This is a genomic window from Falsiroseomonas sp., from assembly GCF_030695085.1.
Lineage (GTDB): Bacteria > Pseudomonadota > Alphaproteobacteria > Acetobacterales > Acetobacteraceae > Falsiroseomonas.
In genome coordinates this window covers 1-110377 of sequence record NZ_JAUYTS010000056.1, presented here as the reverse complement: position 1 = coordinate 110377, position 110377 = coordinate 1, and the positions used below count along the sequence as shown (strand labels likewise).

The 110377-nt window shown below is 71.1% G+C and carries 114 protein-coding genes (1 of these 114 cut by a window edge); 50 read left to right on the top strand and 64 right to left on the bottom strand.

What is annotated here, in order from left to right:
- The 6 genes from Q8S40_RS06785 to Q8S40_RS06760 form a co-directional block, all read right to left on the bottom strand.
- Nucleotides 1-244, bottom strand: partial view of an NADH:flavin oxidoreductase/NADH oxidase gene (locus Q8S40_RS06785; protein WP_305669774.1) — the 5' end (the start) only. Its footprint begins 872 nt before the window's first position; only the first 244 of its 1116 coding nucleotides appear in the window; its start codon is at nucleotides 242-244; its stop codon lies beyond the left edge, outside the window.
- Between the two features lie 17 nt (nucleotides 245-261).
- A complete protein-coding gene (locus Q8S40_RS06780; RefSeq protein ID WP_305669773.1) occupies nucleotides 262-1077 on the bottom strand; it encodes a DUF2272 domain-containing protein in 816 nt (271 codons plus the stop codon).
- A complete protein-coding gene (locus tag Q8S40_RS06775) occupies nucleotides 1074-2939 on the bottom strand; it encodes a hypothetical protein (RefSeq protein WP_305669772.1) in 1866 nt (621 codons plus the stop codon). Before Q8S40_RS06775 ends, Q8S40_RS06780 begins: the two co-directional genes overlap by 4 nt.
- Before the next feature lie 89 nt (nucleotides 2940-3028).
- Nucleotides 3029-4429 carry a nitronate monooxygenase family protein gene (locus Q8S40_RS06770; RefSeq protein WP_304812406.1) on the bottom strand — a complete coding sequence of 467 codons (1401 nt, stop codon included), beginning with the start codon at nucleotides 4427-4429 and terminating at the stop codon, nucleotides 3029-3031.
- A 141-nt stretch (nucleotides 4430-4570) separates the two neighbouring features.
- Nucleotides 4571-6808, bottom strand: coding sequence for a polyribonucleotide nucleotidyltransferase (pnp, locus tag Q8S40_RS06765; protein ID WP_305669771.1), 2238 nt, complete (start codon nucleotides 6806-6808; stop codon nucleotides 4571-4573).
- A 389-nt stretch (nucleotides 6809-7197) separates the two neighbouring features.
- The gene (locus tag Q8S40_RS06760) at nucleotides 7198-7821 is read right to left on the bottom strand and encodes an outer membrane lipoprotein carrier protein LolA (protein ID WP_304812412.1); all 624 of its coding nucleotides are present in this window, start codon (nucleotides 7819-7821) and stop codon (nucleotides 7198-7200) included.
- Nucleotides 7822-7996: 175 nt separating this feature from the next.
- Here Q8S40_RS06760 and Q8S40_RS06755 point away from each other — a divergent pair, with 175 nt between their 5' ends.
- The 3 genes from Q8S40_RS06755 to Q8S40_RS06745 all read left to right on the top strand — a co-directional run bounded on the left by Q8S40_RS06755 (nucleotide 7997) and on the right by Q8S40_RS06745 (nucleotide 9562).
- The gene (locus Q8S40_RS06755) at nucleotides 7997-8299 is read left to right on the top strand and encodes a hypothetical protein (protein WP_304812415.1); all 303 of its coding nucleotides are present in this window, start codon (nucleotides 7997-7999) and stop codon (nucleotides 8297-8299) included.
- 90 nt (nucleotides 8300-8389) lie between these two features.
- Nucleotides 8390-9178, top strand: coding sequence for a hypothetical protein (locus Q8S40_RS06750; protein ID WP_305669770.1), 789 nt, complete (start codon nucleotides 8390-8392; stop codon nucleotides 9176-9178).
- A 3-nt stretch (nucleotides 9179-9181) separates the two neighbouring features.
- Nucleotides 9182-9562, top strand: coding sequence for a hypothetical protein (locus Q8S40_RS06745; protein ID WP_305669769.1), 381 nt, complete (start codon nucleotides 9182-9184; stop codon nucleotides 9560-9562).
- A gap of 11 nt (nucleotides 9563-9573) precedes the next feature.
- Here Q8S40_RS06745 and Q8S40_RS06740 read toward each other — a convergent pair whose 3' ends face one another.
- Nucleotides 9574-9789: a hypothetical protein gene (locus tag Q8S40_RS06740; RefSeq protein ID WP_304812421.1), complete on the bottom strand. Its 216-nt coding sequence runs from the start codon at nucleotides 9787-9789 to the stop codon at nucleotides 9574-9576.
- A gap of 151 nt (nucleotides 9790-9940) precedes the next feature.
- Between Q8S40_RS06740 and Q8S40_RS06735 the strand changes: the two genes are divergently transcribed.
- The 3 genes from Q8S40_RS06735 to Q8S40_RS06725 are packed head-to-tail and all read left to right on the top strand — an operon-like array spanning nucleotide 9941 to nucleotide 13266.
- Nucleotides 9941-11191, top strand: a complete 1251-nt coding sequence (locus tag Q8S40_RS06735) for a putative DNA modification/repair radical SAM protein (protein WP_305669768.1) — start codon at nucleotides 9941-9943, stop codon at nucleotides 11189-11191.
- Nucleotides 11191-12702 carry a UdgX family uracil-DNA binding protein gene (locus tag Q8S40_RS06730; protein ID WP_305669767.1) on the top strand — a complete coding sequence of 504 codons (1512 nt, stop codon included), beginning with the start codon at nucleotides 11191-11193 and terminating at the stop codon, nucleotides 12700-12702. Before Q8S40_RS06735 ends, Q8S40_RS06730 begins: the two co-directional genes overlap by 1 nt.
- Before the next feature lie 30 nt (nucleotides 12703-12732).
- Nucleotides 12733-13266: a hypothetical protein gene (locus tag Q8S40_RS06725; RefSeq protein WP_305669766.1), complete on the top strand. Its 534-nt coding sequence runs from the start codon at nucleotides 12733-12735 to the stop codon at nucleotides 13264-13266.
- A gap of 6 nt (nucleotides 13267-13272) precedes the next feature.
- On the opposite strand, the gene Q8S40_RS06720 is transcribed toward Q8S40_RS06725, so the two are convergent.
- On the bottom strand, nucleotides 13273-14112 hold the full coding sequence (locus Q8S40_RS06720) for a SirB1 family protein (protein WP_305669765.1): 840 nt from the start codon (nucleotides 14110-14112) through the stop codon (nucleotides 13273-13275).
- Between the two features lie 3 nt (nucleotides 14113-14115).
- Entirely contained in the window at nucleotides 14116-14496 is a 381-nt protein-coding gene (locus Q8S40_RS06715; protein WP_305669764.1) for a histidine triad nucleotide-binding protein, read from the bottom strand.
- A gap of 140 nt (nucleotides 14497-14636) precedes the next feature.
- On the opposite strand from Q8S40_RS06715, the gene Q8S40_RS06710 reads away from it, so the two are divergent.
- Nucleotides 14637-15161, top strand: coding sequence for a hypothetical protein (locus Q8S40_RS06710; protein ID WP_305669763.1), 525 nt, complete (start codon nucleotides 14637-14639; stop codon nucleotides 15159-15161).
- 18 nt (nucleotides 15162-15179) lie between these two features.
- Here the strand turns inward: Q8S40_RS06710 and Q8S40_RS25160 are convergent, their stop codons facing one another.
- The 8 genes from Q8S40_RS25160 to hisB all read right to left on the bottom strand — a co-directional run bounded on the left by Q8S40_RS25160 (nucleotide 15180) and on the right by hisB (nucleotide 19955).
- Nucleotides 15180-15872, bottom strand: coding sequence for a phosphoribosyl-ATP diphosphatase (locus Q8S40_RS25160; protein WP_371136811.1), 693 nt, complete (start codon nucleotides 15870-15872; stop codon nucleotides 15180-15182).
- Nucleotides 15872-16642 carry an imidazole glycerol phosphate synthase subunit HisF gene (hisF, locus tag Q8S40_RS06700; protein ID WP_305669762.1) on the bottom strand — a complete coding sequence of 257 codons (771 nt, stop codon included), beginning with the start codon at nucleotides 16640-16642 and terminating at the stop codon, nucleotides 15872-15874. The genes Q8S40_RS25160 and hisF overlap by 1 nt, the downstream gene beginning before the upstream one ends.
- A gap of 112 nt (nucleotides 16643-16754) precedes the next feature.
- A complete protein-coding gene (locus Q8S40_RS06695) occupies nucleotides 16755-16967 on the bottom strand; it encodes a hypothetical protein (protein WP_304812439.1) in 213 nt (70 codons plus the stop codon).
- A 2-nt stretch (nucleotides 16968-16969) separates the two neighbouring features.
- Nucleotides 16970-17695, bottom strand: a complete 726-nt coding sequence (gene hisA / locus Q8S40_RS06690) for a 1-(5-phosphoribosyl)-5-[(5-phosphoribosylamino)methylideneamino]imidazole-4-carboxamide isomerase (protein WP_305669761.1) — start codon at nucleotides 17693-17695, stop codon at nucleotides 16970-16972.
- A gap of 9 nt (nucleotides 17696-17704) precedes the next feature.
- Nucleotides 17705-18286, bottom strand: coding sequence for a GNAT family N-acetyltransferase (locus tag Q8S40_RS06685; protein ID WP_305669760.1), 582 nt, complete (start codon nucleotides 18284-18286; stop codon nucleotides 17705-17707).
- Nucleotides 18283-18948 (bottom strand): imidazole glycerol phosphate synthase subunit HisH, encoded by a 666-nt coding sequence (gene hisH / locus Q8S40_RS06680; protein ID WP_305669759.1) that lies wholly within the window; start codon nucleotides 18946-18948, stop codon nucleotides 18283-18285. Before hisH ends, Q8S40_RS06685 begins: the two co-directional genes overlap by 4 nt.
- Nucleotides 18949-18958: 10 nt before the next feature.
- Nucleotides 18959-19357 (bottom strand): DUF2628 domain-containing protein, encoded by a 399-nt coding sequence (locus Q8S40_RS06675; protein ID WP_305669758.1) that lies wholly within the window; start codon nucleotides 19355-19357, stop codon nucleotides 18959-18961.
- A gap of 1 nt (nucleotide 19358) precedes the next feature.
- Nucleotides 19359-19955: an imidazoleglycerol-phosphate dehydratase HisB gene (gene hisB / locus Q8S40_RS06670; protein WP_304812445.1), complete on the bottom strand. Its 597-nt coding sequence runs from the start codon at nucleotides 19953-19955 to the stop codon at nucleotides 19359-19361.
- A 100-nt stretch (nucleotides 19956-20055) separates the two neighbouring features.
- Between hisB and hslV the strand changes: the two genes are divergently transcribed.
- The 5 genes from hslV to Q8S40_RS06645 all read left to right on the top strand — a co-directional run bounded on the left by hslV (nucleotide 20056) and on the right by Q8S40_RS06645 (nucleotide 23463).
- Complete coding sequence (hslV, locus tag Q8S40_RS06665) at nucleotides 20056-20634, top strand: ATP-dependent protease subunit HslV (protein WP_305669757.1); 579 nt, start codon at nucleotides 20056-20058, stop codon at nucleotides 20632-20634.
- Nucleotides 20631-21947, top strand: coding sequence for an ATP-dependent protease ATPase subunit HslU (gene hslU / locus Q8S40_RS06660; RefSeq protein ID WP_305669756.1), 1317 nt, complete (start codon nucleotides 20631-20633; stop codon nucleotides 21945-21947). The genes hslV and hslU overlap by 4 nt, the downstream gene beginning before the upstream one ends.
- Before the next feature lie 63 nt (nucleotides 21948-22010).
- The gene (locus Q8S40_RS06655; RefSeq protein ID WP_305669755.1) at nucleotides 22011-22235 is read left to right on the top strand and encodes an AbrB/MazE/SpoVT family DNA-binding domain-containing protein; all 225 of its coding nucleotides are present in this window, start codon (nucleotides 22011-22013) and stop codon (nucleotides 22233-22235) included.
- Nucleotides 22232-22624, top strand: coding sequence for a type II toxin-antitoxin system death-on-curing family toxin (locus Q8S40_RS06650; RefSeq protein ID WP_305669754.1), 393 nt, complete (start codon nucleotides 22232-22234; stop codon nucleotides 22622-22624). Before Q8S40_RS06655 ends, Q8S40_RS06650 begins: the two co-directional genes overlap by 4 nt.
- Nucleotides 22625-22641: 17 nt before the next feature.
- A complete protein-coding gene (locus Q8S40_RS06645) occupies nucleotides 22642-23463 on the top strand; it encodes an EcsC family protein (protein ID WP_304812452.1) in 822 nt (273 codons plus the stop codon).
- An 18-nt stretch (nucleotides 23464-23481) separates the two neighbouring features.
- On the opposite strand, the gene Q8S40_RS06640 is transcribed toward Q8S40_RS06645, so the two are convergent.
- From Q8S40_RS06640 to Q8S40_RS06575, 14 genes are all read right to left on the bottom strand, one after another.
- Nucleotides 23482-23814 carry a hypothetical protein gene (locus tag Q8S40_RS06640; RefSeq protein ID WP_304812453.1) on the bottom strand — a complete coding sequence of 111 codons (333 nt, stop codon included), beginning with the start codon at nucleotides 23812-23814 and terminating at the stop codon, nucleotides 23482-23484.
- 59 nt (nucleotides 23815-23873) lie between these two features.
- A complete protein-coding gene (gene gtdA / locus Q8S40_RS06635) occupies nucleotides 23874-24926 on the bottom strand; it encodes a gentisate 1,2-dioxygenase (protein ID WP_305669753.1) in 1053 nt (350 codons plus the stop codon).
- Nucleotides 24927-24945: 19 nt separating this feature from the next.
- The gene (gene trpA / locus Q8S40_RS06630; RefSeq protein WP_305669752.1) at nucleotides 24946-25764 is read right to left on the bottom strand and encodes a tryptophan synthase subunit alpha; all 819 of its coding nucleotides are present in this window, start codon (nucleotides 25762-25764) and stop codon (nucleotides 24946-24948) included.
- Nucleotide 25765: 1 nt separating this feature from the next.
- Entirely contained in the window at nucleotides 25766-27007 is a 1242-nt protein-coding gene (gene trpB / locus Q8S40_RS06625) for a tryptophan synthase subunit beta (RefSeq protein WP_305669751.1), read from the bottom strand.
- Between the two features lie 169 nt (nucleotides 27008-27176).
- The gene (locus tag Q8S40_RS06620; protein ID WP_305669750.1) at nucleotides 27177-27653 is read right to left on the bottom strand and encodes a GNAT family N-acetyltransferase; all 477 of its coding nucleotides are present in this window, start codon (nucleotides 27651-27653) and stop codon (nucleotides 27177-27179) included.
- Between the two features lie 95 nt (nucleotides 27654-27748).
- Nucleotides 27749-28384 (bottom strand): phosphoribosylanthranilate isomerase, encoded by a 636-nt coding sequence (locus tag Q8S40_RS06615; protein ID WP_305669749.1) that lies wholly within the window; start codon nucleotides 28382-28384, stop codon nucleotides 27749-27751.
- Nucleotides 28385-28388: 4 nt separating this feature from the next.
- Nucleotides 28389-29084 (bottom strand): orotidine-5'-phosphate decarboxylase, encoded by a 696-nt coding sequence (pyrF, locus tag Q8S40_RS06610; protein WP_305669748.1) that lies wholly within the window; start codon nucleotides 29082-29084, stop codon nucleotides 28389-28391.
- A 2-nt stretch (nucleotides 29085-29086) separates the two neighbouring features.
- Entirely contained in the window at nucleotides 29087-29419 is a 333-nt protein-coding gene (locus tag Q8S40_RS06605; protein ID WP_304812469.1) for a lipopolysaccharide assembly protein LapA domain-containing protein, read from the bottom strand.
- A gap of 83 nt (nucleotides 29420-29502) precedes the next feature.
- Complete coding sequence (gene ihfB, locus Q8S40_RS06600; protein ID WP_304812471.1) at nucleotides 29503-29838, bottom strand: integration host factor subunit beta; 336 nt, start codon at nucleotides 29836-29838, stop codon at nucleotides 29503-29505.
- 74 nt (nucleotides 29839-29912) lie between these two features.
- The gene (gene sppA / locus Q8S40_RS06595) at nucleotides 29913-30839 is read right to left on the bottom strand and encodes a signal peptide peptidase SppA (protein ID WP_305669747.1); all 927 of its coding nucleotides are present in this window, start codon (nucleotides 30837-30839) and stop codon (nucleotides 29913-29915) included.
- A 7-nt stretch (nucleotides 30840-30846) separates the two neighbouring features.
- The gene (locus Q8S40_RS06590) at nucleotides 30847-31428 is read right to left on the bottom strand and encodes an ElyC/SanA/YdcF family protein (RefSeq protein WP_305669746.1); all 582 of its coding nucleotides are present in this window, start codon (nucleotides 31426-31428) and stop codon (nucleotides 30847-30849) included.
- 7 nt (nucleotides 31429-31435) lie between these two features.
- The gene (rpsA, locus tag Q8S40_RS06585) at nucleotides 31436-33145 is read right to left on the bottom strand and encodes a 30S ribosomal protein S1 (RefSeq protein WP_304812477.1); all 1710 of its coding nucleotides are present in this window, start codon (nucleotides 33143-33145) and stop codon (nucleotides 31436-31438) included.
- Nucleotides 33146-33466: 321 nt separating this feature from the next.
- Nucleotides 33467-34135 (bottom strand): (d)CMP kinase, encoded by a 669-nt coding sequence (cmk, locus tag Q8S40_RS06580; protein ID WP_305669745.1) that lies wholly within the window; start codon nucleotides 34133-34135, stop codon nucleotides 33467-33469.
- Nucleotides 34132-35427, bottom strand: a complete 1296-nt coding sequence (locus Q8S40_RS06575; protein WP_305669744.1) for a 3-phosphoshikimate 1-carboxyvinyltransferase — start codon at nucleotides 35425-35427, stop codon at nucleotides 34132-34134. Before Q8S40_RS06575 ends, cmk begins: the two co-directional genes overlap by 4 nt.
- Nucleotides 35428-35541: 114 nt before the next feature.
- Between Q8S40_RS06575 and Q8S40_RS06570 the strand changes: the two genes are divergently transcribed.
- Nucleotides 35542-35865, top strand: a complete 324-nt coding sequence (locus Q8S40_RS06570; RefSeq protein ID WP_304812485.1) for a TIGR02300 family protein — start codon at nucleotides 35542-35544, stop codon at nucleotides 35863-35865.
- Nucleotides 35866-35869: 4 nt separating this feature from the next.
- On the opposite strand, the gene Q8S40_RS06565 is transcribed toward Q8S40_RS06570, so the two are convergent.
- Nucleotides 35870-36379 (bottom strand): YdcF family protein, encoded by a 510-nt coding sequence (locus Q8S40_RS06565; protein WP_304812488.1) that lies wholly within the window; start codon nucleotides 36377-36379, stop codon nucleotides 35870-35872.
- A 14-nt stretch (nucleotides 36380-36393) separates the two neighbouring features.
- Complete coding sequence (locus tag Q8S40_RS06560; RefSeq protein ID WP_305669743.1) at nucleotides 36394-37644, bottom strand: bifunctional 2-polyprenyl-6-hydroxyphenol methylase/3-demethylubiquinol 3-O-methyltransferase UbiG; 1251 nt, start codon at nucleotides 37642-37644, stop codon at nucleotides 36394-36396.
- A 131-nt stretch (nucleotides 37645-37775) separates the two neighbouring features.
- On the opposite strand from Q8S40_RS06560, the gene Q8S40_RS06555 reads away from it, so the two are divergent.
- The 3 genes from Q8S40_RS06555 (at nucleotide 37776) to Q8S40_RS06545 (ending at nucleotide 40798) form a co-directional block, all read left to right on the top strand.
- The gene (locus tag Q8S40_RS06555) at nucleotides 37776-38285 is read left to right on the top strand and encodes an invasion associated locus B family protein (RefSeq protein ID WP_305669742.1); all 510 of its coding nucleotides are present in this window, start codon (nucleotides 37776-37778) and stop codon (nucleotides 38283-38285) included.
- The gene (rlmN, locus tag Q8S40_RS06550) at nucleotides 38245-39489 is read left to right on the top strand and encodes a 23S rRNA (adenine(2503)-C(2))-methyltransferase RlmN (RefSeq protein WP_371136810.1); all 1245 of its coding nucleotides are present in this window, start codon (nucleotides 38245-38247) and stop codon (nucleotides 39487-39489) included. Before Q8S40_RS06555 ends, rlmN begins: the two co-directional genes overlap by 41 nt.
- Nucleotides 39490-39640: 151 nt before the next feature.
- Nucleotides 39641-40798, top strand: a complete 1158-nt coding sequence (locus Q8S40_RS06545) for an MFS transporter (protein WP_304812499.1) — start codon at nucleotides 39641-39643, stop codon at nucleotides 40796-40798.
- Here the strand turns inward: Q8S40_RS06545 and Q8S40_RS06540 are convergent.
- Complete coding sequence (locus Q8S40_RS06540) at nucleotides 40782-41543, bottom strand: hypothetical protein (RefSeq protein ID WP_305669740.1); 762 nt, start codon at nucleotides 41541-41543, stop codon at nucleotides 40782-40784. The genes Q8S40_RS06545 and Q8S40_RS06540 overlap by 17 nt on opposite strands.
- Nucleotides 41544-41553: 10 nt before the next feature.
- Nucleotides 41554-42564, bottom strand: a complete 1011-nt coding sequence (locus tag Q8S40_RS06535; RefSeq protein ID WP_305669739.1) for an NAD(P)-dependent oxidoreductase — start codon at nucleotides 42562-42564, stop codon at nucleotides 41554-41556.
- Nucleotides 42565-42631: 67 nt separating this feature from the next.
- On the opposite strand from Q8S40_RS06535, the gene Q8S40_RS06530 reads away from it, so the two are divergent.
- Nucleotides 42632-43486: an amidohydrolase gene (locus tag Q8S40_RS06530; protein WP_305669738.1), complete on the top strand. Its 855-nt coding sequence runs from the start codon at nucleotides 42632-42634 to the stop codon at nucleotides 43484-43486.
- 6 nt (nucleotides 43487-43492) lie between these two features.
- Here the strand turns inward: Q8S40_RS06530 and Q8S40_RS06525 are convergent, their stop codons facing one another.
- The 4 genes from Q8S40_RS06525 to Q8S40_RS06510 all read right to left on the bottom strand — a co-directional run bounded on the left by Q8S40_RS06525 (nucleotide 43493) and on the right by Q8S40_RS06510 (nucleotide 46317).
- Entirely contained in the window at nucleotides 43493-44197 is a 705-nt protein-coding gene (locus tag Q8S40_RS06525) for a hypothetical protein (protein ID WP_304812507.1), read from the bottom strand.
- Nucleotides 44198-44287: 90 nt separating this feature from the next.
- Entirely contained in the window at nucleotides 44288-44611 is a 324-nt protein-coding gene (locus Q8S40_RS06520; protein ID WP_304812509.1) for an AzlD domain-containing protein, read from the bottom strand.
- Nucleotides 44608-45285: an AzlC family ABC transporter permease gene (locus Q8S40_RS06515; protein WP_305669737.1), complete on the bottom strand. Its 678-nt coding sequence runs from the start codon at nucleotides 45283-45285 to the stop codon at nucleotides 44608-44610. The genes Q8S40_RS06520 and Q8S40_RS06515 overlap by 4 nt, the downstream gene beginning before the upstream one ends.
- A gap of 12 nt (nucleotides 45286-45297) precedes the next feature.
- Nucleotides 45298-46317, bottom strand: a complete 1020-nt coding sequence (locus Q8S40_RS06510) for an NAD(P)/FAD-dependent oxidoreductase (protein WP_305669736.1) — start codon at nucleotides 46315-46317, stop codon at nucleotides 45298-45300.
- A gap of 106 nt (nucleotides 46318-46423) precedes the next feature.
- Between Q8S40_RS06510 and tsaE the strand changes: the two genes are divergently transcribed.
- From tsaE to Q8S40_RS06475, 7 genes are all read left to right on the top strand, one after another.
- Nucleotides 46424-46876: a tRNA (adenosine(37)-N6)-threonylcarbamoyltransferase complex ATPase subunit type 1 TsaE gene (tsaE, locus tag Q8S40_RS06505; RefSeq protein WP_305669735.1), complete on the top strand. Its 453-nt coding sequence runs from the start codon at nucleotides 46424-46426 to the stop codon at nucleotides 46874-46876.
- On the top strand, nucleotides 46873-47868 hold the full coding sequence (locus tag Q8S40_RS06500; RefSeq protein WP_304812516.1) for an aminoglycoside phosphotransferase family protein: 996 nt from the start codon (nucleotides 46873-46875) through the stop codon (nucleotides 47866-47868). The genes tsaE and Q8S40_RS06500 overlap by 4 nt, the downstream gene beginning before the upstream one ends.
- Entirely contained in the window at nucleotides 47865-48593 is a 729-nt protein-coding gene (locus Q8S40_RS06495; RefSeq protein ID WP_305669734.1) for a nucleotidyltransferase family protein, read from the top strand. Before Q8S40_RS06500 ends, Q8S40_RS06495 begins: the two co-directional genes overlap by 4 nt.
- Nucleotides 48594-48624: 31 nt before the next feature.
- The gene (addB, locus tag Q8S40_RS06490) at nucleotides 48625-51669 is read left to right on the top strand and encodes a double-strand break repair protein AddB (protein ID WP_305669733.1); all 3045 of its coding nucleotides are present in this window, start codon (nucleotides 48625-48627) and stop codon (nucleotides 51667-51669) included.
- Nucleotides 51666-55124 (top strand): double-strand break repair helicase AddA, encoded by a 3459-nt coding sequence (addA, locus tag Q8S40_RS06485; RefSeq protein WP_305669732.1) that lies wholly within the window; start codon nucleotides 51666-51668, stop codon nucleotides 55122-55124. The genes addB and addA overlap by 4 nt, the downstream gene beginning before the upstream one ends.
- Before the next feature lie 104 nt (nucleotides 55125-55228).
- Nucleotides 55229-55558, top strand: coding sequence for a thioredoxin TrxA (gene trxA / locus Q8S40_RS06480; RefSeq protein WP_304812525.1), 330 nt, complete (start codon nucleotides 55229-55231; stop codon nucleotides 55556-55558).
- A gap of 81 nt (nucleotides 55559-55639) precedes the next feature.
- The gene (locus Q8S40_RS06475; protein ID WP_305669731.1) at nucleotides 55640-56770 is read left to right on the top strand and encodes a PQQ-dependent sugar dehydrogenase; all 1131 of its coding nucleotides are present in this window, start codon (nucleotides 55640-55642) and stop codon (nucleotides 56768-56770) included.
- 163 nt (nucleotides 56771-56933) lie between these two features.
- Here Q8S40_RS06475 and Q8S40_RS06470 read toward each other — a convergent pair whose 3' ends face one another.
- From Q8S40_RS06470 to accD, 3 genes are all read right to left on the bottom strand, one after another.
- The gene (locus tag Q8S40_RS06470; protein WP_305669730.1) at nucleotides 56934-58628 is read right to left on the bottom strand and encodes a solute carrier family 23 protein; all 1695 of its coding nucleotides are present in this window, start codon (nucleotides 58626-58628) and stop codon (nucleotides 56934-56936) included.
- A gap of 94 nt (nucleotides 58629-58722) precedes the next feature.
- On the bottom strand, nucleotides 58723-60012 hold the full coding sequence (locus Q8S40_RS06465; RefSeq protein ID WP_305669729.1) for a folylpolyglutamate synthase/dihydrofolate synthase family protein: 1290 nt from the start codon (nucleotides 60010-60012) through the stop codon (nucleotides 58723-58725).
- Between the two features lie 10 nt (nucleotides 60013-60022).
- Nucleotides 60023-60955 (bottom strand): acetyl-CoA carboxylase, carboxyltransferase subunit beta, encoded by a 933-nt coding sequence (gene accD, locus Q8S40_RS06460; RefSeq protein WP_304812533.1) that lies wholly within the window; start codon nucleotides 60953-60955, stop codon nucleotides 60023-60025.
- A gap of 262 nt (nucleotides 60956-61217) precedes the next feature.
- Between accD and Q8S40_RS06455 the strand changes: the two genes are divergently transcribed.
- The 8 genes from Q8S40_RS06455 to Q8S40_RS06420 all read left to right on the top strand — a co-directional run bounded on the left by Q8S40_RS06455 (nucleotide 61218) and on the right by Q8S40_RS06420 (nucleotide 68469).
- Nucleotides 61218-62123, top strand: a complete 906-nt coding sequence (locus Q8S40_RS06455) for a LysR substrate-binding domain-containing protein (protein WP_304812536.1) — start codon at nucleotides 61218-61220, stop codon at nucleotides 62121-62123.
- A gap of 349 nt (nucleotides 62124-62472) precedes the next feature.
- Nucleotides 62473-63957, top strand: coding sequence for a dihydropyrimidinase (gene hydA / locus Q8S40_RS06450; RefSeq protein ID WP_305669728.1), 1485 nt, complete (start codon nucleotides 62473-62475; stop codon nucleotides 63955-63957).
- Between the two features lie 123 nt (nucleotides 63958-64080).
- Nucleotides 64081-64977 carry a hypothetical protein gene (locus Q8S40_RS06445; RefSeq protein WP_305669727.1) on the top strand — a complete coding sequence of 299 codons (897 nt, stop codon included), beginning with the start codon at nucleotides 64081-64083 and terminating at the stop codon, nucleotides 64975-64977.
- Between the two features lie 42 nt (nucleotides 64978-65019).
- A complete protein-coding gene (locus Q8S40_RS06440) occupies nucleotides 65020-66075 on the top strand; it encodes a PstS family phosphate ABC transporter substrate-binding protein (protein ID WP_304812543.1) in 1056 nt (351 codons plus the stop codon).
- Nucleotides 66072-66827, top strand: coding sequence for a hypothetical protein (locus Q8S40_RS06435; protein WP_305669726.1), 756 nt, complete (start codon nucleotides 66072-66074; stop codon nucleotides 66825-66827). The genes Q8S40_RS06440 and Q8S40_RS06435 overlap by 4 nt, the downstream gene beginning before the upstream one ends.
- 22 nt (nucleotides 66828-66849) lie before the next feature.
- Nucleotides 66850-67284, top strand: a complete 435-nt coding sequence (locus Q8S40_RS06430; protein ID WP_304812548.1) for a hypothetical protein — start codon at nucleotides 66850-66852, stop codon at nucleotides 67282-67284.
- Nucleotides 67285-67312: 28 nt separating this feature from the next.
- Nucleotides 67313-67630, top strand: coding sequence for a hypothetical protein (locus Q8S40_RS06425; protein ID WP_305669725.1), 318 nt, complete (start codon nucleotides 67313-67315; stop codon nucleotides 67628-67630).
- Nucleotides 67631-67668: 38 nt separating this feature from the next.
- Complete coding sequence (locus Q8S40_RS06420) at nucleotides 67669-68469, top strand: DUF4239 domain-containing protein (RefSeq protein ID WP_304812552.1); 801 nt, start codon at nucleotides 67669-67671, stop codon at nucleotides 68467-68469.
- A 5-nt stretch (nucleotides 68470-68474) separates the two neighbouring features.
- Here Q8S40_RS06420 and Q8S40_RS06415 read toward each other — a convergent pair whose 3' ends face one another.
- The gene (locus Q8S40_RS06415; RefSeq protein ID WP_305669724.1) at nucleotides 68475-69077 is read right to left on the bottom strand and encodes a hypothetical protein; all 603 of its coding nucleotides are present in this window, start codon (nucleotides 69075-69077) and stop codon (nucleotides 68475-68477) included.
- Between the two features lie 99 nt (nucleotides 69078-69176).
- Here Q8S40_RS06415 and Q8S40_RS06410 point away from each other — a divergent pair, with 99 nt between their 5' ends.
- From Q8S40_RS06410 to Q8S40_RS06395, 4 genes are read left to right on the top strand one after another with little or no spacing between them, the layout of a single operon-like run.
- A complete protein-coding gene (locus tag Q8S40_RS06410) occupies nucleotides 69177-70136 on the top strand; it encodes a hypothetical protein (protein ID WP_305669723.1) in 960 nt (319 codons plus the stop codon).
- Entirely contained in the window at nucleotides 70136-70723 is a 588-nt protein-coding gene (locus Q8S40_RS06405; RefSeq protein ID WP_305669722.1) for a hypothetical protein, read from the top strand. Before Q8S40_RS06410 ends, Q8S40_RS06405 begins: the two co-directional genes overlap by 1 nt.
- Nucleotides 70720-71136, top strand: coding sequence for a DUF6524 family protein (locus Q8S40_RS06400; RefSeq protein ID WP_304812561.1), 417 nt, complete (start codon nucleotides 70720-70722; stop codon nucleotides 71134-71136). Before Q8S40_RS06405 ends, Q8S40_RS06400 begins: the two co-directional genes overlap by 4 nt.
- On the top strand, nucleotides 71133-72047 hold the full coding sequence (locus tag Q8S40_RS06395) for a hypothetical protein (protein ID WP_305669721.1): 915 nt from the start codon (nucleotides 71133-71135) through the stop codon (nucleotides 72045-72047). Before Q8S40_RS06400 ends, Q8S40_RS06395 begins: the two co-directional genes overlap by 4 nt.
- On the opposite strand, the gene Q8S40_RS06390 is transcribed toward Q8S40_RS06395, so the two are convergent.
- The gene (locus Q8S40_RS06390; protein ID WP_305669720.1) at nucleotides 72007-72786 is read right to left on the bottom strand and encodes a helix-turn-helix domain-containing protein; all 780 of its coding nucleotides are present in this window, start codon (nucleotides 72784-72786) and stop codon (nucleotides 72007-72009) included. The two genes, Q8S40_RS06395 and Q8S40_RS06390, sit on opposite strands and share 41 nt — an antisense overlap.
- A 93-nt stretch (nucleotides 72787-72879) precedes the next feature.
- On the opposite strand from Q8S40_RS06390, the gene Q8S40_RS06385 reads away from it, so the two are divergent.
- Nucleotides 72880-74115 (top strand): MFS transporter, encoded by a 1236-nt coding sequence (locus Q8S40_RS06385; RefSeq protein ID WP_305669719.1) that lies wholly within the window; start codon nucleotides 72880-72882, stop codon nucleotides 74113-74115.
- A gap of 3 nt (nucleotides 74116-74118) precedes the next feature.
- Here the strand turns inward: Q8S40_RS06385 and Q8S40_RS06380 are convergent, their stop codons facing one another.
- The 4 genes from Q8S40_RS06380 to Q8S40_RS06365 form a co-directional block, all read right to left on the bottom strand.
- The gene (locus tag Q8S40_RS06380; protein ID WP_305669718.1) at nucleotides 74119-75291 is read right to left on the bottom strand and encodes a cupin domain-containing protein; all 1173 of its coding nucleotides are present in this window, start codon (nucleotides 75289-75291) and stop codon (nucleotides 74119-74121) included.
- Between the two features lie 8 nt (nucleotides 75292-75299).
- Complete coding sequence (locus Q8S40_RS06375) at nucleotides 75300-75788, bottom strand: hypothetical protein (RefSeq protein WP_305669717.1); 489 nt, start codon at nucleotides 75786-75788, stop codon at nucleotides 75300-75302.
- Nucleotides 75789-76019: 231 nt separating this feature from the next.
- Nucleotides 76020-76454, bottom strand: a complete 435-nt coding sequence (locus Q8S40_RS06370) for an OmpA family protein (protein WP_304813064.1) — start codon at nucleotides 76452-76454, stop codon at nucleotides 76020-76022.
- Entirely contained in the window at nucleotides 76451-77671 is a 1221-nt protein-coding gene (locus Q8S40_RS06365) for a cupin domain-containing protein (RefSeq protein WP_304813067.1), read from the bottom strand. Before Q8S40_RS06365 ends, Q8S40_RS06370 begins: the two co-directional genes overlap by 4 nt.
- Nucleotides 77672-77773: 102 nt before the next feature.
- On the opposite strand from Q8S40_RS06365, the gene Q8S40_RS06360 reads away from it, so the two are divergent.
- From Q8S40_RS06360 to Q8S40_RS06345, 4 genes are read left to right on the top strand one after another with little or no spacing between them, the layout of a single operon-like run.
- Nucleotides 77774-82474, top strand: coding sequence for an NAD-glutamate dehydrogenase domain-containing protein (locus Q8S40_RS06360; protein ID WP_305669716.1), 4701 nt, complete (start codon nucleotides 77774-77776; stop codon nucleotides 82472-82474).
- Nucleotides 82471-83001 (top strand): mismatch-specific DNA-glycosylase, encoded by a 531-nt coding sequence (locus Q8S40_RS06355; RefSeq protein WP_305669715.1) that lies wholly within the window; start codon nucleotides 82471-82473, stop codon nucleotides 82999-83001. The genes Q8S40_RS06360 and Q8S40_RS06355 overlap by 4 nt, the downstream gene beginning before the upstream one ends.
- Complete coding sequence (locus Q8S40_RS06350) at nucleotides 82998-84242, top strand: MFS transporter (RefSeq protein WP_305669714.1); 1245 nt, start codon at nucleotides 82998-83000, stop codon at nucleotides 84240-84242. The genes Q8S40_RS06355 and Q8S40_RS06350 overlap by 4 nt, the downstream gene beginning before the upstream one ends.
- A complete protein-coding gene (locus Q8S40_RS06345; RefSeq protein ID WP_305669713.1) occupies nucleotides 84239-85201 on the top strand; it encodes an MBL fold metallo-hydrolase in 963 nt (320 codons plus the stop codon). The genes Q8S40_RS06350 and Q8S40_RS06345 overlap by 4 nt, the downstream gene beginning before the upstream one ends.
- Here the strand turns inward: Q8S40_RS06345 and Q8S40_RS06340 are convergent.
- Nucleotides 85186-85884 carry a CBS domain-containing protein gene (locus tag Q8S40_RS06340; RefSeq protein ID WP_304813079.1) on the bottom strand — a complete coding sequence of 233 codons (699 nt, stop codon included), beginning with the start codon at nucleotides 85882-85884 and terminating at the stop codon, nucleotides 85186-85188. The two genes, Q8S40_RS06345 and Q8S40_RS06340, sit on opposite strands and share 16 nt — an antisense overlap.
- Before the next feature lie 186 nt (nucleotides 85885-86070).
- Between Q8S40_RS06340 and Q8S40_RS06335 the strand changes: the two genes are divergently transcribed.
- The 4 genes from Q8S40_RS06335 (at nucleotide 86071) to Q8S40_RS06320 (ending at nucleotide 90156) form a co-directional block, all read left to right on the top strand.
- Entirely contained in the window at nucleotides 86071-87048 is a 978-nt protein-coding gene (locus Q8S40_RS06335; RefSeq protein ID WP_305669712.1) for a TAXI family TRAP transporter solute-binding subunit, read from the top strand.
- A gap of 131 nt (nucleotides 87049-87179) precedes the next feature.
- Nucleotides 87180-89192: a TRAP transporter fused permease subunit gene (locus tag Q8S40_RS06330; RefSeq protein WP_305669711.1), complete on the top strand. Its 2013-nt coding sequence runs from the start codon at nucleotides 87180-87182 to the stop codon at nucleotides 89190-89192.
- Nucleotides 89189-89830: a YjbF family lipoprotein gene (locus Q8S40_RS06325; RefSeq protein WP_305669710.1), complete on the top strand. Its 642-nt coding sequence runs from the start codon at nucleotides 89189-89191 to the stop codon at nucleotides 89828-89830. The genes Q8S40_RS06330 and Q8S40_RS06325 overlap by 4 nt, the downstream gene beginning before the upstream one ends.
- Nucleotides 89827-90156, top strand: a complete 330-nt coding sequence (locus tag Q8S40_RS06320) for a hypothetical protein (RefSeq protein ID WP_305669709.1) — start codon at nucleotides 89827-89829, stop codon at nucleotides 90154-90156. The genes Q8S40_RS06325 and Q8S40_RS06320 overlap by 4 nt, the downstream gene beginning before the upstream one ends.
- Nucleotide 90157: 1 nt before the next feature.
- On the opposite strand, the gene Q8S40_RS06315 is transcribed toward Q8S40_RS06320, so the two are convergent.
- The 4 genes from Q8S40_RS06315 to Q8S40_RS06300 form a co-directional block, all read right to left on the bottom strand.
- A complete protein-coding gene (locus Q8S40_RS06315) occupies nucleotides 90158-91210 on the bottom strand; it encodes a glycosyltransferase family 4 protein (RefSeq protein ID WP_305669708.1) in 1053 nt (350 codons plus the stop codon).
- A 110-nt stretch (nucleotides 91211-91320) separates the two neighbouring features.
- On the bottom strand, nucleotides 91321-92070 hold the full coding sequence (locus Q8S40_RS06310) for an FkbM family methyltransferase (protein WP_305669707.1): 750 nt from the start codon (nucleotides 92068-92070) through the stop codon (nucleotides 91321-91323).
- A complete protein-coding gene (locus tag Q8S40_RS06305; RefSeq protein ID WP_305669706.1) occupies nucleotides 92067-92951 on the bottom strand; it encodes a VOC family protein in 885 nt (294 codons plus the stop codon). Before Q8S40_RS06305 ends, Q8S40_RS06310 begins: the two co-directional genes overlap by 4 nt.
- Nucleotides 92948-93607: a glutathione S-transferase family protein gene (locus Q8S40_RS06300; RefSeq protein ID WP_305669705.1), complete on the bottom strand. Its 660-nt coding sequence runs from the start codon at nucleotides 93605-93607 to the stop codon at nucleotides 92948-92950. Before Q8S40_RS06300 ends, Q8S40_RS06305 begins: the two co-directional genes overlap by 4 nt.
- Before the next feature lie 123 nt (nucleotides 93608-93730).
- Between Q8S40_RS06300 and Q8S40_RS06295 the strand changes: the two genes are divergently transcribed.
- The 4 genes from Q8S40_RS06295 to Q8S40_RS06280 all read left to right on the top strand — a co-directional run bounded on the left by Q8S40_RS06295 (nucleotide 93731) and on the right by Q8S40_RS06280 (nucleotide 98069).
- Complete coding sequence (locus Q8S40_RS06295) at nucleotides 93731-95668, top strand: nucleoside-diphosphate sugar epimerase/dehydratase (RefSeq protein WP_305669704.1); 1938 nt, start codon at nucleotides 93731-93733, stop codon at nucleotides 95666-95668.
- A 102-nt stretch (nucleotides 95669-95770) separates the two neighbouring features.
- A complete protein-coding gene (locus Q8S40_RS06290) occupies nucleotides 95771-96448 on the top strand; it encodes a hypothetical protein (RefSeq protein WP_305669703.1) in 678 nt (225 codons plus the stop codon).
- Nucleotides 96449-96702: 254 nt separating this feature from the next.
- Complete coding sequence (gene rph / locus Q8S40_RS06285; protein WP_304813101.1) at nucleotides 96703-97455, top strand: ribonuclease PH; 753 nt, start codon at nucleotides 96703-96705, stop codon at nucleotides 97453-97455.
- Nucleotides 97452-98069, top strand: a complete 618-nt coding sequence (locus Q8S40_RS06280; RefSeq protein WP_305669702.1) for a non-canonical purine NTP pyrophosphatase — start codon at nucleotides 97452-97454, stop codon at nucleotides 98067-98069. Before rph ends, Q8S40_RS06280 begins: the two co-directional genes overlap by 4 nt.
- On the opposite strand, the gene Q8S40_RS06275 is transcribed toward Q8S40_RS06280, so the two are convergent.
- From Q8S40_RS06275 to Q8S40_RS06240, 8 genes are all read right to left on the bottom strand, one after another.
- Entirely contained in the window at nucleotides 98070-98648 is a 579-nt protein-coding gene (locus tag Q8S40_RS06275; RefSeq protein WP_305669701.1) for an HD domain-containing protein, read from the bottom strand. It abuts the gene before it with no gap.
- A gap of 55 nt (nucleotides 98649-98703) precedes the next feature.
- Nucleotides 98704-99978 (bottom strand): transcription termination factor Rho, encoded by a 1275-nt coding sequence (gene rho / locus Q8S40_RS06270; protein ID WP_304813108.1) that lies wholly within the window; start codon nucleotides 99976-99978, stop codon nucleotides 98704-98706.
- 442 nt (nucleotides 99979-100420) lie between these two features.
- Nucleotides 100421-100873: a protoporphyrinogen oxidase HemJ gene (gene hemJ, locus Q8S40_RS06265; RefSeq protein WP_305669700.1), complete on the bottom strand. Its 453-nt coding sequence runs from the start codon at nucleotides 100871-100873 to the stop codon at nucleotides 100421-100423.
- The gene (locus tag Q8S40_RS06260; RefSeq protein WP_305669699.1) at nucleotides 100870-101550 is read right to left on the bottom strand and encodes an HAD family phosphatase; all 681 of its coding nucleotides are present in this window, start codon (nucleotides 101548-101550) and stop codon (nucleotides 100870-100872) included. The genes hemJ and Q8S40_RS06260 overlap by 4 nt, the downstream gene beginning before the upstream one ends.
- On the bottom strand, nucleotides 101547-102713 hold the full coding sequence (hemH, locus tag Q8S40_RS06255) for a ferrochelatase (protein WP_304813116.1): 1167 nt from the start codon (nucleotides 102711-102713) through the stop codon (nucleotides 101547-101549). The genes Q8S40_RS06260 and hemH overlap by 4 nt, the downstream gene beginning before the upstream one ends.
- 98 nt (nucleotides 102714-102811) lie before the next feature.
- Complete coding sequence (locus Q8S40_RS06250) at nucleotides 102812-103963, bottom strand: beta-glucosidase (RefSeq protein WP_305669698.1); 1152 nt, start codon at nucleotides 103961-103963, stop codon at nucleotides 102812-102814.
- Nucleotides 103964-104041: 78 nt separating this feature from the next.
- The gene (locus Q8S40_RS06245; RefSeq protein WP_305669697.1) at nucleotides 104042-105454 is read right to left on the bottom strand and encodes an ATP-binding protein; all 1413 of its coding nucleotides are present in this window, start codon (nucleotides 105452-105454) and stop codon (nucleotides 104042-104044) included.
- A 43-nt stretch (nucleotides 105455-105497) separates the two neighbouring features.
- A complete protein-coding gene (locus tag Q8S40_RS06240) occupies nucleotides 105498-106682 on the bottom strand; it encodes a penicillin-binding protein activator (protein ID WP_305669696.1) in 1185 nt (394 codons plus the stop codon).
- A 47-nt stretch (nucleotides 106683-106729) separates the two neighbouring features.
- On the opposite strand from Q8S40_RS06240, the gene rsmI reads away from it, so the two are divergent.
- Nucleotides 106730-107620 (top strand): 16S rRNA (cytidine(1402)-2'-O)-methyltransferase, encoded by an 891-nt coding sequence (gene rsmI / locus Q8S40_RS06235; RefSeq protein WP_304813126.1) that lies wholly within the window; start codon nucleotides 106730-106732, stop codon nucleotides 107618-107620.
- A gap of 65 nt (nucleotides 107621-107685) precedes the next feature.
- On the opposite strand, the gene Q8S40_RS06230 is transcribed toward rsmI, so the two are convergent.
- The 3 genes from Q8S40_RS06230 to Q8S40_RS06220 form a co-directional block, all read right to left on the bottom strand.
- Nucleotides 107686-108627: a hypothetical protein gene (locus tag Q8S40_RS06230; RefSeq protein WP_305669695.1), complete on the bottom strand. Its 942-nt coding sequence runs from the start codon at nucleotides 108625-108627 to the stop codon at nucleotides 107686-107688.
- Nucleotides 108627-109604, bottom strand: coding sequence for a hypothetical protein (locus Q8S40_RS06225; RefSeq protein WP_305669694.1), 978 nt, complete (start codon nucleotides 109602-109604; stop codon nucleotides 108627-108629). The genes Q8S40_RS06230 and Q8S40_RS06225 overlap by 1 nt, the downstream gene beginning before the upstream one ends.
- A gap of 4 nt (nucleotides 109605-109608) precedes the next feature.
- On the bottom strand, nucleotides 109609-110377 hold a 769-nt coding region (locus Q8S40_RS06220), incomplete at its 5' end, for a coproporphyrinogen-III oxidase family protein (RefSeq protein WP_305669693.1).

Below are 110377 nucleotides of genomic sequence, written 5' to 3'. Positions count from 1 at the left end.
ACGGGATCTGCGCATCCTCCCACAGCCCGACATCGCCCGGGGTGATGCGGCCTTCCGGCAGCACGGCGGTGGCCTCCACCATCACCATGCCCGCGCCGCCCAGGGCGCGTTGCAGCAGATGCGCCATGTGCCAGTCGGTCGGGCGGCCATCATCGCCGCAGCAATACTGGCACATCGGCGAGATGCCGATGCGGTTGGCAAGCGTCACGCCACGGATGGTCAGCGGGGAGAACAGATCAGTCATCTTGGCAAAAATCCCGTTCAGGGTGCGAAAGGCGGCAGGCGGCCGAGGCGGCTTTCCATGACCAGCAGGATAGGCGCCCGGCCCGGCGGGGCCTGCGCCAGAAGCCCGGCGGCATCGGCCGGGTAGCGGGTGAGCATCACGGTGTCGCCGACATTGCCGCCGACCACCTCCACCACACCCGGTGCCACGCCGGTGACGATGTCGCAATGCATCGGCCGCGGGATCCCGGCCTCCGCCCGCCGCTCGGACCAATGGGCCAGCCGGGCGCGGCTGCGGTCGAAGCACACCAGATCACCCGCGCGCGGCGCGTAGCCGTCGGGCGCATGCGGCCGGAAGGGCGCGGTGGCGGGGAAGGCGTCGGCATCGGCAATCAGCGCATCCAGGTACAGGGAATGCGTGGCGTTGGGCGGAAACTCCCGCGCATCCACCCCGGCCGAGCGGAACACCCAGGAGATGAAGGCCGCCGACCAGGCGGGTTCCGACCACAAGGCGGTGCTGGTCATGCCGGACAGCGCGGCGGCGTAGATCGGGCGGTTGGCGCGGATCGCGCCCTCGTCATTCTCCACCGCGCGCCAATAGGCCAGCACGCGCGGGAAATTCGCAGGATCGGATTCGGCGGGCGCCAGGCCGGCCGCATCGTCCGGCGTTTCTGGCCAGGCATCCCGCACCACGCCGCCCCAGTCGCGCCATTCGCCGAGCGCCAGCCGCACCACCCGTTCCGCCGCCGCCGGCGGATAGACCAGGGGCTGGGATGGCGGGGCCGCCGGCCGCATGGGCGCGGCGCAGCCCGCCAGCGCCAGCAGCGCGGCCACGGCCAGGGCGGCTGGCCTCATGCCGGAACCGGCAGCCGCAGGATCGTCGCATCGGGCGCCATCAGCGCCAGCGCCACCGCCGCCTGCGCCGCCGGATGGGTTGCGCCGCCGAGCGGGGAGGGTGCCACCTCCAGCGCCGCGCCGCGCGGGCGCACCAGGGTGCGGAGCAGCGCCACCACCTGGCGGTGCAGCGCCCGGGCCTGCTCCGCCACCTCCGGCGGCAGTGCCTCCGGCCGCTGTTCCGCCACCAGCGCCAGGGTGCCGGCGGCGCGCACCAAAAGACCCAGCGCCTCGGCATGGCCACGTAGCGGGCCGGGGCGGCCGCCCTGCAGCACCAGCCCCTGCACCATCACCATCCGCCCGGCCTCGCGCAGTTCCACCTGGCCGGGCCGGATCGCCGCCAATGCCCGGCCGATCGGGCCGGCCAGCTGCAGCGGGTCGCCCAGCGCCAGCGCCCGCGCCAGGGCCAGAAGCGCCGTGGCATGGCCGGCGAGGTCAGCCGCGAAGGCGCCTCCTTCCCCCTGCAGGGCGATCAGCCGGGTCAGCAGCGCCTCGACCGGCGCCGTGGCCCCGGCGCGCTGGCGGGTCTCCGCCGCCAGGATGGCCCAGGCCAGGTCCGTCACCCCGGGGGTTCCGGCCAGCAGCGCGGCCATCTGGCGGTCGAACCAGGCCTCCAGCGCCACCTGCCGCTCCGCCGGCAGGATCACGCCATAGGATCGGCGGGCGGCGAACAGAAGCTGGGTGGCCACCGCGTTCAGCGCGGCGCCCTGCGGCGGCAGCGGCTCCAGGTCCAGCCCCGCGACGGATGGGGCGGCAGCACCCATCATCCGCGCGGCATCCTCCGCCATCATGCCGGCGGCCAGCAGCCTATCCTCCCGCACCACCAGCGAGGCGCCGGGCGCCAGGGCGACGGGACCGTGCCGCAGGATCAGCCAATGCAGCGCCGCCGGGCGCGCGGCGATGGCCTTCACGCTCATCACCCGCTCCGGCGCCTGCGGGCGGATGTGCAGCACCGGCGCGCCCTGCGGCCAGCCGGCCAGGCCGGTCGCCACATGCGACACTGGCGTGGCCTCCGCCCACAGGGAAAGGCCGGCGGCCTGCGGTGGGGCAAAGTCGCGCCAGGCCGTCGGGCTGCCCAGGCGGCCTTCCGCCATCTCCAGCCCCGCGGTGCCGAGCTGATCCAGCGCGGTGCTGATGCGCAGGCGGGCCAGGCTCTGGCCGGCCGCGGCGGTGAAGGTCACGGTCAGCCGCAGCAGCGGTGATCCGGCGGTGATCTCATAATCGTAGCGCAGCGTGCCGGCTTCCACCTGGCGCGGGCGCAGCCAGCCGGCCTTGCCCGTGATGCGGCTTTCATGGCGCAGCACCAGGCTGCCGCCGCGCCGGAGGATGGCGCAGTCCTGGATGCTGTCTTCCACATCCACGCCGTTGCGGTACCGGCCGAGGCGGAATTCCGCGAGGTTGCCGGTATGCAGCAGCGGGGCGCTGGCATCGCCGCGCAACTGCTGGCGCACCAGCCCGGCCGAGAGATCGCCGGTGAAGCGGTGGTAGGGGGTCAGGATCTCGAAATCGCGGGGATCGTCGCGCAGCAGATCGATGCCACCCACGGCGGCACGGCGGCATGGCAGCGGCATGTCGGCCATGGCCATGACGAAATCCAGCACGCCATCGGCGAAGGCAGGGTCGGCATCCCGGATTTCCGGCTGGGCCAGCAATTCCGCCGCCTGGGCATTGGCCGGCATGGCGCAGAAGCCGCCGCCATCGGCCCCCGTGCCTTCCGCCAGCGCCATGAGGCGCCGCCCACCCACCGTGACTTCCCGCAGCAGAGCGCTACGGAGATGGGCGACCAACCGGTCGCGGTCGACGGCGTGCAGCAGGTTTCGCATGGCGTGCGGACAGGCCTCCGAGACTTGCGCCAGGATACCGCCTTCGGCAGCGCTGCGTGAAGGGCGCGCAGGACACGCGCCCCACGGTTTCAGCGGCCGGTCATGATCCGTTCGACCAGCTGCTTCGCCGTCGGCACGAAGCCGTTCGAATAGAAGGGGTCGCTGCCGAAACGGAAGGCGTTGTGGCCGGCGAACATCAGGTTGCGATGCAACGCGCCGTCATGCGCCACGTCCTGCAGGGTCTTCTGGATGCAGAAGCTGCGCGGGTCCGCCTTCTTGCCGGTGGAGAAATCCGGCTCCGTCTGCGCCCAGTTCGAGAAGCGGCAATGGCTGAGGCAGCCCATGCAGTCGATCTGGTCCTTCAGGATCTCCCGCGCATTCTCCGGCGTCACGAAGATCAGCGTGTTGTCCGGCGTGCGCATCGCCTCGATGAAGCCTGCCGCTTCCCAGCCCTGCACCCGGGCGCGGTCATGCGCGGTCAGGTAGACCAGCCGCTTGCGCGGGCCGACGCCGTATTCCGCGACATGGTCGCCGACCGGTTCGCTGGTGAAGGCCACCTGGCGCTCGCTGCGGTCTTCCAGCTCACGCAGGAATTCGTTGCGGATGGCGCTTGAATAGAAGCCGGTGGGCGAGAAGGCCTGCAGCGAGACATCACCCGGCTTCAGCGTCAGCAGGCGCTGCTTCCAGGCCTCGCTGATCGGGCTTTCCTGGGTCAGCAGCGGGCGGGTGCCGAACTGGAAGGCGATAGGGCCGAGATCGGGATTGTCGATCCAGTCCTCCCACTCCTCCAGCCACCAGACGCCGCCGGCCATGATGATCGGCACGTCGCCCAGGCCGAATTCGCGCATCTGCTGGCGCAGCTTCAGCACACGGGGGAAGGGGTCTTCCGGCCGCTTCGGATCCTCGGAATTGGACAGGCCGTTATGGCCGCCGGCCAGCCAGGGATCCTCATACACCACGCCGCCCAGCCATTCCCGGGTCTTGGAATAGGCGCGCTTCCACAGCGCGGAGAAGGCGCGGGCGGAGGAGATGATGGGGTAGTAGTGCACCCCGTAGTCGCGGGCGATATCCGCCAGGCGATAGGGCATGCCGGCACCGCAGGTGATGCCGTGGATCAGGCCCTTGGCCCCATCCAGCATGCCGCGCGCCACACGCTCCGCCCCGCCCATCTCCCACAGGATGTTGGCGTGGATGCGGCCCTGGCCGTTGGAGCGTTCATGCGCTTCCTTCGCCTGGGCGATGCCGCCGGCAATGCCGTAGGCGACCAGCTCCTCATGCCGTTCGCGGCGGGTGCGGCCGGAATAGGTCTGGCGGATGAGGTTGCCATCCGCGTCGTAGCTGTCGGCGTTCACGGCGGAGAAGGTGCCGACGCCGCCGCCGGAGGCCCAGCCGCCACAGGTCGCACCATTCGAGACGGCAACGCCCTTGCCGCCTTCCACCAGCGGAAGAACGTCCACGCCACCCATGCGGATCGGGTTGATGGCCTTCAAGGATTCAGGCTCCGGGCAATTTTGGGGTTCGTCCCGCGCGCCGAGATGCGCACGTAACCGGGATATGGCGTGTAAATTGCCGCAGGGGGAGGGGTCCCCCTGCGGATTACTTGGAGATCGGGCTTTCTCGCGGCGCGAGGGTCAGCCTTCTTCGCGGCGCGGGCGGAAGCTGCGCTCACCGTCGCGGCGCGGCGGACGGTCGCCGCGCGGCGCGCGATCACCGCCGCCGCCGCCGCCTTCACCATCCTCACGCGGGCGGCGGGCGCCGACCTGCTCGGAGATGTCGGCGCCGGTGGCCTGGTCGACCACGCGCATGGAGAGCTTCACCTTGCCGCGGTCATCGAAGCCGATGACCTTCACCTTCACCGCATCGCCGTCCTTGACCACGTCGCTGGTCTTCTGGACGCGCTCATTCTGCAGTTCAGAGATGTGGACCAGGCCGTCCTTGGCGCCGAGGAAGTTCACGAAGGCGCCGAATTCGGCCGTCTTCACAACCTTGCCGTTGTAGATCTTGCCGATCTCCGGCTCCGCCACGATGCCCATGATCCGGTCGATGGCCTTCTGGGCCGCCTCCACCGTCGTCGCCGCCACCTTGATGGTGCCATCGTCGTCGATGTCGATCTTGGTGCCGGTCTGCTCCGTGATCTCGCGGATCACCTTGCCGCCGGAGCCGATCACGTCGCGGATCTTGTCCTTGTTGATGTTGATCACGGTGATGCGCGGCGCGGTGGCGGCAACATCGCCGCGGGCGCCGGACAGGCCCTTGGCCATCTCGCCCAGGATGTGCAGGCGGCCGTCCTTGGCCTGGCCGAGGGCGATCTTCATGATGTCGAAGGTGATGGACGTGATCTTGATGTCCATCTGGAGCGCGGTGATGCCGTTCTCCGAACCCGCCACCTTGAAGTCCATGTCGCCCAGGTGGTCTTCGTCACCCAGGATGTCGGACAGCACGGCGAAGCCGCGGTCTTCCTTGATCAGGCCCATGGCGATGCCGGCGCAGGGGCGCTTCAGCGGCGCGCCCGCATCCATCAGCGCGAGCGAGGTGCCGCAGACGGTGGCCATGGAGGACGACCCGTTGGATTCGGTGATCTCGGAGACCACGCGCATCGTGTAGGGGAACTTGTCCTTCTCCGGCAGCAGCGGATGCAGCGCCCGCCAGGCGAGCTTGCCGTGCCCGATCTCGCGGCGGCCAGGCGAGCCCATGCGGCCCGTCTCGTTCACCGAGTAGGGAGGGAAGTTGTAGTGCAGCATGAAGTTCTCGCGGTATTCGCCCGCGAGCGCATCGATGATCTGCTCATCCTGCCCGGTGCCCAGCGTGGCGACGCACAGCGCCTGCGTCTCGCCGCGGGTGAACAAAGCCGAGCCATGCGAGCGCGGCAGGATGCCGACCTCGGCCACGATCGGGCGAACCGTCTTGGTGTCGCGGCCATCGATCCGCATGCCGGTGTCGAGGATGGCGTTGCGGACCACATCGGCCTCGAGCGCCTTCATCAGCCCCTTGGCGGCGCCGGCATCCAGGCCCTCGGCCTCGAGCGCCGCGATGACCTGCTTCTTCACCGCGCCGACCTGGTTCTGGCGGGCCAGCTTCTCGGTGGTCTTGTAGGCTTCGACCATCGGCGCGCGGCCGAGCTCGGAAATGCGGGCCTTCAGCGTCTTCACGCTGTCGGCTTCCTCGGGCAGCGCCCAGGGCTCCTTGGCGGCCACCTCGGCCAGCTCGATGATCCCCTGGATCACCGCCTGGAACGACTTGTGGCCGAATTCCACGGCGCCGAGCATGACGTCCTCGGACAGCTCCTGCGCTTCGGATTCCACCATCAGCACGCCCTCGGCGGTGCCGGCGACCATCAGGTCGAGCTGGGATAGCTGAAGCTGGGCGGCGGTCGGGTTCAGCACATAGGCGCCATCGATATAGGCGACGCGGGCGCCGGCCACCGGGCCGAAGAAGGGAATGCCGGACAGCGTCAGCGCGGCGGAGCAGCCGACCAGCGCCACGACATCCGGGTTGTTCTCCAGGTCATGCGACAGCACGGTCGCGACCACCTGGACCTCGTTGCGGAAGCCTTCCGGGAACAGCGGGCGCAGCGGGCGGTCGATCAGGCGGGAGACCAGGGTCTCATTCTCGTTCGGCCGGCCTTCGCGCTTGAAGAAGCCGCCCGGGATCTTGCCGGCCGCGAAGGCCTTTTCCTGGTAGTTCACCGTCAGCGGGAAGAAATCCTGGCCCGGCTTCACGGACCGCGCGCCGACCACGGTGCAGAGCACGATGGTGTCGCCCAGGCGGGCCATCACCGCACCATCCGCCTGCCGGGCGACCTTGCCGGTCTCCAGCGTCAGAAGCTGGCCGCCCCAGGAGATGTCCTTGCGGAAATACTTGTCGAACATGGATCGTCCTTCTTGGCCCTGCCGGATGCAGGACCACAGCGAATGGCCACCCGGCGCGGAACGCACAGGCGGCCGGAACGCGACGAAGACGGATGCCCAAGGGACTGAAAAATAGCCGGGCCCCGGGGATGCGCGGCGACTCGGGCGGCATGGGTCCCACCGCGACCTGTCCCCGAAGGGCACGGCGCGATGGGGACGGCGCGAGCAGGGCCGCCCATGTGGCCGGAGGCGCCGTCATCGCCCCATCCGGGCGCGGCTGGTCCGCGAAAGCATCCGCTGCCATCGCAGCGAAGATCTGTCCCGGAACCCGGCCCTAGGAGGGCCGTCGCCGGGATAGACCCGGGCGGCCCTATGGCACGCCGCCCGGCGAAAGGCCAGCGGAAACCGGCTCAGCGCCGCGTGCTCTCCGCCTCCAGGAAGCGGGGGTCGTTGAAGTCGAACAGGCGGTTATCCAGCGCGATGCCGGTTTCCACCTCGTACAATGTCACCCGCGTCTCCCGCGCCTGGGCATCCAGCACGGTCCATTGCCGCAATTCCATCGGCTGTTCCGCGAAGGCCAGCGTCAGCAGCCCTTCCGCCCGCGCCCCGGTGCGGTGCAGGCCGATGCGGAGGAAGCCGCCGGTGCGGTCGGTGCCGACCACGGTGATGTCGCCCGACAGCCGGATCTGCGGCGTCAGCAGCAGGCCGAGCGGGGTGGACGAAGCCGGCACCGCGGTGGGCTGGCGCAATTCACGGTCATACATCAGCACCTGCCCGCCGGAGGCGACCAGCAGCAGCGGCTCGGGCGGGTCGTAGTCGAAGCGCATGCGGCCGGGCCGGCTGATCAGCGCCGTGCCCTGGGCGGAGGCGCCATTCTGCGCCACCTGCAGGAAGCGCGCCCGCAGGGTTCGCAGCGTGTTGAGATAGGCCTCCACCCGCTGCACCGCCGCGCGGTCGGTGGTCTGGGCATGGGCGGTGCCGGCCGCCAAGAAGGGTGCGGCGAGGCCGGCGGAAAGAATCAGGCGACGTTTCATGCCGATCCAGATGGCCCATCGCGGCCCCTGCGGAAAGGCCTGCCCGCGTTAACCTCGTCTCAATCCTCGGTGCGCTTAATGGGGACCGAGCCCGTGGCCAGAACCGCCACCCTCCGCCCCAGAAGGGGCAGCCCAGAAGGGGCCAGCGGCTTCCCGGACCCAGAGGAGCCTTCCCATGCCCTTCGATTTCGCCACCCCCGCCGGCTACGCCCCGCTTGCCCCCGCCCCCTTCGGCCCGCTGCCGATCGAGGCCGGCAGCATCCTCGGCGTGCCGCGCGAAGATCTGGTCGCGCATGCGATGGAGCAGATCGCCCCGGCGCTGCGCGGCGCGGTCGCCGGGATCGAGCTGACCGAGGCCGGCCAGTTCGTCCATATGGGCATGGTGTTCGACCAGGTGGCCTGGCGCGCCGCCTGGCGCCGCCCCGGCCTGCCGGTGGCCAGCGGCAGCTTTCCGGTGTGGAACGGCAGCCCGGTCTAGTTTGCCCGCCGGCATATGGGCAGACGGCCCCGCCTGGCTCTACCCTCCGCCACAGCATCCGCAAGCACGAGGCGGGGCAGGAGAGCCAGGATGTTCCAGACCGACGCCAACCCCGAATCCCGCATCGCCGGCGCCGCCGCGCTGCTGGCGGATATCCGCCGCGGCCGCCGCGAACCCTGCCCCGGCCTGCCGGAGGGCCTTGCCCCCGCCAGCATCGCGGAAGCCGAGGCGATCCAGCTCGCGACCTATGCGGCGCTGGGGTGGAACATTGCCGGCTGGAAGGTGGGCCGCACCCGCGGCCAGGCCATTGCCTGCCCGCTGCCCGGCGCCACGGTCGCGCCCGCCACGGACGCCACGCTGCACCTGCCGATCGGCTGCGCGATGGAGCTGGAAGTGGCGCTGCAGCTGCGCCAGGGGCTGGACGCCACCCTGCTCGCGGCGCTGCAGCCGGCCGATCTTCCGGCGATGGCCGATGCCGTCATCCTGTTCGAATTCTGCGAAAGCCGCTTCATCGACCATCGCCAGGCCAGTGACCTGGACAAGCTGGCCGATTGCGTCACCAACGGCAGCTGCGCCTTCGGCCCCGCCACCGGCCCCTGGAGCTGGGCGGATCTGGAAACGCTGGAGATGCGCCTGACCGTGGACGGCATCGAGGTCGCGCGCCATGCCGGCCCGCATGGCGCCGTGCCGCTGGCCGAGCTGCTGGCCGCCTGGCGCGACCGCTGCCTCGCCATTGGCCATCTGCCCCGGGCGGGGGAGGTCATCACGCTCGGCAGCCAGACCGGCATGTTGCCGGTGCCCGCCGCCGGCGGCCTGCTGGTGGGCGAATGGGCCGGGCGCGGCAGCCTGGCCTGCCAGGTCGCACCGCTCGGGAGCTGACGCATGGCGGACGCTCCGGGCGAGGCCACGCCGCTCGCCCGGCTGCATGGCATGGGCGGGCATCTGCTGCTGTACCCGGACCGAATCCGCCTGCTGCGCCATGGCCCCTGGTTCACCGCCATGAACCTGATGACGCATCTGGAGCGGGAGATGGAATCGACCATCCTGCTGCGGAACCTGGTGGGGGTGCATATGGTGCGGTCGCTGCTGCTGGTGCAGTTCCTGCGGCTGACCTATGCCGGCTGCCCGCCGCCCTCCGGGCATTATCTGCGCGATGCCTTCGCCGAGAACGCCTTCCTCTACAGCCTGGCGGATAATCGCCCATTGCTGGCGATGCAGCAGCGCATCAGCACGGCGGCTGCCGAGGCTCAGCGCGGCATCTGATCAAGGGCGCCTCAGCGCGCCACGTAATCGGGCCGCGGCGGCAGCGGCCAAGCCTGTGCCTCCAGCCGGTCCGCCGTGCCGGCGATCTGCGCGGCGGCCAGCGGATGGCCGGAATCCAGCGCCTCCACCGCCAATTGCCGCAGCGACGCCAGGATGGAGGCGAGGCTCTGCCCCCCACCGGACCGCGGCGGCACTTCGACCTTGGGGCGATCCAGCGGGTGAGACATTCCCGGATATTGGCGCCTGTCCCGTCGTGCGCACAGGGTAACCTTCCCACAGCTGACCGCGCCGCGATCACAACCCCGCGACGGCGACGGGGCTTGCGGATTCCGACAAGGAACATAACATGAACTACACCTGATCAGGACGCCCTGCCCGATGGAGTTGCTCCGCAAGCTTGAGATCCTGGCCGATGCGGCGAAGTACGATGCCTCCTGCGCCTCCTCCGGCACCTCCAAGCGCAACAGCCTGAAGGGCGGGCTGGGCAGCACGGAGGGCAGCGGCATCTGCCACGCCTATGCGCCGGATGGGCGCTGCATTTCGCTGCTCAAGCTGCTGCTGACCAATGCCTGCGTCTTCGACTGCGCCTATTGCATCAACCGCGCTTCATCGAACACGCCGCGCGCCCGCTTCACGGTGGAGGAGGTGGTGCAGCTCACGCTCGGCTTCTACCGGCGCAACACGATCGAGGGGCTGTTCCTGTCGTCGGGCATCATCCGCTCGCCGGACTATACGATGGAACAGGTGGTGCGGGTGGCCCGGGTGCTGCGGCTGGAGCATGGGTTTCGCGGCTATATCCACCTGAAGACCATCCCGGATGCGGCGCCGGAATTGCTGGCGGAGGCGGGGCTGTATGCCGACCGTCTGTCGATCAACATGGAATTGCCGACCGTCGCGGGCCTCGAATCCCTCGCCCCCGAGAAGGATTTCCGGCGGATCAGGCACGCCATGGCCGGGCTGCGCACGCGGATCGAGGGCGCGCAGGATGAGGCGAAGACCGCCCGGCGGGCAAAGGCGCAAAAATTCGCACCGGCCGGGCAGAGCACGCAGATGATCGTCGGCGCCGATGGCGCGGATGATGGCGCCATCCTGGGCACGGCGACGGACCTTTATGCCGGCTACCGGATGCGGCGGGTGTACTACTCCGCCTACAGCCCGATCCCCGATGCCTCCCGCCTGCTGCCGCCCGTGGCGCCGCCGCTGGTGCGGGAACACCGGCTGTACCAGGCCGATTGGCTGCTGCGCTTCTACGGATTCTCGCAAGCGGAGATCATGGCCGGCGGGCAGGGTGGCATGCTGGACCTGGAACTGGACCCGAAGACCGCCTGGGCGCTGCAATCCCGCCAGGACTTCCCCGTGGACCTCAACTCCGCACCGCGGGAGGCGCTGCTGCGCGTGCCGGGGCTGGGCGCCAAGACGGTGGACCGGCTGATCGCGGCGCGGCGCCACACGCGGCTGCGGGCGGCGGATCTCGGCCGGTTGCGCGTCAGCCTGGCCAAGGTGCTGCCCTTCGTGGTGCTGGCGGACCATGTGCCGCGCGGGCTGGACGGCGCCGGGCTACGCCAGCGGCTGCTGCCCGCGACGGCCTTCGCCGCCGCGGCGCGGCCCATCCAGATGTCGCTGTTCTGATGCCGGCCCTGGCTCCGCGGCAGGGTGTGGCGGTGACGCTACCCGGCCCCGCGGATTTCACCGCCTGGCGGCAGGCGGCGCGCGGGCTGGTGGCGGCGGATATCCGCCCGGAACAGGCCGAATGGGTGGTGGCCGGCGAACTACCCGGCCTGCTGGCCGAAGCGCCCGCACCGCCCCCCTCCGGCGCGCCCTTCAGCGTGCCGCGCGCCTTCCTCGACCAGGCGGAGATCGCCATCCGCCACAGCGACCCGGAACGCTTCGCCCTGCTGTACGGCCTGCTCTGGCGCCTGGTCCATGGCGAGCGCCACCTGATGCAGGCGGCGACGGACCCGGCGGTGATCCGGCTCGGCGCTCTGGCCAAGGCGGTGCGGCGCGACGCCCACAAGATGCACGCCTTCGTCCGCTTCCGGGAGGTGCAGGCCGAGGACGGCCCGCGCCACATCGCCTGGTTCGAACCGGACCATCATATCGAGGAGGCGGAGGCCGATTTCTTCCTGCGCCGCTTCGCCGCGCTGCGCTGGTCCATCGTCACGCCGCGGCGCAGCGTTTCCTGGGACGGCACGGCGTTGCAATTCGGCCCCGGCGGGCGCCGCGCCGATGTGCCGCCGGATGGTGCGCCAGGGGACCGGTATGAGCCGCTGTGGCGCGCCTACTACGCCAGCATCTTCAACCCCGCGCGCCTGAAGCCCGGCGCCATGCGAGCCGAGATGCCGCGCAAATACTGGCGCAATTTGCCGGAAGCCGCGGAGATTCCGCGCCTGATGGCGGAGGCCCCGCGCCGGGTGGCGGAGATGATGGAACGCGCCGCCGCCGCACCCAATCCGCGCCCCCAACTTGCCCGTTACCTGGCGCCTGGGCAGCTTTCCGCGCCGCCGCACGTTGTCCGCGACATGCCGACGCCGATCGATCCCCCCACCGATTCCACCCTGGCGCTTGCCGCGCTGCGGGAGGAACTGCTTTCCCGCCCCGACCTGCCGGATTTCGCCGCCCGCGCGACGCAGCCGGTGTTCGGCGAGGGCCCGGTGGGCGCTCGGCTGATGTTCGTCGGCGAGCAGCCGGGGGATGAGGAGGATATCGCCGGCCGCCCCTTCGTCGGCCCCGCCGGAAGGCTGCTGGACCGCGCCCTGGCGCAGGCCGGGGTCGACCGGCGCGAGGCCTATCTGACCAACGCCGTGAAGCACTTCAAATACACCCCCACCGGCAAGCGCCGCATCCACCAATCGCCCGATGCCGGCGACATCACCTACTACCGCCCCTTCCTGGCGCGGGAGGTGGCGGCGGTGGCGCCGCGCCTGGTGGTCTCGCTCGGCGCCTCGGCACTCACGGCGCTGACGGGGAAGAAGCTGCCGGTGCTGAAGACCCGCGGCCAGGTGGTGACGGCGCTCGGCGGCCAGCCGGTCTTCGCCACCATCCATCCCAGCTACCTGCTGCGGCTGCCGGACCAGCAGGCGCAGGCGGATGGCTTCGCCGCCTTCGTGGCCGATCTGCGGGCCGCAAGCGAGCAGGCCTGAGCCCCCGGCAGATGCAAGCCGGTCCCGCGGATGGCGGTGACGGCCAAGGCATCGCCTATTATCAACATCGAAACGACTACGTCGACCCGCGCATCGTTCCGGGACATGCTGTGCAGGCAGACCGATCCCGACAACGCTGGAAGTGAAAGCAAGACGATGCGCAAGACCTTGATGGGTGCCCTGATGTTCGGCGGCTTTGCCCTGCTGGCCCCGCAGATGGCCCAGGCCCAGGCCCAGGCCTATACCTGGCAGGGGCCGACCCTGCTGTCCTCCGGCAACACAATGAATGGCTGCCGCCTGCGCACCCCGCTGGCGACGCATACCGGCAGCCTGGGCCTGAACTCCATCTTCCTGACGGTCCGCAATGACGGCCAGGCCCCGGTGCGCATCACCGCCAATGTGGAGCTGTCAGGCAACAACACCCGCAAATCCGGCAACATCAGCTCCGGCGTGATCCCGGCCGGCAGCCAGGCCTCGATCCAGACCTTTTCGCCCGGCGGCTCGACCCGGGATGGCACGACGCTGCGGGTGACCTTCACCAGCTGCGCGCCGGCCACCAACTGAGGCGGGTCAGTTCAGGCGCTGGCGCAGCTCCTCCAGCAACCCGCGCACGCGCATGGCCTGGAGGCCCTCCGGCGCCAGCGCCAGGAAACGCTCCAGCGCCGCGATGGCGGCGCCGATCCGGTCCAGCCGCTGGTGCATCAGCCCGGCCTCCCGCCACAGCGGCGCGGCATCGGGGGCGATGCGGAGCATATCCTCCGTGCACGCCACCGCGCCGGCCAGGTCGCCGTCGCGCAGGCGGCGCACCTTGATGTTGTTCTGCAGCCGCAGCAGCACCGCGCGCTTGTCCATCGGCGCCAATGTGGCCGGGCCGAGTTCGGCCTGGTCGCCGGCGAAGCGTTTCAGCGTGGCGCGCAGCTCCCGCGCCTCCATCGCCTGGCCGCCGACGAAGACATCCACCACCACCTTGCCGCGCCCGGCCAGCGCCACCAGGAAATGGCCGGGGAAATCCACGCCATGCGCCTCCCACCCCGCCGCTTCCGCCGCGTGCAGCCACAGGATGCCGAGCGCCACGGGCAGGCCGCGTCGGCGTTCCATCACCTGCAGCAGATTGGCATTGGCCAGGTCGTCATAGGTCTCGCCGTCGCCGCCATAGCCGAAGCGGCCGTGGATCACTTCCGCCAGCACGGCGCGGCGGCGGGCGGCATCGCCGGCATCGGCCTCCCGGTCCGCCGCGGCCGCCTGCACCGCTTCCCGCGCCAGGGCGGTCAGGTGCTCGGCGCCTGCCCGCCAGTCGAGGCCCGGCGCATCGATCCGTGCGAGTTGCAGCGCCGCCGCGGCGATATCGATTTCCGCCTCGGGCAGGCTGCCGATGGCGGCCAGCGCCGCCCGGGCCTCGGCCTCGCTCATGCTTCAGTCCACCGCGATCATGCGGCCGAGCGGCTTGCCGCCGAAGATGTGGACATGGAAATGCGGCACCTCCTGCCCGGCATCCAGGCCCATGTTGGAAAGGGTGCGATAGCCGGGCGCCTCCAGCCCCAACGCCTTGGCCACCGCGGCGACGGCACGCCAGAAGCCCACGATCTCGGCCTCGCTGGCCTGGGCGGCGAAATCCGCCTGGCTGACATAGGCGCCTTTCGGGATCACCAGCACATGCACCGGCGCCTGCGGGTTGATGTCGTGGAAAGCCAGCGCGAAGTCATCCTCATGCACCACCTTGGCCGGAATTTCCCGGCGCAGGATACGGGCGAAGATGTTGGCGGGGTCGTAGGGCGGCAGGCCGGTCACAGGCATTTCCGTCAGGCTCCCGAGGCTGGTTCACCCTGTTCTGGCGAGGCTGGCGCGCGGGCGCAAGCGGCCAGCGCGCCAGGAGTTGAGGTGCGGCCGGGCGTCGTCGCCGGTTAGGTTGCGTCTTCCCTCCGGAGGTTGCCGCCATGTCGCGATGGATGATCCTGGGTCTGGGCTGGGGCCTCGCCCTGCTCGCCGCACCCGCCGCGATGGCGCAGGCCAAGCCGCCCGTCGCCGAGGGTGGCGCCAAAAGCCAAACCCAGGCACCGGGCCGTGCAGCCGCACCGGCACCCGCAACGGCGGCCGCGCCAGCCACCAGCGGCCTGCCGCTGCAGCGCGGCTTCTATGTCAACGCCGATACCACCTGCGGCCGCGCCTCCAACGCCACGCTGCTGCTGTTGCGGCGCAACGGCATCGGTGGGGCGCGCGATCTTTGCGAATTCCAATCCATCACGGCGGCTGGCCCGGACCGCTACAGCGTGACCCAGGCCTGCCGCGAACTGGGCCGCGACGGCGCCGCCGAGACCGAGACCGTGATCTTCGAGATCACCAGCCGCACCAGTTTCCGCCAGACCAGCCCGCATGGCTGGAGCCGCGCCGCCCGCTTCTGCCCGCAGCGCAGCCTGCCCGCGCCCTGGCGCGACAACGACATCCGCGATCTGGTGCGCTAGATTCCTGGGGCGGTAGGTTCAGGGCAGCTTGGTGGTGTTCGCCGCGCGGACCAGCGCCTTCGGCCGCGATGCCTTCTCCGCGATGCCGGAAATGCCCTGGCGGCGGGCGAGCTCGGCCCAGACATCGTCCGGAGCGATGCCCGCATCCACCCAGACGACGATCAGGTGATACAGCAGGTCGGCGCTTTCCAGCACGGTGGCGGCGCGGTTGCCCAGCGTCGCCTCGATGACGCATTCCACCGCCTCCTCCCCCAGCTTCTGCGCCACCTTGGCGGTGCCGCGCGCCAGCAGCCGGGCGGAGTGGGAAATGGCGACATCGCCGGCGGCGCGGCGCGCTTCCACCGTCCGCCACAGCGTATCGAGGATGCCGGCCTCGGCGCCCGCCACGCTGAAGGGCGCCAGCGCGCCGGCGCCAGCGGCCAGGGCGCGCGGCCGGGCCAGCATCTGCGGCGCGGGGATGGAGCCGGGCAGCGGCAGGCTGGCGACGAGCCGCGCGGATTTGCGCCGCGCCTTCTCCGCCTTCGGCTTGGCGGCCGGCTTGGCCTTCGCGGCTTTCAGCTTCGCCGGCTTCGCCTCCGCATCCTTCAGCTTGGCGGCCTTCGCGGCGGGCTTCTTGGCCCCCTTCGGCGCGGGTTTCTTGGCACCCTTCGATGCGGGTTTCTTCGCACCCTTCGGTGCGGGCAGCGCTGGTTGCTTCACGGTCTTGGCCATCAGACGGACTCCGCCAGCGGGCGCACGGGCAGGCCGGCGGCTGCCAGTGCCGCCTTCGCCTCGCCGATCCGCATCTGGCCGTAGTGGAAAACACTGGCTGCCAGCAGGCCGGTTGCCCCGGCCTCCGCGCCATCGACGAAATGCTGCGCCTCCCCCACCCCGCCGGAGGCGACGATGGGCAGCCGGATGGCCGACCGCACCGCGCGCAGCAGCGCCAGGTCGAAGCCCGCGCGGGTGCCGTCGCGGTCCATCGAGGTCAGCAGGATTTCCCCCGCGCCGCGCGCTTCGGCCTGTTGGCACCATTGCACGGCGTCGATGCCGGTGCCGCGGCGGCCGCCATGGGTGAAGACCTCCCACCCCCCCTTGCCGTCGCCGCGCGCATCCACCGCGACGACGATCGCCTGGCTGCCAAAAGCCTCGGCGCCACGCGTCACCAGCGCCGGGTCCGCGACGGCGGAGGAGTTGATGGAAATCTTGTCGGCGCCCGCCAGCAGCAGGCGGCGCATATCCTCCACGCTGCGGACGCCGCCGCCCACGGTCAGCGGAATGAAGACCTGCGCCGCGGTGCGGGAGACGACATCGAGGATGGTGTCCCGCCCCTCATGCGAGGCGCCGATATCGAGGAAGGTGACCTCGTCCGCGCCCTCCCGGTCATAGATCCGCGCCTGCTCCACCGGGTCCCCGGCATCGCGCAGTTCGAGGAAATTCACGCCCTTGACGACGCGGCCATCCTTCACGTCCAGGCAGGGGATCACACGCAGGGCCAGCACCGGCACAACTCCGGAGGGGGACGGGGGACAAAATCCCGACATGTCGCTTGCCGCACCGGCCCGGCAGGGTGCACGGCGCGAGGGCGCTGATTGCGGCGGGCGGGCGTTGCGGTCAAGCCATGTTGATGCGGCGCAATGCTTCGGCCAGCAGCCAGGCCGCCAATCCGAAGCCGATCAGGCCCTGCACGTCGCGGTTCCGCAGCAGCGCCGCATCGCCCGTCCAGGGCGCCTGCCGCCGCAGCAGGCGCAGGCCGAGCCGGATACCGAGCCAGGCGGCAACCACGGCGCAGGCCGCCCAGGCCAGCTCCAGCACCGTGACCAGCAAGACTACGCCGCCAGCTTCAGCGCCGCCGCCGGGTCCACGCGGCCGTCATACAGCGCGCGGCCCAGGATGGCGCCTGCCACCACGCCATCCGCCTTCAGCGCCACGATGTCATCGGTCGAGGCCACGCCGCCCGAGGCGATGACCGGGATCGGCACGGCACGCGCCAGCGCCGCCGTGGCCGTCACATTCACGCCGGTCAGCATGCCGTCCCGCGCGATGTCCGTGTAGATGATGGCGCAGGCGCCGCTATCGGCGAAGCTGGTGGCGAGGTCGGTCGCCGTGGTGCCACTGGTCTCGGCCCAGCCTTCCGTCGCGACGAAGCCATCCCGCGCATCGATGCCGAGTGCGACGCGGCCGGGAAAGGCGCGGCAGGCGGCGCGGGCGAAATCCGGGTCCTTCACCGCGGCCGAGCCGAGGATGATGCGGGTGACGCCGGCCGCGAGCCAGGCCTCCGCCGTCGCCATGTCCCGGATGCCGCCGCCCAACTGCACCGAAAGCCCCGGCACCGCGGCGATGATGGCGGTGACGGCCGCCGCATTGGCCGGCTTGCCGGCGAAGGCGCCGTCGAGGTCCACCACATGCACCCAGGCGAAGCCGGCGCGGGCGAAATCCGCCGCCTGAGCGGCCGGGTCCGCATTGTAGATGGTGGCCTGCGCCATGTCGCCGCGCTTCAGCCGCACCACCTGGCCGGCCTTCAAATCGATGGCCGGGTACAAGGTCAGTCCCATGGGTGGTCCCTATCTGGCGCCGATCAGGCTGTCCGTGGACCGGCCGCGGCCGGGCTCCAGCAGCTTGTGGTAGAAATGCCCGGCGACGGTGCGGCCATCCACCCGCGCATAGGCGGGGTGGGTGCCCCAGCGCGTGTAGCCCAGCGCCTCGAACAGCGCGATCGCGCTTTCCTGCGTCTCCCGCACGTCCAGGTTCAGCACGCGCAGCCCGGTGGCGGCGGCCTGTTCCTCGACGCGGTCCACCAGCATGCGCGCCAGGCCGAAGCCGCGCGCATAGGGGGCGATGTAGGCGTGGGTGAGCTGGGCGGCGAAGGCCTGCGCCTCGTTGTTGCGCGGCGGGCGGACCAGCTGCGCGCTGCCGACCACGGTGCCGTCGAGGCGGGCGATGAACAGGGTGCGGTCCGGCACCAGCAGCACGCCGCGGAAATGCCGCGCCAGCGCGGCACGGTCCTGGCTGCTGACCCAGCCGAAGCCGCCACCCTCGATGATGGCGGCGTTAGTGGCCTCGCACAGATCGGCCAGATCATGCGGGGTCAGCGCGGTCGCCACCTCCACCGCCATCTCCGGCTTGCCGACGCGCAGCGTGCTCATGCCGCAGCCTCCGGCGCCCAGTTCAGGAAATTGGCCAGGATGCGCAGGCCGACCAGGCTGCTTTTCTCCACATGGAACTGCGTGCCGGCCAGATTGTCCCGCCCGACGATGGCCGCGACCGGCCCACCATAGTCGGTGCTGGCCAGAAGCTGCGCCGGATCGCCGCCCGCCAATGCGTAGGAATGCACGAAATAGGCGTGGCTACCGGGGCTGATGCCGGCCAGCAGCGGGTGCGAGGGCTGCGCCAGATCCAGCCCGTTCCAGCCCATCTGCGGCAGCGGCAGCGCCGCGCCATCCGGCAAGCGCGGGTCGATCGGCGCAATCTCCCCGGCGATCCAGCCGAGGCCGGGAGTGTTGCCGTGTTCCAGGCCGCGTTCGGCCATCAGCTGCATGCCGACGCAGATGCCGAGGAAGGGCTTCTTCCGCCGCAGGACCGCATCCTCCAGCGCATCCACCATGCCGGGCAGCGCATCCAGGCCCCGGCGGCAGGCGGCGAAGGCGCCCTGGCCGGGCAGCACGATGCGATCGGCCGCGCGAAGCTCCGCCGCATCCGTGGTGACGGCGACCTGCGCCGGCCGGCCGGATTCGGCCACCACCCGCTCCAGCGCGCGCAGCACGGAGGCGAGGTTGCCCGAGCCGGGGTCGATGATGGCGATCCTCATGGCCCGACCTTCATGGCGCCGCCCGCACCAGATCCGGCCGCTGCTGCATCAGGCGGAACCAGGCGATCTCCAAATCAGGCGCGGCGACAACGCCGGCCAGGGGCTGGCCACGGCGCGCGAGGCGGGCGCGCAGCCGGTCCCGCGCCTCGAAGCCGGCCAGCACATGCAGGGCGGGCACGGCGATTGTGGCCAGCGCCTCCGGCAGCAACCAGCCGGCGGCGACGGTCAGCACAAGGAAGCCGAGCGCTTCCCACCACAGGCGATTCCAGGCGAACCAGAAGGGGCCGAAGATCGCGGCCGCGAGTGAGAAGCCTTCGCGCACCAGAACGGGCGGGCGCGCCTTCGGCTCCGGCCAGCCCTCCGGGCCCGGCGGCGGGGGGGCTTCGGCGTGCACGGTGTAGAGCTTCATCTCAGCCCTCCAGCGAACCCTTGGTGGAGGGGATCTCCCCGGCGGTGCGGGGGTCCATCTCCACCGCCATACGCAGCGCGCGCGCCACGGCCTTGAAGCAGGCCTCTGCGACATGGTGCGCGTTGCTGCCGGCTTTCAACGTCACATGCAGGGTGATGCCTGCATTGAAGGCGAATGCCCGGAAAAATTCCTCGACCAGTTCGGTGTCGAAGGTGCCGATCTTCGGGCGCTGGAAGGGAACGGACCAGGCGAGGAAGGGCCGGCCCGAAATATCGATCGCGGCCTCGGCCAGGGCTTCGTCCATCGGCAGCAGGCATTGGCCGTAGCGGCGGATGCCGCGCTTGTCGCCCAGCGCCTGGCGCAGCGCCTGGCCGAGCACGATGCCCACATCCTCCACCGTGTGGTGGTCATCGATATGCAGGTCGCCCTTGGCCGCCACCGTCAGGTCCAGCAGGCCGTGGCGGGCCAGCGCGGTCAGCATGTGGTCGAAGAAGCCGACTCCGGTCGCGATCTCGGCGCTGCCGCGGCCATCCAGGTCCAGCGTCAGGCGGATATTCGTTTCCGAAGTGGCGCGGGCGATGGTGGCTTGGCGCGTCATGGCGCTGCACTAGCCGATAGGGCGCGCGGGGTCCACGGCTTCGGCGGGCGCCGATCGGCCCCCGCTTGCCGCAAGCCCCGGCCCGCGCCATCTGGGCGTGATGCACGCGACACAAGCACCACCTTCCTCCGGCCACGACCCGCTGGGCTGGCACGGCACCACCATCCTCTGCGTCCGCAAGGACGGACGAGTCGCCATGGCCGGCGATGGCCAGGTCTCGCTTGGCCAGACCGTCGTCAAGGGCAATGCCCGCAAGGTCCGCCGCATCGCCCAGGGCAAGGTCCTGGCCGGTTTCGCCGGCGCGACGGCAGATGCCTTCACCTTGCTGGAGCGCCTGGAAGCCAAGCTGGAGCGCTTCCCGGACCAGCTCGAACGCGCCTGCGTCGAGCTTGCCAAGGATTGGCGCACGGATCGCTACCTGCGGCGGCTGGAGGCGCTGCTGGCAGTGGCCGATGGCAAGCGCAGCCTGCTGCTGACCGGCCAGGGCGATGTGCTGGAACCGGAGGATGCGGTCATCGGCATCGGCTCCGGCGGCAATTACGCGCTGGCCTCGGCCCGCGCCCTGCTGCCGGTGGATGGCCTGTCCGCCGAGGAGATCGCGCGGCGGTCCATGGCCATCGCGGCCGGCATCTGCGTCTACACCAATGGCAACATCGTTCTTGAAATGATTGAATCGTGACGGAAACGGTCAACCTGTCCCCCCGGGAAATCGTCTCGGAGCTGGACCGCCACATCGTCGGCCAGAACGACGCCAAGCGCGCCGTGGCCATCGCGCTGCGCAATCGCTGGCGGCGCCAGCAGCTCGCCCCCGGGCTGCGGGAGGAAGTGGTGCCGAAGAACATCCTGATGATCGGCCCGACCGGCTGCGGCAAGACGGAAATCGCCCGCCGCCTGGCCCGCCTGGCCAATGCCCCCTTCCTGAAGGTGGAGGCCACGAAGTTCACCGAGGTCGGCTATGTCGGCCGTGACGTGGAAAGCATCATTCGCGACCTGATCGAGGTCAGCATCACCCAGACCCGCGACCAATCCCGCAAGGCAGTCCAGGCCAAGGCGGAATTGAACGCCGAGGAACGGCTGGTCACCGCGCTGGTCGGCGAAGGTGCCGCCGGCGAAACCCGCCAGAAATTCCGCCGCATGCTGCGCGAAGGCAGCCTGGAGACGCGGGAGATCGAGGTGCAGGTGGCCGAGCAATCCAACCCCATCGGCATGATGGACATGCCCGGCATGCCGCCGCAGATGGGCAACATGCAGGAAATGCTCGGCAAGATGTTCGGCGGCCGCACCAAGCCCCGCAAGATGCAGGTGGCCGAGGCACGCCAGCATCTCACCAAGGACGAGGCCGACAAGCTGCTGGACCAGGAGGCGCTGAACCGGGAGGCGATCTCCAACGCCGAGAACAACGGCATCGTCTTCATCGATGAGATCGACAAGGTCTGCGCCCGCACCGGCGAAGGCGGCGTGCGCGGCGGCGATGTGTCCCGGGAAGGTGTTCAGCGGGACCTGCTGCCGCTGATCGAGGGCACCACCGTCACCACCAAGCATGGGCCGGTGAAGACCGACCACATCCTGTTCATCACCTCCGGCGCCTTCCACCAGGCCAAGCCGAGTGACCTGCTGCCCGAATTGCAGGGCCGCCTGCCGATCCGCGTCGAGCTCTCCGCGCTGACGCGCGAGGATTTCCGCCGCATCCTGACGGAGCCGGAGCACTCGCTGGTCAAGCAATACATCGCGCTGCTGGGAACGGAGGGTGTCACGCTCGACATCACCGAGGGCGCGACGGATGCGATCGCGGACCTCGCCGCCGAGATCAACGCAACCGTTGAGAACATCGGCGCAAGGCGGCTGGCGACGGTGATGGAGCGGCTGCTGGACGAGATCTCCTTCACCGCCTCGGACCGGGGCGGCGAGAGCATTTCGGTGGATGCGGACCTCGTGCGGACCCGGGTGGCACCGCTGGCGGGGAATGCGGATCTGTCGAAGTTCATCCTGTAGCCACGGAAGTGGACACGGGGCGGGACGGCCTGTTATAACTTCCGTATTAACGGAGGGTTCGACATGGCCACCCTGAAGCTGCGCGCCGTTGGCAACTCGGTTGGCCTGGTCCTGCCGAAGGACATCCTGGCGCGGATGAACCTGGCGGAGGGCGATACGGTGCAGGTGGTGGAGAGCGGCGACGGTCTGCTGCTGACCACCATGCCACGGGAAACCGAGGCACAGCTCGAACTCGGCCGCGAGTTGATGCGGAGATACCGCGAGACCTTCGCGGCTCTGGCGAAGTGACCGAGCCGCGCTGGCTGGACAAGCCGGCGCTGCTCTACCTGCACCGGGAGGGGCTGCGACAATTTGGTGGAGCGGATGGGCTGCGGGATGAAGGGTTGCTGGACAGCGCCCTGGCCCGGCCGCGCAACCGCTTCGCCTATGAAGCGGAGCATGATCTGTGCGTGCTCGCCGCGGCCTATGCACATGGCATTGTCCGCAATCATCCCTTCGTGGATGGCAACAAGCGCGCGGCGCTGGCGGCGGCCGGTGTGTACCTGATGGCCAATGGACTGGATCTGAGCGCCCCCCCGCCGATGGTCACAGTGGCGGTGCTGGAACTCGCCGCCGATGACATGTCCGAGGGTGATTTCGCAATCTGGCTACGTGCCCATACCGAAACGCGCCGCTGACACCCCATATCCGCCCCATGTCCATCACGCTCGCCCCCCCGCCCCCCGATACCCTGCCGCCCGAAATCCGCGCCGAGCTGGCGCGCGCCGTGGCGCAGCTGGAGGATGTCTCCCTCGCCGCCCGCTTCTCCGCCACCATCGGCATGCCGATCGAGGCGCTGAAGAACCGGCTGCCGGCCGGGGCGCAGGTGTTGCTGGATGGTGCGGTGAAGCGCGCCCTGTCGAGCGCCATGCAGGCGGCGCTGCGGGCGCAGCCCTCGGCCAACCCCACGCCGCTGCCCGCCGCCTGGTTCCATCGCGGCCTGGCCGCGGCGGCCGGTGCGGCAGGCGGGGCCTTCGGGCTGCCGGGCACGCTGGTGGAATTGCCGGTCTCCACCACCCTGCTGCTGCGCCAGATCGCCGCCGTGGCGGAAGCGAATGGGGAGCAGCTGGGCGATCCGTTGATCGCCGCCGAATGCCTGAAGGTCTTCGCCCTCGGCGGCCGGGACCAGCGGGATGATGCGGCTGAATCCGGCTATTTCGCCGTGCGCCTGGCACTGGCGGAGGCGTTGAAGGGCGCGGTGGGCAAGGGCCTGGCGGGCGTGATGCTGCCGGGTTTCCTCGGCAGCATCGCCGCGCGCTTCGGCGGGCCGGTGGCGCTGAAGCTCTCGGCCCAGGCCGCGCCGGTGATCGGCGCGGCGGCGGGGGCGGCGGTGAACCTCGCCTTCCTGGAGCATTTCCGCGGCATCGCGGAAGGTCATTTCACCGTCCGCCGGCTGGAACGCCTGCATGGCCCGGTCGCGGTGCGGGCCGCCTACCAGGAATTGGCGACGCAGCGCGACGCCCGCTTCATGGCGTGAGGCCGGCGAGGCCCGCGTTCAGACCGATTGCAGCATGGCCTCGATGCGCTTCGCATCGTCGCGCGGCACGCTGAGGCGCAGTTCGGCGCCGGTCAGCTCCGTCGCGCTGCGATCCAGCGGCACGCTGCGAACCAGCGCCTCCAGCGCCAGCTTGGCGGTTTCATGGTCCTTGAAGTGGCGCGAGACGGTGACCGCATCGGGAACATGCTTGGAGGGATGATCCTCCCCCGCCGGCACGGCGCGCGGGCCCTGCGTCGCGGTGTCGGAGAGCGGATCGCTGGCCGGGAAGGTATCCATCACGCCGCGCTCATGGTCGCTGATGGGCTTCGGGCCGTTGCTGTGGTTGGGCATGGAAATGGCTCCCCTCTGTGAGGAGTCGTAACGCTCGCCGTTGCGCGGGGTTGCCGCCGCTACAGCCGCGCCTCCCGCCATAGGCCCAGCTTCTGCTGCGCGGCGGCATCGGAATAGCCGAACAGCACCAGCTCGCTCTCGGCCGAGAGCGTCAGCGCGGCCCAGGACGGCACCACCAGCAGGTCGCGCGGTGCCAGGGCGAAGGCGGTGCCGGCGAGGGTCGCGGTGCCGGTGCCCTCCACCACCACCAGCACCATCGCATCCGTCGCCTGGCGGGTGCGGGTGGTGAATCCGGCGGGCAGCAGGCGGACATGGGCGGCGATGGTCGGCATCACCGGGCCGCCATCGGCCGGGTTCACGAATTCCAGCGCATGGCCGAAATGCGGGTCCGGGTCGCCGGCGCGCGCCATCGCGGCCAGGCTGTCGCGCCAATCGGCGTAGGGGTAGTGGAACAGCGGCAGGTTCCGGGGGCGCCGTGCCGCCAGCGTGTTGCCGAAGGGCCGCAGGTTGCGGCCGTAGCGGGCGGCGGTATCCCCGGGCGGTGCGGTTTCCGGGTGGGCCATGGCGCCATCCGGCAGGCGCTCCGCGAAGCTGGCGGCGAAATGGCGCACGGTGGGAATATCCAGCCCATCCAGCCAGATCATCGGCGCGGCGCTGGCATTGCCGTGGTCATGCCACTGCCAGTTCGGCGTCAGCACCAGGTCGAAGGGGCGCATCACCGCCTTTTCGCCATCCAGCGCGGTGAAGGCGCCATCGCCCTCCATCACGAAGCGCAGCGCGCATTGCGTGTGGCGATGGCAGGGCGCGACCTCTCCGGGCAGGATCAACTGCAGCCCGGCATAGAGGCTGGTGGTGACGGAGGAGGTGCCGGGCAGGCCGGGATTTTCCAGGATCAGCACGCGGCGCTCGGCCTGTTCCGCGGTGATCAGGTCTCCGGCGCGCAGCAGGTGGCCGCGCGCCGTATCGTAGTGCCAGAGGTGCGGCTGGACCGGGGAGGCCGGCTGCGGCGTGACCAGCGCGTGCAGCACCTCCCACAGCGGGAACAGGTGTTGCGGCGCCATCTCCGCATAAAGGGCCTGCAGAAGCGCCTTCGGATCGTTGCTGGCAGCCATGGCTTCCCCCCCGGGGGGCCTACCCCCCGCGCACAGCCTCCGCCAACTCCCGCACCCGGTCCAGCACCGCCGGCACCGTGGCCGGCGTGGCGCGGCCCTCGGCATCCAGGCTGGCGAGCAGCCCCTCGATCAGCGCGGAGGCCACCACCGCGCCATCGGCGATGCGGGATGCCTCCCCCGCCTGCTGCGGCGACCGCACCCCGAAGCCGATGGCGATCGGCAGGTCGGTGAACTTCCGGATCCGCGGGATGGCGGCGGCCAGGTCATCCGTGCTGGCGCTGCGGGTGCCGGTGATGCCGGTGATCGCCACGTAGTAGACGAAGCCGGTGGTGGCCGAGAGAACCTTCGGCAGGCGCTCATCCCCCGTGGTGGGGGCGACCAGCCGGATCAGGTCGAGGCCATTGGCGGTGGCATCGGGCGCCAGTTCATCGGCTTCCTCGGGCGGCACATCCACCACGATCAGCCCATCCACGCCCGCTTCCGCCGCGTCCGCGCAGAACTTCGCCACGCCATAGGACAGGATCGGGTTGAAGTAGCCCATCAGGATGATGGGCGTCTCCGCATCGGCTTCGCGGAATTCGGTCACCATGCCGAGCGCCCCGCCCAGCGTCGCGCCCGCCTTCAACCCGCGCTGGCCGGCCTTCTGCACGGTCGGGCCATCCGCCATCGGGTCGGTGAAGGGCACGCCGATCTCGATCAGGTCGGCGCCCGCCGCGGGCATGCCGCGCAGGATCGCCATGGCGGTCTCACGGTCCGGATCGAACGCTTCCAGGAACGGGATGAGCGCGCCGCGCCCCTGCGCCTTCAGCGCCGCAAACTTCGTGGCAATGCGCGACATGTCAGATGTTCTCGCCCAGGTGCTTCGCGACGGTGAAGATGTCCTTGTCGCCACGGCCGCACAGATTCATCAGGATGATTTTGTCCGCCGGCATCTTGGGCGCCATCTTCATCACCTCGGCCAGCGCATGCGCCGGCTCCAGCGCCGGGATGATGCCCTCCAGCCGCGAGCAGAGCTGGAAAGCCTCCAGCGCCTCATCATCCGTCACGCCGGAATAGGTCACGCGGCCGAGTTCATGCAGCCAGGAATGCTCCGGCCCGACGCCGGGGTAGTCCAGCCCGGCGGAGATGGAATGCGCCTCCGTGATCTGGCCGTCGCCATCCTGCAGCAGGTAGGTGCGGTTGCCATGCAGCACGCCCGGACGGCCGCGCGACAGCGCCGCGGCGTGTTCGCCGGAATCGAGGCCGCGCCCGGCGGCTTCCACGCCGACCATCGCCACGCTCGGATCGTCCAGGAACGGGTAGAACAGCCCCATGGCATTGCTGCCACCGCCTACGGCCGCCACCAGCACATCCGGCAGCCGGCCCTCGGCCTCCACCATCTGGGCCTTCGCCTCGATGCCGATCACGGATTGGAAATCGCGCACCATGGCGGGGTAGGGGTGCGGGCCGGCGACGGTGCCGATGCAGTAATAGGTGTCGCTGACATTCGCGACCCAGTCCCGCAGGCCCTCATTCATCGCATCCTTCAGCGTCGCGGCGCCGGAGGTCACGGGCACCACCTCCGCGCCCAGCAGCTTCATGCGGAAGACGTTGGGCTGCTGCCGCTCCACATCCGTCGCGCCCATATAGACGACGCAGGGCAGGTCCATCAGCGCGCAGGCGGTGGCCGTCGCCACGCCATGCTGGCCGGCGCCGGTCTCCGCGATGATGCGGGTCTTGCCCATCTTCTTGGCCAGCAGGATCTGGCCGAGCACGGCGTTGATCTTGTGCGCGCCGGTGTGGTTCAGCTCATCCCGCTTGAAATACACCTTGGCGCCCATGCCGGGCGCGGCGTTTTTCCGCAGATGGGTGGTGAAGCGCTCGGCGAACCACAGCGGGCTGGGGCGGCCCACATAATCCTTCAGCAGGCGGCGCCATTCATCCTGGAAGACCTTGTCGGTCTTGCTGCCCTCATAGGCGGCCTCGACCTCCAGGATCAGCGGCATCAGCGTCTCGGCGACGAAGCGGCCACCGAAGGTGCCGAAGCGGCCGCGGGCATCGGGGCCCTGGCGGAAGGAATTGGGGGGCGGCTGCTGGTTCACGGGGCGATGTCCTGGAATTGGGCCTGGTCTTGGTCCGGCAGGGAGGGGCCGACAGGGGTCTAGAGCATTTTCCGGTCAGGCGGTATCGCCTGAGGACCCGGAAAATCCGGCGAAACAACAAGCTGGAAGCGCTTCGCCGTGCCCCAGGCAGGATGAAATGGCTGTAGCTTCAACTGGTCACGCGGCGCAGGTCTGACCAGACCCAGGCGGTCTCCGCCACCGGGATCTCGCCATGCCAGCCCACCTGGCTGGTGCCGGGCGCGGCGCCGGTGGCGGCGTAGAAGCCGCGTGCGCGGGCATTCGCATCCAGCGCCCAGGCCCCGGCGGAGCGATGCCCCGCCGACAGCAGCACCCGCGCCCCCGCCCCCAGCAGCGCCCGCCCCAGGCCGCGCCCCTGCGCCGCGCGCAGCAGATAAAGGCCGGAGATTTCGCCGGAGGCGCCCAGCGCCGCATCCCGCGCCGCGCAGACGGAGACGAAGCCGAGGATCGCGCCCGCTTCCTCCGCCACCAGCGTGCCACCCGGCAGCAGCGGCGCCGCAAGGTTGCGCGCCCAGGCGGCGCGGCGCTGGGCGGGGTCCGTCATCTCGGCCAGCAGGGCGTCCGGTACCAGGCCGGGATAGGTCTCGGCCCAGGATCGGGCGTGCATGTCACCGATTGCCGGTGCATCCGCCGGCAAAGCGGGTCTGATTCTGCCGCCTGCGGCGATTGGCGAGACCCTGCCGCCTCCGGCGGCGGGTCGGCTCACGCCGCCTTCGCGGCCGCCACGAAGGCGGCGATGCGCGCCGGGTCCTTCACCCCGCGCGCAGCCTCGACACCGGAGGAGACATCGACCCCCGGCGCCCCGCTGGCGGCGATGGCCTGTGCCACATTGGCCGGCGTCAGCCCGCCCGCCAGCAGCCAGGGGCGCGCGATGCTGCGGCTGGCGGTCAGCGTCCAGTCGAAGGGCGCGGCGTTGCCGCCGGGCAGCGGCGCGCCGGGCGGCGCCTTGGCGTCCAGCAGGAAGCGGTCCACGGCGGGCGCAAAGGCCGCCAGCGCATCCAGATCCGCCGCGCTGGCAATGCCCAGCGCCTTCATCACCGGCCGGCCGAATTTTTGCCGTACCTCGGCACAGCGGGCGGGAGATTCCTCGCCATGCAGCTGGATGATGTCGAGCTGCAGCGCCGCCAGCACGCTCTCGATCAGCGCATCCGTCGGGTCCACGAACAGCCCGACCCGCTGCGGCCCGCCCGGCACGGCGGCCGAAAGCGCCGCGGCCTCGGCCGGCGTCAGCGCGCGGGGGGAGGGCGGGAAGAACACCAGGCCGCACATCTCCGCCCCGGCGGCGCGCACCGCCTGCAGCCCCGCCACATCCTTGATGCCGCAGATCTTGACCTGCATCGCCTCAGCCCAGCGCCTGCGCGATGGCCTGGGCGGCAGCCCCCGGGTCGCCCGCCTGGGTGATCGGCCGGCCGACCACGATCCAATCCGCACCGTCGCGCGCCACCTGTTCCGGCGTCGCGGTGCGCGCCTGGTCATCCGCCGCGCTGCCGGCGGGGCGCACGCCGGGCACCACCAGCACCGGCAATTCGCCCAGCGCATCGCGGATCGGCCGCACTTCCCGCGGCGAGCAGACCAGCCCATCGGCCCCCGCCGCCATCGCCAGCCGGGCCAGCCGCAGCACCTGCTGCACCGGGCCGCCAGCAACCCCGGTGGCGGACAGCGCCGCCGCGTCCAGGCTGGTCAGCACCGTCACCGCCAGGATGCGCGGCCGCGCGGCCCCGCCCGCGTCTTCCGCTGCCTTGCGTGCCGCTTCCACCATCGCCGCGCCACCCGCGGCATGCACCGTGATCCAGGCCGGGCCGAGCGGCGCCAGGGACCGGATGGCGCCGGCCACCGTGTTCGGAATGTCGTGCAACTTCACATCGAGGAAGACGGGCCGGTGCGCCGCAATCCGGCGCACCGCCGCGCCGCCTTCGGCCGCGAACAATTCCAGCCCCACCTTCAACAACCCGGCATGCGGCGCGACGGCGCCGGCCCAGGCCTCGGCCATGGTGAGATCCGGCGCATCCAGCGCCACGCACAACCCGCAACGGCGCATGCTCAGTGGGCCGCCGGCAGGGTGATCTGCATCGGCTGCGGTGCACCCGCATGCCGGGCCTGGGCTTCGCGCGCCTTCAGCACGGCGAGCTCCGCCTCCAGCAGCTTCGCCGCCTGCGTCACTTCGCGCGCGCGGCGGCGGGCCGGCAGGGCGGCGGCCCAGGCGATGAAGGCGCCGAGCACGAAGCCGAAGCCGGACAGCACCAGCACCGCCACGCCGAGCGGCGCCGCCCAGGCCAGGTCCAGGGGCCACAGCCGGAGCTGGACCTCCTGCATGTTGGACAGCGCGAACAGCGCGAGGAGGATGAGCAGCGGCAGGAACAACAGCCAGCGCATGGGAAGCCTCTCCGATCTTCGCGACCTGTCCTAGCCGCCGCGAGACGGTAACGGAAGCGCCCCGCGGCGCACGAGCGCTGGCGTCACGCCTTCGCGGCGGCCGCCGTGGCGCGCGGCCGGCGCGGCGGGTCCTGCAACGGCCCGCCATTCACCCGTTCCCGCAATTCCTTGCCCGGCTTGAAATAGGGCACCGCCTTGCCGTCCACCGCCACCGCCGTGCCGGTGCGCGGGTTGCGGCCGGTGCGCGGGTCGCGCCGCTTGGTGGAGAAGGCGCCGAAGCCGCGCAGCTCCACCCGGTCCCCGCGCGCCAGGGCGCCGATGATCTCATCGAAGATGGTGGTGACGATCAGCTCCACATCCGGCTGCCGCAGATGCGGGTTGGCCGTGGCGAGCTGCGCGATCAGTTCCGACCTGGTCATCTTGATCCTCGGCGCCCCTACCCCCGGGGCGCTGCGGTCCACATCGGAATCGCGTCTGCCCGGAAGTTCTGGTTCTAGAGCGAAGGCTGCCAAAGCGCGCGCACGCGGTCAACGCCAACCCATTCATCCGCAATGCTTTTCGTGAAGAACCCCAACACCGAGCCAAAGGTCCGTTCCGCAAGGCCGCGGATTTCGATGTCCCGCACCGGCAGCGTCTCCGACACGCCGCGGGTCTCGGCCAGCCAGGCACGCGCCTCGGCCTCGCCGCCCAGGGCATCCACCAGGCCGAGCGCCAGCGCCTCCCGCCCCGTGAAGACGCGGCCATCGGCGATTTCCTGCACCCGGACGGGGTCCATCTGGCGGCCTTCGGCCACCATCATCACGAATTGCGTGTGCAGGTCCTGCACCACCCGGGCCAGCTCGGCGCGGCCTTCCTCGGTCAGCGGACGGAACGGGCTGGGCTGGTCCTTGAAGCGGCCGGAGGCGATGGTCTCCGCATTCACGCCGATCCAGGCGAGCAGGCCGGTCACGTCGAAGCTTTGCAGGATCACGCCGATGGAGCCGGTGACGGTGGCGTTGCGGGCAAAGACCCGCTGCGCCGGCAGCGCCACCATGTAGCCGGCGGATGCCGCGGTACCGCCCATCACGGCGACCACCGGCTTGACCGCCGCCATCCGGGTCAGCGCGGCATGCAGCCCCTCGCCCCCCGCCACGCTGCCGCCGGGGCTGTCGATCGCCACCACCACGGCGCGCACCGCATCGCTGCGCCGCAGCCGGTCCAGCTCCTCGATCAGCTTGCGGTCGTCGCTGATGAAGCCGGACAGGGTGAGGCGGGCGACATGCGCGCCGGCCACGCCGGGCAGCAGGCCGCCGGCGCGGCGGTCGCCCAGGGTGAAAGCCAGCACCACGGCGGCCACCGCCAGCACGGCGGCGGCACGCCACAGGGAAAGCCGGCGCTTCAGCCGGCGGCGATCGAGCAGGAGGTCGGCATCGAGGGACATGGTGCGATCACTTGGTGGGCGCGCTGGCGCTTGGCCAGGGCGCGATGAAGCCGGCGGCGCGATAGGCAGGCACTTGCGCCGCCTCCCCCAGCACGCGGGCGCGCGCTGCGGGGTGCAGATGCCAGATGCCGCGCCGGACCGGACCGTATTCCACCGGCAGGCACCGTTTCGCCGGTGCCGGCCAGTGGTGGTGCAGCGTCATGGCATAGCGGCGGCCGGTGCAGAACAGCCCGACGCAGACAATTCTTCCCGAGTTCAGCAGCCCGGCCCTGGCCAGGATGGGCAGGGAGAGGGTGACGTTCTCGCCCGTATGGGTCGCCCTGCCTTCCAGCAGCAATGCGTCCCGTGGAACGCCGAGGGCGAGGATGGCGGCGCCGATCGCGTCCGCCTCGGTGCCGGGCCCACCGGGCGTGGCGCCGCCGGAGACCAGGATGCGGGGCACCAGCCCGTCCAGAAACAGCGAAGCGGCCGCCGCCGCCATCCCCGGCACCGCGATGCGGTTGCCGAAGACGAAGGCAAGGTCGGCCGCTTCACGCGGATGACAAAGGCAATGGTCGCGCTCGATCCCGGCGGGATCGAGCGCAGCCAAGGCTTGGTTACTCCTCGCCGCCCTGGTTCCGGCGACGGATCGCCGCACCCAGGATGTCGCCGAGCGAGGCGCCGCTGTCGGTGGTGCCGTATTCACGGACCGCCTCGCGCTCCTCCTCCACTTCCTTGCCCTTGATGGTCAGGGCCAGGCGGCGGCCGGCACGGTCGACGGCGGTGATCTTCGCATCGACCTTCTCGCCCACGGCGAAGCGGTCGGGGCGCTGGTCGCCACGGTCGCGCGCCAGCTCGGCGCGGCGGATGAAGCCGATCAGGACCTCGTCGACCTTCACCTCGATGCCGTTCGGCTCGATCTTCGTCACGGTGCAGGTGACGACATCACCCTTCTTGATCCGGTCCAGCACTTCGGCGGCCGGATCGGCCTCGAGCTGCTTGACGCCGAGCGAGATGCGCTCCTTCTCGACATCCACATCAAGCACCTTGGCCTTGACGTTGGTGCCCTTCTCGAAGTTGGCCATCGCCTGCTCGCCCGGGAGATCCCAGGAGAGGTCGGACATGTGGACCATGCCATCCAGGTCCGGACCCAGGCCGACGAACAGCCCGAACTCGGTGATGTTGCGGATCTCGCCCTCGATGATGGTGCCGGGCGGGTTGGCTTCCGCGAACAGCTCCCACGGATTGCCCTGCGCCTGCTTGAGGCCCAGCGAAATCCGGCGCTTCGGACCGTCCACGTCCAGGATGAGAACGTCGACTTCCTGCGAAGTGGCGACGATCTTGCCCGGATGGACGTTCTTCTTGGTCCAGGACATCTCGGACACGTGCACGAGGCCCTCGACGCCCGGCTCCAGCTCCACGAAGGCGCCGTAGTCGGTGATGTTCGTCACGCGGCCGCTGAACTTGCCGTTGACCGGATACTTGATGGCGACACCTTCCCAGGGGTCGGACATCAGCTGCTTCATGCCGAGGCTGATGCGCTGCGTCTCCGGGTTGAACCGGATGACCTGCACCTTCACGGCCTGGCCGATGGTCAGCGCCTCGCTCGGGTGGTTGATCCGGCGCCAGGCGATGTCGGTGACATGCAGCAGGCCGTCCACGCCGCCGAGGTCCACGAACGCACCGTAGTCGGTGATGTTCTTGACCACGCCGTCGAGCACCATGCCTTCCTTGAGGCCCTGGATCAGCTCGCTGCGCTGTTCGGCGCGCGTCTCCTCCAGCACCGCACGGCGGCTGACGACGATGTTGCCGCGGGCGCGGTCCATCTTGAGGATCTGGAAGGGCTGCGGGCTGCCCATCAGCGGGGTCACGTCGCGCACCGGGCGAATGTCCACCTGGCTGCCCGGCAGGAAGGCCACTGCGCCGCCGAGGTCGACGGTGAAGCCGCCCTTGACGCGGCCGAAGATCACGCCGTTCACGCGCTGCTGCGCCGTGAAGGACTTCTCCAGGTTGGTCCAGGCTTCCTCGCGGCGGGCCTTCTCACGCGACAGGATGATCGCGCCGTCGCGGTCCTCGTAGCGTTCGACGAACAGCTCGATGACGTCGCCGACCTTGATTTCCGGCTTCTGGCCCGGGGGGGCAAATTCCTTGAGGGGGACGCGGCCCTCGGACTTCAGACCGACATCGACGACGGCGAAATCGTCATCGATACGGATGACCTTCCCGGAAATGACGGAACCGTGGAAGGAGGTGTTCTCACCCAGCGTGGCGTCGAGGAGGGCGGCGAAATCTTCGCCCGGATCAGCGAAGGCGGTGGCGCTTGCCATGTAACGGTTGTTTCCCGATCAGATGCCCCAATCGTGGGGCATGGGGTATGCGCCCCCACGGCCCGGGTTTCATCCCTGCCGCGGACACGACGTGGCCGGTATGCAGCACCGGCCGTCCCTCGGGATCGATTCCGGATGCACAGCCGACCCTCGGCTTGCGAACGACATGACGGAGCGTCCATTCCGGCCCCGGCTTGGCGGTGGCCTGCGGTGCGGTGCCGAAGCCCCGAATTCCGCCACCATTCCCCCGGGCAAGGGCACCGCCGCCGTTGCGGGCGTGCGGATCACGAGGCAGCGGGTAGGCCCGTCCGCCCCGTGGAGTCAAGCGGAATCCAGGCCTTCCCCTTGGGGCAGCCCTTGCGGCAGGCGCGCGCGGACCACGGAAAGCGCCGCCTGGAACGCCGCTTCGGCATCGAGTGTCGTGGTGTCCAGCAGGGCGGCATCCTCGGCCGGCTTCAGTGGCGCCACGGTGCGCGCGCTGTCCTGCGCATCCCGCGCCCGGAGGTCCGCCTCCACCTGCGCCAGCTCCGCCGCCTGGCCGCGGCCGCGCATTTCCAGCCAGCGGCGGCGGGCGCGTTCCTCCGGGCTGGCGCTGACGAACAGCTTCACCGGTGCTTCCGGGAACACCACCGTGCCGATATCCCGCCCATCCAGCACGGCGCCGTGGCGCCGGCCGAAATCCCGTTGCCAATCCAGCAGCGCGGCGCGCACGGCGGGAATCGCGGCCACCGCGCTGGCGGCCATATCCGCCGCCGGGCCGCGCAGATCGCCGCGGGCGAGGTCGGCGGCTGTCAGGGCCTGGGCCTGTTCCGTGGCGGCGGCCGGATCGGCCGGGTCGGCGCCCGCATCCAGCAGCCGGCGGCCCACGGCCCGGTACAGCAGGCCGGTATCCAGATAGGGCAGCCCCAGCTCCGCGGCCAGGCGCCGCGCCAGCGTGCCCTTGCCGGCGGCGGCCGGGCCGTCCACCGCAATCACCAGAAGAGCGGTCATGCCCGGCCCGCCGAGGTCTCGATCAACCGGGTGAAGCCGGGGAAGGCAGCCTCGATGCAGGCGCTGTCATCGATCCGCAGCGGTCGGCGGGCGGCCAGGCCCAGCACAAGCGCGGACAAGGCAAGGCGATGGTCCATCCGTGTCTCCACCAGGCCGCCGCCTTCCGGCGGCACGCCGCCACCATGCACCAGCAGATCGAGCCCCTCCACCTCATGCCGGATTCCGGCGGCGGCGAGCATCGCGGCGATGGCGGAAGCATCGTCCAGCCCGCGCAGCCGCGTGGTGCCGCGGGCGCAGGCGGCGGCGGCGGCCAGCAGCGGCGCGGCATCGGCCGCGTGCCCCGCCGCCAGGTCGATCCCGCGCAGCGCCGAGGCGCGGACATGCAGGTCGGCCACCGGCATCCCGCATGGCTGCCGCGGGTCCTCCGCGATGATCTCCGCCCCCATCTCGCGCAGCGCCTGGAACAGGCCGGCATAGTGCGGGTTCAGGCCGACATGGCGAAGGGTGATGGCGGAACCCGGCACCAGCAGCGCCGCCACCACGAGCACGGCGGCGGCGAAGGCATCGCCGGGCACCGCGACGGTGGCCGCGACCAGCTCCGGCTGGCCATCCAGCTCGACCAGCCGGCCCGGCCCATCGGGCGAGACCCGCAGCGTGGCGCCGAAATGCCGCAGCAGATGTTCCGCATCGTCGGGCGACCCGGCTGGCTCCCGCACCCTTGTGGTGCCGCGGGCACAGAGGCCGGCCAGCAGGCAGGCGGTCTTCAATTCGGCGAAGGCGGCGGGCAGCACGGTATCCAGCGGCAGCGGCTCCGCCACGCCCTCCACCACCAGGGGCAGGCGGCCGCCGGTGCGGCTGGCGAAGCGGGCGCCGGTGGCGGCCAGCGCATCCATCACCGGGCGCATCGGCTGCTGCCGCAGCGCCGCATCGCCGGTCACCACCGCCAGCATGGGGTGCCCCGCCAGCAAGCCGCACAGCAGCGGCGCCGCGCCGGCGGCATCGCCCATGTCCAGCACATCATGGGGCTCCACCAGCCCGCCAATGCCACGCCCGGCGACGCGCCAGGACCCATCGGCCGCCTTTTCCACCGTGGCCCCCAATGCCCGCATCGCGGCCACCGTGCGCAGGACATCGGGCGCTTCCAGCAGGCCGGTGATGGTGGTGGTGCCCGCGGCCAGGGCGCCCAGAATCAGCGCCAGATGGCTGACCGAGCGGTTCCCCGGCACTGTGAAGCGGCCCGTCAGACCCGCCACGGGATGCGGTTTCGGGGCGGTATCGGGGGGGGGCTGCATCGGGCGGCGTTTGACATGCAGGGCGGTAAGTGGCAATCGCGCGCACCCTTTACGCCCCGGCTGCTCGCGGATTTCTGCGCGTCGCCGCGGCCCGGCACGAGGCTCTTCTTCCCCATGGCGAAGCCCGAACTTGGACTGAAGCGCGTCTGCGTGTCCTGCGGCGCGAAGTTCTACGACCTGACGCGCCAGCCCGCGATCTGCCCGAAATGCGGCACCGAACAGCCGGCCGAACAGCCGCGCCTGAAGCGCGCCGCACCACTGCCCGAGGAGCGTGTGAAGAAGCGCGCCGCCGTGTCCGAGAACGAGGTCGAGGACGGCGTCGAGGTCGAGGCGGATGAGGGCGACGAGGCGATCGAGGACGCCGAGGAGCTGGATGACGCGGATGAGGAGCTGGGCGACGACCTGGTGGTCGAGACCGACCGCGAGGAAGAAGTCTGAGGCTCTATATCCTGCGGCGCAGCCTGGCCCAGAGCATCAGCGCCGCATCATAGGGTAGCGCCGCCACTTCCCGCATCCGCCAGAACCAGCGCCGTTGCGCGCCGGTTTCCGAAGGACCGGCCGGTGGCGGCACCGCATGGGCCGGCACCCCGGCCAGGCGGAACAGCAGCAGGCTGCGCGGCAGGTGGTAGCGATGCGTCGCCACCCGCACCTCCCCCCGATGCCCGATGCGCCGCAGCAGCGCGACGCAGGCGAGGACGGAGGAGAAGGTATCGGTGCCGGTCGGTTCCTGGTGAATCCGCGCCTCCGGCACCCCGGCCTGCATCAGGATGGCAGCCATCGCGACGGATTCGGCAGGCGGGTGGCGGCCGATGGCGCCGGTCGGGATGTAGATGGCCGGCGGCATCTGCCGCTCGCCCCAGGCACGCGCCGCCTGCACCCGGGCGCGCAGCGCCGGGCTCGCCGTGCCGTCCTGCCGCACCGCGGCGCCCAGGATGATGATGGCGGCAGGCATCACCGGCCGCCGGGTCAGGCCGGGGCGGCGATCAGCAGCCGGTTCATCCGCTCCATCGCCTGCACCAGCGCATCGCGGTCGCGCAGCGCCTGGTCCCGGCTGGCGCCGCCGGCCACCACGCCATCCAGGATCTCGCCCCAGTTGGCGCGGCCATCGATGCGCGCCAGCAAGGCGGCGGCCAGGCGCGGCAGCGGCACCGCCACGCGCAGCCCGTCGAAGGTCACCGGCAGCACACCATCCGGGCGCAGCGCGCGGGCCAAAGCGGGGCCGTCCAGCTCCCGCAGCACCGGCACTGTCGCATCCTCCTGCCAGGGGCGGGCCTGCACCGGGTCTGCCGCGCGGGTCAGGTAGGCGATGTGGATACCCATATTGCCGCAGATCGCCTCCGCCAGCGCGGCGCGGGCCACCGGGTCCAGCGCCCGGGCGCGGGCGCGCAGCTTGGGGTCGGCCAGGTAGCTGTCCGGGTCGTAGCGCAGCGGCTCCAGCAGGCATTCGATGCGCAGGCCGGCGCCGGCCACCAGCTCGGCCAGTTGCGGCACGGAATAGGCGCGGTCGCGCGGGTTCAGCAGCAGGTCGTACAGCCCGGCATCGCCGCCCTTGATGTGGTCATCGATCCAGGGGTTTTTCCGCAGCCAAGCGGTCTCCGGCACCTGTTTCCACAGGCGCTTGGCGATTTCCACGCGGTCGGGCGGCGCATCCTCGGCCGGCGCCAGCAGGCGCAGCGCGTCCTGCAGCATATAGACGCCGGTGCGGCCATGCGGGGCATAGACCATGATGCCGAGGCCGCCGCCCGGCGCCAGCACCGATTCCAGCGCCGCCAGCCCCGCCGCCGGGTCCGGCAGATGGTGCAGCACGCCGCAGCAATCGATGTAGTCGAACGGCCCGAGGCCGGAGCCGGGCAGGTCGAGCAGCGAGCCATCCTCGAAGCGGATATTCTCCAGCCCGCGCGCCGCCGCCCGCGCCTGCGCCACCCGCTTCGCCTGCGCCGAGCGGTCGAGCCAGGTGACCTGCCCCGGCCGGCCGAGGCTCTGCATCTGTTGCGCCAGCATGATGGTGCCGTCGCCGGACCCGCCGCCGGCCATCAGAACGCGCAGCCCCTGCCCCGCGGGTCGCTGGCCGCCGAAGATCCAGTGATCGATCTCCCGCAGGTGTGAGGGGCTGCCGACCACAAGGCGCTTCGCCTCATCCCGCGCATCGCGCGCGGGATAGGGATAGGCCTCGTATTGGGCGGCGAGTTGGCTGTCGGCGGCGTCGCGTGGGGTCATCGCCGCCTGCATAGAGCATGCGCTGGCCTTGCGGAACGGAAGCCTTCCGGATGGACGGAACGCAACCCTGCACAAGCGCGGAATGGGCGGGCCGGGTTGCCGCAGGGGGTGGCACGCCGTATCTAATGGGCATGGTCCGCATCGCCCTTCCCCTTCTCGCCGCACTGGTCATCCCCGTCGCCGCGGAGGCGCAGCGCGCGCAGCCGCAACGCATGGGCACGCACCAGGCCTGGACCGCCGCCACGCATCAGGAAGGCGGCCAGAAGGTCTGCTACGCCTTCACACGCGCCCAGCGTGGCGAGGGTGCCGCGGCGCAGGCGCGCCAGAACGTGACCCTGACCGTGACGCACCGCCCGGCCGGGCGCGACCAGATCGCCGTCTCCCTCGGCGCGCCGCTGCCGCGCCAGGCGACGGTGGAGATGACGGTCGGCAGCAATGAGTTCAGCAGCTACGGCACCGTGCAATCCAGCGCCTTCTTCCAGAGCAGCGGAAACCTGATCGGTGCCTTCCGCGCCGGGCGGGAAGCCGTGGTCCGCAGCCCGGGTCCGGGCCGCGCGACGGTGACCGATACCTTCTCCCTGTCCGGCTTCACCGCGGCCTATGAGGCAATCTCCCGCGAATGCCCGGCCGGGCGCCGCTGACGCCGTGAACCAGACCGCCCCCGTTGCGGTGGGGCCTGACCTCACGGAAGCCGAGCGCACGCGCATTCTGGCCAAGGCCGCGATCTTCGCCCCGCCCCCCGCCACCCTGCCCGATGGTAGGCGGGATCTGGTCGGCCTGACGCGGGAGGAGCTGGCGGCGGAGATGGTCGCGATTGGCGAGAAGCCGTTCCGCGCCAAGCAGCTCTGGCACTGGATCTACCACCAGGGCGTCACTGATTTCACGCAGATGCCCTCCATCGCCAAGCCGATGCAGGGCAGGCTGGCGGAGCGTTTCGTGGTGGGGCGGCCGGAGGCGACGGCGGTGCAGACCAGCACCGACGGCACCCGCAAATTCCTGTTCCGCTACCGCGACGGCCAGCAGGTGGAGACGGTGTATATCCCCTCGATCGACGAGGATCGCGGCGCCGTCTGCATCTCGACCCAGGTCGGCTGCACCCTGTCCTGCACCTTCTGCCACACCGGCACGCAGAAGCTGGTGCGCAATTTGGGCGCCGCCGAGATCGTCGGCCAGTTCATGGGCGCCCGCGACAGCTACGGCGAATGGCCGAGCCCGAAGGACGGCACGGCGCGGCATTTGTCCAATATCGTCGTCATGGGCATGGGCGAGCCGCTCTATAACTACGAGAACACCGCCAAGGCGATGCGGATCGTGATGGACAATGAGGGCATTGCCCTGTCCCGCCGCCGCATCACCCTGTCCACCTCCGGCGTCGTGCCGATGATGGACAAATGCGGCGCCGAGCTGAATGTGAACCTCGCCGTGTCGCTGCATGCGGTGACGAATGAGCTGCGCGACCAGATCGTGCCGCTGAACCGCAAATACCCGATCGAGGAGCTGTTGGCCGCCTGCCGGCGCTATCCCGGCGCCTCCAACGCCAGGCGCATCACCTTCGAATACGTCATGCTGCGCGGCGTGAATGACAGCCCGGCGGAAGCGCGCGAATTGGTGCGCCTGCTGAAGGGCCTGCCGGCCAAGGTGAACCTGATCCCGTTCAACCCCTGGCCGGGCAGCGCCTACAAGACCAGCACCGGGGAGGCCGTGCGCGCCTTCGCCGAGATTCTGGAGGCCGGCGGCTATTCCAGCCCGGTGCGCCGCCCGCGCGGGCGGGACATCTCGGCCGCCTGCGGGCAGTTGAAGACGGATAGCGAACGCGCACGCCGGGTGAAGGCGGACGCGGCGTGAGCGACCCGCCGCGGCCCACCGCGGCGACAGCCAGGCTGGCCCATCCCCCGTTTCGTGACCTGCGCCCGAATGGGCGGGGCGCCAGGTGGCGCAGTGCCAGGTTCAGCGCCGGCGCATGAGGCCGGACGGGTCCCCCTCCGCCGGGTTCGTGATGAATCCCCCCATCTGGCTGATGGCGCTGGCCGCCTTCACCATCGGCTGCGGCATGCGGATGCTGGACCCGCTGCTGCCCATGCTGGCACGCGAATTCGGCGTCGGTCTTGGCGGGGTGGCGCCGCTGATCGGCGGCTTCGCGCTGGCCTATGGCGTCGGCCAGCTTGTGATGGGGCCGCTCGGCGACCGCTTCGGCAAGATGCCGATCGTGGCGCTGTCGCTGGCGCTGTATGCCGGCACGCAGATCGGCGCGGCCTTCGCCGGTGAGCTTGGCACGCTGCTGATGGTGCGGGTGCTGGCCGGCCTCGCCTGCGCCGCCGTCATCCCCCTGCTGATGGCGCATATCGGCGACCAGGTGGCCTATGAGCATCGCCAGGCGATGATCGGCAAGCTGCTGACCGGCATGGTGATCTCGCAGCTTCTGGCGGCACCGCTCTCAGGCGCGCTGGCCGAATATGCCGGCTGGCGCAGCGTGTTCCTCGCACTCGGGGTGATGACGGCGGGGATGGCGGTGTTCTTCGCGCTCCGCCTCGGCCCGGCGCTGTGGCGGATGCCGGAGGGGGCGGGGCGCACGCTCGGCCTGTCCGGCTTCCTGCGCATCCTGGAACGCAAGCCGGGGCGGCGGTTGCTGCTGGCGGCGGGGACCAACGGCTTCCTGCTGTTCGGCGGCGCCTTTCCCTTCCTGGCGTCCCTGCTGATCGAGCGGTTCGGCCTGTCGGCGGCCGGCGCCGGGGCGGTGGCGGCGAGCTTCGGGCTGGGGTCATTGCTCTATACCCAGACCGCCGCGCGGCTGCTGCGCGGGCTGGGGGAGCGGGGGCTGGTGCTGTGGGGCGGCATCGGCATCGCGCTGGCGCTGTGCGTCTTTGCGCTGGCCAATGCCTGGTGGATGATCGCGGTGGCGCAATGCGCGGTGGGGCTGCTGTTCTTCATGCTGCATGGGGTGTTGCAGGCCCGCGCGACGGAAGCCCTGCCGGAAGCCCGCGGCACGGCGGTGGCCGCCTTCGCCATGGCGCTGTTCCTGGGCCAGAGCCTGGGGTCGGTGGTGTTCGGCGGCATCATCGTCGCGGCCGGCTTCACGGTGGCCTTCCTGCTGGCGGCCGCCGGGGTGGTGGGGATGGCGCTGTGGATTCGCGCCGCGCTTATTCCACCAGCATAGGCTCGGCCATGGCGGCGAGTTCCGCCGCCACCAGCGTTTCCATCGCCGCCTCCAGCCCTTCCAGCGCCGCGGCGCCATCGGCGCCATCCATCACGCGATGATCGAAGGACAGGAACACCTCGACCCCGCCATCGGCGCCGATCGGGCCGTAGGACAGGAAGCAGGGCAGCACGCTGACGCTGTCCACGATCGCCGCCGGGCGGCTGCCGAGGGAGGAGATGGCAAAGGTGCCGCCATAGCGCAGCAGCGGCGTGGCGCTGGCCAGCGCCCAGCGCAGCATCAGCCGGCGCAGCGGCCAGGGCAGCCGGGCGAAGCGCAGCAGGCGGTGGAAATGGCGCGATTCGGTGGGTGGCGCCGTCTTGGCATGGTGCAGTTGCCCGGCCAGCCGGGCCAGCGGCGTGGCATGCGCGTCCCGGAACCGGGCCAAGGCGAGGGTCGGCTGCCCCGCATGTTCGCGTTCCAGCACGATGCAGCCGATCGCGTGCGGCGCCTCCAGCAGCGCCGGGCGCGGCAGGGTGGCGTGCAGGCGGCGCAACGCGGGCTGGTCCTCCGCCACCAGGGCGAAGGCCTTGGTGAACAGGATGGTCCAGGGCGGCCGCGGCGCCGGCAGCGCCGCGCGCGCGGCCAGCGCGCGCGGAAGCGCCAGCCGCGCCGTCAGCGTGCAGCGCGGCACGCGGAGCGAAGCCCAGGACAGATCCGCGATCATCTGCCGCCCGGGCGGCAGGGGCAGGCGCCGCAGCGTCACGGCAATCCCCTCACCGGGTTGCCCTGGCCTGCCACCAGCCGCGCAGGCGCTCCGCCGCATCCGCGTTCACCGCGCCATCCGGCATTCGCCCGGCGGCGATGGCGGCCACCTGGCGCACCGTGTCCATCGCCTGGTGCTCGGCCGCTTCCGGTGTCAGCCCGCCGATATGCGGCGTCGCCACCACATTGGGCCGCGCCGCCAGCGCCGGGTCCGGCCGCTGGTCCGGCGCGCTGCCGACATCCATGGCCGCCCCGCGCAGCCGCCCGCCATCCAGCGCGGCGGCGAGCGCCACCTCATCGACCAATTCTCCGCGCGACAGGTTCACCAGCAGCGCGCCGTCTTTCATGGCGGCGAAGGCGCGGGCGCCGACGATGTGCCGCGTCTCCGGCGTGGAGACGGCGAGCGGCACCAGGAAATCCGCCTCCGCCCAAAGCTGGTCGAGCGGCACGGCGGTGATGCCTGGAATCGCCGCGGGCGGGTTGTAGGGGTCGTGCACCAGCACCCGCATCCGGAAGGCCAGCGCCAGCTCCGCCACCCGCCTTGCGATGCGGCCCCAGCCGAGGATGCCGATCGTCTTGTCGGATAGCTGCGTGCCCATGCGGGACCCCGGCGGGGCATGGCGGTGATAGGCGCCGGCCAGCGGCGAGACCCCGCGCGCCAAATCGATCATCATGCCGATGGCGAGTTCCGCCACGCTGTCCACGAAGCCCGGCGTCGCCTGCGTCACCAGCACCCCGGCGGCAGACGCGGCGGGCACGTCGATGGTGGAGATATCCACGGCAACCCGCAGGAAGGCCAGCAGGTCGGGGGCATTCGCAAACGTCTCCGCGGTGCCGGCGGTGGCGCGGTCCGCCACGATGCAGTGGCAGCCCGCGGCGGCCTGGGCCAGCGCGGCGCCGGAGAGCGGGGCGTCGCCGGTATGCAGCGTCACCTCCGCCACCTGGCGGAGCGCCGCCAGCGGGGCATCGGCGTAGTAGCCACCGCGCATTTCCGGCGTATGTGTCAGGAAGACCCGCAGCACGATGTTTCGTCCCTTTCATCCCGCCTTGGCTTCCGGCGGCCTGTCTTGTGGCTGTAGCTTATGCGGCATGGATGACGCCGCGAGAATTCCCTTTACCGCCGCCCTGGCCCCGCCGCGCCTGCCGGTGCCGCCGGGCGCGGTGGATTGCCACCACCATGTCTATGACGCGGCCGCACCCATCGCCCCCGGCGCACGGGAACATGGCAGCGCCACGCTGGCGGACCATGCAAGGCTGATGGGCCGCCTCGGCGTGACGCGGCAGGTACTGGTGCAGCCTTCCACCTACGGCCTCGACAACGCGCTGCACCTGGCGGCGTTGCGTCACGCCGGGCGGGACCGCGCCCGCATGGTGGCGGTGGTGCGGCCGGAATTCGAGGCTTGGCTGGCGCGGGAGATGGCGGCGGAAGGCGTGGTTGGCGCGCGGGCCAACCTGGTGCAGGGCATTCCGCTGGCGCCGGCGGATGTCGCGCCGCTGGCGCGCCGCATGGCCGATCTCGGCTGGCACATGCAGATCTTTGCCAGTGCCGCGCAGATCGCGGAGCTTGCGCCGGTGCTGCGCGCCGCGCCCTGCCCGGTGGTGTTCGACCATTTCGGGCAATTGCCGCTGGCGGATTGGGCCAGCCATCCGGCCTGGGCGGTGGTGATGGAGCTGGTGCAGGCGGGGCGCGGCTGGGTGAAGCTGTCCTCCCCCTACAGCCTGGACCAGGCGCGGCCGGAGGCGGTGGGACCGCTGGCCCGCGCCCTGGTGACCGCGGCGCCGGAGCGGATGGTCTGGGGCACCAACTGGCCGCATCCCAACGCCACCACCATCCCGGATGATTCGGCGCTGCTCGATTTGCTGGCCGATTGGGCGCCGGATGCGGCGCAGCGCCGGGCGATCCTGGTGGACAATCCGGCGCTTCTCTACGGCTTCGGCGCCTGAACCGCGTCAGGCGTATTCCTCCGATGAAACCTCCCCGACCAGGTTGAGCGTCGGCAGGCCCCAGGCCCGGCGCGCCGCCCATTTGCGGGCCGAGACCAGCATGTTGATCGGCACATAGGCGTCCACCGCGTTCTGCCCCCGGCTGCGGATGGCGGTGCCGAGATCGGCGCAGAGGGCGATATCCCCCGGCGCCATGCTGTGCGGATTCATGCGGGACAGCGGGCTGCCGGCCTTGGCGTAGGCGGCGGTGCAGAAGCTGCTGCACACCACCATGCCCTGCACATCCTCCTGCCGCCACGCATTCGTGATGCGGCTGAGGCCGAGCCAGACGGACAGCACATACGTCATGTCCACGGATTTGAAGTCGTGCTTCATGGTCCGGGCATGGGTCATCACCCTTTCCCGCATCGCGCCGTTGCTGCTGCGATGGCGGAACACATGCGCCACGGCGGGCAGGTTCTTGCCATCCTCGGTCACCGCCGCGCGCAGCGATTTTTCGGCCAGGTTGTTGCGGAATTCGATGATCCGGCCCGGGCCGGTGACGAGCATGGCGTGGGAATACAACGACCCGGTCAGCAGGTTGATGGCGCTGTTCTCGATGGCCGGCGCCCAGAAGGTGCCGGCACTGCTTTCATTGCCGAAGCGCAGCTTCATCGAGGTGAGGATGATGTCGCCACGCCAGAGATCCGTGGCGCGCATTTGGCCGAGCATGTCGTCTCCAACCATTCCGTGCGCCGGAACATGAATCGCTGCGTGAATTTTACGCAAGGATCAGCGGGGTCCGGGCGGTTTCACGCTGTTTCAGCCGGCGATCAGGCGCACCAGAAGCAGCGCGGCCAGCCCCGCCGCCATCGCCGGCAGCAGGCGGCCGCGCAGCAGCCAGAAGGCGAGCCCTCCGGCGGCCAGCCCGGCCAGCCGCGCCGGCAGCGGCACGGTGGCCAGCAGCCCGGATGGCACCGCGATCGCCAGGGTGACGAAGGCCGCCAGCGTGGCGACGGAAACCGCGGAGGCCCAGGCAATGGCCGGATGATCCGGCCGCAGCGCGCCGCCCAGCAGCAGGCCCAGCCCGCGCAGCGCCAGGCCGATGCCGATGGTCAGCGCCAGCGCCCAATCCGCCTGGCTCACCGCCAGCGCCCCCACAGGAAGGCGAGCGTCCCACCGACCAGCCCGGCCAGCGGCAGCCCCCAGGCGCCGCCCAGCCCATAGGCCAGCGGTGCCGCCAATACCCCGGCCAGCAGCGCGGGGCCGACGCCGGGGCGGCGCGCATCGGCGGCCAGCAGCAGGCAGAAATACAGCGGGTTGGCGAATAGCAGCGCGGCGCGGAGCTCGGCCGGCAGATGCGGCGCGGCCAGATGGCCGGCGGCGGTGGTCAGCAGCGCGACGTACCAGCTCGCCAGGGCGAAGCCCAGGAACCAGGGCAGCCGGGCGGGCTCCGGCAGGGTGGGCAGCACGCGCATCCCGGCCGCCCAGGGGGTGATGGCAATGAAGGGCAGCGCCCACCAGCGCCGCCCCGCGCGGCCGAGCAGCGGGGCGATCGCGACCGCCATCGGCAGGAAACGGGCATTGGCGGCCGTCGCCGCGATGGTCGCGGGCAAGGCGGCGCCGCCACCCGCCGCCACCTGCAGCAGAACCAGCTGCCCCGCCATGCCATAGACCGCGCCGGTGCAGATCAGCGCCCAGCCCAGCGACAGCCCAGCCTCGGCCACCGCCGCGCCAAAGGCCAGGAAGGTGGCGCCCATGGCCAGGGCCGGGGCGCCGAGCGCCTGCGCCGCACCCTGGCGTGCCGCGCCGGCTGACACGGCGTCCTACTGTCAGCCTGCCACCGGCAATCCCTTGCTGGTGGAGTATTCGAAATGCAGCGCCTCCCCCGGGAAGACCCGCGGATGGATGGCATGCGCCGCCATCGCGGCCTCGGAGAATCCCTGCAGGATCAGCTTCAGCTTGCCGGGATAGGTCGCGATATCACCGATGGCATGCACGCCGGGGATGTTGGTGGCGCAGCTGGCGGGCTCCACCGTGATGTGGCTGCGATCCAACCCCAGGCCCCATTCCGCGATCGGGCCCAATTCCATGGACAGGCCGAAGAAGGCCAGCAGATGGTCCGCCGGCACCGTCTTCACCTCCCCCTTCAGGGTCGCCAGCGCAACGCCGGTCAGCACGCCGTCCGCGCCTTCCAGGCCGTGCAGCTGGTAGGGGATGGCCAGCTCGATCTCGCCGCGCTCCGCCGCCTGCTTCAGCTGCGCGGCGCTTTCCGGCGCGCAGCGGAATTTGTCGCGGCGATGCACCACCGTCACATGCGCGGCAATCTGCTTCAGGCTCAGCGCCCAATCCACCGCGCTGTCGCCACCACCGGCGATCACCACGCGCTTGCCGCGGAATTCCTCCCGCTTGCTGACCAAATAGCGCACCGCGCCGGTCGCCTCGAATTCCGGCAGGCGTTCAAGCGGCGGTCGGTTCGGGCCGAAGGCGCCGGCGCCGGCGGCCAGGATCACCGCCTTGCAGGTGATGACATCGCCCTCGCTGGTGGTCAGCACCAGCTTTTCGCCGTCCTGCCGCAGCGCATCGACGCGGCGGCCGAGCATCAGCATCGGGTTGAAGGGGGCGCATTGCTTGTGCAGCGCCGCGATCAGGTCTGCGCCGGCGATCTCCGGATGCGCCGGGATGTCGAAGATCGGTTTTTCGGGATACAGCGCGCTGCACTGGCCGCCGATCTCCCCCAGCGCGTCCACCACCACCGTCTTCATCCGCAGCATGCCGCATTCGAACACGGCGAAGAGCCCAACCGGACCCGCGCCGATGATCGCCACATCCGTCTCGACAACCGCCGACATTTTGGCCTCGTTTCAGGTGTCGGGCGGTTGCTTGGACCAAGCGGCAGCCTGGATCAAGGGCACGGCTTGTGCGGTGCAGTGGCGGCGAGGCAGATTGCCGCCGCGCATGTCCCTGATTCTCTCCCTGGCCGATGAGGCCGCCACCGCGGCGCTGGCCGCGCAGCTTGCCGCGCGCACCCGGCCGGGCGATGCGCTGCTGCTGGAAGGCCCGCTCGGCGCCGGCAAATCCGCCTTCGCCCGCGCCTTCCTGCGGGCTGCCTCGGGGGATCCGGCGCTGGAAGTACCCTCGCCCACCTTCACCCTGGTGCAATCCTACGACCTGCCCGCCGGGCCGGCCTTCCATTTCGACCTCTGGCGCCTGGATGGCCCCGACGGCCTGGACGAGCTGGGCTGGGAGGAGGCGCGGGATGGCATCTGCCTGATCGAATGGCCCGACCGCCTCGGCCCGCTGCGCCCGGCCGAGGCGCTGACCCTGACCCTGGCCCCCGGCCCGACGGAGACATCGCGCGTGGCAACCCTGACCGGCTGGGCCGGACGACTGCACGGAGTTGGCGCGTGAGGGCCGAGGCCGTCGCCTTCCTGGCCGACCACGACTTCGTGGGCGCGGCGCGGCAACCCCTGCCGGCCGATGCCTCCTTCCGCCGCTATACGCGGCTGGTCGGCGGCCCCCGCCCGGCGCTGCTGATGGAGGCGCCGCCGCCGCAGGAGGATCTCGGGCCGTTCATCGCCATCGCCGCGCATCTGCGTGCCGCCGGGCTTTCCGCGCCGGAGGTGCTGGCGGCGGATGCACGCCAGGGCTTTGCCCTCATCGAGGATTTCGGCGCCAGCACCATGGCGCAGCTTCTGGATGCCGGCGCGGACCCTGCGCCGCACTATCTGGCCGCCACCGCGGCGCTGGCCCGGCTGCATGCGGTGCCGCCGCCCGAGGGCCTGCCGGAGTGGGATTCCGTCCGCATGGCCGATACCGCCGCGGCCACGTTTCTCGAATGGTGGTGGCCGGCGGCGTTCGGAGAGGCGCCATCGGAGGCGATCGGGGGAGATTTCGGCCGGGCGATCCACGCCATGCTGGCGCCCCACGCCGCCGCCGGCTTCGTGCACCGGGATTTCTTCCCGGCCAATCTGATGCCGCTGCCGGACCGTGCGCCGCCGGCCGATGTCGGGCTGCTGGATTTCCAGGACGCGGCGCTCGGCCACCCGGCCTATGACCTCGTTTCCCTGGTCGAGGATGCGCGCCGGGATGTGGACCCGGCGCTGCGGGAGGCCTGCATCGCGCGCTACCTGGCATTGCGGCCGGAACTGGATGCGGCAGCGTTCCGCGCTGCGATGGCCGCCCATGCGGCGCAGCGGCATCTGCGCGTCGCCTGCCTCTGGGTGCGGCTGGCGCGACGGGATGGCAAGACGCACTACCTGCGCCACGGGCCGCGCTGCTGGGCGCTGCTGGCGCGGGCGCTGGAACACGAGGCGGCGGCGCCGCTGGCCGGGTTCCTCGACACCCATGTACCCCCCGGACTGCGCGCCAATCCGGCGGGGCTGGAGACCGAAGCGGCATGATCGCCCTGACCCACGCCATGGTGCTCGCCGCCGGGCTCGGCACGCGGATGCGGCCGCTTACCGATGACCGGCCGAAGCCGCTGCTGATGCTGGAAGGCCGGTCCCTGCTGCACCATGCGCTGGACCGGCTGCGCGATGCCGGGGTGCAGCACCATGTGGTGAACGCGCATTGGTTCGCCGACCAGGTGGCGGAAGCCGTCGCCGCGCATGATGCGCCGGACCGGCTGGTGCTGCGAGAAGACGTGCTGCTGGAGACCGGCGGCGGCGTCGCCCAGGCCCTGCCGCATCTGGGCGAGGGCCCCTTCGCCGTGGTGAACGGCGATGCCTTCTGGCTCGATGGCCCGACACCCGCCCTGCAGCGCCTGGCAGCCAATTTCGACCCCGGGAGCATGGACGCGCTGCTGCTGCTGGTCCGCACCGCGCAGGTGGATGGCGAAGCCGGGCGCGGCGATTTTTTCGTCGATCCGATGGGCGCGCTGCGGCGCCCGGAGGAGCAGGAGATCTCCCCGTACCTGTTCGGCGGGGTCCAGATTCTATCCCCGGCTTTGTTCCGGGACGTGCCGAAGGGGCCGTTCAGCCTGAACCTGGTCTATGACCGCGCCATCGAATCCGGCCGGCTGTTCGGCCTGGTGCATGACGGCGCCTGGTTCCACCTTTCCACCCCGCGCGATCTGGGCCGGGCGGAGACGATGCTGCGGGCGGGGATGCTGACGGCGCTGTTCTGAGGCGCGGCGGGCTGCTAGCCTGGAACGGAACATGAATCTCTTCGATATCCCGGCCGAGCTGCCCTTCCTGGATTGCCTCGCCGCCGGGGTGCTCGCGGATTTCCGCGACCAGCCGGCGGAGGCGCTGTCCCGCGCCACCATCCTGCTGCCGACGCGGCGTTCGGCGCGTGGGCTGCGCGATGCCTTCCTGGCCCGGGCGGAGGGCCGCGCACTGCTGCTGCCGCGGATGCGGGCGCTGGCGGGCCTGTCCACCGAAGACGCGGATGAGCTGGCGCTGCCGACCTTGCTGGACCTGCCGCCCGCGGTGCCGGCGCTGACCCGGCAGGCGGTGCTGACCAGCCTGGTGATCCGCCTGCCGCCCCGCCATGGCGGCCCCGGCACGCCGGAACAGGCCTGGTCGCTGGCCGCCGAACTGGCGCGGATCTTCGACGAGATCGCGCTGGAGGAGCCGGATACCGCGCTGCTCGCCACCGGCACGCCCGGCGAATTCACCGAGACCTGGCTCGGCCGGCTGGAAAAGCTGGTGCCGGAATCGCAGGCCACCCATTGGCAGATCACCACCACCTTCCTGCGCGGCGTCGCCACCGCCTGGGCCGGCTGGCTGGAAGAACAGGGCCTGCTGGATATCGGCCTGCGCCGCGTGCTGGCGCTGCGCGAGCAGACCAAGGCGTGGCAGGAGAAGCCGCCGGCGCATCCGGTGATCGCCGCCGGCATCGGCATCGGCGGCACCATCCCGGCGGCGGTGGAGTTGCTGCGCGTGCTGGCCGGGCTGCCGCAGGGCGCGGTGCTGCTGCATGGGCTGGACCGGGCGGAGCTGGCCGCGATCTGGGATTCGATCTGCGACAGCCCCACCCACCCCTTCTGCAGCCAGGGCCGGCTGCTGCACGCCATGGGCGCCGAGCCGCGCCAGGTGCGGCGCTGGCATGGCTGTGCCGAATCCGCTGCCACCGTCCCCGCCGCCCGCGTCGCCCTGCTGGAAATGGCGCTGCGCCCGCCGGAGGGGATGCAGCCCTGGACCGTGCCCGCACCCGAGACCTGGGCACCGGGCCTCGCCGGCCTGCGCCTGGTCGCGGCGCCGGAGGCGCAGACCGAGGCCGCCGCCATCGCCCTGTTGCTGCGCGAGGCGCTGGAGACGCAAGGCGCCCGCGCCGCCCTGGTGACACCGGACCGTGACCTCGCCCGCCGTGTCTCGGCAGAGCTGGTGCGCCACGGCATCCGCGCCGATGACAGCGCCGGCCAGCCACTCGGACAAACGCCGACGGGCGTGTTCCTCCGCCTGCTGGCCCGCACCGTCGCCGAGGATTTCGCCCCCGTCCCGCTGCTGGCATTGGCAAAACATCCGCTGGCGGCGGCGGGGATGGACCGGGCGGCGTTCCTCGATGCCGTGCGGCTGCTGGAACGCCGCGTGCTGCGCGGGCCGCGGCCGCTCGGCGGGCTGCAAGGGCTGGGCGAGGCGATCGCGGCGCTGCCCGATGATGACCGCAAGCCGCCCTTGCTGGCGCTGCATGCGGCGCTGGCCGGCGCGCTGGGTGATTTCAGCATCGCCCATGGCGCGGCGCGGCCCCCGGCGGATCTGCTGGAGGCGCATCTCTCCGCCGCCGAGGCGCTGGCCGCCACCCCGCACGAACCGGGCGGGCTGCGGCTTTATGCGGCGCAGGAGGGCGAGGTGCTGGCCGGCCACATGGCCGATCTCGGCCCCGCCCTGAAGCACCTGCCGCCGATGGACCCGGCGCTGTGGCCGGCGCTGTTCGAGGCGAGCCTGGAGGGGGTGGCCACCTACATCGTCCGCCAGCACGGCGCGGCGCATCCGCGCGTCGAAATCCTCGGCCTGCTGGAAGCGCGGCTGCTGTCCTTCGACCGCGTGGTGCTCGGCGCGCTGGATGAGGGGGTCTGGCCGCTCGCCACCGACCCCGGCCCCTGGATGAGCCGGCCGATGCGCGCGCAATTCGGCCTGCCGGAGCCGGAGGCGCGCATCGGCCGCGTCTGCATGGATTTTTTCCTGTTCGCCTGCGCGGCGCCCGAGGCCGTGCTGTCGCGGGCCGCCCGGCGTGGCGGGTCGCCCACCGTGCCGGCGCGCTGGCTGACCCGGCTGGAAACCTTCCTGTCCGGCCAGGGCCTGGTGCTGCCCGGCAGCGAGGCGGCGCGGATGGCCGCCGCGCTGGACGTGCCGGATCGCGTCACCCCCGTCGCCCGCCCCGCGCCCCGGCCCACCCTGGCGCAGCGGCCGCGCGAGATTTCGGTGACGGAGGTGGCGGACCTGCTGGCCGACCCCTACGCCTTTCACGCCAAGCGCATCCTGCGGCTGCGCAGGCTGGACCCGCTGGATGCCGATGTCGGCGCGCTGGATTACGGTATCATCGTCCACGCCGCGCTGTCCGGCTTCGTGAACGCCATCAGCCATGCGCCGGGTGGCTGGCCGGGGGAGGCGGCGGCGCTGGAGGAATGGGGCCGGGCTGCCGTCGCGGCGCTGGCGGCGCAGGGTCCGCGGCCCTCGCTGGCGGCCTTCTGGCGGCCGCGGCTCGCCCGTATCGGCGCCTTCGTGGTGGGGCTGGAGGCGGAGCGGCGGCAGGGTGGCGGCATCGCCGAAAGCTGGACGGAGACCGCCGGGCTGCTCGACCTGCGGCGCACTCGCGGCACCGTGCGGCTGAAGGCCCGCGCCGACCGGATCGACCGGCTGGGCGATGGCAGCCTCGCGATCCTCGACTACAAGACCGGCACCCTGCCCCGGCCGGATGAATTGCAGGATGGCCGCGCCCCGCAATTGCCGCTGGAAGCCGCCATGGCCGCGGCGGGCGCCTTCACCGGCGTGCCCGGCGCCGCGGTGCGGGTGCTGACCTATTGGAAGCTCTCGGGCGGCGAGACGGCGGGGGAGGAGAAGCAGATGTTCTCCGAGCCCGAGGATGTCGCGGAGCTGGCCGACACGGCGATGGAACGCCTCGGCGCGCTGGTCGACAAATTCCTGCTCGGCGACGCCGCCTTCACCGCCCGGCCGCATCCGGGCCGCAAGACGCGGGGCGGTGACTACGACCATCTCTCCCGCGTCGCGGAATGGGCGGATGCGGAGGGCGACGAATGAGCCTGACCCTCTCGCCGCGCCAGGAGGCCGAATTCGAGCAGGCCCGCGCCTCCGACCCCGCCGCCTCCGCCTGGGTCGGTGCCTCGGCCGGGTCGGGCAAGACCAAGGTGCTGACCGACCGGGTGCTGCGGCTGCTGCTGGCGCCGGGCACGCGGCCGGGCGCCATCTTGTGCCTCACCTTCACCAAGGCCGCCGCGGCGGAAATGGCGCATCGCCTGGCCCGCGACCTCGGCCGCTGGGCGGTGGAGCCGGAGGCGAAGCTCGCCGCAAGGCTGGCGGGGCTGCTGGGGCGGGCGCCGGACCGGCGGGACCTGGATGCGGCGCGCGGGTTGTTCGCCCGCGTGCTGGACCTGCCGGGTGGCATGCGGATCAGCACCATCCACGCCTTCTGCCAGTCCCTGCTGCGTGCCTTCCCGCTGGAAGCCGGCCTCGCCCCCCAATTCGGCGTGGTGGAGGAAGCGGATGCGGCCGCCCTGCTGGCCGAGGCGCGGGAGGCGGTGCTGGTCAGCCCCGCCCAGGCCCCGGCGCTGGAGGCCCTCGCCAGCCTGGTGCCGCCCGATTCCTTCTCGAACCTGGTGCGCGCGCTCGACCGGGACCGCGAAAGGCTCGGCACGGCGCTGCGCGAGACGGGGTCGCTGGAGGCGCTGTGCCACGCCATCGGCTGCCATCTCAGCCTGCCGGATGGCGCCGGGGAGGACGCGCTGGTCGCCGCCGGCGCGCAGGCGGTGGACGACCAGGCGCTGATCGCCGCACGGCTGCTGCAGGGCAGCCGCAACGAGAATGACCGCAAGCGCGGCGACCGGCTGCTGGCCTGGCTGGAACTGCCCCCCGCCCAGCGCGCCGCGCGCTGGGCCGAATGGGCGGATATCCTGCTGACGCAGGAGGGCACGCCGCGCGCCCGCATGGCCACCAAGGATGTCGGCCCGCGCCAGGCGGAATGCGCCGAGATCCTGCGCCGCGAAGGCGAGCGCGTGGCGGCGGTGGAAGGCAGCCGGCGGGCCAGCCGCTTGCTGGCGGCGACGCGCGCGCTGCTCAGCCTCGGCGCCCCGGTGCTGGAAGGGTACCGCGCGCGGAAGAAGGCGCGCGGGCTGCTGGATTACGACGACCTGATCCTCGCCGCGCGGCAGGTGCTGCGCGACCCGGGCAGCGCCTGGGTGCTGTTCAAGCTGGATGGCGGGCTGGACCATCTGCTGCTGGACGAGGCGCAGGACAGCAACCCGGCGCAATGGGGCATCGCCGCCGCGCTGACCGAGGAATTTTTTGCAGGCGCCGGCGCCGAAAGACGGGATGGCACGCCGCGCACGATCTTCGCCGTGGGCGACGTGAAGCAATCCATCTACGCCTTCCAGGGCGCCGATTCGGCCGGCTTCGCCCGGTGGCAGCAGCATTTCGCCGGGCGGTTGCAGGCGTTGGGGGACAGGCTGCGCGATGTGCAGCTGCAGGTCTCCTTCCGCTCCACCGCGCCGGTACTGGCGCTGGCGGATGCTGTGTTCGCCGAAGGGCCGGCGCGGGATGGCGTGGTGGCGCCCGGCGACACGCTGCGGCATCGCCCGGACCGCATCGGCCAAGCCGGCTGCGTCGAGTTGTGGCCGATGCTGGATGGCGCCGAGACCGACCCGCCGCCGCCCTGGGAAGTGCCGGAGACGCCCGCCGGCGCCACCGGCCCGGATGCGCTGCTGGCCGAGGCGCTGGCCGCGCGCATCGCCAGCTGGATCGAAAATGGCGAGATGCTTCCGGCCCGCGGCCGCGCCATGCGTGCGGGTGATATCCTGGTGCTGGTCCGCAAACGCTCCGGCGGGTTGTTGCCGCGGCTGGTGCGCGCGCTGAAGGAACGCGGCGTGAATGTCGGCGGCACCGACCGCATCCGCCTGGTGGAACAGATCGCGGTGCAGGATCTGCTGGCGCTGGCCGATGCGCTGCTGCTGCCGGAGGATGATCTGCAACTGGCCGCGGCGCTGAAATCGCCGCTGATCGGGCTGGATGACGACCAGCTTCTGCAACTTGCCGCGGGGCGGGAGGGCAGCCTGTGGCGGCAGCTTGCGCTGGCGCGCGGGCAGGCGACGCCGGAGGGGCGGGCGGCGGATTTCCTCGCCGGGCTGATGTCCCGCGCCGATGTGGTCACGCCGCATGCGCTGTTCGCGGAAATCCTCGGCGAGCATCGCGGCCGCGCCAAGCTGCTGGCACGGCTGGGGCCGGATGCGGCCGATCCGGTGGATGAATTCCTCAACGCCGCGCTCGACCATGGCAGCCGCCACCCGCCCAGCCTGCAAGGCTTCGTCGATTGGCTGCGCCGTGGCGGGGCGGAGGTGAAGCGGGACCAGGAAGCCGCCGGCGATGCCGTGCGCATCATGACGGTGCACGGCGCCAAGGGCCTGCAGGCGCCGGTGGTGATCCTGCCGGATACGGTGGCCGGCGGGCGGGACAGCACGGAGGTGCGCTGGGTGCTGGAGCAGGATGCCCCGCCCCTGCCGCTCTGGGCGCCCAACAAGGACCACCACGCCCCGGCCTTCACCGATCTGCTGGCGCGGGAAAAGGCGGCGCGGGCGGCGGAGGAACATCGGCTTCTGTATGTCGCGCTGACCCGCGCGGAGGACCGGCTGCTGGTGTGTGGCTGGCAGCGCAAGCGGCCGAAGGCGCGGGATTTTCCCGAATCCTGCTGGTACGACCTGATCGCCCAGGGATTTTCCCGAATTGGCGCGGCCGAGGCGCCGATGGAGACTGCGCCCGGCTTCGGCTTCGCCGCCACCACGCTGCGCCGGCTGGACAGCCCGCAGGAAGCCCTGCCGGTGCCTGATGGACGGGACAAGCCGCCCGCTGGTCCCGCGGACCTGCCGGGCTGGGCACGCCGCCCGGCGCCGCCGGAAGCCACGGTGGATGCGCTCGCCCCCTCCGCCATCCCCGGTGAGAATGACAGCCCCGCCGCCGCCCCGCATGGCGCCGCCGACCCCGGCGGCCAGCGCTTCCGGCGCGGCCGGCTGGTGCACGCCCTGCTGCAGCACCTGCCCGACCGCCCCCCGGCGGAGCGGGAGGCCGCCGCGCGCAGCTTCCTCGCCCGGCGCGGCCAGGGGCTGCCGGAGGCCGAGCAGGCGGCGACACTGGCGGAGGTGATGGCGCTGCTGACCGCGCCCGATTTCGCCGCCGCCTTCGGCCCGGACAGCCTGGCGGAGGCCCCCATCGCCGGCCAGGTGGGCAGCAGGCTGGTCAGCGGGCAGGTGGACCGGCTGCTGGTGACGGCGGATCGCGTGCTCGTGCTCGACTACAAGACCAACCGGCCGCCACCGCGGGAGGTCTCCGGCGTGCCGGCACTGAATCTCCGCCAGATGGCCGCCTACCGCGCCGTGCTGCGCCTGGCCTTTCCCGGCAAGCGCGTGGATTGCGCGCTGGTCTGGACCTTTGGCGCGCGCCTCATGCCACTTCCGGAAGGGTTGCTGGACGCGCATGCGCCCGGCGCATGACCGCCCGCCTCTGCCGCAAGATGTCGCTTGCTTGACCGGGGCCAGGACCGCCACGATCTTGCCTTCAAAGCGCCAGCCCCCCGCCAGGCGCCCGGAGAGTCCCGATGAGCGAATTCACCAAGGCCGTGACCGATGACAGCTTCAAGCAGGATGTGCTGGAGGCTTCCGGTCCCGTGCTGGTCGATTTCTGGGCCGAATGGTGCGGCCCCTGCCGCATGGTGGCGCCGATCCTGGACGAGATCGCCCAGGAATATGCCGGCAAGCTGACCATCGCGAAGGTCAATATCGACGACAACCCGATGACGCCGAACGAGTATTCGGTGCGCGGCATCCCCACCATGATCCTGTTCAAGGACGGCAAGCCGGTGGACACCAAGGTCGGCGCCCTGCCGAAAAGCGCGCTGAAGGATTGGGTGGCCGGCAAGCTGGCCTGAGGGCGTCGTTTCCGCGCCCCTGATGCGGGCGTGAACGGGGGCGGCGCTGGCACAGGCCCGGCGCCGCCTTACATCCGCGCCATGATCCGTAGCATCCTGGCCCTGGCCCTCCTCGCCCTCCCCCTGCCCGCCTTGGCGCAGGACGGAGAGATCGTGCGCTCCGAGCGCGCGACATTCCGCCTGACCACCTTCGCCACCGGGCTGGAACGGCCCTGGGGCGCGGCGCTGCTGCCCGATGGGCGGCTGCTGGTGACGGAACGCCCCGGCCGCTTGCGCGTGGTCGGCCGCGATGGCGCCGTCTCTCGCCCGGTGGAGGGCGTGCCGCAGGTGGAGGCGGCGAGCCAGGGCGGGCTGCTCGACGTGGCGCTCGGCCCGGATTTCGAAACCAGCCGCGAGATCTTCCTGTGCTCCGCCACGCTCGTCCAGGGCGGCGCGCTGACGCGGCTGATCCGCGCGCGGCTGTCCGCGGACGCCTCGGCGCTGGAGGCGGTGACGCCGCTGCTGGATGCGACGCCGCCGCAATCCTCCGGCCGCCAGCATTATGGCTGCCGCATCGCCTTCGGGCCGGATGGCCGCCTGTATCTGTCCACCGGCGACCGCAATGTGGACCGCATGCGGTCGCAGCGGCTGGATGACCTGGCCGGCAAGGTGCTGCGGGTGGACCGCGAAGGCCGGCCGCAGCGGGACAATCCCTTCGCCGATCGCGCCGGCGCACGCGGCGAGATCTTCACCTATGGCCACCGCAACCCGCAAAGCCTGGCCTTCAACCCCTGGACCGGCACGCTGTGGCAGGCCGAGCACGGCCCCCGCGGCGGCGACGAGCTGAACCTGATCCGCCCCGGCGCCAATTACGGCTGGCCAGTGGTGACCCATGGCGTGAACTACAGCGGCACGACGATCAGCGAGCAGAAATCGGCGCCCGGGATGGAGGACCCGATCCGGGTCTGGACGCCGGTGATCAGCCCCTCCGGCATCGCCTTCTATGACCATGCGGCCTTCCCCGGCTGGCAGCGCAGCCTGTTCATCGCGGCGCTGAACAGCCCCGGCCTGGTGCGGCTGAGCACGGAGGGCGACCGGGTGACCGGTGAGGAACGCCTGCTGTTCGACCGCCGCATCCGCATGCGGGACGTGCTGGTGGGCCAGGATGGCGCGGTGCTGGTGCTGACGGATGAGGCACAGGGCCGCATCCTGCGGCTGGCGCCGGCGGAGTGATACCAACCGCCGCCTTCGGCGACTCATTGGTATTCTTTTCTTGCCTTCAGGCGCCAGGCGCGACCTCCGGCCGCTGATGGCGGCCGCGGGTCATCCGATTCCGCCGCTCCCATAAGGCGCCGCCCTGCTGGGGATGGTGCGGCCACCATCCGCGGCAGGGCCTTCAGTGGTCGTAATGCAGGCGCAGCTCGTGCCGGCCATCCGCCAGCACCGCCTCAGTCACCCGGTCCGCCGCGCGGCGCAGCATCAGGGTGGCGAGGCTGGCCGCCAGAGCGGCATCGTCTTCCATGTCCAGGCTGGGCGGCGGGCCAGCGGCCGCCAGCAGGGGCATGCCGGACCAGCGCAGCGTCGCATCCAGGTTGAATTCGTCGAAACGGGCGGAAAGCTCCGCCGCGCTGCCTGGCGCCATCAGCGCGGGCAGGGCATGGGCGACCTCCTCCAGCGCATCCTCGACGCGGGACACCACCTCCGCCCGCGCGCCCCAGACGGCGCCGGATTGGTGGGCGAAGTCGCGCAGCGGCGCCTCCCCCTCCTCCGGCTGCCAGACCAGCTGGCGCTGCCGGGACGCGCCGATCCGGAAGGCGGCCACCAGCAGCAGCGCGGCCACCATGGCCAGCACGAGGGAGGAGGACACCAGCAGCCGCGCCGCCGCCGGCATGCCCGAGAAGATCTGCGGCGCCGCATCATAGGACAGGCCGATGACCAGCGCGGCGCCGACCACCAGCGTACGCCGTGCATCCATCAGCCGCTGCGTGACGATGCCCATGCCGGTGACGGCGATGAAGGCGGCGGCGAAGAACAGCGCAGCGCCGAGCACGCCGCGCGGCACCGCCAGCACCACCTCCGCCGAGCCGGGCACCAGCGCCAGCACGATCCACAGCCCGCCCACCGCCAGCGCGACCCGCCGCGCGGTAACCCCGGTGGCGATCGAAAGCCCGACACTGGCGGTGTAGCTGTTGATGCCCGGCACGCCGAGCACGCCGGCGACGCAGGTGCCCAGCCCATCGGCCAGCGCGCCGGCCTTCATCGGCCCGAAATCCGGCCGCCGCCATTCCGGGTCCGTGGCCCGCTGGCAGGCCACCACATCGCCGCAGACCCGCACCAGGCAGGCCAGCGCGCCCATGGCAAAGCCGGGCAGCAGCGTCCATTCGAGGGAGGGCGTGGCCAGCGGCCAACTGGGCAACTGCCAGACCACCGGCACCGGCAGCAGCGGCGCGCCCGCCGCCAGCACCGCCACCACATGCGCGGCAAAGCCCAGCACCAGCCCGGCCAGCACCGCCACCGGCCGCAGCCGCGGCCCGCCCCAGATGGTGATGCCGATGATGACCGCCAGCGCCACCGCGGTGGCCGGCAGGTCATCCGTGCCGCGATCCAGCCCCGGCCCGTAGCCGAGCATCAGCCGCAGCGCCAGCAGGCCGAGGGTGACGCCGATCATCAGCACCACCAGCCCCACCAGCTCCGTCGGCAGCCAGGGGCGCAGGCGTTTCACGGCGAAGGACAGCGCCACCTGGGTAAGGCCGGCCACCAGCGTCATCGCCGCCACCGCGCCCAGCCCGCCAAGCTGTGCCGCCACCAGGGTCGGCGGCAGGTAGATGGCGGTGAAGACGGCGGGCAGCAGGAAGCCGGAGCCGATGCCATGCCGCCCCCAGGCCTGCAGCAGCGTGGCCAGCCCCAACGCCAGCATGGCCAGCGAGAGGTAGGAGGACAGCGTCGCCGCATCCGCCCCGGCGGTATCCGCGATCAGCAGCGGGAAGACCAGGGTGACGGAGCCGAGGCCGATATGCTGCAGCGCCGCCGGCCAGAGCACGCCGGGCGGCGGCGCGCTGTGCAGCGGCCAGGCCGTGGTCCTGTCTTCCATACGCCCCCCGCCGCCCCCGTGGTTCAAGTCCGGAGACGGTATTCTTCATGCCGAATATGGGGGCCGGGCGCCAGAACGGATGTCGCGGCCGGACTCAGCCGTCCAGCTTCAACACCTCACCGGCCAGGTACAGGCTGCCGCAGATCAGCACGCGGGCCGGCCCGCCTTCGCGTGGCAGCGCGGCCAGCGCCTGCGCCACCGTGCCGCCGGGATGCGCCGCGCCGCCACTGGCGGCCACCACGCCGGGGACCGTCATCGCCAGGTGCTGCCCCGGCTCCGCCACCGCCCAGAGGCTGCTGGCCACCGGGATGATCGGGGCGAGGAATTCCGGCACCTGCTTGCCCGCCTTCATCCCCACCAGCACATGCACCGGCCGGTCGGCGAAGGCCTGGCGGATATGCTGGCCGAGCACCACGCCGGCGCCGGCATTGTGCCCGCCATCCAGCCAAAGCTCCCACCCCTCCGGCAGCAGCGCCGCCAGCCTGCCGGTCAGGCGCTGCATCCGGGCCGGCCATGTTGCTTGCGCAACGCCCTGCCGGATGGCCGCCTCGGTCAGCCAGGGCGGGTTCCAGGCGCGCAGGGCGGCGATGGCGATGCCGGCATTCTCCACCTGATGCGGCCCTGGCAGGCCCGGGCGGGGCAGGGCGATGCGGCCGGATGCGTCGGACCATTCCAGCGTGCCGTCGGGCGTCGCCACCACATCCCAGTCCCGGCCACGGAGATGCAGCGGCGCGCCACGCTCCGCCGCCTCGGCAAGGATCACCGGAAGCGCGGCGTCCAGCTGGAAGCCGGTGGCGCAAGGCACGCCGGGCTTGATGATGCCCGCCTTCTCCCAGGCAATCCGGGAGATATCCTCGCCGAAGAAATCCATGTGGTCGCGGGAGATGCTGGTGATGGCGGTGGCCGCCGGGCGCTCCACCACATTGGTCGCGTCGTATCGCCCGCCGAGGCCGACCTCCAGCACCAGCAGATCCGCCGGCACGCTGGCGAAAAGGTGCAGGGCGACGGCGGTCGTCACCTCGAACACCGTGATCGGCTGGCCCGCATTGACCTGCTCGACATGCGCCAGGGCCTCGGCCAGCGCGTCTTCCGTCACCAGTTCGCCGGCCAGGCGAATGCGTTCATGGAAGCGCACCAGATGCGGACTGGTGAAGACATGCACGCGCAGCCCGGCCGCTTCCGCGATGGCGCGCAGGAAGGCGCAGGTGCTGCCCTTGCCGTTGGTGCCGGCGACATGCACCACCGGCGGCAGCCGCCGCTCGGGATGGTCCAGCGCCGCCAGGCAACGCTCCAGCCGGCCGAGGCTGAGGTCGATCAGCTTCGGGTGCAGGCCGTGCAGCCGGTTGATGATGTCCTCGCTGCGCGAGGCAGGAAGGTTGCTCACGCCAGGAGGCTCACGCGGGCTTCACAACCTCGGCCTCGACGACTTCCGGCGCGGGCAAGGCGGGCAGATCCTCCGGCACCGGCACGGCCGGCAGGGTCGGCTCGCGCAGCAGGGAGATCACCTGCGCCAGCGTGGCGCGCATGTCGTGGCGCTTCACCACCATGTCCAGGATGCCGTGCTCCAGCAGGTATTCGGCGCGCTGGAACCCCTCCGGCAGCTTCTCCCGCACCGTCTGCTCGATCACGCGCGCGCCGGCGAAGCCGATCAGCGCATTGGGCTCGGCGATCTGGATGTCGCCCAGCATGGCGAAGCTGGCGGTGACGCCGCCCGTGGTCGGGTCGCACAGCACCACGATGAAGGGCAGCCCGGCCTCCTTCACCATGCGCGTCGCGATCACGGTGCGCGGCATCTGCATCAGGCTGATGGCGCCTTCCTGCATGCGCGCGCCGCCGGAGGCGGTGAAGACGATCAGCGGGCTGTCCTGCAGCACGGCGAGCTTGGCCGCCGTCACCAGCGCCTCCCCCACACCGGCGCCCATGGACCCGGCCATGAAGCTGAACTCGAACACGCCGAGCACCGCCTTGCGGCCCAGGATATGGCCCTGCGCCACCAGCACCGCGTCATCCATGCCGGATTTCTGCTGCGCTTCCTTCAGCCGGTCGGCGTATTTGCGCTGGTCGCGGAACCGCAGCGGGTCCGCCGGAGCCTTCGGCAGCTCGATGCGCGACCAGCCCTCATCCAGCGTCGCCTTCACCCGGCTGGCGGCAGGCATCCGCATGTGATGGTTGCAATGGGTGCAGACGAGCAGATTCCGCTCCAGGTCGCGGTGGAAGATCATCTGCTCGCAGGCGGGACATTTGTGCCAGAGATTGTCCGGCACCTCCCGCGGCTGCCCGAACAGGGCCTTCACCTTCGGCAGCGCCCAGTCGGAAATCCAGTTCATCTTTACATGCCCTCAAGCGCCGGGCGCCGGCATCCGCCGGCTTGGCTCGCCGGATTGCCGGCGGGCCCCGTTCGGGGCCTCGTCGCGCGAGGAGCGCGCGCCGCCGTGAAAGACCCGGAGGTAGGGGCAAGGAGGGCTGCGGCGCAAGAGGGGCGGGAAATTGGCCTGCTCAACCCCAGCGATAGACACCATATATCGGACAATCCCGGCACACCCTGTTATATCCTATCGTCAACGACAATAATCAGGGAACGCCACCACCATGAACCTGCGCGATCTGCGCTACGCCCTGGCGGTCGCGGAACACCGCCACTTCGGCCGCGCGGCCGAGCTGTGCAACATCAGCCAACCCACCCTGTCCACCCAGCTGCGCAAGCTGGAAGACGAACTCGGCGTGGTGCTGTTCGAACGCACCAACAAATCCGTTGTCCCCACCATGGCCGGCGAAGCCCTGCTGGCCCACGCCCGCGCCGCCGTGGATTCCGCCGACGCCATGCTGGCCCTCGCCCAGGCGTCGCGGGACCCGCTGCGCGGCCGGCTGCGCCTCGGCATCATCCCGACACTGGCCCCCTACCTGCTGCCACTGATCTTCGGCCCGCTGCGCGACGCCCTGCCCGACCTGGTGATCGAACCCTGGGAAGACGTCACCACCGCACTCCTCGAACGCCTCCGCACCCACGAACTCGACGCCGCCCTGCTGGCGACCGACACCGAAGGGCCGGACCTCGATACCCAACCCCTGTTCACCGAACCCTTCCTGGCCGCCCTGCCCCCCGAACACCCGCTCGCCCACCAGGACCGCGTGCGGGAGGAAGACCTGGCACCGGACGTGCTGGTGCTCGCCGATGGCCACTGCCTGCGCGACCAGGCCCTGGCCGCCTGCGGCAACCCCGGCCTCCGCGCCGGAGCCCTCCGCGCCTCCTCCCTCTCGACCCTGCTGAACATGGTCGCCGCCGGCTACGGCACGACCCTGATCCCCGGTCTCGCCGCCGGCGTGGCGCGCGACGCCGGCATCGCACTCCGCCCCCTGACCCACAAAACCGGCCGCGACATCCAACTCGTCTCCCGCACCACCTTCCCCCGCCGCGCCGCGATCGACGCCATCGCCACCCTGATCCGCACCCGCCTCACCCCCTTCGCCGACAGCGCCGCCCACGGCGAGGTCTGACCGGTCGCCCGGAGGCCCGGGCTGATTGAGGTGGCGCTGCGTGATTTGCAGGGGGACGCTGTCCCCCTGCACCCCCTGCCAGGGGCCCGGCCCCTGGACCGCGGGAACTTTAAGCGGAGAAGCGGAGGGGGCCTGAGCGGCCGCGTGTTCGACGGGGCCTCAAGCCCCCTCCGCTTCTCCGCTTATGAGTCATGGGTTCAAAGGGCCAAAGCCCTTTGCAGGTGGGGTGCGGGGAGGACAGCGTCCTCCCCGCATCACGGGCGCAACCTCAGCCCGCCAGGCCTCCGGGCGATGGACAGCCGCCGCGGGGCTGCGCCAGTCTGGCGGCGTGGGATGCAGGGGGTGTCGGATGGCGGCGTTTGATCTGGTGGTGCGGGGTGGCACGGTGGCCACGGCGGCCGAGGTGTTCGAGGCGGATATTGGCATTGTTGGTGGGCAGGTTGTGGCGCTGGGCCGCAATCTGGCGGCGGGGCGGGAGGAGGTGTCGGCCAAGGGCATGGTGGTGACGCCGGGCGGCCTGGATCCGCATTGTCATCTGGAGGAGCTGGCCCAGGATGGGTCGGTGCATGAGGAGAGTTTCGCCAGTGGCTCGGCGGCGGCGCTGGCGGGTGGCACGACCTCGTTCATCTGTTTCCTGCCGCAGTGGAAGGGGCACGGCCTGGCGGATAGCGCGCCGGGGTATGAGGCGCGGGCGGCACAGTCGCGGTGTGATTACTCCTTCCACCAGATCATCACCGATCCGACGCCGGAGGTGTTGGAGCGCGAGGTGCCCGCGCTGATCGCGCGGGGCGTGCGCAGCCTGAAGGTGTTCCTCACCTATGATCCGCTGCGGCTGGATGATGCGCAGTTGATCCAGGTGCTGGCGATCGCGCGACGGCACCGGGCTTTCGTCACCGTGCATGCGGAGAATTACGAGGCGATCGGCTGGCGCATCGACGCGCTGCTGAAGGCGGGGATGACCGACCCGTTGCAGCATGCCTGGGCGCGTCCGCCGGTGGTGGAGCGGGAGGCGACGCATCGCGCGATTGCGCTGGCGGAGCTGGTGGACCAGCCGGTGCAGATTTTCCATGTGAGCTGCGAGGAGGCGGCGGAGGAGATCGCCCGGGCGCGGGCGCGCGGCGTGAAGGTGTGGGGCGAGACCTGCCCGCAATACCTCACCTTGTCGCATGACGATCTTCAGGGGCCGGATTTCGCGGGCGCCAAGGCCGTGTGCTCCCCGGCTTTGCGGGCAAAGGGCGAAAACGAGAAGGTCTGGCGGCGTATCCTGGATGGCACGCTGGATGTGGTGTCTTCCGACCATTGCGGCTTTTCCTTCGCCACGGCGAAGCGTTCGCCGGGCAGTGGCGGCTATGGGATGGGCAGCGCCAATCTGCGCGCGGATGGCACGCCCGCCTTCAACGCGATCCCGAATGGCGTGCCGGGCATCGAGACGCGATTGCCGGTGCTGTTCAGCGAGGGTGTCTCGAAGGGACGCATCGACCTGCCGCATTTCGTCCGGCTGAGTTCCGCCAATGCGGCGAAGCTGTTCGGGCTGGAGGGGCGCAAGGGCAGCCTGATGCCGGGTGCGGATGCCGACCTGGTGCTGTGGGACCCGGATGCGGAGCGCACCATCCGCAACGCCGATCTGCACCACGCCATCGACTACACGCCGTGGGAGGGTTTCGCCGTGAAGGGCTTTCCCAGTGTCACCATCGCCGCGGGCAAGGTCGCGGTGCGCGATGGCAAGGTGCTGGCGCAACCGGGTGACGGGCGCTTCCTCGCGCGCGGGCCCTACGCGATGGCGCGGCCGAGCGGGCGCGTGCCGGATGGCTTCGACGCGGCCTCGGTCGAGTAACCAAGGCGACATCTTCCGCGCCGCAACATCCTGCGGCGCGGCTTTCACCGTTTCACAACTTCTCCCCGGTTACGCTCCCGCAGGCGGCTGACGTTTCGGCCGCGCTTCAGGGGCAACAAAACCGTGGCAATCGAGCTGAATGCGCGGGCGGAGCCTGCGCGCATCCTGCCTTCCCGCTTGCGGTCCGCATCGGGCGTGCTGCGCGGCAGCCGTGATGCCGCGGCGGGGCTGGTGCTGGGCGCGGCGCTCACGGCCTCCGGGCTTCTGCTGCTGTGGCCTTCCGCGCTGAGTTCCGCTGGCGCCGCCTCCCCCGCCGTGGTGCTGGCGGTGGAGGACCGGGCGGCGGCGCTGGATGCGCTGCTGCGCCAGGCGAATGCCCAGCTCGCCGCCCATGCCGCGCGGGCCGAGGAGGCGGCGCGGCAGGCGGAGGCCAGCGCGCAGCGCCTGGCGCTGCTGGAATCGCGCGGCCCGACCGCGGACCGTTTCCTCGCCGCGGCGCTGCTGCTGCAATCCAGTGTCACCACGCCACGCCCCTGGCTGCGCGAATACCAGGTGATGCTGGCCCTCGCCCCGCCCGGCGCCGTGCCGCGCCCGCTGGCGGAGGTGCTGGCCAGCCATGCCGCGCGTGGTCTGCCGACCGAGGCGGAATTGCGCGACCGCTTCACCGCCCTGGCGCCGCAATTGCTGGACCGTGCGCCGCAGGATCATTCGCTGCTGCGCCGGACCGGCCGCGCCGCGCGCGGCGTACTGTCCGGCATCGGGCTGGCGGCGCCGCCGGAGGCCGGGCTTCAGGCGACCGCGGTGGCCGGCATCACGGAACATCTGCGCCGCGGCAACCTGGCCGGTGCGGTGGCGGATGCCGGGGCGCTGGATGCCGGGCTGCAACCGCTGCTGGCTGGCTGGCTGGCACAGGCGCGGGCACGCATGTCGGTGGAACAGGCGGTGCAGGAGACGCTGCTGCGCGCCCTGGGCCCGCCGCCGCAGCCGGCGATGGCCGCCGCCACCACGCTGCGGAACTGAGACCACGCCGCTTCAAGCCTGCTTCGCACGGGAGTTCCGAAAATGGGCCGTCTCCGCACGCTACTGATCGGCCTCGCACTGGCCACCGCCGCCGTTGCGCCTGCGCTGGCCCAGGGGGTCATGCGTGACCGGCTGGTGGTCATCGCCTCCACCTCCGCCGATGCCGTCTCACGCATGCTGGGCGCCAGCTTCGCGGAGCGCTTCGAGGGGGTGGTGGAGCCGACGCGGCGCATGCTGCCCACCTCCGGCGTGCTCGACCTGTTCTGCGCCGGCATCGGCCCGCAGACGCCCGATATCGCCGTGGTCGTGCGGCGCATGCCGCGCAGCATGGTGGAAACCTGCGACAGCAACGGCGTGCGCGACATCGTCGAGATGCGGATCGGGCTGAGCGCGGTGCTGCTGGCGGTGCGGCGGGGAGAGGGGGCGCCCAGCCTCACCTCCCGCCAGGTGTGGGAGGCGCTGGCGGCGGAGCATATCGTCGATGGCGAATTCGTCCCGAACCGCCGCGCCCTGTGGTCGGACGTGGCCCCCGCCCTGCCCCGCACCGAAATCCGCATGCTGGCGCCGAACCTCGGCACCGGCACCAACGGGCTGTTCGAGGATATGATCCTGGAAGGCGGCTGCCGCGATGTGCGCGGCATCAGGCTGCTATTCGAGGCGAGCTATCGCCGCGGCAAATGCGTGACGCTGCGCGAGGATGGAAGGGTGCGGCGCATGGGCGGGCTGGAGGTGCCGGCGGCGCTGCTGGCCAGCGCGCCGGGCACCATCGGCGTCATCTCCTACGACCAGTTGCAGGCCAGCGGCGGCAATCTGGTGGCGCTGCCGCTGGATGGGGTGCTGCCGACGCAGGCCTCCATCTACGCGCAGGATTATGTCGCGACGCGCATCGTCTATCTCTACGCCAAGCGCCAGCACACGCGGCTGCGCGAAGGCGTCGGCGTGGTGCGTGGCATCCGCGAATTCCTGAACGAGGCGGCCAGCGAGGCCGCCGCCGGGCCCGGCGGCTATCTCTCCATCACCGGCCTGGTGCCGCTGCCGCCGGCGGATCGCGCGGCGCAGCGCCGCACCGCCGAGCGCATGACCCTGATGTCCCGATGAACCCCGCGCCGGAGACCCCCGCCATGCCCCGCATCTCCACCTGGCTGCTGGCCGGCAGCCTCGCGCTGCCGCTGCTGGCGGGGCCTGCCGCACAGGCCCAGACCGCGCTGCCGGGCCAGCAGAATTCGCCGCGCACCATGGTGACGGTGCCGTTGCAGGATCTGTCCGAGGGCGGGCTCGCCGACCGGGCGGAAGATCTGCTGGGCAGCGTGCTCGGCCTGTTCGGCTTCAGCTCCGGCGCCAGCCATTTCATGCGCCGGCACGGCGCGCTGCACCAGAACCGCGCGCAGAATGACGACTTCACCTGGCTGATGGACATCGCCGGCTACAAGCTGAAGGAGATCGAAAGCTCCATCGGCCTGATCCCCAGCTTCGGCCTCGCCTTCGGCCAGGCGCGGGAGCTGACGGAAGCGGATCGCGACTATGTCGAGCGGATGCTGGACCGCCACGCGCAGCGCAATCCCGGGCCGGTGGCGGTGATCCAGCGCACCATCGTGCGCGGCATCCTGGATGCGACGGAAATCGGCGGCTTCAGCGTGGACAAGGTGGATGTGGACCTGTTCCCGCTGCCGCGCGTGAAATTCGTGCTGACGCCGACGGATGCGCCGCTCGGCATCGAGGCCAGCCGCATCCTGCGTGCGATCGACCGGCTGAATGCGCGCGTGCAGGGCATGGCGACGCGGCCGCAGGGCATGGATCTGCCGCGGGAGCCACAGGCCCCCGCGGTGCGTCCGGTGACGCTGGCACATTGACCGAACGCGCGGGGAAAATCCGATGAACGCTGGCGACCAGGACGGCCGCAATCGCTTCGGCGAATTGGTGAAGTTGCAGATGCAGGGCCGCCGCTTCCTCGACAGCGCCGAGGAACGCCGCCTGCTGGAGGAAGGGCTGACCCGCTACGGGCTGCGGCTGGAGGATGCCAGCGGCGTGCTGCGCGCGGCGGCGGAACAGGACCAGATCGCCCTCGAAGGCGAGGTCGGCCGATCCTCCGGCCTGCTGCTCAAGACCATGGCGGACCGGCGCGGCCGCGTCGCGCGGCAGGATTTCAACAAGGCCGTGGCGTTCTACCGCGCCCGTGCCGGTGCCGGGCTTTCGGAAGCGGACGCCGCGCGGCGCGTGAAGCGGCGGATGGAGGAGATGGAGCTGGCGCCGAAGCCACATGGTCGGCTGATCCGCACCCGGCGCTGGTGGCGCGCCATCGATGGCTGATTTTCATTCCCCTTTGAAAGAACCACACATGAAGACGATCCTGGCGATCCTGCTGCTGGCTGGCCTGGCGCTGGTGCCGCAACACGCCATGGCGCAGTTGGGCGCCACGCAATCGGTCATCACCACGCCCGCCCTTCCCGCCGTTACGCTGCCTTCCGTCACCATCCCGGCGGTGCCGGCGCAGCGCATCACGGCGGGCCATGCCATGGCCCTCGGCGTCGGGCTGTTCGCCGGTGCGGTTTCCGGCTCCGCGCTGATCCATGGCGGCGCGCTGGCGGCGACCATCGGCGGCGTCGCCGGGCTGGCGGTGGGGCATTGGGCCTGGACGGAAGCCGATTTCGACTAGACCGCGCGTTCCGCGTCAGCGGCGCCCAGGAGGGGCAATTGGAATTCTCGCTGCCACACACCATCGCGGCCCTGCCCAGCTGGCTTGCCATTCTGCTGACCGCGGGTGTGCCGGTGCTGCTGGCGCTCGGCCTCGGCCACGCCATGCACCAGATCTTCACGCCGCAGGAATTCGCCGCGAATGCGCAGATCGGCGCGGTGAAGTACGGCTTCGTCGTGGAGGTCTATGCGGTGATCGCGGCCCTCGCCCTGGTGGGGGGCTGGGACATCTACCAATCGGCGCGCGAGACGGTGCGGCAGGAGACCTCGAACCTCTACATGCTGGCGCTGGCGGTGGACAGTTTCGCCGGCCCGGAACTCAGCGCGGTGCGGGAGGAGATGCGCGCCTCCATCCGCCTCTATGCCGGCGCCGTCGTGACGCATGACTGGCCGGCGATGCAGGCCAGCCATCCGAGCAGCGGGTCCGAGGCCGCGTTCCAGCGCCTGGCGCGGGCCTTCCTCGATGTCGAGGGACGCAGCGACGGATCACACTCGGTGAAGGAGAATGCGGTCGCCTGGGTGGCGAATGTCGCACAGGCGCGGATCGAGCGGCTTTCCCTGATGTCCCGCACCCTGTCCGGCCTGATCTGGGTGCTGGTGCTGACCGTCTCCGTCGCCACCATCAGCTTCCAATGGTTCTTTGGCGGCGGCCATGTGGCGCTGCACTACACCATGGGCGCGGTGATCGCGCTGATCGTCGGTGCGGTGCTGCTGGTAGCCCTGAAGCTGGCCTTTCCCTTCGTCGGCGACCAGGCGCTGCTGACGCCGCGGCCCTACCTCGCGCTGATGGAGGTGAACTGATGACCTCAGTGCCCGCCGCCGCGCGGCGCATGGCGCCAGCGCTGGAAGACGAACAGCAGCAGCGCGAACAACCAGAAATTCAGCAGCGCCAGCATCCAGGCCAGCAGATGGATGGCGTAGTGCAGCACCAGCGCCGTGCTGGCGGCCAGCAGCAGGAAGGCGCCGAGCGCGCGCAGCCGCGCCCAGCCGCGCCACCAGCGCAAGGCGGCCAGCGGGCCGGTGGCCAGCAGCAGCAGCGCCAGGCCGCCGGGCAGCGCGCCGGGGCCGCCCTCGGCCAGCAGGTCGCGCGCATTTTCCAGCGTTGCGCGGCTGGGCAGGCTATGGCGCAGCAGGAAGCCCGGCAGATCCAGGTTCCACGGTCCCTGCACGACGAAGATGCTGGACAGGCGAAAACTCTCGCCATGCGGCACGGCCAGCAGCAGCGCCACGCCGCAGGCCAGCCCGGCCGACAGCGCCATCACATGCAGCAGCGGCACGGCCTCGGCATCCGCGGGTGCCAGCGCGTGATAGACCAGCCCGGCGGCGCGCAGCAGGCCGAGCACCAGCAGGATGGCGAGCGCGGCCTCCGCCCCGCCCCACAGGATCATCCCGATGCCGCCATGTTCCATGCGCGGAAGCTAAATCGGCGGGGCTCAGCGCGTAAGGGGTTTCGCGCCGCGGTTGTGCTGGGGCTTATGCTTTTCGCCCTGCCGGCCTGGGCGGCGCCCATGGCGGTGCGGAATCCGGATGGCAACTGCGCCCTGCGCGACGTGCCGGAAGCGGCGCTGCTGGCCTGGGACCAGCATCTGGCGGCGGAAGCGGCGCGGCTGGAGGGGATGGCGCATCGCCTGCTGGCCGATGCCGCCGCCATGCGCCTGGCCCCGGCGCGGGAAGCCGTGCCCGGCTTCGGCGACTGGGCCTATGGCTGGGTGCAAAGCTACATGACGGCCTATCGCGTGCTCGGCCTTGCCGCGCGCGGCCTGGCGGAAGGCGTGGCGGAGGCCGATGCTTCCAGCCTGCCCGATCGCATCGCCCAGGGCATGGCGACCCCGGTGCGGGAAGCCTTTCGCACCCGCGTGCTGGAACCCGCCATCCCGGCCGCAGCGCTAGCGCAGGACCGCGCGCATCTGCGCGATGTCATCGGCGCCGAATGGTGGGTGGCGGTGACGGAAGTGGCGCAGCGGGCGCAGGCGCTGCCGCGCGTTTCGCTGATCGCCCCCGGCGCCGTCGCCGTGCCGCGGGTGGATCTGTGGGCCGCCGTCCGGCCGCTGGCCGATTGGCAGGCGGCGGATGCCGACCCGATGGCCCTGGTGGTGGAGGAAGGGGCGGAGACCGGCACGGTGTTCCTGCGTTCCATGCGGCCCATGGCGGCGCGGCTGGGTGCCGTCGCGCTGCGGGTGAGCGAGGCGGGGTCCATCGTCGCCGCCAGCGGCGCCTTCGGCTACACGCTGGGCGGCTCGCCCGGGGTGGCGCTGGGGGTGGCGGGCGGTGTCGGCCTGTCCTGGGGCCTCGATTACGTGCTGAACCGCGTCGATTCCGCCCTGAACCGCGAAGCCTTCGAGGCGCAGGCGCTGGAGGCGATCGACCGTGCGGAACAGCGCCTGCCGGCGCAGGGCCGCCTGGCCGTGGCGGCGGCGCTGGCCTCGCGACGCAGCGAATTGCGCGCCGCCAATCCGGGATGTGGCTGATGCGATACCTGTTGCCCCTTCTGCTGCTGCTGCTTGCCCAACCGGCGCAGGCGCAGCCCGCGCAACCTGCGCTGCTGGCGCTGGCGGGGGCGGAGCTGCTGCTGCCGCATCTGACCCGTCCCGCCCCCTTCCCGCGCGCCCTGGCGGTGACGCAGGCGCTGACCGGGGATGAGCCGGGCTGGCAGGCGTTGCTGGCGCCGCTGGATGCGGTGGCGGCGCATGGCGCGCCGCTGCCGCGCCAATTGGCCGCCAGCTTTCCCGCCGCCGCCAACGCCGCCGTGCTGGCGGAGCTGGGCCATCCGGCGGGGGCCGGGCGGCTGTGGCGCTGGATGGCCGGCGCGATGCGGATCGGCGCCCGCTTCGGCGGCGGCGACAGCCCGGCGCTGGCGGCGACCGCGGCGGCGGAGTCGCTGCTGGATCGGGGGGCGCTGCGTGCGGCGGACCAGGCGCTGGCGACGCTGGACGGTCCGGCGGCGGCGGCGTTGCAGCCCTGGCGGCAGGGGCTGGCCCGCCGCCTGGCGATGGAGGAGGCCGCCGCCGCCCTCGTCACCGCAATCTCCGCGCGCACCGCGCAGGCGCCGCCATGAGCGCGGCGCGCTTCAACTGGCAGGGCGTGGTGGCGCGTGGGCTGTTCAGCCTGTTCGTGGTCTTCGCGGTCTACAACCCCTCCGGCTATTCCTACCTGCATTGGGTGCTGGGGGGCCTCGACTGGTTCTGGGCGAAGCTGGCCACCGGGGCGCTGCTGGCCATCATGCTGCTGATGCTGTGGCGCACCACGCGCGGCGTGCTGAAGCCACGCGGCATGGCGCTGGTGACGCTGTTCTGCATCGGCACCGGCTTCACCCTGGCGGGGATCACCGGCACGCCGATCCTCAATCCCGGCTCGCTGCTGATCGGCGCGCTGCTGACACTGGCCGCGCTGTTCACCGCCGGCCTGTCCTATTCCCATGTCGATCATCGCCTGGGCGGCATCAGCCATACGGAGGAAGTGGCGAAATGAGCATCACCCAGACCCCAACCCAACCCGCGCCCAGCAAGGCGGATGCCTTCGTGGTCAGCTGCATCGACCCGCGGCTGGTGGATGACGTGACCTTCCTGATGGAATCGGTCGGCCGTACCGATCGCTATTCGGAATTCCGCATCGCCGGCGCGGCGCTCGCCGCGGTGGACCCGGCACGGCCGGCCTGGGGCCAGGCGCTGTGGGAAAACCTGGCGGCGTCGCGGCAATTGCATGGCGTGCGCAAGGTGGTGTTCGTGAACCACCGGGATTGCGGCGCCATGGATCTGTTCGCCGGCCGCCGCCTGTCGCTCAACCGCGCGGATGAACTGGCTCAGCACCAGGCGGTGCTGGACCAGGCCGCCGCCGGCGTGCTGTCCCGCCACCCGGACATGCAGGTGGAACTGCGGCTGATGGAGCTGGATGGCAGCTCCACCCTGATGCCCTGCGCCGCCTGCGCTGGTGGCGCCCTGCGGGCGGAGGCCGTGCCGCCGCCGGGCTTTGCCGACCTGATCCGCCTGCATCTGCGCGACGGCCCGCTGGCGCCGGAGGCGGAGCGTGCGCTGCTGACCGAAGGCGTCACCCGCTACGGCCTGACCGCCGAGGCCGCCCGCGCCGCCCTGGCCGCCGCCGCCGCGGCACGCGGCGAGCCGACCGCCGCCGCCGCAGCGCGGGAGGTGCTGGCCTATCTCCGCAGCCGCGCCGATACCGGCAACCGGGTCGCCCGCACCGATGTGGCGCGCGGCGCCGCGCTGTACCGGCGGCTGTCGCCCGGCCTGCCGCCGGCAGAGGCCGAGCGCCGTACCGCGGTGCTGCTGGAAGGCGCGGGCCTGGCGCCGCGGCCGGATGGGCTTTTGCGCTCCACACGGTGGTTCAATCGGATGGCCGCTCCCCCCGCGCCGCGCCCGGCGTGATGCCGAAGGCGGCCCGGAAGGCGGCACCGAAGGCCGGCGCGCTGGCATAGCCCACGGCGGCGGCGGCACGCGCGGGCGTTTCGCCGCGCGCCAGCCGGGACGCGGCCTCCGCCAGCCGCAGGGTCTGCCGCCAGCGGGCGAAGGACAGGCCCGTTTCGGCCTGGAAGCGGCGTTCCAGCGTGCGCGGGCTGGCGCCGGCCAGGCTAGCCCATTCCTCCAGCGTGCGGGCGCTGGCGGGGGCGGCGCGCAGCGCGGCGGCCAGGCGCTTCAGGCGCGGGTCGCGCGGTTCCGGCACCCGGAAGGGCAGGGACGGCGCGCGGGCGATCTCGTCCAGGATCAGCGCGGCCAGGTGGCCGCCGCGGCCTTGCTGGTCCCATTCCAGCGGCTCCGCGCAGGCGGCCAGGATCAATTCCCGCAGCAGGGCGGACACCGCCAGCACCGTGGTGGCGCCCGGCCCGGCGGCGGCGGCATCGGCGCGCAGGAACAGCGCGCGCATGGCGACGCCGCCCTCCGTCAGCACCTGGTGCGGCGCGCCGGCGGGCATCCACAGCGCATGCATCGGCGGCACGATGAAGCCGGCATCATCCGTCGTGATCCGCATGATGCCCTGCGTCGCGTACAGAAGCTGGGCGCGGTCATGGCTGTGGCGCGGCACTTCCTCTCCGGCTGGATAGTCGCGGGCGAAGGCGGCGAGCGGCCGGTCCACCGCTTCCTGCGGCAGGCCGCGCCGGGGGGCCAAATGGGGGGTAGAATTCTGGCGGATTGGCGACATGGTCTGTCGAGCCATCTGTGATCCGCCAAGGTAGCATGACCACCAGTCAGGGGAACGGTCATGGACGCGGCAGAGCGGCAAATCTGGTTCGTCAACACGGCGCATATCTTCACCCATTACGGGCTGCTGATCCTGGCCACCGCCGTGCTGGCCATCATGCTGCAGGAACCGGCGATGTTCGGCACGGATTACGGGCCGATCCTGGCGCTCGGCACCGGCATGTTCGTGCTGTACGGCCTCGGCAGCCTGCCGATGGGTTGGTTGGCGGAGCGGTTCGGCCGGCCGGCGCTGATGGCGGCCTTCTTCCTCGGCAGCGGCGCGGCGCTGGTGCTGGCCGCATTCGCGCCCGGCCCCTATTGGCTGGCAGGCGCACTGGCGCTGATGGGGGCGTTCAGCGCCATCTACCACCCGATCGGCACGGCGATGCTGGTGGATGCGGCCGGCGCACGGGTCGGCGCGGCCATGGGCATCAACGGCGTCTTCGGCAATCTGGGCGTGGCGCTGGCGCCGGTGGTGACGGCCTTCGTCGCCGCCTGGTTCGGCTGGCGCTGGGCCTTTGCCATCCCCGGCCTGCTCAGCATCGGCATCGGGCTGCTGTATCTGCGGGAAGGGCCGGAGGATGTGGCCAAGAACAAGGCGGCCGGCAAACCCTTCCCGGAAATCCCCGGCGCCGTGGTGCGGCGCGCCGTTGTGGTGCTGCTGACGCTGGCCACCATCTCCGGCTTCATCTTCAACGCCTTCACCCTGCTGCTGCCGAAGCTGATGGCGGAGCGCCTGGCGAACAGCCCGGATCTGCTGCCGGTGGTGGGCCTTCTGGCCTTTCTGGTGACGATCTGCGGCGGGCTGACGCAATTCACCGTGGGACGGCTGATCGACCGCAACACCCTGCGCCGCGTCTTCCTGCCGCTGGCCTGCATCCAGATGCCCGGTTTTCTTCTGTTGTCGCAGCTACAGGGCTGGATGGTGCTGCCTGTGGCGGGGCTGATCGCGGCGGCGATCTTCGGCCAGGTGACGGTGAATGAGACGATGACGGCGCGCTACGTGGCGCCGGCGCTGCGGGCGAAGCTTTATTCGATTCGCTTCTTCGTGGGGTTCCTGGGTGCCGCGGCGGCCAGCCCCTTCATCGCCTGGCTGCACGCCACGGCGGGGGGCCTGGGCAGCGTGCTGCTGGTGCTCGCCGTCTTCGCGGCGGTGACCTTCCTGTGCGCGCTGGCCTTCCCGGATCGGAAGGAGGAGCTGGCGCCGGAGTTGTGGGCCGCGCCGCCTCCGCGCGGGGCGGTCGCGGCGGCGGAGTAGGACTCAAGCCTCCGCCAGCAACCCCAGCCGGCGCAGCTTGCGGCAGAAGCCCAGGCTGTCCTCGCCGAGTTCGGCCGGTGTCGCGCCATCGGCCAGCCGCGCGACCCAGCCGGCTTCCTGGCTGGTCAGCGCCAGCGGCGCCCCGGCCCAGCGCAGCGAGGCGCCCTCGCCGGAAGGCTCCGGCACCAGCGCATGCAGCACGCCGGGGGCGAGGTGCAGCTTCGTGCCGGCCTCGGGCTGCTTCGGAAACAGGCCACGGGCGAGCAGCGCGGGCTGGTCCGCCGCCAGCCGGTCCAGCAGCGCCAGCGCGACGCGGTCCAGCGCGGCCGGTTCGGCCAGCTTCGCGGCCAGGGGCTGCGCAAGGGCGGCCAGCGCGCCGGGGCCGTCCGCGAGGCGCCAGGTGGGGAAGGTGGCGCGCAGCGCGGGCTCCGATTCCTCCAGCAGATCCACCGCCATCCGCAGCACCTCGGCGAAGGAGGGCTCCATGAAGCCGATGGTGACGTGCAGCGAGGGTTCGCCATCCTGCGTCGCCGCATCATGCAGCACGCCGCGCGGCACATACAGCGCATCGCCGGGGCGCAGCGTGATGGTCTCCGCCTCCGCCAGCGGTTCGATGCCGCCGGGCCAGGGGGTGCGGCGGGTCGGGTTGGGGAAGGGCTGGCCGGGCCAGATGCGCCACGCCTTCTCGCCCTCCACCTGCAGCACCAGCACGTCATGCGTGTCGTAGTGCATGCGGAAGCCCTGCGCGCCGGGCGGGGTCAGGTAGATGTTGGCCTGAACGGCGTGCAGATAGACCTGCTCCAGCCCCCGGCAGAAGCGCGCCAGCGGCGCGTGCATCTGGTTGAACTGGGAGACGACCAGCGTCGCCCCGGCATCGAAGCAGGCGAACAGGCCGGGCAGATCCAGGCCGCCATCGGGGAAGGCGTAGTCTTCCTCCGGCACCGCGGCGCTGCCCTTGCGGCTGCTATCGGCCATGGAGATGCGCGGGCGGGCGGCGGCATCCGTTGCCAGGAAGGCATCGATCTCCGCGATCGAGATCAGGTGGCGGTAGCGGTCCGGATCATGGCCCGGAAAGTGCCGCCAATCCGGGCTTTCGCGCAGCGCCAGCCCGTCTTCCATCGGCAGGCTGCCGAAGGCGAGGCGCCAGGCCGCCTCGGCCAAGGTGGAACCGCTCATGCCGTTGTTCAGTAGCCGCGCCGGCCGCGGCCAGCACCGTCCGACGGGTCGCTATCCGTCAGTCCGCTGCTGCGGCGATAGACGCGAGAGCCGCCACGGCCGCGGCCCGGACCGTCGGAGGGATCGCTATCGGTGATGCCGGTGCCGCGATAGACCACGCCGCGGCCACGCCCGGGCGGATCATTCGGGTCACTGTCGGAGGTGCCGGTGCTGCGGCGATAGCCCCCGCGGCCATAGCCCACGGAATCATTCGGGTCGCTGTCGGTGACGCCACTGCCGCGATGCCCGCCGCGGCCCCTTCCTGCCGGGTCGTTCGGGTCACTGTCGCTGATTCCGCTGCCGCGGACGACCTGCCGCGGCGGCGGTGGCGCGTAATAGACCGGCCCCTGCTGCGGCACGCAGGCCGCTGCGGGCAGCACGCCGACCATGGCGGCCAGGCGCAGAACGAACAGCCGGCGGTTTGGCTGCGGCGGCTTGCCTTCCGACTCTTCGTTCACCGGTGTGTTTCCTCATCCAGGCACGAGGCGGCGTCGCCTCGTCTCGGGCCAGTCTGGCCCAGGCCGGGACAATGTTACAGGCCGCAGGATGAAGAATTTCCGTATGTTTCACAGAAATCCGGATCAGCGCCATTTCTCTGCGAATGATTCGCAGACATCGCGATCCTCAGCCGCGCGAATTGACCCGCCGGCCGATTTCCTGCGCCCGCTGCCAGGCGGCGCCCGGCCTGGTCAGGGCTCGGCCCGTGCGGTGGGCAGCAGCACGATGGTCACCGCCCGCGCGCCCGGCTCATCCACCCGGCCGCTGAAGGCACCGACGCGCGCTTCCGCCCGCACCCGGTCCCGCTCCACCCCAAGCTCCGCCAGCGCGAGGGACACGGCGCGTGCCCGCCGTGCCGCGATCTGCGTGCTGGTCTCGGCGCCGACGCTGCGATCCGCATGGCCCAGCACGCAGATCAACCGCCCCGGGTCCTCCCGCAGCAGCGCCGCCGCCGTGGCAACCGCGCTGCGCCCGGCCGGGCCGAGGGTCGAGCTGTTGCGGGCGAAGGGCACCGCGATGACGTCATCCTCCAGCTGCTCCGCGCCGATGCAGTTGAAGGGCCGCACCTGTGCCGCCGCCGGGGCGGCCAGCAGCAGGCAGGCCAGGCCAGCCAGCGCGGCCCTCATGCCGCCGCCACCAGCAGGCCGGCCGCGGCCAGCCGGGCGAGCAGGCCGGCGGCATCCACGGCGGGCGCGGCAGCGGCGAGTTCCGGCAGCGTCACATCCGGCCGCGCCAGCAGCCAGGCGGCGGCCTCGGCTTCCGGCGGGGTGACCACCACCACGCCCTGCGGCCCCTTCACCACCCATTCCGCGCCGCGCCGCACCGGCTTGGCGCCGGCGGCCAGGATGCGGAAGGCGGGCGCGTCGCCGCCACTGGCCGCCGCCGGTGCGGAGAGGCCGCGCGCGGCCAGCATGTCATACCCACCGCGGCTGTAGCGGTAGTTGCCGACGAACTGCGCCAGCACCTCCATCACCTTCGGGTCGCGGCACAGCTCCGACAGTCTCTGGCCGAGCAGGCCGGCGCGCTGCGTCAGGGCGAATTTCGCGGGGTTCGATCCATCCTGCCGCGGCAGTGGCTTGCGGAATTCGGGGTCGTAGAGAATCCGCTCGGACAGGATGTTCATCAGGTCCATCCCCAGCGGCGCATGCACGCCATAGGCGACATGCACGCTGGCCGAGGCCTCCGCCAGCGCATCGTGATACCAGCCGCGCGGCAGATACAGCAGGTCGCCGGGCTGCATGTGCACGGTGCCGCGCAGCTTGCCGCGCGCCTGGTCGTGATGCGCCTGCGGCTGGCCGCGGAAGGCGGGGTGGGGAATCGGGTAGTCGGCCCGGCCTTCCCAGATGTTCCAGATCTTTTCGCCCTCGACCTGCACGGCCCAGACGTCATGCGTGTCGTAATGGGTGTGGAAGGCCTTGTGGCTCTGCCAGCTGATGTAAACGTTGGCCTGGACCTTGCCGAACCCGGCACCCTCCAGCGCATTGGATACGCTGGCGAGGCCGGGGCTCAGGCTGTCCACGTCGTTCATCACCACGCTGGCGCCCTTGGCGATCCAGCCCTGCACCAGCTTCGCATCCGGCTGCAGCACCGGCGCGCCATCGCGGCTGGTGGCGCGGGTGCAGAACTGCTCCGCCGGCACCGCGGCACTGTCCATCACCAGCTTCAGGCTGGTGCTGGTCCAGATATGCGTCATGTCCAGCAGCCGGTTGATCTGTCGCCAGGACAGCACATCCGCGAACTTCGCCGGCGTGCCGCGGATATGCAGCGGCTGGCGGTCCAGGTGCTCCGCGAGGAAACGCTCGGGCGTGACGGGGGCGAGAAGGGCGGCGAGGCTGTCGATCATCGGAACAGAATAGCCCGGAAAGGTGGCAAGTTGCACCAGGACTTGCCCGGCTTGCGGCCGACCGGCCAAAGGGCCAGCTTCCGGGACAGGAGGAGCCAGCCCATGACCGATCTGCCAATCGCCCCGAAGCCACATGCCGGGGCGGGGGACGGCGTCCGGCCGCAGGTGCTGGCGGCCGCCACTGCCGCGCTGGCCCGCCTCGCCCCCGCCCTGCCCCCGGCGGCGGCCGAGCTGCTGCGCCGCCTGCATGCCGCCGTGCCGACCGCCGAGCTCGCGGCCACCCCCCCCGAGGCGCTGGCCGAGGCCGCCGCCAGCCTGTTCGCCTTCGCCGCGGAGCGCCGGCCGCGCGAGACGCGGCTGCGCGTGCTGCCGCCCGGCCCCGGCCGCGGCGCCGTGGCGGTGGCCGAGATCGTCACGGATGACATGCCCTTCCTGGTGGACAGCGCGCTCGCCGCGCTGACCGTCTCCGGCCGCGTGGTGCGCCAGTTGCTGCACCCGGTCGTCCCGGTGAAGCGCGACGCCGAAGGCCGGCTGGTGGCGATCGGCGATGGCGCCTCCGTGCGCGAGAGCATGATGCGCATCTCGCTCGCGGCCGGGGCGACGCTGACGCTCGCCGGCGCCGGGCCGGCCGATTGGCCGGCGGTGGAGGCCGCGCTGCGGCGCGCCATGGGCGATGTGCGCCTCGCGGTCGGGGATTTCTCCGCCATGCTGGCACGGCTCACGGCGGCGGAGCGGGAGGTGCAGACCGAGGGCGGCGCCGCCGGCGATTTCCTGCGCTGGATGGCCGAGGATAATTTCGTGCTGCTCGGCCATCGCCGGCTGATGGTGGATGAAGCCGGGACGCTGACGGTGGCAGCGGAGGAAAACCTCGGCATGCTGCGCGACGAGACGCTGCCGGTGTTCGATGCGCTGCGCGACCTGGCCGCGGTGCCCGATGCCGTGCGCGCGACCTTCGAGCGGATGGAAGCCGTGGTGGTCGCCAAGGCCAATATGCGCGCCACGGTTCACCGCCCGCAGCATGCCGATGTGGTGATGACGCGCATCCGCGACGAAGCGGGCCGCATCACCGGGCTGCGCCTGTTCCTCGGCCTGTTCGCGGCGGATGCCTACAACCGCAACCCGCGCGCCATCCCGCTGCTACGGGACAAGGTGCTGCGCGTCCTGGCCCTGGCCGGGGTCGACCCCGAAAGCCATGATGGCCGCGCGCTGCGCAACATCCTGGATACCTGGCCGCGGGATGAGCTGTTCCAGGCGCCGGAGGATGCGATCCTGGCCGGTGCCCGGCGCGCGCTGGACCTCGCCATCCGCCCGCGCGCCGCGCTGGCCCTGCGCCACGATCCCTTCGAGCGTTTCGTCGCCGCCATCGCCTGGCTGCCGCGCGACACCTTCGACACCACGCTGCGCCAGCGCGTCGGGCATCTGCTGGCGGAGGCGTTCAACGGCCGGCTTTCCGCCTGGTACACGCTGATGGGCGATGCGCCGCTGGCCCGCGTGCACTACGTGATCGGCACCCGCCCCGGCGCTGTGCCGGATGTGGATGATGCGGCGCTGGAAGCCGCCGTGGCGCAGGTGGCGCGCAGCTTCGCCGAACGGCTGGAGGAAGCGCTGGCCGAGGAATTCGGCGCCTCGGCGGCGACCAGCCTCGGCCGCTGGCGCCATGCCTTTCCGCGCGCCTACCAGGACCAGGAAACCGCGTCCCAGGCGGTGGCGGATCTGGACCTCGCGGAGCTGGCGCTGGAGCAGGGCCGCCCGCGCGCGACACTGACGCGCATGCCCGGCTGCGGCCCGCGCCGGCTGACGCTGCGCCTGGCCAGCCCCGGCCGCCCCCTGGCGCTGGCCGATGCGCTGCCGCTGTTCGAGAGCCTGGATCTGCGCGCGATCGAAGAACAGCCCTATCGCCTGACGCCGCATGAGGCGCCGGAAGTGGTGCTGCATGTGTTCCAGCTGGAAGCCGGCGCCGATGTGGCGGAGGCGAATTTCCCCGAGATCCTCGGCGCGCTGTCCGCCCTGCTGGATGGCGCGGCGGAGGCCGATGGCTTCAACCGCCTGGTGCTGCGGGCCGGCCTGTCCTGGAAGCAGTCCTGGCTGCTGCGGACGATGTACCGCTGGCTGAAGCAGGTGGGCTTCCCCTTCGCGCAGGCCAGCGTGGAGGATGCGCTGGCCGCGAACCCGAAGGCGGCGCGCCTGCTGATCGACCTGTTCGAAACGCGCTTCGACCCGGCGCGCGGCGATCGGGACGAGGCACCGCTGCTGGCGCGCTGGACCACGCTGCTCGATGCCGTGGTCAGCCCGGATGAGGACCGCATCCTGTCCCGCCTGCGGCTGCTGCTGGACGCCATCCTGCGGACGAACTTCTATCAATCGAAGCCCTACCTCGCCATCAAGGTGGATTCGGCGCTGGCCGGCGACATGCCGCTGCCGCGGCCCTGGCGCGAGATCTTCGTGCATTCCCCGCGCATGGAAGGCTGCCATCTGCGCGCCGGGCCGGTGGCGCGCGGCGGCATCCGCTGGTCCGACCGGCGTGAGGATTTCCGCACGGAAGTGCTCGGGCTGATGAAGGCGCAGCGGCTGAAGAACGTCGTCATCGTGCCGACCGGCGCCAAGGGCGGCTTCGTGCTGAAGCATCCGCCGCCGTCTTCGGACCGCGAGGCGTTCCAGGCGGAGGGTATCGCCGCCTACAAGACGCTGGTGCGCGCGATGCTCGACCTGACCGACAACTTCTCGGAATCGGGCGGCGTGGTGACAGCGGAAGGCATCGTGCGGCGGGATGGCGACGACGCCTATATCGTCGCGGCCGCCGACAAGGGCACGGCGACCTTCAGCGACATCGCCAACGGGCTGTCCGCCGAATACGGCTTCTGGCTCGGCGATGCCTTCGCCAGCGGCGGGTCCGCCGGCTATGACCACAAGGGCATGGGCATCACCGCGCGTGGCGCCTGGGTGATGATCGACCGGCATTTCGCCGAATTGCGCGGCCAGGGCGTGCAGGAAGCGGATTTCACCTGCGCCGGCGTCGGCGACATGTCGGGCGACGTGTTCGGCAATGGCCTGCTGATCTCGAAGCGCACGAAGCTCGTCGCCGCCTTCGATCACCGGCACATCTTCCTCGACCCGCAGCCGGATGCGGAAGCGGCCTTTGCGGAGCGCGCGCGGCTGTTCGCGCTGCCGCGTTCGTCCTGGGCGGATTACGATGTGCGGCTGCTCTCGCCCGGCGGCGCGGTGCTGCCGCGCAACTCGAAGACGCTGCCGCTGTCGCCGGAAGCGCAGGCGCTGCTCGGACTCGCGCAGGATCGCGCGGAGCCGGCCGAGATCATGCGCGCCATCCTGAAGCTGGATGTCGATCTGCTGTATTTCGGCGGCATCGGCACCTATGTGAAGGGCAGCGGCGAGAGCCAGGCGGAAGCCGGCGATCGCGCCAATGATGCGATCCGCGTCGATGGCGCGGCGCTGCGCTGCAAGGTGCTGGGCGAGGGCGCCAATCTCGGCATCACCCAGGCCGGGCGCATCGAGGCCGCGCAGCACGGCGTGCGGCTGAACACCGATGCGCTGGACAATTCCGCCGGTGTCAGCACCTCCGACCATGAGGTGAACATCAAGATCCTGCTGACCGAGGCGGAACGCGAGGGTGCCCTCACCCGCCGCCAGCGCGACGTGCTGCTGGGCGAGATGACGGAGGAAGTCGGCCGCCTGGTGCTGGCCGACAACCACGCGCAATCCATCGCCATCAGCCTGGAGAGCCGCACGGCGGCGGAGGATCTGGCCGCGCATGCCGCGCTGATGGCGCGGCTGGAAGCGGAGGGGGTGCTGGACCGTGCCGTGGCCGGGCTGCCGGATGCCACGCTGCTGCGCGCCCGCGCGGCGGCGGGGCAGGGGCTGACGCGGCCCGAGCTTGCCTCCCTGTTGCCACCCGCGAAGCTCTGGCTGACGGAGGCGATCGAGGGCAGTGACCTGCCGGATGAGCCCGCCCTCGCCCCCCTGCTGCGCGGCTACTTCCCGCAGGCGCTGCAGGACCGCTTTGGCGACCTCATCCCGCGCCACCGCTTGAAGCGCGAATTGGTGGCGACCGCCCTGGCCAACCTCGTGGCCAACCACCTCGGCACCGCGGCGCTCGGCCGCCTCGCGGGTGCTGATACGCCGGGCGCGGAGGTGGCGCGCGCCGCCTGGCTCGCCAGCGCCCTGTTCGGGCTGGAAGCTGCGGCAGCAGCGGCCGATGCGGCGCAGGTGCCGCCGGCGCTGCGGCTGGACGTGCAGGCCGCGCTGCGCCGGCTGCTGGAAGTGGCGACGCGCAAGGTGATGCTGGAACACGGCGCGGCGCCGCTGGACGCCACGCTGGAGGCCCTGGCCCCCGGCGTCGCCGCCCTGGTCGCGGCGGAGGAAGCGCACCCCGGCGAGGAAGCGACGCGGCTGGTGGAGGCCGGGCTGCCGGCGGAACTCGCCGCGCTGGCCGGCGGCGGCGCACGGCTCGCCGCCGCACCGTCCGTCGTGCGGCTGGCGCAGGATAGTGGCGCGGACCCCGCCAAGGCCGCGCAGGCCTGGCGCGCGGTGGGCGAGGCCTTCTGCCTGGATGCGCTGCGCGAAGCCGCGGAATCCGCGCGCGTCACCGGCACCTTTGCCGCGCGTGCGCAGGCGGAGGCGCTGGCCGATCTCGGCGCGGTGCAGGCGCGGCTGGCCCGCGCCAGGCTGGCCGGGCAGGGCGACCCGGCCCGGGCGGCGGAGGCCACGCAGCTGGCGCGGGAGGCGGCGCGGGCCGGCGACCTGGTGGCGATCGGCGTGGCGACGCGGGCGATCTCCGCCCTCGCATGAGCCGTGACATCCTGCCGGACCTGCTGCCGCCAGGGCTGCGCCTGGTGTTCTGCGGCATGGCGGCGGGGCCGGAATCGGCGCGGCGCGGCGCCTACTACGCCGCGCCGGGCAACCGCTTCTGGCGCATGCTGCAGGAGGCCGGCTTCACGCCGCACCGTCTGCGGCCGGAGCAATTCACCGAATTGCCCGGCTTCGGCATCGGGCTGACCGACCTCGCCAAGACGCAATCCGGCGTCGACCGGCTGGTGCGGGTGACGCAGGCGGACCGGGACCGGCTGGCGCAGGCCATCCGCGCCGCGCAGCCGCAGGCGCTGGCCTTCACCAGCGGGCGCACGGCGGCCCTCGCCCTGGGGCTGAAGCTATTGCCCTTCGGGCGGCTGGATGATGCGCTGCGGCCGGCCGGCTTCCCGCCCATCTTCGTGCTGCCCAGCACCTCTGGTTCCAACAACGGGAACTGGGATAGGAACGGGTATCACGCGCATTGGATGGATACGGCCATGACGCTCGGCTTCCGGAAGACGGCATGAGCCGGAAAGCATGGGCGTGGGCCCTGTATGACTGGGCGAACAGCACCTTTCCCACCGTTGTCTCCACCTTCGTCATCGCCGCCTATTTCGCCAGCGGCATCGCCGCGGACCAGGTGACGGGGCAGGCGCAATGGGGGTGGATGCAATCGGCGGCCGGTCTCGCCGTGGCGCTGCTGTCGCCGGTGCTGGGTGCGGTGGCGGATGCAGGCGGGCGGCGGCGGCTGATGCTCGGCATCTTCACTGTGCTGACGGCAATTTCGACCGGCATGATCTGGTTCGCCCAGCCCAGCCCGGATTGGGCGCTGTACGCGCTGGTCTGCGTCGGCATCGCCACGGTGTGCTTCGAGATCGGCACCGTCTTCTACAATTCGATGCTGCCCAGCGTGGCGCCGCCTGGGCGGCTTGGCCGCGTCTCCGGCTTCGGCTGGGGGTTGGGCTATGCGGGCGGGCTGGTCTGCCTCGCTATCGCGCTGCTGCTGCTGATCCAGCCGGACCCGGCGCTGTTCGGGCTGGACCGGGGGGCGGCGGAGCATGTGCGCGCCACCGCACTGCTGGTCGCCCTCTGGCTGCTGGTGTTCGGCTGGCCGGTGCTGGTGGCGCTGCCGGACCCGGCTGGGCCACGGCCGAGCTGGGCGGAGGCAGCCTCCCGCGGCCTCGGGGAGATCGCGGCGCTGATCCGCACCCTGCCGCGCAACCCGGACCTCGCCCGCTTCATGCTGGCGCGGCTGTTCTACACGGATGGGCTGAACACGCTGTTCGCCTTCGGCGCGATCTATGCCGCGGGTGTCTTCGGCATGGGGATCGACCGCATCCTGATCTTCGGCATCGCCATGAATGTCACGGCGGGGCTGGGCGCCGCGGGCTTTGCCCTGATCGAGGACCGCGTCGGCTCGCGCCGCATGGTGCTGGGCGCGCTGATGGCGCTGGTGGTGCTCGGCGCCGGGCTGCTGCTGGCGACGACGGAGATGTGGTTCTGGATCCTGGCGCTGTCGCTCGGCCTGTTCTTCGGCCCGGCCCAGGCGGCCAGCCGCAGCTTCATGGCGCGGCTGGCCCCGCCGGATGAGGTCTCGGCGCATTTCGGCCTCTACGCGCTGTCCGGCCGCATCACCGGCTTCATGGGCCCGGCGGCGCTCGCCGCCGTCACCACCGCCACCGGCAGCCAGCGCCTGGGCATGGCGACGGTGCTGGTGTTCCTCGGCATCGGCGCGGCGATCCTCACCACGGTCAAGGACCGCCGGTGAGCGATTTCGCCTCCCGCCGCGTGAGGGGGCGCTACGTCAACCTGCACAGCGATGTGGATCACGGCCCGCGCGATGTGTGGCGCTGGTTTCGCGAGCGCCAGGTGGCGCCCTGGCCGGTGTGGGTGGAGGACCCGCCGCAGCCGCCGCCACCGCGCCTGATGGCGGGCCAGATCGGCGCCACCTTCATCGGCCATGCGAGCTGGCTGGTGCAGATCGGCGGCGTGGCCGTGCTGATCGACCCGGTCTGGTCGCCCCGCGCCAGCCCCTTGCCCTTCGCCGGGCCGAAGCGCGTGCGTGCGCCGGGGCAGAGGCTGGAGGCGCTGCCGGGCGCGGACCTGCTGCTGGTGAGCCACAACCACTACGACCATTGCGACCTGGCGACGCTGCGGCAGGTGCAGGCGCGCTGGGCGCCGCCCGCGCTGACCTCGCTCGGCACCGGCCGCCTGCTGGCGAAGGCCGGGCTGCGCGCGCCGCGCGAGATGGATTGGTGGGACCGCGTGGCGGTCGCGGGCCTGCGTGTCACCTACGTGCCCGCACAGCATTTTTCCGCCCGCACGCCCTTCGACCGCAACCGCGCGCTGTGGGGCGGCTTCGTCATCCAGGCGCCGGATGGCGCGACGGTGTATTTCATGGGTGACACCGGCTGGTGCCCGCATCCGGCGGAAATCGGGCGTCGCTTCGGGCGCATCGACCTCGCACTGATCCCGGTCGGCGCCTATGCGCCGCGCTGGTTCATGCAGACGCAGCACATGGACCCGGATGAGGCGGTGCAGGCGCACATCGCCTGTGGCGCGCGGGCCAGCCTGGCGATGCACTTTGGGACATTCTTCCGCCTGACCGACGAGCCGATCGACGAACCGGCGGAACTGCTGGAGGCCGCGAAGGCCCGGCACGGCGTGGCGCAGCAGGCCTTCCGCGTGCCGGGTTTCGGGCAGACGCTGATCTACCCCGCCGCGTAGAGATAGGCGGGCATCGGCGTGCTGCGGTCCTCCACGCCCTTCACCCCTGGCACATTCTCCGCCAGCACGCGGAGCGCGCGCTGCACTTCCGGGCTGCGGCTGAAGCCGTTCAGCTCCACCACGCCGTCCTTCACATCGACCAGCGTGTAGAAGGTATCCGCCCAGGGCTGCTTGCGGATGGCCGCCAGCACCGCGCTGCGGATGCGGTCATCGGACAGTTCCAGCGGCTCCTGCTTCGGCGCCACCAGCGCGCGCAGCAGATCGGCGCGGGAGACGAGGCCGAGCAGGCGGCCTTCCTGCACCACCAGCACGCGGCGGATGTTGCGCTCTTCCATCATGTGCGCGACCTCGGCGGCCGGCGTGCTGGGCTCGACGCTGGCAAGCTCGGTGCTCATCAGATCGGCGGCGGTGGCGCCATGGGTGCGTGCGTAGCGCGCTGCATCCCGTTCGGCATTGGCGAACAGGCTGCCGAGCCAGGAGGTCGGGTGGTCCGCCTCCCCGGCCAGACGACGGATCAGGTCGGCTTCGGTGACGATGCCGAGCAGCTTGCCACTGCCATCCAGCACCGGCACCGCCGAGATCCCGCGTTCCGCCAGCAGGCGGGCGATGGAGAGGACGGGCGTGGCGGGCGGCACCGTCACCACCTCGGTGGTCATCAGATCGCGGGCGGACAAGCGGGGCATGGCGTGGCTCCTGTGCTTCCATCGGCCGCCGGCGGCGCCGTTCACGGACGGCTTCTCGTGGGCCGATGTGCACAGGTTAGGCACACCCCGCGGTTGCTGTCTTGATCCAGGTCAAATCTGGACTCTTCCCAAGGGGGGGGCGGCCTGTAATCATTACCGCAGAAGAAACTAAGGGAGCCTGGAAAGATGAACATTAATTTAGGTCGCCGGCTATTTGCGGCCGGCGCCGCAGCACTTGCGCTGCCTGGCCTGGCCCGCGCGCAACCCGCCATGCAGATCGCCATCGCCACGGGCACCACGGGCGGCGTGTATTATCCGCTCGGCGGTGCGCTCGCGAACTACATGTCCCGCAGCATTCCCGGCATGTCCGCCACGGTGGAGGTGACCGGTGGCTCTGTCGCCAACCTTCAGCTTCTGGGCGCCAACCGCGTCGGCATGGTGATCACCCAGGTCGATGCCGCGGTGGATGCGGTGCGCGGCAATGACCGTTTCCGTGGCCGCCCGGTGCCGGTGCGCGCCATCGCGGTGCTCTACACCAATCGCATGCAGGTGGTGACCGTCGGCTCCACCGGCATCACGAAGATGGCCGATCTGAAGGGGCGGCGCATTTCCACCGGCGCGCCCGGCTCCGCCACCGAAGTGATGGCGCTGCGGCTGATCGAGGCCGCCGGGCTGGACCGCGAGAAGGATTTCCGTGGGCGGGAGCGTCTGTCCCCGGCCGAGAGCACCAACGCCATCAAGGATGGCAAGCTGGATGCGTATTTCTTCGTCTCCGGCTTTCCGACCAGCGCGATCACCGATCTCGGCGCCTCCCCGGGCGTGCAGCTCGTGCTGATCGACCACCATGAATTCATCCCGGCGATCGTCGAGAAATACGGCCCGGTCTACTTCCCCGAGGAGATTCCGGCCGGCGCCTATCCGGGCCAGACGGCGCCGAACAAGCAGATGTCGGTCGCCAACATCGTCGGCGTGCGGGAGGACATGCCGGCGGATCTGGTCGGCAAGATCCTCGAGGTGATGTGGAGCAACCGGCAGGATTGGGCGCAGGTGCATTCCGCCGCGCGCGACTTCACGCTGGACGTGCAGAAGACCGCCGCGGCCGGCGTGCCGTGGCATCCGGCGGCGGAGACCTTCTGGAAGGGCCAGGGCGCGACGCTGGCCTGAGGGCGCGGCGCTTCACAATCCACGGCACGGGGGCGGCCAGGCGCGCCGCCCCCGTTTTTCCCATGGCCCCGTCCCGACGGGTCTGACCTTGAGGCGCCTGCCCCCGTGGCCGGGCTGCCGGAGCTGACATCGTGAGCACCCATTCCGCCCTGCCGCCGGAGATTGCGCCCGGCAGCCTCGACGAGGCCACCGCCTCGCGCCTCGAAACCCTGATCGAGGAGGAGGAGGGCGCCCAGAATCGCTTCACCGGGATCCTGGGCCTCGCCGCCGTTTCCATCGCGCTGGCGATGAGCCTGTTCCACCTGTGGGCGGCGTGGGACATCGTGCCGACGACGACGCTGCGCTTCGTCCATGTCGGCTTCGCCATGGTCATCGGCTTCACGCTGTTCCCGGTCTCGCGCCGCTTCCGGCACCGGCTGATGCCGTGGGACTGGGCGCTGGCGGCGGGCGCGATCTATGTGATCTGGTACATGATCAGCGGCGGCGACGATCTGCAGGATCGTGCCATCTTCCCCGAGCCGATGGATATCGTGGTCGGCTGGCTGCTGGTCGCGATGGTGCTGGAAGTGGCGCGACGGGCCACCGGGCCGGTCATGCCGATCGTCGCCATCGCCTTCCTGCTCTATGGTTTCTACGGCAACTGGCTGCCCGCGCCCTGGCAGCACCAGGGCTATGATTCCGAGCGGATGATCCCGCATCTGGCGATCGGGCTGGAGGGGATTTTCGGCTCCGCGGTCGATGTCTCCGCCACGCTGATCATCCTGTTCACCATGTATGGCGCCATCCTCCAGGCCAGCGGCGCGGGCAAGTTCTTCGTCGACTTCTCCTTCGCCGCCACCGGCGGCAAGGCGGCCAGCGCGGGCCGCACCGTGGTGCTGTCATCGTTCCTGCTGGGCGGGCCTTCCGGGTCGGGGGTTGCCACCACCGTCACGCTCGGCACCGTGGCCTGGCCGATGATGAAGAAGGTTGGCTACCGGCCGGATGATGCGGGTGGCTTGCTCGCCGCGGGCGGGCTGGGCGCCATCATCTCGCCCCCTGTGCTCGGGGCAGCGGCCTTCCTGATCGCCGAGTATCTGAACATCGGCTATCTCGAAGTCATCACGATGGCGATCATCCCGACCATCCTCTACTACGCGTCCCTGCTGTTCATGGTGGAGCTGGACCAGCGCCGGCTGGCGGCCAGCGGCAATGCGGTGCCGGATGATGCGCTGAAGGTCGAACCGATTCCGGTGATGCTGCGGAAATACGGTTTCCACTTCTCCTCCCTGATCGCGATCATCTTCTTCATGGTCATCGGCTACTCGCCGACCATGTCGGTGCTCTACGCGATGGGCGTCGCGGTGCTGCTGTCCTTCGTGCGGCCGGAACAGGCGCTGTGGCCGCGCAAGCTGATCGCGGCGCTGGCGGCGGGCGCGGTGCAATCCGTGGGCATCGCGGCCACCTGCGCCAGCGCGGGCATCATCGTCGGCGTCATCACGCTGACCGGGCTGGGGCTGAAATTCTCCGACATCGCGATCCAGGCGGCGGGCGGGTCGCTGGTGATCACGGCGATCTATACGGCGCTGATCGTCTGGGTGGTCGGCCTCGCGGTGCCGGTGACGGCCAGCTACATCATCTGCGCGGTGGTCGCCGCGCCGGCGCTGATCAAGCTCGGCGTGCCGGACTACGCGGCGCATATGTTCGTGTTCTACTACGCGGTGCTGAGCGAGGTTTCGCCGCCCACCGCGCTGTCGCCCTTCGCCGCCGCCGCGATCACCGGCGCGGGGCCTTACCGCACCACCTTCCAGGCCTGGAAATACACCCTGCCCGCCTTCGTCATGCCCTTCGTCTTCGTGACGGACCCGCAGGGCGTGGCGCTGCTGCTGCAATTCCGCGGCGACATGGGCTGGGGCGATGTGGCCTGGCAGTTCATGCTGGCGGTGATCGGGCTCGGCACGCTGGCCATCGCCTGCCAGGGCTTCTTCCGCTACGCCCTTGCGGCTTGGGAGCGTTGGACGCTGGCGGTGGCCGGCATCCTGATGATGTTCCCGGCGCTGCTGGAGGCGATGCTTCCCGGCCTGGTGCCCTATCCGCATCTGGTCGGCATGGCGCTGGCGGTGGGGCTGCTGTCCCTGCAATGGCGACCATCCGCACGCCCGGCATGAGGCAGCGGCACACCCTGTTGGCGGCGCTGGCCCTGCTTGGCCTGGCCGGCTGCGGGGATACGCCGGTCGCAGCCGTGCTGCGCGGGGACCAGGCAGCTGTGCTGCGCGGGGACCAGGCAGCCGTGCTGCGCGGGGATCAGGCAGCCGTGCAGGCCGCCGCACCGGTCGTGAACGGGCCGGCGCTGCGCGTCACGGGCGCGCGGCGTCCCTTCCTGTTCACGCTGGTGCAGGCCAGCGGGGAACGCCGGCTGTGGCGGGCGGAGGGCGGCGCGGCGCTGGCCACGGAAGGGCCGCGCATCACCGCCACCGCCGGCCTCGGCCCGGGCCTGGCCGCCACCAGGCTGGACCAGCCGGACCCGCTGGCCGACCCTGCCGCGCTGCTGGGGCGCAGTGCCACCACGCGGCGCAGCATCGATCTGCGCGGCGCGGAGGGTGAGGCCGCCGGGCTGCGCTTCGGTGTGGCACTGTCCTGCCGCCTGGCGGCGGTGGCAGAAGGCGCCTGGCTGGTGGTGACCGAAACCTGCACCGGCGCCGACATCGCCTTCGAGAACCGCTTCGAGGCGGAGGCCGCGACCGGTGCGGTGCGGCGCAGCCGGCAATGGGTGGGCGATGCGGTGCTGGAGGTGGAGGCGTTGTGAGGCCGGCACTCGCGCTGCTGCTGCTGCTGGCCGCGCCCGCCCCCGCAGCCGCCCAGGCGCAGGGCCAGGCGAGCCGCGACTGGAACGCCGAGAAATGCGCCCGCTACGCCGCCATGTGGCCGCAGGCGCTGGCGATGTTCGGGCGGGAGGGGCTGGGTGCCGAATTCCTCGACCGGCACGCGGCTTTCCTGGAATCCGGCTGTCGCGCCCGCATCGAGGTCTGCCCGCGATCCCCGCAGGAATTGGCGCTGGCGGATGCGATGACCATTGCCGCGATGAATGCCGGCACCGCCAGCAGTTTCGTGCCGTTCCGCTGCGGCGGGTAACTCAGCGCCAGCCGAGGCCGGCGCGGCGCATCCGCCGCAGCACATAGGCAAGCCAGGCAAGCTGCACCGCCAGCGCCGGCAGCACCTCCAGCGGCTTGGCAGCGGGGTTCATGGCCAGGAAGGCCAGCGCCAGCCCGGCATGGAAGACGACAAAACCCCAATGGGTGGCCGCCACGGCGCGGGTCGGCATGCCACTCCGCTGCGCCAGCTGGTACAGATGGGTGCGGTGGCCCTCGGTCAGCCTTTCGCGCATCACCGCGCGCCGGGCCAGGGTGAAGGCGGCATCGAACAACAGGCCGAACAGCAGCAGCGGCACGATCAGGAAGGACACCTGCTGGCCATCGAAGCGTGATGCGACGACGGCCAGGGTGGCAAACATGAAGCCGGCGAACTGGCTGCCGACATCGCCCATGAAGATGCGCGCCGGATGCAGGTTGAAGGGCAGGAAGCCCGCGAAACCCGCCGCCAGGAACAAGGCTGCGGCATAGACGAACCAGCCGCCCTGCAAGGCCGCCACCAGCGCCAGCGCCAGCCCCGCCAGCAGCAGCGTGCCGCCGACCAGCCCGTCCAGCCCATCCATGAAATTCACCGCATTGGTGCAGCCGACGATCCAGATCAGCGTCAGCACCACGCCGAGCACGCCGAGATCCGTCACGCCGATGTAGGGCAGGGCGAGGCGGGAGACGACCAGCCCGCTGCCCACGACCACCAGCGCCGCGCCGCATTGCGCCGCCAGCCGCAGCCGGGCCGAGAGGGCCCGCACATCATCGGCCAGCGCCACCGCCGCGATCGCCACCGCCGCCAGGATCACGCCGAGGAACTGCGTATCCGCGATGCGGGCGAAGCGCGCGGTGAGGAACAGCACCAGCATCCCGGCGACGAAGGCCACCACCACGCCCAGCCCGCCACCGCGCGGCGTCGGGTTGCTGTGCGCGCTGCGGGCATTCGGCTGGTCGAGGATGGGGAAGGCAATCATCAGTCGCACCACGGCGGCCGAGAGCAGGGCAAGCGCGGTGGCGAAGGCCAGATGCTCGGTCAGGGCATGGAGTTGCATCGGTTCATATCAAGTCCCATGAGACGCAGCCTGCCGGCCAGCGGCGCTGGCCAAGGCCGCTTATGCGGCGAGCCAGGCAAAGCGCCGGCGCCGGAGGCGCGGGTTTGGTATCAGGGGGTCAGCCGCGCGGGCTCCTGGCTGGCATAGACATCGCCGGAATTTGCGGCATGGGGCAGGGCGGCGATCCATTGGGACATGGCGACCGCGGATAGCGGGGCGGAATGGGCGAAGGACATGCCCTCACCCAGGCAGGCGTTGAAGTGCCGGTAGCCGAGGGTCGCCAGCTTCGCCAGGCACTGCGCCGCAACCTCCCTCTGGATGGTGGTGAATTCGAAGGACAGGCTGCGCGGGGCGCGGGAGAGGCCGGACAGTGCCACCGCCTCATAGCCCTCGACATCGATCTTGAGGAAATCGGGCGCGCCATGCTCGGCGGCCAGCGCATCCAGCGTGGTGACCGGCAGGGTCAGCTCCGTGTCCCAGACCTGACCCTCCCAGCCCTCCGCACCGGCGGCGGCGGCGATGAAATCGGGCGAGGCGCTGGCGACGGTGGGGTTTTGGGAGTTCACGCGCAGGGTTGCGCTGCCGGGCTCCGCGCCGACCAGGGTGGAAACCAGCGTGAAGCCGGGCGTGCGGCCATGCAGCAGGCGGATCAGCCGGGCCAGGCGCGGCTGCGGTTCCACAGCGAGCGCTCGGGCGCCGAGGCGGAGGAAGCTCGCGCTTCGGTCGCCGACATGGCTGCCGATATCGAAACCGAGCTCACCGGGGCCGAGGAAGCGGGCGTGGAAGGAATCCAGCGCCGCGGCCCGGCCGGGGCCGTAATAGGTGCGCAGCGAATGGCGGATGGCCGCAAGCGTGGTCACGCGAAGACCACCGCGGCGCCGCCGGCGTGCTCCGGCGGCACCATGATGCCGTCCGGCGCCTGCACCACCGGCAGGCCGGCCAGCACGGCGCGGGCCGCCTGGCCCTGGTCCTTCGTGCGGATCACCAGCCCGGCGATGAAGGGCAGCGCCGGCGCGGTGACGCCGGGCAGCACCTGGCCGAGCGCGGCTTCCGGCAGGATGCGGAGATGCGTCGCCAGGGCCGGCGAGAACGGCCCGGCCCCACCCGCAGCACCCGGCAGGGCCAGCACGAAGCCCGCCAGCGGGTCCGGCCGCGCCGGCTGGCCGGTGAGCTGCGACAGGCGCGCGGTGGTGGCAGCCGGGTCGGCGACGGCCAGGATGGCGGTCTCGAGGGATACGGCGCCGTTGCGATGCGCCATCCAGCGGCGGTCCCAGACCAGCTCGGGCGTGAGATGCTGGATGAGCTGCATGCGGCCCTCCGGCGCATCCGGGAAGGGCAGCCGGGCGAAGCGGGCGATCGGGCCGCCCTCCTCGACCGGGCGCTGCAGCCAGGACACGCCGGGAATCGCCAGGCCGCCACGGCGCAGGCGTTCCAGATTGCCCTCCGCATCCTGGATGCCGAAGGCCAGGATATGCGCGCCGGTATAGCGCGCCAGGAAGCCGTCCAGCCCGTTCGAGAACAGGCCGGGCTCGACCAGGCCGAGCAGCTCGATATAGCCATGTTCCAGGAAGGCGCAGCGATTGCCGGTGCCATAGGCCTCCACCGCGCCATCCGGGGTGCGCTTGCCGGATTGGCGGGCGAAGGGGGACAGGGCGAAGCCCATGCGTTCCCAGGCGGCGGTCAGCGCCGGCAGATCGGCGGTGCAGAGGCCGGCATGGTCCAGGGTTGTCGCGACACTCACAGGGCAGGGTCCTCGTATTTCGGCAGCAGCCACTCCGCGGGTTCGGCCGCAGCCTCCCGGTACCAGCGATCGACCAAAGGATGGGCGCGGACCGCGTCGCAATAGGCCTGGCTGAGCGGCGTGATCTCCGGCTTCCAGGTCAGGAAGCGGGCGACGACGGGGGCATACATGGCATCCACCAGGCCGAAATCGCCGCCCATCAGGAAGGGGCCGCCATAGAGGCCCAGCGCCTCGGCCCAGATCGCCTCGATCCGGGCGATATCGGCCAGGCTGTCCTTGTTGCGGCCATGGCCGGCGAAATCGCGGCCGAGATTCATCGGCATCGCCATGCGCAGCCCGCGGAAGCCGGCATGCATCTCGGCCGCGATGGAGCGGGCATGGGCGCGCGCGGCGCGGTCGCGCGGCCAGAGGTCCGCCCTGAACTCCGCACAGTATTCCGCGATCGCCAGGCTTTCCCAGACGCGGGCGCCGCGATGTTCCAGATAGGGCACCAGGGCGTTGGGGGAGACGGCCTTGATGGCCTGGGTGTTGCCGCCGCCGGCCAGGGCGATGACCTCCTCCTCCACATCGAGCTGCGCCAGATGCACCATGAGCCAGCCGCGCAGGCTCCAGGAGGAGTAGCGCTTGGTCCCGATCACCAGCCTGCCTTCGGCCATCACCTGTATGCCCCTCTGCCGCCGGCCTTCTGCCGTGGGCCGGAAATTGGCACGAACAGGGGGCGACGTCGAACGCCACCGTTGCGCCTTCCGGGGAGGCGCCCGCAGGGCTATGGAGGCGGCATGGCGGCATCGGCGCGGGATCGAATTCTCCTCAATCTGGGGCTGGACGCGCTGGTGGCGGCACTCGCCCTGCCGGCGGCGGTCTGGCTCGCCATGCCGGGAAGCTGGCCACCGGGGCTATGGTGGCTCGGCGCCGTGCCGGGGGCGGTGGCCGCGCTGCTGATGGCCGGGCTGCCGCTGCGGCTGCCGCAGCAATACTGGCGCTTTGCGTCGCTGCCCGAATTGCTGGCGAGTTCCGGTGCCGCGCTGGGCGGCGCGGTGCTGTTCTGGATGGGGCTGTACCTGATCGACGCCTGGCATCCGCGGAATATCGGGTTTCCGGTGATCCATGCGCTGGTGCTGGCGGCCCTGCTGGCCGCGCCGCGGATTGCCGCGCGGTTGCAGCATGCCGGGCGCGCCGGACCGCTGAGCGAGACCCCGGCGCAGCCCGCCCTGCTGGTGGGCGCGGGGGATGGGGCGGATCTGTTCATCCGCGCGCTGGCCCAGGAACGCAGCCCGGCCTACCGGGTGGTGGGAATATTGTCTCAGAGGGCGCGGCAGCTCGGCCGGCGCATCCATGGGCTGCCGATCCTCGGCACGGTGGAGGATGCGGCGGGCGTGCTGGATGGGCTGCGGGAGGATGGGCGGCTGCCGGCGCAGATCATCCTGGCCTCGCCCGACATGCAGGGCGCGGCGCTGCAGAGGCTACTGGATGCGGCGGATCGCCACGGCGTGCCGGTGAAGCGCGCGCCGCGGGTGACGGCGCTGGGTCCGGCCAGCCGCCGGCCGGGCGAACGGGCGGAGCCTGAGCAGCGCGTGCGGCTGCGTCCAGTGGAGATCGAGGATCTGCTGGACCGCCCGCAGGTGCCGCTGGACCGGGAGGGGATGGCCCGGCTGGTGCAGGGCAAGCGCGTGCTGGTGACGGGCGCGGGCGGGACCATTGGCGGGGAGCTGGCGCGGCAGGTGGCGGCGCTCGGCCCGGCCAGCCTGACGCTGCTCGATCACGGCGAGTACGTGCTGTACGAAATCGACCTGGAGCTGCGGGAGCGGAACCCGGATGTGCCGCGCCGCGCCGTGCTGGCGGATGTGCGCGATGCCGAGCGGATCGGGCGACTGTTCGCCGAGATCAAGCCGGAGCTGGTGTTCCATGCGGCCGCGCTGAAACATGTGCCGATGGTCGAGAACGACCCGATGGAAGGCCTGCTGACCAACGCCGCCGGCACCCGCGTGGTGGCGGATGCGGCGCGGGCGGCGGGGTGTGCGCTGATGGTGTTCATCTCGACCGACAAGGCGGTGAACCCGACCAGCGTGATGGGTGCCTCGAAGCGTTTGGCGGAAATGTACTGCCAGGCGCTGGACCGGACCGCGCGGGCGACCGGGGTGGGGATGCGGCTGGTGACGGTGCGCTTCGGCAATGTGCTGGGCTCCACCGGGTCCGTGGTGCCGCTGTTCCGCCGGCAATTGGAGCGCGGCGGGCCGCTGACCGTGACCCACCCGGATATGCGCCGCTACTTCATGACGGTGCGCGAAGCCGTAGGGCTGGTGCTGCAGGCGAGCGTGGTGGGCGCGACGGACCGCGCCGACCAGCCGAAGGAGCTGCGCGAGGGCGGGATCTTCGTGCTCGACATGGGCGAGCCGGTGAAGATCGTGGACCTCGCGCGCCGCATGATCCGCCTGGCGGGGCTGCGGCCGGAGGAGGATGTGGAGATCCGCTTCACGGGGCTGCGTCCGGGCGAGAAGCTATTCGAGGAACTGTTCCACGGGCAGGAGCCGCCGCAGCCGACGAATTTCGCCGGGCTGCTGGTGGCGGTGCCGCGGACGACGGATGTGGCGGTGATGGGCCAGGCGATCGACGAGATCGCGGCGCTGGCCGGGGCGGGGGATGGCAAGGCGGCGCTGGCGCGGCTGGGGGCGTTGGTGCCGGAGTTTGCGCATGAGGATGGGACGGGCGGGGGCTGATCGAATAGAATGCCTTCACGTCTTCACCGCTAACGGTCAGCAGCAAGTGACTGTAGGGTAAGGCCGAACCTACTCTTCTGACACAGCCATGCAAAAATGGAGATGAAGAATTTGGCGCGGGCTGCTTTGTCCAAAACCACCGAGACATCCGTATTGATAAGATCGAGGCGTCGGTGCTGCATCTGCTTTGCGATCAATCGTGATTTCGATCTCAAATCGGGTCAGATTGCACACATTGACCGAGACAACACAAATAACCGCGAAGAAAACCTGGCCTTTCTCTGTTTAAATCATCATGACGAGTACGATAGCCGATCCAGTCAGCGGAAAAACTTCACTGCGCACGAGATCTTATCCTATCGACACGAGCTATACGATCACGTCGAGAAGGCCCTCAACATACCCGTCCACTTTGGGTCTCTCGCGCTACCAGCCACTGATCCCTATGCGGGAACTTACGTCCGCACGGGAACCGGATCGGACAGCGCTGAAGTGAATTTAACGCCTATACCTGATGGAACGGAACAACGTCCCCGATACTATATATCCGGGTTCGCCGTTTGGGGTGCGCACCGAGATTATGGTCCCAACATGGGCGAACTCGGGATTGCCGGACAGGTCGACGATGCCGGCATAATCGAAGGTTGTGAGTATTCGGAAAATGGCAGCTACCGGATTCGCCTGAGATTCAAAAACGGGCAGATGGAGCTTCACGAAGAAAACTCCCGCGGTCGCTACGGGATGAACGTAACCTTCATCGGCATCTACAATAAGTCCTAAAAACATCCGAAGCAGATAAGGAAAGGGCCGCTCGGAAGAAGTCCGCGTGAGCATTTCTTTGGCTCGAACATCCCGATTCTGCCGCGAGCACGAGCAACAGGCTCCACACCGCCGGATGCGTGCTAGCGCCTGCGCGTTGTCCATCATCAACATCGTTCGCGGCAGTCCCGCCATCTGGCGGAGTCCCGAAAAAAAGGAGGGGGCGCGGGGGAGTTCACTCCCCCGTCTTCTCTGGTCGTGTTACGCGCTAGCCCATGATCGATTTCCCTGCCGGCTTCAAAGCCCCCTTCGTCCGTCCCTCCGGCCGCATTGCCGATGCGATGCGCGACGTCACCTTCACCCCCGGGGCCTCGCGCCATGCGGAGGGGTCTTGCCTCATCCGGTTCGGGCTGACGGAGGTGCTGTGCACCGCCAGCATCGAGAGCCGGGTGCCGCCCTTCCTGCGCAATACCGGCCAGGGCTGGGTCACGGCGGAGTACGGCATGCTGCCGCGCGCCACGCATACGCGCAGTGACCGGGAGGCGGCGAAGGGCAAGCAATCTGGCCGGACGCAGGAAATCCAGCGGCTGATCGGGCGGTCCTTGCGCGCCGTGACGGATCTGAAGGCGATGGGGGAGATGTCCATCACCCTCGATTGCGATGTGCTGACGGCGGATGGCGGCACGCGCTGTGCGGCGATCACGGGCGCCTGGGTGGCGCTGCATCTGGCCTTCCAGCATTGCGTGAAGATGAATGTGCTGAAGACGATTCCGCTGCGCGACCATGTCGCCGCGATTTCCTGCGGCATCTGGCAGGGCACGCCGGTGCTGGACCTCGACTATGCCGAGGACAGCAAGGCGGAGACGGACGGCAATTTCGTCATGACCGGCTCGGGCGGCGTGGTGGAGGTGCAGGCGACGGCGGAGGGTGCGCCGTTCAGCGAGGAAGAGCTGCTGAAGCTGATGGCGCTGGCTCGCGCCGGCACGGGCAAGCTGTTCGAGATGCAGAAGGTGGCGATCCGCGGATGAGCCCTCGGCGGCTGACCGAAACCCGGATCGTCATGGCATCGCACAATGCCGGCAAGGTGCGGGAGAATGCGGCGCTGCTGGCGCCGCATGGCATCGCGATTGTCAGCGCCAAGGAACTCGGCCTGCCGGAGCCGGAGGAGACGGAGGACAGCTTCCTCGGTAATGCCAGCATCAAGGCGCTGGCGGCGGCGCGGGCTTCCGGGATGGTGGCGCTGGCGGATGATAGCGGGTTTTCCGTCGCGGCGCTGGATGGGGCGCCGGGGGTGCGGACGGCGGATTGGGCGGAGACGCCCGCCGGGCGCGACTACGGCATGGCGATGGCGAAGGTCGAGAAGCTCGCGCGGCATGCGGCGGATCGGCGGGCCTGGTTCTCCTGCGCCCTGGTGCTCGCCTGGCCGGATGGGCACACCGAGGGCTTCCTGGGCGAGGCGCATGGCGCCTGGGTCTGGCCGCCGCGCGGCGCCAACGGCTTTGGCTATGACCCGATGTTCGTGCCGGATGGCTTGGCCGAGACCTTCGGGGAGATGACCGCCGAGGCGAAGCACGCCATCAGCCACCGCGCCGCAGCCTTCCGGCTGCTGGCGGAGGCCTGCCTGCCGCCCGCGCGGGGCTGATCAGGTGTCGCGGGCGAGGCCGGCGATGGCCTCGCGATAGGTGGTGTCGAACAGCGCATCCAGCCCGGTATTGGCGCCCTTCAGCCCGGCGGCGACGCGCCCGGCCCAGCCGACATATTCCACGCGCCGGGCGTGATCCCAGCCGGAAGGCGGGCTGGCGGTGATGGCGCGGAGGTTGGAGATCTTGTCCGCCAGCTTCAGCATCTTGCCGCCGGGCGAGCAGCCGCGCGCGTGGCGCACCTGCTGGGCCTTGCGGGCTTCCTTCGGCAGGGATTTGTCATCCGTTGCCTCCGCCACCAGCCCCGCAACCTCGGCACCGAATTCGGCCACCAGGCGGTCATGGGTGATGGGGTCGGGGTCCGCGTCGCTGTCCTCCACCGTGTCGTGCAGCAGGGCGGCGAGGATGGCGTCTTCCGGCGCGCCGTGCTCGGCCAGGATCTGCGCCACTTCGAGGACGTGGTTCACATAGGGCTCGGCGGCGGCGCCCTTGCGGCGGTGGCCGGCATGGACGCGGGCGGCGAAGACGGCGGCGCGCATCAGGCGGGCGGTGGGCCCGGGGGTGGAGGCAAGCTGGTCCATGATGACGTCCGGCAGATGGGGAGGCGGGGTGGCATGGCCGCCCCGCCCCACCCTATCAGGTGTTCATCGCGTCGAAGAAATCCTGGTTGGTCTTGCTGTACTTCAGCTTGTCCAGCAGGAATTCCATCGAATCCTGGGTGCCCATCGGGTTCAGGATGCGGCGCAGGACCCACATCTTGGACAGGGTCGCGCGGTCCACCAGCAGTTCTTCCTTGCGGGTGCCCGACTTGGTGATGTCGATCGCCGGGAAGGTGCGCTTGTCGGAGAGCTTGCGGTCGAGGATGAGCTCGGAGTTACCGGTGCCCTTGAACTCCTCGAAGATCACCTCGTCCATGCGGCTGCCGGTGTCGATCAGCGCGGTGGCGATGATGGTCAGCGAACCGCCTTCCTCGATGTTGCGCGCGGCGCCGAAGAAGCGCTTCGGGCGCTGCAGCGCATTGGCGTCCACGCCGCCGGTCAGCACCTTGCCCGAGGATGGCACGACCGAGTTGTAGGCGCGGCCGAGGCGGGTGATGGAATCCAGCAGGATCACCACATCCCGCTTGTGCTCGACCAGCCGCTTGGCCTTCTCCAGCACCATTTCGGTGACCTGGACGTGGCGCGTTGCCGGCTCATCGAAGGTGGAGGCCACGACTTCGCCGCGCACGGTGCGGGCCATGTCGGTCACTTCCTCCGGCCGCTCATCGATCAGCAGCACGATGAGGAAGACGTCGGGGTGGTTCGCCGTGATGGACTTGGCGATGTTCTGCAGCATCACCGTCTTGCCGGTGCGCGGGGGCGCCACGACCAGGGCGCGCTGGCCCATGCCGATCGGGGCCACCAGGTCGATGATGCGGTGGGTGTAGTCCTTGGTCGGGCCCTTGGCCTGGGCCTCGGCCTCCGCATTCTCCATCTTCAGGCGCCGCGTCGGGTACAGCGGCGTGAGGTTGTCGAAGTTGATGCGGTGCTTGAGCGCCTCGGGCGGCTCGAAGTTGATGGTGTCGACCTTGAGGAGGGCGAAGTAGCGCTCGCCATCCTTCGGCGCGCGGATCTGGCCTTCCACCGTATCGCCGGTGCGCAGCCCGAAGCGGCGCACCTGGGCGGGGGAGACGTAGATGTCGTCGGGGCCGGGCAGGAAGTTGGCCTGCGGGCTGCGCAGGAAGCCGAAGCCATCCGGCAGGATTTCCAGCGTGCCGTCGCCGTAGATGGCCTGCTCATTCTCCGCCAGGGTCTTCAGGATCGCGAACATGATGTCCTGCTTGCGCAGCGACGACGCGTTCTCGACCTGCAGGGATTCTGCGAAGGCGAGGAGATCGGCCGGTGACTTGGCCTTGAGTTCGGAGAGATGCATGTGCGGACGCGTCCGTCGTGCGCGAGGAAGGGGAAACGGGCGGACCTGGAGTCTCGGTCTGGGCCTTGTCCAGCTTCACCAGGGGCAAAGGCCGGATGCCGGGGGCCATTCCCGCGCCGCGATCCCGTTGCAGGGCAAGGTTGCGACGACCAGGAGAGGTCTTGAGGATAAGGAGAGATCAGCTACGCCGCAGGACGCGACGCTTGGCCGATTGTCGGAACGACCCGGCAAACCTATGGGGCGCGGGGCGAACCGTCAATCCACAGATGGCGGATTGTTGGGGGCTTTGCAAGGGCTTCGCGAGCCGAAGGGAGACGGAGCCGGGAGCAGATCGTGCCGGCGGGGAACAACCTGCGCCCGCCGCCGGCGGGCGAGCGGCCGAACGGCCGCCGCGCCAAGTGGCGCGTAGCCTAGTGGCCGGAGGCCGCGCCGGCGCCTGAGGTTAAAACGGCTTCACGATCACCATGATGACGATGACGATCATCAGCACCGTCGGCACCTCGTTCCAATAGCGCCAGGCGCGTTCGGTGCGCGGGCGGCCATCGGCCTCGAAGCGCTTGCGGGCGGCACCGAGCATGCCGTGGAAGCCGGACATCAGCAGCACGCTGGTCAGCTTCAGATGCCACCAACCGGCGGTCCAATCCACCACGCCGGGGGTCAGAATCAGCGCCAGGCCGAACACCCAGGTGGCGATCATCGCCGGGTTCATGATGGCCTTCAGCAGCCGCCGTTCCATCACCTTGAACAGCTCCGACCGCGCATCGCCGACCGGAACCTGGAAGTGGTAGATGAACAGCCGCGGCAGATAGAACAGCCCGGCCATCCAGGCGATCACCGCAATCAAATGCAGCGACTTGGTCCAGGGGTAGAGCGGCGCGAGAAAATCCAGCGTCATGCCGCGGCCGCCTCAGGCAGGCCGAGCAGGCCCGGCAGATCCGTCATGCTGTGGAACGGCTCCGCGCCGACACCGCGCAGCGCGGCGGGGTCCGTCGCATGGGCGAAGCCGAGCACACGGCAGCCCGCAGCCAGGCCGGCGCGGCTGCCGGTCAGGCTGTCCTCCACCACCACGCAGTGATGCGGGTCGGCGCCGCAGGATTCGGCGGCCGCGCGATACATGTCCGGCGCCGGCTTCGGCATCGCCACATCGTCGTAGGAGAAAGTGCGGCCGCGAAACATCTCGGTCAGGCCCAGCCCGTGCAGCTTGGTCCGCAATTCGGCGCGGGAGGAGTTGCTGGCCACCGCCACGGGGATGCCGGCGGCGACGATGACGCGCAGCGCCTCCAGCGCGCCGGGGATCGGCACCACCTCCTCGCGCAAGGCGCGCAGCACGCGGGCGACGACGCCTTCCACGAAATCTCCCGGCACCGAATCGGGGCCGAGGCGGGCCTCGACCAGCGGGACGATGTTGCGCCAGGACAGGCCGATGAAGCGGCGTTCCGCCTCGGCCGCGTCCATCGTCCAGCCGAGTGCCGAGATTTCCTCGGCGATGATCCGGTTGTGCAGCGCCTCGCTATCCGCCAGCACGCCGTCGCAATCGAACAGCACGGCGGCCGGGCGCAAGCGGGCGCTCATGCCGCGGTGCGGGCGCGGGCGGTGCGTTCCACCGGGATGCCCGGCATCGCCTCCAGCCGCCCGATCAGGGCCGCATGCGGGCAGTCCTTGTGGTTCTTCGGGCATTGCCGCGGGCCGGCGAAGGAACACAGCGTGCGGTTGCTGGTGCGGCCATGCCGGACCAGGTCGGCCAGCGCACCGATGAAGCCGGGGTGGGAGTTCTGGGCGGGGGCGCGGAAATAGCCGGGGACGTGCAGCTTCTCCGCCTCCTCCCGGTATTCCACATCCAGCTCCACCAGCGTCTCCGAGTGTTCGGAGGTGAAGGCGATCGGCACCACCAGCACCGCCACCTTGTCGTGGCCCGCGCGCTCCAGCTCATCCTCGGTGGAGGGGCCGATCCATTTCTGCGGCGTGACACGGGACTGGAAGCAGACGACGTGGTCGAGATCGGGCAGATCCAGCCGCGCTACCACGCCGGCCACCGTCTGTTCGACCTGCCACTGATAGGGGTCGCCCGCCTTCACGATGCTCTCGGGCAGGCCATGCGCGCTGAACAGCACGCGCAGCGGAATGGCGGGGTCCAGCTCCGCCCGCGCCTTGTCCCAGGCGCCGCGCACGATCTCGGCGGTGGAGCTGGCGAAGCCGGGGTGGGAGTGGAAGCAGCAGATGGTGGTGGTCGGCACCTCCAGCTTCGCCCGCGCCGCGGCCTTGATCCAGGCGAGTGCGCTGCTGCCGGTGGTGGTGGTGGAATACTGCGGGTACAGCGGCAGCAGGATGACCTCATCCGGCCCCCAGGCCTTCACCGCGGCGGCCGTCTCGTCGCTCATCGGATGCCAGTAGCGCATGGCGGTGAAGCACTTCACCTCCTCCGCCCCGTCCTTGTTGAGCAAGGCCTCCAGCGCCACGCCCTGTTCGATGGTCAGCTCCAGCAGCGGGGATTTGCCGCCGAGGATGGCGTAGTTCTCCGTTGCCGGCTTGGTCCGCCGCCAGGCGATCAACCGGCCGAGCCAGGGGCGCACGAAGCCCGGCACGCGCAGGATGGCCGGGTCCGTGAACAGGTTGACCAGGAAGGGCCGGACGCTTTCCGGCGCATCAGGTCCGCCGAGGTTGAGCAGCACGACAGCCAGCCGCTTCCGGCTGGCCGAGGCGACGGGTGCGGGCACGGTCTGGGCGGGAAGGTCCATCACCGACCCGACATGCCACGTCACGGCGCAGGGTCAAGGGGATGCGGATGATGATGCGGCCCTGTCGCGCCGAATTCCATCGGCGCGATCGAGCCGGCCTATCGCATGGCGGCCCGGCGCTCGCCCATCAGGGCCTTGGCGGCCTGCCCCTGAAGCCGGGCGAGTTCCTCCGCCAGGGGACGATGCACCTGGCGGCGGCCATGCAGGGGGGTCAGTTCCAGCAGGCCGTTGGGGCAGTAGCGGTCATCGTCCCAGCCGTGATGGGAGATCACGGGATACAGGCAGACCCCATGCACCGGCACGCCCGATGCCGCCGCGGCCAGGGTCTCCTCCGTCACATAGCGCAGCCAGGTGGGGCGGGGGCTGCCCTCGATGCTGGTCTCGGCGATGAACAGGGGGCGCGGGGCGTAGCGGGCCGCGGCCTCCGCCAACAGGTCGCGAAAGGGGCGGTAGCGGCCGGAATCGAACACGCTCAGCGGCTGGGAATCATGCAGCCACTGGTTGTTCCAGTAGTAGTTCACGCCGATCACATCCAGCATGTCCTCGCTGCCGCCCAACTCCGGCGCCTCCCGCCCCGCCACCATGTCCCAGGCCTGCCACTGGCTGGCATTGTGGGCGCGCACCGCCGCTTCCTCCCCGGCATGCCGGGGGACGATGTTGATCAGCGGGTCGATGCAGGCGAAGCGGGCGCCGGGCGCGGCCGCTCGCACCGCCCTTGTCGCCGCGATGGCGGCCCGCACCAGGTTGCGCTTCAGCTCCATCCCCCGCCCCCTGGTGTGGGGGGATGAACGTGCCATGTCGCCGCCGGCGAAGGCGACGAAGGACATCTCGTTCACCGGGCAGACGAAGGGCGGGCGGCCGGTTTCCTCCACATGCAGCCGGGCGAAGGCGGCGGCGAAGGCAGCGAAGCGGTCGACGAAGGCCGGGCTGAAGACATCCAGGTCATCCGGCCAGCCATAGTGGCACAGGTCCCAGATCACCTGGGTCCGCACCGCCTCCGCCGCCCGCAGCATCGGCAGCAATGAGGACCAGTCATATTGGCCGGGCGTGGTCTCGATCAGGTGCCAGCGCAGACCGTCCCGCGCGGTGCGGATGCCGTGTTCCGAAAGCTGGCTGTAATCCTCCAGCGCCAGCAGGTCGTGCCGGGTGGCCGCGATCATGTCCAGCCGCCGGCGCGACATGTTGCGATGCGAGGAGCATTCGAAGCCGGCGAGGAAGAAGGACTGGAACAGGGGGGGCTGGGGGGTCACGCGCGGCTCCATCGAAAGGCACCGGAGTCTGGCACCGGCTTCGCAGCAACGCCGGAGCGCCGAAAAAGTCGCCGCCCCTTACGGCCCCTCCGGCCGCGCTTCCGCCGGCAGCCAGACCTGGAAGCTGGAGCCGACGCCTTCCTCGCTCTCGATCCGCAGCTGGCCGCGATGGCGGTTGACGATGTGCTTGACGATGGCGAGCCCGAGGCCGGTGCCGCCGGCATGGCGGCCACGGCCGCGGTCGACGCGGTAGAAGCGTTCCGTCAGCCGCGGCAGGTGCTGGCGGGGAATGCCCGGGCCGTCATCCGCCACGGACAGGACGATGCCGGGCCGCGCCGGCCAGCGGGGGGTCGCATTGGCCTCCGCCCGCGCCAGGGACAGGCGGATGGTGCCGCCTTCCCGGCCGTAGCGGCAGGCATTCTCCAGCAGGTTGCGCAGCACCTGGGCCAGCTGGCCCGAATCGGCCGGCTCGGCGACCAGCCCGGCCGGCACCTCCAGCGCCACACGGGCGTTGCGACCGGCCAGGATCGGGGCCATCGCCTCCACCTCCGCGGCAATCAGCGCGCCGAGATCGACCCGGCCGGTGGGCGGCTGATGTTCCGTGATCTCGATGCGCGACAGGCCCAGCAGATCATCGATCAGCCGCCGCATGCGATCCGCCTGCTCGGCCATGATGCCGAGGAAGCGGGCGCTGGCTTCCCGGTCATCCTCGGCCGGACCGCGCAATGTCTCGATGAAGCCGATCAGGCTGGCGAGCGGGGTGCGCAGCTCGTGGCTGGCATTGGCGACGAAATCGGCGCGCATCCGCTCCACCGCCCGGTCCCGCGTGCGGTCCGACAGCACCAGCAGCAGGCGGCCGCCATCGCCCAGTGGCGGGTCCATCGGCACCGCATGCACGCGCAATTCCCGCGCCACCGGCACCGGCAGGACGATCTCGGCGCGCTGCTGCTGGCCGGTGGAGAGTGCGGCGGCTATCGCCTCGGCCATCGCCGGGTGGCGCAGCAGCGCGGCGAGGTCCCCGGCATTGCCGGGGGCGGCGCCGAACAGCGACCGCGCTTCGGAATTCGCCCGCAGCGGCGCGCCATCCGCATCGAGCACCACCAGCGGGTCGGGCAGACGCTCAATGATCGCCTCATCCGCCTGACGGAGGCGGGAGACCTGCTCGGTGCGGGATTGCAGGGCGCGGGCGACGCGGCGCGCCGTTTCCGCCAGATCCGCCACCGAGGGCAGCAGCAGCCGTCCGGTGAGTTCCGGCACCATCCCGGTGCCATCCGCGGCCTGCCGCAGCGCAGCCGACAGGGCGCCGATATTGGCCAGCCAGATGCGGGAGACCAGCAGCGCGGCGACCAACGTGGCGCCCAGCGCCAGCAGCCCCGGCGCCGCATCGACCGCGCCGCCGAGCAGCAGCATGAACAGGGACAAGGCCGGCACGCCGCCGATCAGTGCCGCCCCGGCCAGCCAGCGCCCGGCCGGAGGACCCGCGACCGGCATGGCGCCTCAACCCTCCCGGTTCAGCGGGTCCGTGCGACCCATCCTAGGAACCGGGGCCGCCAGGCGCTGGCGCCTGTTCCACGATTTGCGGCTCGCCACCGGTGGAAACGGCATAGATCGCAAGACCGCGCTGGGTCCGGCCATCCGGCAGCAGCAGCACCGGGCCATCGGCGCCGGCGAAGGCCCCGCCGGTCGTCGCCTGGCCCGGCAGGGCACCGCTGCGCAGCGCGCGGGTGGCGATGGCGGCGGCATCATAGGCGGTGGCGGCGATGCGCGGCGGGGTTTCGCGGAACGCATCGCGATAGCGCGCCTCGAACCGGGCGCGGGCGCGGCCATCCGGGCCGGCGAACCAGGCCCCCTCCAGCGCCGGTTCCCGCCCCAGGGAGGTGTCGTTCAGCCAGAGCGCGGTGCCGAGCAGGCGCGGCTGCTGACCGTTGGACTGGGCTTCGGACATCCAGGTGGCGGCGAAGCGGCGGGCGCGTTCCCCGGTTTCGCCGATCAGCACCGCATCGGCGCGCGCCCCGCTGGCGCGTGCGCCGGAGGCGGCCATGGAGGGTTCGGCATTGGCCGGGTGCAGCGCGATGCGCGGCGGCGGCAGGCCGAGATCGGCGGTCGCGCCACGCAGGCCCGCGGCCAATGCCCGGCCGAAATCATTATCCGGCGCACCGAGCGCGAATTGCTGCGCGCCCTGCGCCGCCGCGGCGGCGACCACGCGGCGCACCTGCTGTTCGGGCGTGATGCCAAGCACCCAGGTGCCGCCACCGGCGCGCTGCTGGTCATTGGTGAAGGCCAGCACCGGCACGCCGGCATCCCGTGCCGGGCCGGAGACGGCGGCAACCTCCGCGCTGGTCAGCGGGCCGACCAGGATGCGCGCGCCATCGGCAATCGCCGCCCGCGCCGCGGCCTGCGCGCCCGCGGGGGTGCCGCCGGTGTCACGCGGTGCGAGTTCGATACCGGATTGCGATTCGTCGAACAGCGCCATGTAGCCGGCATTGAGCATTGCCTGACCGAGCGGCGCCTGCGGCCCGGTCAGCGGCAGCAGCATGGCCGCGCGTTGCGGCCCGACCGGCCCGGGCAGCACCGGCTGGCCGCCAATCGGCGGCGCCACGCCGATGAAGGACGGGCGGGGGGCTTGCGGCGCGCAGGCCGCGAGGCCCAGAACAGCGCCCACCAGCGCCCCCAGCGTGGCCCCGCCCAGGCGGCGGCGGCGCCAGGGCGTTCTGGGCAACGGCGCCGATTGCTCCGGCGCGTCGGACGGATAGCGGGACGAAGGACGTGGCAAACGGCGACCCTCCTGAACGGGCGGCGCCTCGGGAGGCCCCGCTTGGGCTTTCCCTGGTGGCGACACCGATCGGTAATCTCGGCGACTTGTCGCCCCGGGCTCTCGCGGTGCTCGGCGCGGTGGATGCCGTGCTCTGCGAGGATACCAGGGTAACAGGCCTCATGTTGCAGCGTTATGGCGTCTCCGCGACGCTGGTGCCACTGCATGACCACAACGAGGCGGAGATGATACCCCGGGTGCTCGCCCGGATCGAAGGCGGGCAGCGGCTGGCGCTGGCCTCCGATGCCGGCACGCCGCTGGTTTCCGACCCCGGATACCGCCTGGTGCGTGCCGCCATCGAGGCCGGGGTGCCTGTCACTGCCATTCCAGGCCCCAACGCGGCGGTGGTCGCGCTGACGCTGTCCGGCCTGCCGCCTCACCCTTTCGTGTTCCTGGGCTTCCTGCCGCCGAAGGACGGGCCGCGCGCGGCGGCGATCGCGCGGCACCGGGCGGCGGAGCGCGCCGGCCTGACGGCCACGCTGGTGCTGCATGAGGCGCCGCACCGGCTGGCCGAGACGCTGGCGGCGCTCGCGGAGGGGCTGGGGGCGGACCGGCCGGCGGCCGTGGCGCGCGAATTGACGAAACGCTTCGAGGAGGTGCGCCGCGGCAGCCTGGCCGAATTGGCGGGGCATTACGCGACGGAGCCGGCGCGTGGCGAGATCTGCATCTGCGTCGGGCCGGCGCCGGAGGAGGTGACGGCGGAGGCCGATCTCGACGCGCAGCTGCGTGCCGCCATGGCCGGGCAGAGCCTGCGCGATGCGGCGGCGATGGTGGCGGCCGCCACCGGGCTGCCACGCAAGCAGGTCTATGCGAGGGCGCTGGAGCTGGCCGCCGAACGGCCCTGACTCTAGCCTATTGTTTTATCGTGTGATTCTCGTCTTTCGGCGACTCTGCCTCAGAGGATCACCCTCTAGGCGCGCGGCGGGTGCAGAAGCTGCGACCCGGCGGTCAGCGTATTGGCGAACTGCGTGAGGCAGGTGATGGCGCGGCGGTCCGTGCCGAGCGCTAGGCCGATGACCGGCACGCCGGCGGCGATGGCGAAGGCGGCCGGCAGGTCCTGGTTGGTGATCACGACGCCGCAGCGCGCGACCAGCGCCCGCATCCGCGCGGGCGTGAACTGACGCCGGCGCCAGACATCCTGCGCCAGTTCGGGCAGCAGCAGGCTGGTGCCGGGCAGGATCGCGGCCAGGAAATCCCGCGTGCCGGCGAAATCATCCATCGGGCTGGCGGTGTGTTCCATCGGCAGGGGCAGCATGGCCCAGCCCTGCATCGGGGCGAGAAGCGCCCGCAGCTCCGCCAGCCGCGCCGTCCAGGCTTGCCGCATCTGCCCGCCACCCAGGATCGACAGGCCGAGGATCGGCCCCTCCGGCAGCAGGGGCAGCAAGGCGTCATCCGGTGCCGTGGCGCATTCGGGGTAGGGGTGGATGCGGAAGGCGGCCGCGCTGCGCCAGACCATCAGCGCATTGGCGGTGTGGTGGTCTCGCAATTCCAGCGGCTGCGCCTGGGCCAGCAGCTCCACCCCCTTGGGCGGATCGCGCATCGCGGCGCCGCGTTCGACCGTGAAGGCGCGGACCTCGAGCTTCGCACCGGCCGCAAGGGCGCGGCCGGCGATGGCGAGCGTTTGTTCGAGTTGGGGGCGTTCGTGGAAGGCACCGGCGATGACCACGCGGGTGATACCATGCGCGGCCGGATCAGCCTCCGGCGAGAAGGTCTCGAAACCCGCGGGTGCGGTGGGCGCGGCGGTGGAGAGCAGCAGCGGCACAGCGCCGCCGAGATGCCGCGGCAGGTCCAGCAGCAGGGCGCGAGAGCGCAGGTCGCGGAACGGCCGCTCGGCCAGGATCAGGGTGCGCATCAGCTGTAGAACAGGCCGAGGCAGCGGGAGCCGGGGGGCAGGCGATGCTCCATGGCGACGAAGGTGCGGCGCAGGCTGTTATCCTCCAGCGGGTGCAGGCCGATGACGCGGACACCGCAGCCGATGGCGTGGATGGCGTTGTGCTTGCGCTGCGTCACCAGCACATCCAGCCGCGAGACCAGGCCCTTGAGCCGGCGCGGGGTGAGCTGGGCGCGCCAGAAATCGCGATCCAGCAGCGCGGGCGCGGCGATGCGGGCGCGCGGCAGGAAATCCTGGATGAAGGCGGCGGCGCCGGCCATGTCGTCCTCCGCCTGGCTGTCCACATGGACGGTGGAGACGATGGGGACGATCTGGTGGTCCGCGAATTCCGCAAGCAGATCACGCACCAGCCCGGCTTCCTGTTGCAGGCAGGCCTTCATGTTGGGCATCGGGATGATGGACAGGCCGAGCAGTTTTGCCCCGCGCGGCAGCAGGGCGTCGGCCAGGCTGGTATCCGGTGGGATGTCAGCCTCGGGGAAGAAGCTGATGCGCGGCAGGCGGCCGAAGCCGGCCTCCGCAATGCGCTCCACGCCCAGATAGTCGCGCACGGTGAAGCTGGCGAGGCGGGCGATGACGCCGCGCGCCGTGGCATCCAGCCAGTCGAGATCCTTCAGCAGCCAGGCGACGCCAAGATTGTGGAAATGGATCTCGGCGCCCTGCGCTTCCGCCTGGGCAAGCCAGGGCATCCAGTTGCGGAAGGCATCGGGCACGCCGAACATGCCGCCGCCGAACACCACGCGGTCCGGCCGCAGCGCCAGCATGGCGGCGCCATCGGCAAAGCAGGCATCAAGGCCGGGGCAGCAGCGCAGCGTCCAGGCGGGGGCGACGGAGAAGGCGTGGCTCTCGGTTGAGGGGAAGGCGGCCATCGCCTCCATCAGGCAAAGCTCATCGCCCAGGTTGCCGTAGCCATAGGCGCCGAGGAAGGCGGTGCGGGTCATGGCCTCAATTGACCAGCAAGGGCAGCAGCGCGTCCAGCCGCAGCAGCCCGTCCGGTGTGGCGGCCAGATGGCCGTTGGGGCGCCAGGCGAGGAGGTTCTCGGCTTCCAGATGCGCCAGCGCCGCCATGTCCACACAGCTTTCGAAGGGCAGGCCGCTGCGGCGGGCGATGCGGGCGGGGTCGACGCCCTCATGCAGGCGGAGGCCCATCAGCAGCGCTTCGCGGGCGCGGTCGCGGGGGGATAGGGCTTCTTCCTCCACCACCGCATGACCATCCCGCTGCACCCGCGCCAGCCATTCCTCCGGCGCACGGTGGCGGCGGGCGGCGAGCAGGGTGCCGTCGGGCTGCGTCAGGCGTTGATGCGCGCCGGCGCCGATGCCGAGATAATCGCCATAGCGCCAATAGGCGAGGTTGTGGCGGCTCTCGGCACCGGGCTGGGCGTAGTTCGAAATCTCGTAGGGCAGCAGGCCGAAGCGGGCGGCTTCCTCGGCGGTGGCTGTGTAGAGGCGGGCGGCCTCATCCCCCTCGGGCAGGGTGAAGACGCCGCGGCCGAACAGCGTGGCGAACTGCGTGCCGGGTTCGATAGTGAGCTGGTAGAGCGAGAGGTGGTCGGCGGCGAGCGACAGGGCCTGCCGGAGCTCGGCGCGCCAGGCGGCCTCGGCCTGGCCGGGGCGGGCGTAGATCAGGTCGAAGGAGACGCGTGGGAAAGTGGCGCGGGCGTGCTCCAGGGCGGTGATGGCCTCGGCCGCGTCGTGCTTGCGGCCGAGGAAGGCC

Coding starts and splice junctions, on each gene's coding strand:
- Q8S40_RS06385 (WP_305669719.1), top strand. CDS start 72,880: ATGGACGCGGCAGAGCGGCAAATCTGGTTCGTCAACACGGCGCATATC.
- Q8S40_RS06325 (WP_305669710.1), top strand. CDS start 89,189: ATGAGGCAGCGGCACACCCTGTTGGCGGCGCTGGCCCTGCTTGGCCTG.
- Q8S40_RS06685 (WP_305669760.1), bottom strand. CDS start 18,286: ATGAGCACGCTGCGCGTCGGCAAGCCGGAGATGGCGGTGGAGGTGGCG.
- Q8S40_RS06675 (WP_305669758.1), bottom strand. CDS start 19,357: ATGAAGCTCTACACCGTGCACGCCGAAGCCCCCCCGCCGCCGGGCCCG.
- Q8S40_RS06295 (WP_305669704.1), top strand. CDS start 93,731: ATGGCGGCATCGGCGCGGGATCGAATTCTCCTCAATCTGGGGCTGGAC.
- Q8S40_RS06570 (WP_304812485.1), top strand. CDS start 35,542: ATGGCGAAGCCCGAACTTGGACTGAAGCGCGTCTGCGTGTCCTGCGGC.
- Q8S40_RS06755 (WP_304812415.1), top strand. CDS start 7,997: ATGCCCTTCGATTTCGCCACCCCCGCCGGCTACGCCCCGCTTGCCCCC.
- Q8S40_RS06725 (WP_305669766.1), top strand. CDS start 12,733: ATGGCGGTGACGGCCAAGGCATCGCCTATTATCAACATCGAAACGACT.
- trpA (WP_305669752.1), bottom strand. CDS start 25,764: ATGTCGCGCATTGCCACGAAGTTTGCGGCGCTGAAGGCGCAGGGGCGC.
- Q8S40_RS06760 (WP_304812412.1), bottom strand. CDS start 7,821: ATGAAACGTCGCCTGATTCTTTCCGCCGGCCTCGCCGCACCCTTCTTG.
- Q8S40_RS06510 (WP_305669736.1), bottom strand. CDS start 46,317: ATGTCGGCGGTTGTCGAGACGGATGTGGCGATCATCGGCGCGGGTCCG.
- Q8S40_RS06715 (WP_305669764.1), bottom strand. CDS start 14,496: ATGCCTGTGACCGGCCTGCCGCCCTACGACCCCGCCAACATCTTCGCC.
- Q8S40_RS06245 (WP_305669697.1), bottom strand. CDS start 105,454: ATGCCGGTCGCGGGTCCTCCGGCCGGGCGCTGGCTGGCCGGGGCGGCA.
- Q8S40_RS06470 (WP_305669730.1), bottom strand. CDS start 58,628: ATGGAAGACAGGACCACGGCCTGGCCGCTGCACAGCGCGCCGCCGCCC.
- Q8S40_RS06350 (WP_305669714.1), top strand. CDS start 82,998: ATGAGCCGGAAAGCATGGGCGTGGGCCCTGTATGACTGGGCGAACAGC.
- Q8S40_RS06780 (WP_305669773.1), bottom strand. CDS start 1,077: ATGAGGCCAGCCGCCCTGGCCGTGGCCGCGCTGCTGGCGCTGGCGGGC.
- hemH (WP_304813116.1), bottom strand. CDS start 102,713: ATGGACCTTCCCGCCCAGACCGTGCCCGCACCCGTCGCCTCGGCCAGC.
- pyrF (WP_305669748.1), bottom strand. CDS start 29,084: ATGCGCCGTTGCGGGTTGTGCGTGGCGCTGGATGCGCCGGATCTCACC.
- Q8S40_RS06555 (WP_305669742.1), top strand. CDS start 37,776: ATGGTCCGCATCGCCCTTCCCCTTCTCGCCGCACTGGTCATCCCCGTC.
- trxA (WP_304812525.1), top strand. CDS start 55,229: ATGAGCGAATTCACCAAGGCCGTGACCGATGACAGCTTCAAGCAGGAT.
- Q8S40_RS06355 (WP_305669715.1), top strand. CDS start 82,471: ATGAGCCGTGACATCCTGCCGGACCTGCTGCCGCCAGGGCTGCGCCTG.
- Q8S40_RS06525 (WP_304812507.1), bottom strand. CDS start 44,197: ATGCTCGGCCAAATGCGCGCCACGGATCTCTGGCGTGGCGACATCATC.
- gtdA (WP_305669753.1), bottom strand. CDS start 24,926: ATGGCTGCCAGCAACGATCCGAAGGCGCTTCTGCAGGCCCTTTATGCG.
- Q8S40_RS06335 (WP_305669712.1), top strand. CDS start 86,071: ATGAACATTAATTTAGGTCGCCGGCTATTTGCGGCCGGCGCCGCAGCA.
- Q8S40_RS06545 (WP_304812499.1), top strand. CDS start 39,641: ATGAATCCCCCCATCTGGCTGATGGCGCTGGCCGCCTTCACCATCGGC.
- rph (WP_304813101.1), top strand. CDS start 96,703: ATGATCGATTTCCCTGCCGGCTTCAAAGCCCCCTTCGTCCGTCCCTCC.
- cmk (WP_305669745.1), bottom strand. CDS start 34,135: ATGACCGCTCTTCTGGTGATTGCGGTGGACGGCCCGGCCGCCGCCGGC.
- Q8S40_RS06300 (WP_305669705.1), bottom strand. CDS start 93,607: ATGGCCGAAGGCAGGCTGGTGATCGGGACCAAGCGCTACTCCTCCTGG.
- Q8S40_RS06710 (WP_305669763.1), top strand. CDS start 14,637: ATGTCGCGATGGATGATCCTGGGTCTGGGCTGGGGCCTCGCCCTGCTC.
- Q8S40_RS06605 (WP_304812469.1), bottom strand. CDS start 29,419: ATGCGCTGGCTGTTGTTCCTGCCGCTGCTCATCCTCCTCGCGCTGTTC.
- Q8S40_RS06370 (WP_304813064.1), bottom strand. CDS start 76,454: ATGAGGGCCGCGCTGGCTGGCCTGGCCTGCCTGCTGCTGGCCGCCCCG.
- Q8S40_RS06560 (WP_305669743.1), bottom strand. CDS start 37,644: ATGACCCCACGCGACGCCGCCGACAGCCAACTCGCCGCCCAATACGAG.
- hisH (WP_305669759.1), bottom strand. CDS start 18,948: ATGAGGATCGCCATCATCGACCCCGGCTCGGGCAACCTCGCCTCCGTG.
- Q8S40_RS06430 (WP_304812548.1), top strand. CDS start 66,850: ATGAACGCTGGCGACCAGGACGGCCGCAATCGCTTCGGCGAATTGGTG.
- Q8S40_RS06405 (WP_305669722.1), top strand. CDS start 70,136: ATGCGATACCTGTTGCCCCTTCTGCTGCTGCTGCTTGCCCAACCGGCG.
- Q8S40_RS06775 (WP_305669772.1), bottom strand. CDS start 2,939: ATGCGAAACCTGCTGCACGCCGTCGACCGCGACCGGTTGGTCGCCCAT.
- tsaE (WP_305669735.1), top strand. CDS start 46,424: ATGTCCCTGATTCTCTCCCTGGCCGATGAGGCCGCCACCGCGGCGCTG.
- Q8S40_RS06575 (WP_305669744.1), bottom strand. CDS start 35,427: ATGCAGCCCCCCCCCGATACCGCCCCGAAACCGCATCCCGTGGCGGGT.
- Q8S40_RS06645 (WP_304812452.1), top strand. CDS start 22,642: ATGTCCATCACGCTCGCCCCCCCGCCCCCCGATACCCTGCCGCCCGAA.
- rho (WP_304813108.1), bottom strand. CDS start 99,978: ATGCATCTCTCCGAACTCAAGGCCAAGTCACCGGCCGATCTCCTCGCC.
- addA (WP_305669732.1), top strand. CDS start 51,666: ATGAGCCTGACCCTCTCGCCGCGCCAGGAGGCCGAATTCGAGCAGGCC.
- Q8S40_RS06495 (WP_305669734.1), top strand. CDS start 47,865: ATGATCGCCCTGACCCACGCCATGGTGCTCGCCGCCGGGCTCGGCACG.
- Q8S40_RS06315 (WP_305669708.1), bottom strand. CDS start 91,210: ATGCAACTCCATGCCCTGACCGAGCATCTGGCCTTCGCCACCGCGCTT.
- Q8S40_RS06400 (WP_304812561.1), top strand. CDS start 70,720: ATGAGCGCGGCGCGCTTCAACTGGCAGGGCGTGGTGGCGCGTGGGCTG.
- hisA (WP_305669761.1), bottom strand. CDS start 17,695: ATGGGACTGACCTTGTACCCGGCCATCGATTTGAAGGCCGGCCAGGTG.
- Q8S40_RS06410 (WP_305669723.1), top strand. CDS start 69,177: ATGGCGGTGCGGAATCCGGATGGCAACTGCGCCCTGCGCGACGTGCCG.
- Q8S40_RS06655 (WP_305669755.1), top strand. CDS start 22,011: ATGGCCACCCTGAAGCTGCGCGCCGTTGGCAACTCGGTTGGCCTGGTC.
- Q8S40_RS06565 (WP_304812488.1), bottom strand. CDS start 36,379: ATGCCTGCCGCCATCATCATCCTGGGCGCCGCGGTGCGGCAGGACGGC.
- hisB (WP_304812445.1), bottom strand. CDS start 19,955: ATGACGCGCCAAGCCACCATCGCCCGCGCCACTTCGGAAACGAATATC.
- rpsA (WP_304812477.1), bottom strand. CDS start 33,145: ATGGCAAGCGCCACCGCCTTCGCTGATCCGGGCGAAGATTTCGCCGCC.
- rlmN (WP_371136810.1), top strand. CDS start 38,245: ATGAGGCAATCTCCCGCGAATGCCCGGCCGGGCGCCGCTGACGCCGTG.
- Q8S40_RS06435 (WP_305669726.1), top strand. CDS start 66,072: ATGAACCCCGCGCCGGAGACCCCCGCCATGCCCCGCATCTCCACCTGG.
- Q8S40_RS06280 (WP_305669702.1), top strand. CDS start 97,452: ATGAGCCCTCGGCGGCTGACCGAAACCCGGATCGTCATGGCATCGCAC.
- Q8S40_RS06440 (WP_304812543.1), top strand. CDS start 65,020: ATGGGCCGTCTCCGCACGCTACTGATCGGCCTCGCACTGGCCACCGCC.
- accD (WP_304812533.1), bottom strand. CDS start 60,955: ATGAACTGGATTTCCGACTGGGCGCTGCCGAAGGTGAAGGCCCTGTTC.
- Q8S40_RS06530 (WP_305669738.1), top strand. CDS start 42,632: ATGGATGACGCCGCGAGAATTCCCTTTACCGCCGCCCTGGCCCCGCCG.
- Q8S40_RS06620 (WP_305669750.1), bottom strand. CDS start 27,653: ATGCACGCCCGATCCTGGGCCGAGACCTATCCCGGCCTGGTACCGGAC.
- Q8S40_RS06275 (WP_305669701.1), bottom strand. CDS start 98,648: ATGGACCAGCTTGCCTCCACCCCCGGGCCCACCGCCCGCCTGATGCGC.
- Q8S40_RS06615 (WP_305669749.1), bottom strand. CDS start 28,384: ATGCAGGTCAAGATCTGCGGCATCAAGGATGTGGCGGGGCTGCAGGCG.
- Q8S40_RS06260 (WP_305669699.1), bottom strand. CDS start 101,550: ATGAGCGCCCGCTTGCGCCCGGCCGCCGTGCTGTTCGATTGCGACGGC.
- Q8S40_RS06225 (WP_305669694.1), bottom strand. CDS start 109,604: ATGACCCGCACCGCCTTCCTCGGCGCCTATGGCTACGGCAACCTGGGC.
- Q8S40_RS06640 (WP_304812453.1), bottom strand. CDS start 23,814: ATGCCCAACCACAGCAACGGCCCGAAGCCCATCAGCGACCATGAGCGC.
- Q8S40_RS06365 (WP_304813067.1), bottom strand. CDS start 77,671: ATGATCGACAGCCTCGCCGCCCTTCTCGCCCCCGTCACGCCCGAGCGT.
- Q8S40_RS06735 (WP_305669768.1), top strand. CDS start 9,941: ATGGAGTTGCTCCGCAAGCTTGAGATCCTGGCCGATGCGGCGAAGTAC.
- Q8S40_RS06360 (WP_305669716.1), top strand. CDS start 77,774: ATGACCGATCTGCCAATCGCCCCGAAGCCACATGCCGGGGCGGGGGAC.
- Q8S40_RS06340 (WP_304813079.1), bottom strand. CDS start 85,884: ATGCCCCGCTTGTCCGCCCGCGATCTGATGACCACCGAGGTGGTGACG.
- Q8S40_RS06395 (WP_305669721.1), top strand. CDS start 71,133: ATGAGCATCACCCAGACCCCAACCCAACCCGCGCCCAGCAAGGCGGAT.
- pnp (WP_305669771.1), bottom strand. CDS start 6,808: ATGTTCGACAAGTATTTCCGCAAGGACATCTCCTGGGGCGGCCAGCTT.
- Q8S40_RS06475 (WP_305669731.1), top strand. CDS start 55,640: ATGATCCGTAGCATCCTGGCCCTGGCCCTCCTCGCCCTCCCCCTGCCC.
- Q8S40_RS06230 (WP_305669695.1), bottom strand. CDS start 108,627: ATGCGCACCCTGATCCTGGCCGAGCGGCCGTTCCGCGACCTGCGCTCT.
- Q8S40_RS06290 (WP_305669703.1), top strand. CDS start 95,771: ATGAAGAATTTGGCGCGGGCTGCTTTGTCCAAAACCACCGAGACATCC.
- Q8S40_RS06745 (WP_305669769.1), top strand. CDS start 9,182: ATGGCGGACGCTCCGGGCGAGGCCACGCCGCTCGCCCGGCTGCATGGC.
- Q8S40_RS25160 (WP_371136811.1), bottom strand. CDS start 15,872: ATGGCCAAGACCGTGAAGCAACCAGCGCTGCCCGCACCGAAGGGTGCG.
- Q8S40_RS06455 (WP_304812536.1), top strand. CDS start 61,218: ATGAACCTGCGCGATCTGCGCTACGCCCTGGCGGTCGCGGAACACCGC.
- hemJ (WP_305669700.1), bottom strand. CDS start 100,873: ATGACGCTGGATTTTCTCGCGCCGCTCTACCCCTGGACCAAGTCGCTG.
- addB (WP_305669733.1), top strand. CDS start 48,625: ATGAATCTCTTCGATATCCCGGCCGAGCTGCCCTTCCTGGATTGCCTC.
- Q8S40_RS06415 (WP_305669724.1), bottom strand. CDS start 69,077: ATGGAACATGGCGGCATCGGGATGATCCTGTGGGGCGGGGCGGAGGCC.
- Q8S40_RS06425 (WP_305669725.1), top strand. CDS start 67,313: ATGAAGACGATCCTGGCGATCCTGCTGCTGGCTGGCCTGGCGCTGGTG.
- hslV (WP_305669757.1), top strand. CDS start 20,056: ATGCACGCGACACAAGCACCACCTTCCTCCGGCCACGACCCGCTGGGC.
- hydA (WP_305669728.1), top strand. CDS start 62,473: ATGGCGGCGTTTGATCTGGTGGTGCGGGGTGGCACGGTGGCCACGGCG.
- sppA (WP_305669747.1), bottom strand. CDS start 30,839: ATGTCCCTCGATGCCGACCTCCTGCTCGATCGCCGCCGGCTGAAGCGC.
- Q8S40_RS06380 (WP_305669718.1), bottom strand. CDS start 75,291: ATGAGCGGTTCCACCTTGGCCGAGGCGGCCTGGCGCCTCGCCTTCGGC.
- ihfB (WP_304812471.1), bottom strand. CDS start 29,838: ATGACCAGGTCGGAACTGATCGCGCAGCTCGCCACGGCCAACCCGCAT.
- Q8S40_RS06740 (WP_304812421.1), bottom strand. CDS start 9,789: ATGTCTCACCCGCTGGATCGCCCCAAGGTCGAAGTGCCGCCGCGGTCC.
- Q8S40_RS06730 (WP_305669767.1), top strand. CDS start 11,191: ATGCCGGCCCTGGCTCCGCGGCAGGGTGTGGCGGTGACGCTACCCGGC.
- Q8S40_RS06720 (WP_305669765.1), bottom strand. CDS start 14,112: ATGAGCGAGGCCGAGGCCCGGGCGGCGCTGGCCGCCATCGGCAGCCTG.
- Q8S40_RS06750 (WP_305669770.1), top strand. CDS start 8,390: ATGTTCCAGACCGACGCCAACCCCGAATCCCGCATCGCCGGCGCCGCC.